A 113,195-nucleotide genomic window follows, 5' to 3' on the forward strand; every position below is an offset into this window, starting at 1 on the left:
AGGCTCCCTCCCGGGAGCCCTTCATCTTGCCATATTGCAGGGTTGTTGAACCTTTTATTACATCATTCCACCCATGCCGCCCATGTCTGGAGCAGCAGCTGGTTTTTCTGGTTCAGGCTTGTCAGCGATCACCGCTTCAGTCGTCAGGAACATCGCTGCTACGGAAGCAGCGTTTTGCAGTGCGGAGCGAGTGACTTTCGCAGGGTCAACGATACCTGCTTCGAACATGTTCACCCACTCGTCAGTAGCAGCGTTGTAGCCGATACCGATTTGTTCTTTCTTCAGACGCTCAACGATGACGGAGCCTTCTTGACCCGCGTTCGCAGCGATCGTACGGATTGGCTCTTCAAGCGCACGCAGCACGATGTTCACGCCCGTCTTCTCGTCGCCTTCTGCGTCTACAGCAGCAACCGCAGCGTATACGTTCACGAGAGCCGTACCACCACCGGATACCATACCTTCTTCCACAGCAGCACGCGTAGCGTTCAGAGCATCTTCGATGCGCAGTTTGCGCTCTTTCAGCTCAGTTTCCGTAGCTGCGCCGACTTTGATTACGGCTACGCCGCCAGCCAGTTTAGCCAGACGCTCTTGCAGCTTCTCTTTGTCGAACTCGGAAGTGGTTTCTTCGAGCTGCGTACGGATTTGTTTCACGCGAGCTTCGATGTCTTCCTTGTTGCCTGCACCGTCAACGATGATGGTGTTTTCTTTCGTTACACGCACTTGACGAGCGGTACCGAGCTGCTCGATCGTTGCGGATTTCAGGTCAAGACCAAGCTCTTCCGTAATCACTTGACCACCAGTCAGAGCAGCGATGTCTTGCAGCATCGCTTTGCGGCGATCACCAAAGCCAGGCGCTTTAACAGCTACAGCGTTGAATGTGCCGCGCAGCTTGTTCACGATCAGCATCGCTTGCGCTTCGCCTTCGATGTCCTCTGCGATCAGAACAAGGGATTTGCCTTGTTGTACGATCTTCTCAAGGATTGGCAGAATTTCTTGCGTGTTGCTGATTTTTTTGTCGGTGATCAGGATGTATGGATTTTCAAGCACAGCTTCCATTTTATCCGTATCCGTAATCATGTATGGAGAGATGTAGCCACGATCGAATTGCATACCTTCTACGATTTCCATCTCTGTCAGGAAGCCGCGGGATTCTTCAACGGTGATAACGCCGTCTTTGCCCACTTTTTCCATCGCTTCAGCGATCAATTGTCCTACTTCTTCGTCCGCAGCGGACACGGAAGCAACCTGAGCGATTTCCTGCTTGTTTTTCACTTCTTTAGCAATGTTGTGCAGCTCGGTTACAGCCGCTTTAACCGCTTTGTCGATCCCTTTGCGAACAACCATAGGGTTAGCGCCAGCGGTTACGTTCTTCAGCCCTTCGCGAATCATCGCTTGAGCGAGCACAGTAGCCGTCGTTGTACCGTCACCGGCAACATCGTTTGTTTTCGTAGCAACTTCTTTAACAAGCTGAGCACCCATGTTCTCGAATGCATCTTCCAGCTCGATTTCTTTAGCAATGGTTACACCGTCATTCGTGATGAGCGGGCTTCCGAATTTTTTCTCAAGCACCACGTTGCGGCCTTTAGGACCGAGCGTTACTTTTACTGCATTAGCCAAAGCATCTACACCGCGAAGCATTGAGCGACGGGCTTCTTCACTGAACTTAATATCTTTTGCCATGGTATAACATACCTCCCTAGTCGATTATGGATATTCAAACATGATATATGCAGGCGCGTGATTAGCCTAAGATCGCGTGGATGTCGCTTTCTTTCATAATCAAGTATTCTTTACCTTCATATTTGATCTCTGTTCCGGCGTATTTGGAGAAAATGACACGGTCGCCTTCCTTCACTTCCAAAGGTACGCGAACACCGTCTTTCAGGGAGCCGCTGCCTACAGCAATGACTTTGCCTTCTTGCGGCTTTTCTTTAGCGGAATCAGGAAGTACAATCCCGAATGCCGTAGTTTCTTCTTGTTCGATCGGTTCTACCAATACGCGTTCACCTAAAGGTCTGATCATGAAAAATAGCCTCCTTTAAATATGTTGTACATGCTTTTATTACAAAAAGCCATATGTATTAGCACTCGACGTCTGCTAGTGCTAACAACCAACTTTATGATACTCAAGTTGTCACAAGATTTCAAGCCCTTTGCTCATTTTTTGATCAATTTTTTGGGACATGAAATCCTGCTTGCCCATGGCTGAAAACACCCCTCACCATTGTATCCAAGCCTGACCGAAATATGCCTATTATCCCGCGTGTCGATCCCCGTCGCTGCCAAGGCCGGAACCGGCCTCGAAATTTATCAAAACCCGCTTCCTGACCGATATGTTATGAAGAAACGCACGCTTAACCTGTCGGATTCTGAAGTCTAAAGCGAGGTCGAGGTGATCAATAATGTATGAGCTCACCGATGAATGCAGCATGGAGCACAGCACCCAGGCGATGAAGTCCGCCCTGATCGAGCTGATTCTGGATCAAGGCTACGATCAGGTAACCCTCTCCGATATCGTCCGAACAGCGGGCACCCATCCGGATACCTTCCGCGAACATTTTGCGGATAAAGACGAACTGCTTGAGCGGGTGACAAACGATTTTCTGAACGGTCTGGGACATGTCTTGATTCGCCCCTATGTACGATCTCGAACGCTCCACGCCAATCAGCTGGCTGCTGAAGCACTACGAATCTTTCGCTATATCTATGAACACCGGCCGGTATTCCAGGCGCTGCTGGCCGCTCCTGCCAATCTGCATCAGCGACTGTACAGCCGGATTCGGTCGCATCAATCGACCACGGTCCGGCTGCTGAGCGACCGACCTGAAGAGATCGATGACGACCTCCTGATCAGCTACACCATAACGACAGCTCTGGGGCTTGTGATGGAATGGACCAGGCAGGGCTTCAAAGCTACCGCCGTCGACATGGTCCGGCAATTGAACGAGCTTGTAGGCACGAGACTCAGCAATCCGGCCTGCCGGCCATGATCCATCGGCCACACGAGCTGCCGGCACCCCCCTCCCTTGAACCGCCCATAAAAAAAGACAGATCGCTTATTCCATAGGTCACGATCTGTCCACTGTTAATATCCTGATTGTTGAATGGCTTGGCAGCCTGTCAGCTAAGCTCTTTCCCTGCTGAACCCATCGCCTGCTGAGCCTGAACTGCCTAGTTGTCGTCCTCGCTGACCTGCACATACCGGCTTTCTCTTTCCATATCCGCCTCCAGCTGCTTCCGGTAGATCGCTGCCGACAGGAACACACTGAACTCATACAGCAGCAGCAGCGGAATCGTCACCAGGAAATCGGAGATGAAATCCGGCGGCGTAATAACAACCGCGATAAAGACCAGTGCAAAATAGGCCAGCTTGCGCATCTTTTTCAATCTTAACGGATTTAATATCCGGATTCTCGTCAAAAACATGACCACCAGCGGCAGCTCAAACACCAGCGCCAGCGGCAGCACCAGATTAAACATGAAATTGAAATACGAGATAATTCCGTACGTCTCCGTCAGTCCCATGTTCTGGGTGATCGTTGTCGTAAACGTCAAGGTCATCGGGAAGACGATATAGTAACCGAACATCACCCCGACAATAAACAACAGAAACGCATAAGGAATATAGGCGACCGTGGCCTTCTGCTCCTCCTTGCGTAGTCCCGGCTTCACAAAGGCCCAGAGCTGGTAGATGATGAACGGAATCGAGATGACGAGCGAGAACACGGCTGCAATCTTCATGTAAATGCCAATGCCATCCCAAAAAGAGAGCGCATGCAGCTCGAACGTGCGGGCATGCTTCGCTTCAATCAAGTATCTGTAAATCGGATCCGCCACGAACAGCCCCGCAATCAGCCCGGCTACAAATACAATGAGGACCACAATGATCCGCTTGCGCAGCTCGCCCAAATGCTCCGTTAACGCCATTTGCTTCATTTGATCAGACATATTTGAACTCACACCATCCTATCTGTAACCCGTGACATAAGAAAATCCCTCCCGAAGGAAGGGATATTCCCACACCAACCGTTATTCAGGCAGACGTTTGTTATCCGCCTTCGTTTCTTCCACTGCCGCCGTCTGGCGAGCTTGATCTTCCTTCTTCGGAGCCGGCTCGTCTTCGATAATCTCACGGGCGCCGTTCTTGAATTCACGGAACGTTCTTCCGACCGCACGGCCAAGCTCCGGCAATTTATTCGGACCGAACAACAGCAGCGCCAAAATCACGAGCAAGATTAAGCCCGGTACACCTATTGTACTACCCATTCTATGTTTCCTCCTTGTCCTGTGTTGCTGACCTTCAAGGACCTATTGGGATATTTGTCCACAGTCGATACTCCGGCACAGCTTGCCATCATTGTCACATTGATTCCAGCATACCATAATATTTAACAACTATACAGATGACGTTCTTGCAAAAAGCGCGAAACCGCGAAAGAATTACCGGCTCGACAAGCCTGAAACGCCTGTCCGATCTGTCCTACAACTGCTCCCGGTATTGCCCCGTCACCATCAAGAGGGCTTCGGGAAGCTGATCCATGACGGCCGCCAGATTCTCATGGACACCCTTCGGGGACCCCGGCAGGTTCAGAATCAGCGTCCGCCCGCGGATGCCGCATATTCCGCGGAACAGCATCGCCGCCCGGTTCTTCTGCATCACCGTCGCTCTCATCGCCTCGGCGATGCCAGGGACCTCGCGTTCGACGACCCGCTTGGTCGCCTCTGGTGTGACATCCCGAATCGCCAGCTCCGTTCCGCCGGTTGTCAGCACCAGATCCAGCTGATAGTAGTCTGTCAGTTCAATCAGCGCCGCAATAATTTCATCCTGCTCGTCCGGGACGATCCGGTATTCAATAATTTCTCCACCAAGCTCTTCTTCCACCAGTTCCCGGATAACCTGGGCGCTCGTATCTTCACGCTCCCCCCGCGCGCCTTTGTCGCTCGCGGTCAGGATCGCCGTTTTCCACACCATGAAGTCCCCTCTCCCTTCCCTCTCTATCCGAAACTTTGTATTTATCCTGCTCTTTAATTCATTGCTCGCTCTGTTCCTTTATGTAATCGCCGCTTTTTCCGCCGGTTTTGCGAACCAGCATCGTCGGCCCGATCACCATATCCTTCTGAAGCGCCTTGCACATATCATAGACGGTCAGCGCCGCAGCCGAAACGGCCGTCAAAGCCTCCATCTCGACCCCCGTCTTGCCCGTCGTTCTCACTGTGGCCTCGACATACAGCTCGTCCTTCGCATTATCGGCGAACGTGATGTCAATTCCGGTCAGCGGCAGCGGGTGGCACATCGGGATGAAGTCCGCTGTTTTCTTCGCCGCCATGATGCCTGCCACCTGGGCCACCGCCAGCACGTCTCCTTTACCGATCTTGCCCTCCTGAATTTTGACCAGGGTATCCGGATGCATCGTAACCGTCGTGCGGGCCGTGGCCATGCGGGCGGTCACTTCCTTGTCGCTAATATCGACCATGCGGGCTCTGCCCTGTGTGTTAAAATGACTCAGTTCCATCCTTCACCCTCCGTATGCTGCTCGTTTCGTGTCGTACAGCCCTCGTTCGTAACCAGGCCGTCCAGTACCGCATCATGCCTGTCCATGGGCACCTGATCCACGACTTGAATCTCGTAGGCAAGCCCCATCCACATCGTGCTCTTGCTTGTGCCAGGCGCATTCCGTTCCGGGTCCTGACGCAGCCTGTTCAACTTGTCATGCAGCCGGTCGTAGTACCCTCCCCCGTATCCGAGCCTGCCGCCCTTCCTGTCAAAAGCAAGTCCCGGGACCCACACGATCTCCGGGGCAGCATCCTCATGCCGCTCTGCAGCAGCAGGGTCCGGCTCAAGAATGCCGTAAGCTCCCGGTACGAGCTGATCCCAGCTGCGCAGCAGGTACAGCTCCATCGACCTGTCGCGGGGAATGCTTCGCGGCACGAGCACCTCGATGCCTGCCCCCCACGCCCATTCAACAAGCGGCCGGGAATCCAGCTCGGAGCGAAACGGGACGTAGACCAGCATCCGCTGCAAGCCGCGCTGCTCCATTAGCTGGGCCGCATGCCGGCAGGCAAGGAACGAAAGCTCCTGCCGCGCTTTCTCGGCAAGCGCATCTCGCCGCTTCGACATCTGCTGCCTGAGCTGCTGTTTCAACTGACGCTGCTGCTTGGCCGGAGGTCCGATCTGATACTCACTCTCAAAAGGCAACATGACCTGTCCCCTCACGTTGATTTAAGTTTAGTTTACCACTGTTACCCTCGTTCGCCAAGAATCCCCCCAGCCTCTTTCAAGGTCGATTGTTCGACCATTTTCATGTAAACTGAAAATTAAGAATCGAAGATTTGCATATCATCGATGCATACAGAAATATGGAGGTTCCTTATCATATGCTGCTGCAAGCTAATGGCATTACGAAATTATATGGTGTTACCCCTGTGCTTGAAGGAATCCATCTTCAGGTGCTGGAAAGAGAGCGGATCGGTCTTGTCGGCGTTAATGGCGCAGGCAAGTCGACCCTTCTGAAAATACTCGCAGGCGAGATGTCCTATGACAGCGGACAAATCTTCAAGGCCAAGGAAACGACCGTCGGTTATCTCGCCCAGAATAGCGGACTGCAATCCGCGCGGACCATCTGGGAGGAAATGCTCGACGTATTCACCCCGCTGCTGGAGACTGAACGGGAACTGCGCCAGATGGAGCAGCTGATTGCCGATCCGAAATCGAGCGAGGACCCGAAGCGCTACCAGGACCTGCTGGACCGCTACGCCGTCCGCTCAGACTGGTTCAAGGACCACGGCGGGTATGAGATCGAAACGCGGATTCGCAGCGTACTGCACGGGATGGGCTTCGGCTCCTTCGCACCGGACACGCCGATCGCCACGCTCAGCGGCGGGCAGAAGACCCGGCTGGCGCTGGCCAAACTGCTGCTGCAAGCTCCGGACCTGCTGATGCTGGACGAGCCGACGAACCATCTGGACATCGCCACGCTGACCTGGCTCGAAGACTACCTGCGCGGCTATGCAGGCGCACTCGTCGTTGTGTCCCATGACCGCTACTTTCTGGATCGGCTCGTGACGACCATTGTCGAGATTGAACGCCGCCACTCGAAGCGTTACACCGGCAATTACAGCCGCTACATCGAGCTGAAGGCGGCCGAATACGAATCCCAGATGAAGCAGTACGAGAAGCAGCAGGATGAGATTGCCCGCATGGAGGCGTTCATTCAGCGCAATCTGGTCCGGGCTTCAACGACCAAGCGTGCGCAGAGCCGGCGCAAGGCGCTGGAAAAGATGGATCGCATGGACAGACCGATGGGGGAGCTAAAGAAGGCTCACTTTTCGTTTGAAGTGGAATATATGTCTGGCAAAGACGTGCTTCAGGTGAGCGGTTTATCCGTCGCCTTTGAACCGGGAAGTCCGCTGTTCCGGGACGTCTCTTTCGATCTGCATCGCGGCGAGACCGTGGCGCTGATCGGGCCCAACGGTGTCGGCAAATCCACGCTGCTCAAATGCCTGATCGGCACGATGCAGCCTTCAGAGGGAAGCTTTCAGTGGGGCACGAAGGTCAAGCTCGGTTATTACGACCAGGAGCAATCGGAGCTCAATCCGAACCATACCGTGCTGGAAGAGCTGTGGAGTGCTTATCCGCATATGGAAGAAGCCCGAATCCGGACCGTGCTTGGCAACTTCCTGTTCAGCGGCGAAGATGTGCTCAAGAAGATCAGCTCATTAAGCGGCGGGGAGAAAGCCAGGGTCTCTCTGGCCAAGCTGATGCTCCTTGAAGCCAACATGCTCATTCTGGACGAACCGACCAACCATCTGGACCTGTATAGCAAAGAGGTGCTGGAATCCGCCCTCATGGATTATGAGGGGACACTCCTGTTCATCTCCCATGACCGCTACTTCCTGAACAAAATGGCCGAGCGCATCGTCGAGCTTCATCCGGACGGCGTTCAGCATTTCCTGGGCAATTACGACGACTACACCGAGAAGAAGCAGGAGCTGCTGGACTTCAACGATGAGCCCTCCGAGCCCTTTGCGCGGCATTCGGCCAAGACGGAGCATAAACCGGAGGCTCCGGAGAAGCAGGGCGCAGTATCCTTTGAAGCCGAGAAGCAGGCGAAACGGGAGGAGCGCAGCCGCAAACGGAAGCTGGCGAGCCTGGAGAAGCAGATTCATACACTGGAGACGGAGATTGCCCAGATTGAAGAAGAGATGACCCGTCCGGAAATTTTTCAGGATTATGTGGCGCTTCAGGAGCGGCAGGAAACTGTCGACAACAAAAAAGAATTGCTCGAGCAGATTTTTGCCGAATGGGAGTCCCTGCTGGAGGAATAAAAAAATTTCACAAACCTGTTTCAAAATCGAATATTGCACTTATGCACAGCGTTATCCCCAGCTTTAGTGTATAAGTAGGATTTGAAAATGGCCTTCGCGGCCATTTTTTTGTTGTTCTGCACCCATTTCCGCGCAATATCCAGCTTTATCCACTAAATTATTCACATTATCCACAAAAAAATCCCGGGTTTCTGAAAAGAATATCCCCTCTTTTCAATCCGTCTTCAAACGCCGTTATTTCGACATTTTTCTTACTTATACACAATTTTCACAGGATATGTGGATAACGTTGTGCACATCTTGACAAGAATCGCCACACTTTTGCGGACATCCTTGCGACCTCCATCACGATAAAAAAGAGCAGTCCCGTTTGGACCGGACACACTCCCGGCAGCCGCCGCCCAAGTCAAGATCTCATCTCGACGAACGTCTGCAAGGGGAATGCATCCGGTCAACCCGGAACTGCCCTCTGGTATATTCATGGAACTATCGCATGCCATCGCCACAGCATGCCAAGCATGCCGCTAACGTTTTGGCTTACATCCAGCTTTCCAGCGAAAGCTGCGGATCTGCCTTCAAATCAAGCGGATCTTGACGCTCCCGCTTCCATTTCAGATGTGCGGCCGCCGCAATCATCGCCCCGTTGTCCGTGCAATACTTAAACGGCGGGATGGTGAGCTGAATCCCTTCGGCCTCGCAGCGGTCTGTCAGCGCCGTCCGCAGGCCCTTGTTAGCAGCCACACCGCCGCATAGCAGCAGCTGCTTCGCTCCGAACTGCTTCACAGCCCGGACGGCCTTCTCCACCAGCACTTCCACCACCGATTCCTGGAAGCCGCGGGCAATCGCTCCGGCCGGCACGTCTTCCCCGCGCATCTTGCTCTTGTTAACCGCGTTCAGCACTGCGGATTTCAGTCCGCTGAAGCTGAAGTCATAGGAGTCCGCCTCCAGCCAGACGCGCGGCAAATCGGCTGCCGCCTCGGCTTCAAGCGCGAGACGATCCACGTGAGGCCCACCCGGATACGGAAACCCGAGCGCACGGGCTACCTTGTCGTACGCTTCGCCCACCGCATCATCTCTCGTTCTGCCGATCAGCTCGAAGCTGCCTTCCTCTTTCATATACACCAGCTCCGTATGTCCGCCGGATACGACCAGCGCCATCGACGGATATTCAATCTCGCCTACGAAGCGGTTCGCATAGATATGCCCCGCAATATGATGCGTGCCAATCAGCGGCTTATTCAAGGCAATCGCCAGGCTTTTCGCCGCCGTCATTCCTACGAGAAGCGCCCCGACCAGCCCGGGCCCCTGCGTCACCGCAATCGCCGACAAATCGTTCTTCCCGATGCCGGCCTCGCGGATGGCTTCCTCTATAATGTTCGTAATGCTCTCGACATGTTTCCGCGATGCCACCTCAGGCACCACCCCGCCAAAAGCCTTATGGGTTTCAATCTGGCTGGCGATGACGCTGGAGAGCACCTCGCATCCGTCCTTCACCACAGCGACCGAGGTTTCGTCACAGCTTGTCTCAATCGCCAATATACAGCTATGCTGCCGATCCGTCTTTATATCATTCATGATAGCCTTTGACTTCCTTCCGTGCCTTCGTCCTCCCGGTAGGGAGGCAAGTCCGCCCACATAATCATCGCATCCTCATGGTTATCGGAGTAGTATCCTTTGCGGATGCCGGCTGGCCTGAACCCTTTTTTCAAATAGAGCCTCTGGGCAACATGGTTGGACACCCGGACCTCCAGCGTAATCTTCTCCATCCCCATATAAGCCGCCGTCTTCATCAGCTCCGTTAACAGCCGGTCCCCCCATTTGCGGCCGCGATAGGCCTCCTTGAGGGCAATGTTCGTAATATGCGCTTCATCTACGATCGTCCACATGCCGGCATACCCGATCGTCCGGCCTTCATATTCCATCACCATATAATGAGCAAAATGGTTCAGCTTCAGTTCATTATGGAACGCTTCCTCCGTCCAGGGGACGGTGAAGGCTTCCCTCTCCACGGCCAGAACATCAGGGATATCCTGCTCCGTCATTAATCTGAAGCTCAAGCCTTCCTCATCCCATGGCGCGCTCGATTGCGACTCGTTCACTCGTTCCGACGCTCCCTTCACCGTTTCCGAAGCAGGTTCGCTTCCGCCTCGGACAACTGTGTGTAGTTCGGCACCAGCGAATGCGGCTCGTCCGCCTCTTGGGCCAACAGCCTCTTGGCGCCGAGATACCCGACCCAGCGGCCCTCCAGCGAATAAGGCGAAATCGATACCCCGGTCCCCGCGAATCCTTCCAGCTCCCTTGCCGCCTCGGCATGAATGTCGACCTCGCCGACAAAAAAGACGTGCTGCGGCCTCCGCTGCTCAGGCAGCCCGGCAATCCGCTCCTTAATCTCTTGAAGCCACGTCTGCATCAGACGGATGCCGTCGTTCTCCAGACGCACCGGCGCGCTCATCTCGCTGCCCTCCGTCCCGAACAGGGCGGTATACACCTGCCCGCGCCGCGCTTCCAGCAGCGGAACGATCCAGCTGCCGCCTTCGGGCGGCTGCCCATTCTTCCCCGCAGCCGCAAGGCCGCCCCACGCCAGCGCGTGCAGGCTGGACACGCCGACGACCGGCAGATTCAGTGTCCAGGCCAAGGTTTTGGCTGCCGTAACGGCAATGCGTATGCCCGTATAAGAACCGGGGCCGACACCGACCGCTATGCCACTTACCTCGTCCATCGTCATCCCGGCTTGCTGCAGCGCCTCGGCCATGACCGGATGAAGATGCACCGAATGGTTGCGCTCTGCGCTTGTGTTCATTTCGGTCAGCAGCGTCATTTCCTCCAGCACCGACACGGCCAGCTGCGCCGTGGACGTATCTAACGCCAAAAACCGCTGGCGCGGCTCTGTGTTATGATCATTCATTTTCTATTTACCCCATTTTTCAGTCAATTCCCGGCACCAGCTGCCGTACGGCTCGCCAACGCTTGTCAGCGTGATGGTGCGGTGAAACTCATCGATCGTCTCCATGTGAATATGAAGGTATTGCTCCGGCAGCAGCTCCGTAATGAGACGGCTCCACTCCACAATGCATACCCCATCTCCGTAAAAATATTCATCCAGCCCCAGCTCGTCCGCCTCATCCAGCGACAGCCGATAGACATCCATATGATACAGGGGGAGCCGTCCCGCATACTCCTTAATAATCGTGAACGTCGGACTGTTCACAACGCCGCTGACGCCCAGCTGCTTCGCAAAGCCCTGGGAGAATGCCGTCTTCCCGGCCCCGAGATCCCCGTCCAGCCCGATCACCGTGCCCGGCCCCGCCTTGTCTGCCAGCCAGGCAGCCAGCCGCTGTGTATCCTCCGGCCCCGAGGAGGTCAGTTGGAACTGTGCTTCGCTATGGCTTATATCCACCGTTAACCCACCTTTATCCTGCTGCATGAAGATGAACAACTTGTCCCCTATCCATGCTGCAATAACCTGATCTTCATTATATCGGTCCGCTTTCCCCCCTGCAAGGATTGTTGATCAGCAAGGAAGCCCGGAGTCCAAACATAATCCGGCAGCATACCGCATATCTTCATCTACAGCGCTGGGTGCAGTTATGAAAAAACACCTTAATCCTCGCCCGGCCTTCATGTACAAGCACGGAATCGGATGAAAGGTGTTTGACGTTCGCTTAATCTCGATATCGCATCTATATCATTGTATATCGGTGCACATACAGAATGAAGCATAAGGCAGCAGCTAGGCAGCCGGGAGCATGCTGCTATTCATCTTCCTTGAGCCTATCTACGTTTACGGTCAGCGTATTGGTTGGACGCGAACCGACCTGAACTGTCGCCATGCCATTATGCGGGTCCACATGCTCAATCCATACCGGCTCGCCTTCCAGGCTCACCTTATAGGTTTCGCTGGCGTTATATATATCCATTGCACGTTGTATATCCATCAGTCATCTCCTTCCTGCGCTTCTCTCGGCGCTTCGTTCACCTGCTTCATCGTATCGGTGGTGGAGGCACCGATCCAGCCGTTGTCCTCGGTCACATTGCCTCCACCCAGACCTTCATTGATCATCCGGTCGATATCAAACATCGTCGACTCCCGGACAGCCGGATCTTCCTTGCTTGAGGTCAGTCGGCTCCAGTCCGGTTGATGTCCGGACACCGGGCCCGAAGAGGCATGATCGGAGGCCCGATCCTTCTGAATCTCTTCGGACTGTCTGTTTGCTTCAGGCTCCAGCATGACGGTATCCCTCCTTGATATGACGCATCACCGTCAATATGCCACATTCATGCCGGGATTATTCCCGGAACTGAAGGAGTCCAAGCCGGCAGGCCCTTTGTGGTCGATTTGGAGCCTTTATATTTGCCATAGGTTTTGGGCAAGCTAGTAGAAACTGCTATATTGCGGATTTGTGCCCCTATAGGTTCATTCATTCAGGAATCATATCAGCCACAGATCGAGCGGAACGGTACAGCCGAATCTTTATCAATAGGAGGGTTTCATCGATGCATACGGTATGGAAGGGCGCGATCAGCTTCGGACTGGTCCACGTCCCTGTCAAAATGTTCTCCGCCACCGAGGACAAAGACATCTCGATGCGCTATGTCCATAAGGAATGCGGCAGCCCGCTGTCGTATGTGCGCAAATGTCCGGTCTGCGAGGAGGAGGTTGGCTGGGAGGAAATCTCGCGAGGATATGAATATGAGAAAGGAAAGTTTGTGCTGTTTGAAAAAGAAGAGCTCGACCAGCTTGCCGGAGAGAACAACAAGAACATCACGATTCTTGATTTTGTTGATTTGAAGGAAATTGACCCGATCTATTTCCAGAAAACCTACTACCTCTCCCCCGACCAGGCGGGAACGAACGCCTATCGATTGCTTATGGAAGCGATGCGTCAATCCGGCAAAATCGGCATTGCCAAAATGGCGATCCGCTCCAAAAGCAGCCTAGCCGCCATCCGCGTGCTGGATGACTGCCTGTCGATCGAGACGATTTTCTATCCGGATGAGATCCGCCCGATTTCACAGGTGCCGAACCTGCCGGAAAAAGCCGAAGTGAACGATAAAGAGCTGGACATGGCCCGCCTTCTCATCGACCAGCTTTCCACACCGTTCGATCCGGAAAAATATACCGATGATTACCGCGAGCGGCTGCTTGATCTGATCAACAGCAAGGTGACTGGCGAAGAGATCAAGATTGCCCCGGCCCGCCAGGAGACCAATGTGGTCGATCTGATGGCTGCCCTGCAGGCCAGCATCGAAGCGGTGAAGCCGATCGGAACCGATCCGGGCACCGCCACCAAGCCGCGTAAGAAAACGACGCGCAAGACAGCAGCCAAGGAGCCTGCTGCTAAAGCCAGCGGTGATCAAACGGAGCCGGAAGGCCCGAAGCCGAAACGCCGGACCAAATCGAAGAAGACCGAGACCGGTTCCTGATATGAAATCGCTAGAGGAATTGCTTCCGAAGGAGCCTATGGCTCCGATAGCAACAGATGCCCTTCTGGACGGCGAGGAATGGGGCTACCAGCTGAAATGGGATGGTGTCCGGATTCTCGCTACACTGGATCAGGGCCGCGTCTCGCTCTATTCCCGCAAGCTCCTGAACAAGACCTCGCTCTACCCCGAAGTGGTCCATGCCGTCGAGAAGCTCGGCCGTCGCCGTCTGCTGCTGGACGGCGAGGTTGTTTTTTTCGACCCGGAGCTCAGTCGGCCTGTGTTTCAAAAAGTGCTTCAGCGTGAACGCTCGCGCAGCGCAGGTGCCGGTGCGCCGGCCTTTACCTATGTGCTGTTCGATCTGCTCATTGACGGCAGCGAAGACCTGCGTACGCTCCCCTATGTGGAGCGGCATCAGCGGCTGAAAGCCCTCGCGCCGAACATCCCCGGATTAATCATTACCGATCTGTTTCAGGAGGGGGCCAGCCTGTGGCAATGGGCGGAGGAACGCGGCTGGGAGGGCGTTGTGATGAAGCGCCTGGCCTCCCCATACCGGGAAGGGAAGAAGCATAAAGACTGGTATAAGAAGAAAATCGCCGTCGAGATGGACGCCTCGGCGATGGCTCTTATCATAAGAGAAGGGCGCGTGGCCAGCCTTGTGCTGTTTAACGAAGAGGGCCATTATATCGGCCGAGCTTCACTCGGCCTGAACGAGCAGACCAAGGCGCGACTGCTTAACTATGCCGGACAGCATCGCGCCGAGCTTCATCCCCCCGTCCTTCATGCCGACTTGAAGAAAGAGCAGCTGATGTGGCTAAGCCGGCCCATCCAGGTATCCGTTACCTTTCTGGAATGGAGCCAGGACGGCCTGATGCGCCACCCGAAGCTGCTCGCCATAGAAGGGGTGTAGCGGATGCCGCGTCAAGTCAAAGGAACCCTCGTCATTGAGGGCCAGGAAATTCAAATCTCGAACCCGGACAAACCGCTGTGGCCGGAGGTGGGCATCACCAAGGCGATGTACCTGCAGAAGCTGGCGGCACTGTCCCCCTTCCTGCTCCGCTACTGCCGCAACCGGCTGCTGACCACGATCCGCTATCCTCATGGGGCGGGGGACGAATCGTTCTATCAGAAGAACGCCCCGGAGCCAACTCCGGACTTCGTGCAGACTGCCGTCCATGAGAATATCCGGTATGTGCTGCTCAACGGCCTGCCGGAGCTGCTGTGGCTCGGCAATCTGGCTGCGCTTGAATTTCACCCATCGCTCCATTATGCAGGCAGCCCGCTGCCCTGCGAATGGATGATCGATCTGGATCCGTCACTGCCGGAAGAGCCGCGCATCATGGAGGCCGCCTCCATTGTCGGCGACACGCTGCGCTCGCTCGGCATCGAGTCGGTGCCGAAGACGTCGGGCGCGACCGGCGTCCAGATTATTGTGACGATTCCCGAAGGCGTGACATTTGACGAGCTGCGCTCGGTGGGGCTGTTCGTCGGTCAATACGTGACCGAGAAGCATCCGAAGCTGTTCACCATTGAGCGGCTGAAGAAACATCGCGGAGACAAGATCTATTTCGACTACCTCCAGCATTACAGCGGCAGAACGCTCGCAGCTCCCTATACGCCGCGGGCCCGTCCGCTTGCCACCGTCTCCACGCCGCTGACCTGGGAAGAGGTGAAGTCCAATGTGTCTCCAACCGACTTCCATCTGCTCAATATCGAAGAGCGTCTGAAAGAAAAGGGCGATCTTCTGCAAATGCTGCCTCCGCAGCCGGTACAGGATATCATTCGTCATCTGAAGACCGGAACGGGCCGGGGCTCAAAACGGAAAGGATAGCTGCTCGACCTCCGGTGTAAGCTCCCTCACCGTCACTTCTGCGGAAGGACGAGGGAGCTTTCTCGTGCTTGCAGCCTTCACCCGAGGCTGAGCCGGTGCCGATCCGTCGTTCATGCCGCACTGCGCAAGCAGCTTCGCAGCCATCTGCTTGAATGAACGGACGTATCCTTCCTCTGCATAAGGACCTCGGTACAGCTCATAATACGAAGCGAGCTTGTCCGGAAATTGCTCCTTCAGCGTCTGCATGTACCAGCGCTTCACATCCTTGGACAGCCGGAGCAGAGAGATCATGGCAAACGCCGCTCCACGCTCCTTCGCTGCCATAAGCAGCTGGCGCAAACCTTCTTCCTCGTCGGTAATGAACGGAAGCACCGGCGCAGCAAATATCCCGGTCTGAATACCGGCCTCCGATAGCCCGAGCAGCGCTTCAAGCCTCTGGTGCGGATGCGGGGAGGCAGGCTCCAGCTTGCGGATGATGCCGGGATCCAGCGTATTGATGCTGATGTTCACCGATACATCCTTCATCTGCGTCAGAATGTCCAGGTCTCTGAGCACGAGGGGCGACCGCGTTGTAATGCTGGTGCTGATCCGGTATTTGGCCAGCACCTTCAGGCACGCCCTCGTAATTTCGGCCTTACCCTCAATCGGCTGGTAAGGATCGGTCGCAGTCCCGATGGTCACCTGACCGATCTGTCTGCCCAGCGCATCGATGTCGTGGCCGAGCTTGCGCGCCATGCCAGACAGCTGCTTCTCCAGCGCCTCGGCTGCATTGCTCTTCATCATAATGCGAAATTGGAATTCATCCTCCGCTCCAAGCCCCATGAAGGACTGAAAGGCCCTTGCATAGCAGAAGCTGCAGCCGTGAGCGCAGCCCCGGTACGGATTAATCGACCAGTCAAAAGGCATTCGCTCCTCCTGAACCCGATTTAACGTCTGCTTCGTAGTTACGGTCTCATAAGTTGTCGTTGGCATGGCAACCCGCCTCCCCTTCTAATGCCAGTGCTGCAATCTATATTCCCCATCATAAACCAAACATATGTTCTGTTTCAAATGGAATTTTCAGCAAGCTTCCAGAAGGCCAAAAAAAAGACCGCCCGCAAGAACGCACCCGCATTCTCTTGGACAGCCTGTATCTATGACTACTATATCTATGACTACTATGTTCCGCTGATCCTCTATATCGTTCCGGTCCAGCCTGAGCGATGCGAAGTCCGGCCCGGCTCTTCCGGCCTAATGAATATCCTTCTTCTTGAAGCGCCCGCCCTTCACATCATGAATGTTCCCGACGGCCAGGAAAGCCTGGGAATCCCAATCCTCCACAATCGATTTCAGCTTCGCTTCCTCCAGCCGGGTAATGACTACGAAGATGACCTTTTTGCTGTCGCCGGTATAAGCGCCCTCTCCTTCAAGGTAAGTGACGCCGCGGCCCAGACGCTGGGTCAAGGCTTCGCCGATCTCCCTGTACTTGTCGCTGATGATCCAGACCGATTTGGACTGGTCGATGCCTTCAATCGTAATATCAATCAGCTTGAAAGCGAGGTAATAAGCGATCAGCGAGTACATCGCATGGTCCCAGCCGAAAACAAAGCCCGCGCTGCCCAGGATGAACACGTTGATGAACATCACAATTTCCCCGACCGAGAACGGCGTTCGCTTGTTGATCAGAATCGCCACGATTTCCGTACCATCCAGCGATCCGCCCGAGCGAATGACAAGCCCGACGCCCACGCCGAGAAATATGCCGCCGAAGACGGCCGCCAGCAGCGGATCAATCGTAAGCGGCTTGACCGGATGCAGAACGTACGTTGCGGTGGACATCACCAGCACGGCATACAGTGTGGACAAGGCAAATGTCTTGCCAATCTGTTTATACCCTATAAACAGAAATGGCAGATTGAACAAGGCGAGGAATATCCCGAGCGGAACGCCGGTAAAATGGGCAACCATAATCGATACCCCGGTGATCCCCCCATCAATAATTTTGTTGGGGACTAAGAAAATCTCCAGCCCTACAGCCATAAACAACGCACCGAAAGTCAAAAACACCAGACGGCGGAGAAGCCTTTTCGGGACCGCGCCCGCCTTCAGATTCTCCGGCTTCTGCTGCTCCTCTTCCTCATGCGCAAGAACCTTTACATGACTTGACATAAATTTCCCCCGTTCATTCTGAGGATCTGTGTTTCATATATTTATGAGCTGCAGCTATATATATATTTTAACATAAAATGATGAAACGCCATATACCGCAAGCGTGCACCTGCGCTGTGTCTGCCACCAACCGGAACTTATGATCACATAGATATCAGGCTGCTACAGCAGCGGAGACAGCATTCTGCACAGAATCTCCGCCGCTTTTTGCCTGCCTCCACGCTTATGGAAGGACTCCCACTCGATCGGGCGGCTGTTCCGCAGATCCTCTTCAAAATCGGCGACAAGATCGTCAATCGGGCGCTTGTTGAACATTACAGCCGTCAGCTCGAAATTGCAAAAAAAGCTGCGCATGTCCATATTCGCCGTGCCCACCGAGCCCAGAATCTCATCGACGATAATCACCTTGGCATGAATGAACCCTTTTTCATATTCGTAAAAGGACACGCCCGCAGCCATAAGCTCCTCCACATAAGACAGGCTGGCGAGCTTCACCAGGCGCGTGTCGGCTTTGTCCGGAATAATGATGCGGACATCGACCCCGCTCACGGCGGCCGTCTTGATCGCTTCATACACGCCTTCATCCGGGATGAAATAGGGACTGGTGATCCATATTCGCTCTTTAGCAACCGAGATGGCCCCAAAGCACATTTCCTGAATCGCGTTCCAGTTCTGATCCGGCCCGCTGCTCAAGATCTGAACCTGCTCTTCGCCTGTGCAGCCGTGCTCGGGGTACAGCAGCGGGTCCGCGATGCGTTCTCCGGACGCCAGCCGCCAGTCATGCAGAAACACATTTTGCAGAAAATAAACCGCATCCCCCTTCACTTCGAGATGCGTGTCACGCCAGTACCCCATCTTCGGATATTTGCCTAAATAGTCATCCCCGACATTAATGCCGCCGAGAAACCCGACGGTGCCGTCCACGATCACAATCTTGCGGTGATTGCGGTAATTGACGCGCCGACTGAACATCGACACCATCGCCGGAAGAAAGAAATAGAACTCCACCCCCGATTCCTGAAATCGCCGGATGAACGCTTTTTTCAGCTTATAGCTGCCGAGGCCATCGCAGATGAGACGAACCTTGACGCCCTCTTTCGCCTTACGGATCATCACATCCTGAAACTTGGTGCCAATCTTGTCATGTCTGAAAATATAAAATTCCACATGAATATGATCCTTCGCCTCTTCCATCGCCTTGAGCATCGCAGCATAGGTCTCCTCGCCATCGGTTAGCACGCGGGTCTCGTTGCAGCCGGTAATCGGGCTCTCAGACAAATGGTTCAGCAGGTTGAACAGCCGCAGATGCCCTCTGAATTCAGGATTGTTCATCTCCTCCGGCTTCTCGACCACCGTCACCCGCTTCCACAGATGCTCGCGAATTTCCCGAAATACTTTTGATCCTTTGTCGCGGAACTTGAACCGCTTCTGATAGTCCCTGGCGATAAAAAAGTAGAGCACGAAACCGAGAAACGGAAGACAAAATAAAATAAACAGCCATGCCACCGTCTTCGACGGATTGCGGAATTCCAGCAGCAGGACCGCTGCCATCTGTAAAACAAAAGCCATGAGTGCAAGCAGAAGCCACTGCATAGGGGCAGCCTCCTAACTAGTATGATAATCGCTAAAATTGGAATAATGCGAACAGCGAGTCCGTGCCGCTGCATCGGTATAATGCCCTGCACAGCAGGAGCAGCCTCAAGATTCATCATTGTCCATTCTTCCAGCTATTTATTCAATACATAACCAATAACCTGTCATGATGAATAAAAATAGGCTCGCCCTATTTTTTTGACATGTTCTCCGAGAAAGTAGAATACATAGAAGATAAGGAGTATGCTCGACCCGATCTGACGTATGGAAATCCCCTATTTTCCGAATCGAAAGGAGTGATGTCATGAAAACCGCGCAGCAAAAGGGACGCTTGACCCTCCTCGTTCTTCGGGATGCCCAGCATTCTGTCAAGCAGGTACAACTGTCCAAGCCGATGATGATCGCCGTGCCTGCCGCAGCTGTTCTGTCCATTGCCGGGCTGATCGTCTCCCTCCAGATCCAGTCCGCCCAGACCATTACACAGCTGGAGCAGCAGCTCGCGCTGAAGAGCCTTGAAGCGCTGCAGATGGAGGTTACCGTCACCGATAAGGACGCGGCCATCGAACGGCTGAACAAGGCCATCATCGAGCTGTCAGGCGAGGCCAAGGAGACCAGAGCCCAGATGGAGCGGGTTCAGCAGCTGGAGCAGGAGCTCCAGGAGTTCATCAAGGAAAACGGTACGTTCAAGGATGCAACGTCATCGGTCAGCATGGAGCAAGGGATGTTTGTCGGCGGGGAATTTATCGCGGTCCATGAGAATGAAATGCTCACGCTGGCCAGGGAAACCCGCGATGATTTTGCCGAGATTCAGGCGCTGATCTCCCGGATGGAATCCCACATTCCCCGCACGCTGGGTCAGGCGCTGGAGACCCAGGTCATGCTGGAAGGAACACCGTCACTGTGGCCCACGGTTTCCAAGAGGATCTCCTCCAGCTTCGGGTACCGCAGCGATCCCTTCACCGGCCGTTCCGCCTATCATGCCGGCATCGACATTGCCGGAAGTGTCGGCGATCCGATCTATGCGGCAGGCTCCGGCATAGTCACCGCCGCAGAGCGAAGCGGCGCCCGCGGGATCTACACCGTCATCGAGCATCCGAACGGCTTGGAAACGTGGTACATGCATTTGGACAGCCTTAACGTGTCTGTTGGCCAGCAGGTCCAGCAAGGCGACATCATCGGCAAGCTCGGCAATACCGGCCGCAGTACAGGACCACATCTTCATTTCCAGGTGGTCAAAAACAATCAAACCGTCGACCCGATGCCGTATCTGCAATGAAAATAAAAGTAAACAGGAGGAATCAACATGCGAAGAAACAGGAAAGCCAGACGTCAAGCGCTTCGAATGGACACACTCGTCGGTCCGGGAACGGAAATGGAGGGCTCCCTGCAGAGCAATGCCGACCTTCGGATCGACGGCAGCTTCAAGGGAACGATCGAAAGCCAAGGCAGCGTCACGATTGGCGAAAGCGCAGTCGCCCGCTCCAACATTACGGCTAACGAAGTCATCGTCGCTGGCATGGTCTATGGGGACATCACGGCGGAAACCAAGCTGACGATCACGCCGACCGGGAAAATGTTCGGCAATGTGGTGGCTTCCTCCCTGATCGTGATGGAAGGCGGCCAGCTTAACGGCGTCAGCCGCATGGAGGATCAGACGAACAGCGCCGCTCAGGAGAGCTCGGAGCTCAGCGTACTGCCTGTAAAGCATTCGGATGTGGGCTAAGGCAGTAATGAATGCCTCCATGATGCGCACTGGCCCGGCATTCACGATCATCCATACCCGCTTTCGCAGAAACAACAAAGGAGCCCCCTCGCATCTGGATGAGATGTATGGGAGCTCCTTTTGTATCATGTTGTAACATCCCTCTTGGTGAATACCCACCAGGATATGAGCAGGAACAGGATGGAATACCCTGCCAGGATCGCAATGGAGAACGCCAGGCTTGTCCCTCCTGGGCCTACCGGTGAATGGATATACACACTCAGATCGGTATGGAGCAGAAGAACATATTTCGCCCAGACATGCTTCTCCGGATTGAACAGCATGCCGAACAGATCCTTCGTAAACAGAATAAGCAGCGACAAGCCGATCGCCAGACTGCTGGAGCGAAACACGGTGGACAGCATGAAGGTGATCGTGGCAATGACCACAAGCTGAATGAGATCGGTCAGCACCAGCAGCATGGAATCCAGCATCCGCGACTGTTCGAAGCCGGCGCCCATCGCCTGGTTCCCACTGAATAACAGAGCTGATGAAACAATCCCGACAACAGACAATATGACAGTGCCCAGCAGTCCGAACAGCAGCATGGCAATATATTTGGAGAACAGGATTTTGCCCCGGCTCCAAGGCCGGATCAGCAGCAGCTTGATCGTTCCCCAGCTAAACTCTCCAGCGACCAGATCGGAAGCAATGACAACTGCAAATATGATGTTCAGCAAATAGGTGAAGCTTTCGGTCCACGTAAACACCGTCCACAGGTCCATATCGGCTCCGGTCAGATAGAGCAGGACCGGCATCGCCAAGCTGAACAGCGCCAGCAGGCCCAGCATGACCCATGTGCGCGGACGGCTGTAAATTTTCATATTCTCGTTCGCGACAAGACGGATGAAATTATTCAATCGCTTCCCCTCCTGTCACTTCCAGGAATTGATCCTCCAGCGAACGCGTAACAGGCATAATCCCGTATACGTTCACCCCTGCACTCACTAGCCGTGCATTCATCTCCGCCACCATGTCCGGGGTGCCGCGCACAACGACGCTGCTGCCCTGAACGGTCGGATCAGCGGATTGCAGCACCTCTGCCGCTCTTGCTGGATCGCTGACGATAAAGGCCGTATCCTCCGCTTCCGGCTCGCCGTGAGCGTTCCTCAGGGCGCGGACATCGACCAGTTTCCCCTGACTGATAATGCCCACCGTATCACACATCAGCTCCATCTCCGACAACAAATGGCTGGAGACAAACACCGTTGTCCCCTCCTCCTGCGCCAGCTTGCGCAGGTAGTCCCTCAGCTCGCGAATTCCTTGCGGATCAAGCCCGTTCGTCGGCTCATCCAGAATGAGCAGCCTCGGACGATGAAGAAGCGCCTGAGCCACGCCAAGCCGCTGACGCATGCCGAGCGAATAGGTCTGCACCTTATCATGGATTCGATTGCCCAGGCCGACAAGGTTGACAACCTCCGTTATCCGCTCCTCGGTAATGCCGGGCATCATGCGGGCATAGTGAATCAGATTTTTATAACCCGACATAAATTTATACATCTCGGGATTTTCAACGATGGCACCGATCTGGGCGGCAGCCTGTTCATAATGATGACGAATGCTCCGGCCCCCGATCGTAATATCCCCTTCGGTGATGGACATCAAACCGACCATCATCCGGATCGTGGTTGTCTTCCCGGCCCCGTTCGGCCCGAGAAAGCCGAATACCTGACCCTGAGGAATATCAAAGGTCAGGTTGTCCACGATCACCCTTGATGATATTTTCTTGGTGACTCCCATCAGTCTTACGAGCGGTTCCTGCATATTCAAGTTCTCCTTGTATGTGTTCTTCAGGCGTAACGCATCCATTACCTACTACAGATTAACCCAACTACGGTCACCATAATGATCCATCATTTCCTTATTATATCACAGTGGTTCTTGAAGCTGGACGTTGCCCTTACCCTGATGCTCCTCGCTGTCGCCGCCGGGCAGCCTGTTCTTTTGTTGACAAGCAACACAGATGCCCATTGGCGTATGATATCGATAGAATCCCGTCTTGAACACTTCCCCGCCCTCGGCCACCTTCACGATCCGCCTGCAGATCAGGCAGTACATTTTTATATCACTCATGTGGATAGTTCCTCTCTAGGGGAATCATAGTATTATTCAGGATACAAATTGTATCCTAACCTGAAATGTATTAAATTTATCCGGGATTGTCAACATAAATCGACATGGATTCTGCGCAGGTTGTCGTTATTTCGAACTGTTTGCCGGGCGACGCCAGCGGCAGCCGCAGTCAAAACCGCAGCGACCATCCCGCATGCGGCACCTGAGCGACACGCAAAAAAGCATCCATGCTCGCTGTCTAAGCGACTATGGATGCGCAAGTGTTCATTCCATGATATATTGTCTGCTTCCCTGTAAATAGCACAGATTATCTTTGATCGTATTAGTTTGGTTTGCTGGTTAGTTTTCCTTTACTCACCGCTGTTCATATGACTGTACAATCGGGACTGGATTTGCTCCTGCTCCTGCTGGTTGACGATGTAATACCAGATCCCATTGATTCTTTGGCCATGCCCCTGGATTTCAACCTGTTCAATCTGCCGGAGCTTCTGGCGATAATCCGACACGAGAATCTTCATCTCGTCAAAGGATATATTCGTCTTCACACTGCCTTTAATATCATCGAGAATCTGCTCCAGCTTCCAGGCCGTTGATACATTCATCGCCTTGTGCATGATCGCCTTAATAATTTCCTGCTGCCTTGAATTTCGGCCGAGATCGCCTCTCGGGTCCTCAAAACGCATCCGTGAAAAAGCCAGCGCCATCTCACCGGTCAGCGTCACTTCACCCTTGCCAAAATGAAAGCCGGCATAATCAAACTCCATGTCGTTATGTACAGTCACGCCGCCCAGCGTATCAATGATATCCGCGAAGCCTTCCATATCCACCTTGATATAATAATCGACCGGCACCTTTAAGAAATGCTCCACCGTCTGAATGGACATATCCACCCCGCCGAAGGCATAGGCATGATTGATTTTGTCTACTGTGCCCCGGCCGACGATATCTGTCCGTGTATCGCGAGGAATATTAAAGATCAATACGGAGCCCTTGTCCGGATCAACCGCCATGAATATCATCGCATCCGACCGCCCGCTGTCCGATGGCCTTTCATCCACCCCGAGGATCAGCACGGTAAACGGCGTCGCCTTGCGGGTAATTTTCGGTGCAGCGCTCGGTGCATTGCTCCCCTTCATGTCTTGCACCTGGACGCCCTCCGGAAGCATCTGTGGACGCGGTCGTTCTTCATAGATCTCGTTCACCGTGGATTTGATGGATAAATAGACGTAGGTCATGTAGCTGGAAGGTAGTACGAGCAGTGCGATGAGCGTTCCGATGATCCACTTGGTTCTTTTCGTCATGGATGGCTGCCCTCCATAGTTAGTCACGCTTATTCACGTCTGGTTATACATGAGATGATCGATGGTGCCCTATGCACGGCATCGGTCTAGGTCGTTGGAAATGAGAGTGAAGGCATTGCGGGTTCGAATCGGGGTGTCGTTTGGCGCATTCGGTGCAAGAACCGTCCCCTGCCTCGCCGCCGGATTCACGTCCGGGAGCAGGCGGCCGATGCCGATGAGCCACGAAAGGACCTGTGTATTTAAGGTAAAAGAACTAATGACCGCACTTCTTAAATATAGTAAAATGGCTTTAGCAACTTCATATTTTCACTGGATGATATATTTATTGCTGTGTGGGTACGGCAATCGTCCCTGCCCGCAGTCCGTAATCATCCGGTTGAGCATGCCCGTTATCCTTGACTTCTGGTCTTGGTCTGCGTATATTTCGGCATGATAAAGATAGGAGCTCATGAAAGGCTCCTCTGTTACAATGCGTCCTGCTACGCTAATTTGATCGGTTCCATCATTAATTTCATACCCCAGCTTCACGTTAGGAGTAATCGGAATCGGCCATCGGCACAGGAAAACCAGCCTCTCGGGATGAAGCTCGAGCGGGGTTACAGCATGTAGTTCTCCTTGAATGTTCAAGCTGCCGATTTTGAGTATCCGAACTCCAACTCGAATGAGGTGGCTCATTTCATTTGACATAGGATTATCCGGTTCGCTCCTTTAATCCAATGAAATTCTGGTATGAGACATGAATTCCAAGGATAAAATGATACTATATGTCACTATTTGGCATATCCAAGATACGTATTGTATCGTTTTATTTTCCAATTTTACGATACATATTGTATCCAGTCAAGTCCTTATATGCGTTTTTATATTTCTTTACAAGCATGGCTCGCTTATTGTATTTTCGGATAGGTCCACATCCGATGGCCCTATAGCAGGACAATAACGGAACGCATGAAGAGAACCGATTTGAGGCAATCCATGGAAGTCATTTTTACATTGAACCATAAATAATAACAGCATCCTAGATTCGAAGGGGGGATCCATAATGAACTACGGAGAACGAATCTCAGAGTTACGTGAACGACGCGGCTGGACCCAGGAGGAGCTTGCCAATTCGGTAGGCATTACTCGGGCGGCGCTGTCTCATTACGAAAAAAACCGGCGCAAGCCGGATTTTGATACCTTGACCCGTCTTGCTGACCGGTTTAACGTGTCGATTGATTATTTGATCGGGCGGACAACCGAGGAGAAAGCGGTGCTGGATTCGGCAGCCAGAGATTTTGTTGATGATCTTGAGCTCTCCGATGAGGATATTCTGCAGCGTTTCAATCTGACGGTAGACGGGCGCAAGCTGACGGAGGAAGAAGCCAGACGCTTTATTGCTTTCGTTCGGATGGAACGTTCCATGAAATAAGATGCTGATGCCTTTTCAGCATAAGATGAACCACAACAAATCCCCGGAAGCCAGGAGTCAGAGCATGTCTCCTGGACATTCCGGGGATCTTTGTGTTGACGAGCCGGTATGCAGCTTATTTTTTATATGTCTCCTCGTATTGCCGCCATTTGTCGGGATGGATTCCCAATTGAATCATGAGCTCCAGGATGTCCAGACTCACCTTTTGCTCATCCGGCTGCTGCTCGCCACCGACAGAGCTTCTCTCCTTATCCATACTCATCTTCATTCTTCCCCCGCTTGTCCACTGATTTCCTATCCATCCCTGCCGCTATGTATCGTTGTTGATTCCAGTCCTTGAACCTGTATTCCTGAAATGAACCGCCGCCCTTTAGCCTGCAAACTTACTTATCAATATTATAACGAAGGTGCTTGTTTTATGTTGTCGTCTGATGGAAATGCCGTTCCATGATTGGGGTTCTATTTTTGTCGAATAGGTTTGTTGCAAAAAATCAATTTCCCGTAAAATTCATATTTTCGTACGTTAACATCGGGACGATAAGAAAAAAACACACTGCATTCTTAGTCGAAATGCAGTGTGTTTTTCACATTTATGAAAGCAACTCCGCTGCGGATTAAACAGCCGCAAAGGCGGGAATCGCCTTTATTGCTTGATATTTCAGGTTACCGCTTAGCTTCCGGCCCGGGCCAATTCCTTCATGTTGGCTTCGAATGCAGCCAGCAGCGCGGCGTCTCCGGATAGTCCTTGAGCATGAACTTTCTCGATCTGCTGAATCATCCGCTTGTAGTCCTTCGGAATGACCCGAACGAAGCGATGGAGCGCCTGATCCCAGTCAGCAAGAACCTGCTGCGCCGGCACGCTGTCCGTATAGATGGAATGCTGCTGAATCATCCGGAACAGTTGATCCGCTTCCTTCTGATCCTCCACGCGCTCAAGCAACACCATCTCCAGATTGCAGCGGCTGACAAAGCTGCCTTCCGGATCATAGACATAAGCGATGCCACCGGACATCCCTGCGGCAAAGTTCCGTCCCGTCTCGCCCAGAACAACGACGCGGCCGCCTGTCATGTATTCACAGCCGTGATCGCCGACACCCTCGACCACAATGTTCGCTCCGGAGTTCCGTACCGCAAAGCGCTCGCCCGCGATGCCGCGAACGTAAGCTTCCCCGCCGGTTGCTCCATAGAAGGCGGTATTGCCTGCGATGATGTTCTCCTCAGCCTTGAATGTTGCCTTCGGCGAAGGCTTCACGATCAATTTGCCGCCGGACAATCCTTTGCCGATGTAGTCATTGGCGTCCCCTTCAACGGTCAGCGTCATGCCTTTCGGTACGAACGCACCGAAGCTCTGCCCTGCCGAACCGACAAAGGTAAACCGAATGGTATCTTCAGGCAGACCTGGCGCACCATACTTGCGGGTGACTTCGCTGCCGAGAATCGTGCCAACGGCGCGATCCACATTCGTAATCGGGAATGTTCCCTCTACCGGTGTGCCCGATTCAAGGGCAGGCTCGGCTGCCTTCAGCAGCTGACGCATATCCAGCGTCTGTTCAAGCCCGTGACTTTGTTTTTTCGTACGATAACGTGTGCTGCCTTCCGGAAGCTCCGGCGTGTACAGGAGCGCAGAGATATCCACGCCTTTTTTCTTCCAGTGGGAATCGGCTTTCACCGCGTCCAGGCAGTCTGTGCGCCCGATCATTTCGTCTACCGTGCGGAAGCCCAGCTGCGCCATCTGCTCGCGCATATCCTCAGCGACAAAACGCATAAAGTTAACGACATGTTCCGGGTCGCCGGTAAAGTTCTTCCGCAGCTCCGGATTCTGGGTTGCTACCCCGACTGGGCAGGTGTCCATTTGGCAGACCCGCATCATAATGCAGCCGATAGCCACCAGCGGCGCGGTCGAGAAGCCATACTCCTCGGCTCCGAGCAGAGCAGCGACGACGAGGTCGCGGCCGTTCAGCATTTTTCCATCGGTTTCCAGAACGACACGGTCCCGCAAGTTGTTCATCATGAGCGTCTGGTGTGTCTCGGCCAGCCCCAGTTCCCAAGGCATGCCGGCATGCCGAATCGAGCCCTGCGGCGATGCCCCGGTTCCGCCATCGTAACCGCTGATCAGAATGATGTCTGCACGGCCTTTCGCCACCCCTGCGGCGATCGTGCCGACACCGACCTCAGACACCAGCTTCACGTTAATATCTGCACGAGGGTTGGCGTTCTTCAGGTCATAAATGAGCTCTGCCAAATCCTCGATGGAATAAATATCATGGTGTGGAGGCGGCGAGATCAGACCCACGCCTGGCGTAGAGCCGCGAACCTCAGCGACCCAAGGATACACTTTGCGTCCCGGCAGCTGTCCGCCTTCACCGGGCTTAGCCCCTTGCGCCATCTTGATCTGAATTTCATCCGCATTCACCAAATAGTTCGAAGTTACCCCGAAACGGCCGGATGCAACCTGCTTGATCGCGCTGCGGCGGGAATCGCCATTAGCATCCGGCACGAAGCGTGCCGGGTCTTCCCCGCCCTCACCGGTGTTGCTCTTGCCGCCGATGCGGTTCATCCCGATCGCCAGGCTCTCGTGAGCCTCCTTGCTGATGGAACCGAAAGACATCGCTCCTGTCTTGAAGCGGCGCATAATCGACTCCACCGGCTCCACTTCCTCAAGCGGCACCGGCTCTCCTGCAGGCTTGATCTTGAGCAGGGAACGCAGTGTCAGGTGCTGCTCGTTCTCGCCTTGTACGAGCTCGGCATATTTCTTATACGTTTCATAATCGCCTGTGCGAACCGCCTGCTGGAGCAGATGGATCGTTCTCGGGTTGAACAGATGCTCTTCCCCGTCTGCTCTCCACTGGTATTCGCCGGCAGAGTCCAGCGCTTTGTCTTTCCCGTCCTTGTCAGTAAAGGCGCGTTCATGATGCGCAAGCGTCTCCTGCGCGATCTCTTCCAGGCCGATTCCGCCAATACGGGACGGTGTGCGTGTGAAGTATTGCTCGATAAAATCTTCCTTCAGGCCGACAGCCTCGAAGATCTGGGCACCGCGATAAGACTGGATGGTGGAAATGCCCATCTTGGACAACACCTTCACCACGCCTTTGCTGGCTGCCTTGATATAGTTCTTCACAGCCTTCTCATGCGAGATGCCACGCAGCATGCCTTCCTGGATCATATCATCCAGCGTCTCGAACGCAAGATACGGGTTCACCGCGCTCACGCCATAACCGAGCAGCAGCGCATAATGATGAACTTCCCGCGGTTCGCCGGACTCCAGAAGAATCGCGACCTTCGTCCGCGTTCCCTGGCGGATCAGATGATGATGCAGCGCCGACACGGCCAGCAGCGACGGAATCGCCGCATTCTCTTTATCCACGCCGCGGTCAGACAGAATCAGGATGTTATGGCCTTTGGCGATGACGCGATCGGCCGCCTCACACAAGCCGGTAATCGCCTTGCGCAGCCCCTCTGCCCCTTCCGCTGCCGGGAAGAAGATCGGAATGGTCATCGACTTGAAGCCCGGACGATGAATATGGCGCAGCTTCGCAAATTCCTCGTTGGACAGCACCGGCGTATCCAGACGGATATGGCGGCAGCTTTCCGGCTCCGGCTTCAGCAGGTTCCGCTCCGGCCCAATCGTCGTAGCGGTGGAGGTGACAAGCTCCTCCCGGATCGCATCGATCGGCGGATTCGTTACCTGGGCAAACATCTGCTTGAAGTAGTTGAACAAGCGCTGCGGACGTTCGGACAGCACCGCAAGCGGGGCATCGTAGCCCATCGAAGCCACAGCCTCGGCACCTGTCAGCGCCATCGGCTCCATCACTTTGCGCAGCTCTTCAAACGTATACCCGAACGATTGCTGCAGCTGACGAACATTCTCATGCTTCGGATCCGGAAGCTCCGGCGCCTCAGGCAGCTCGTCAAGCTCCACCAGATGCTCGTTCAGCCATGTTTTGTAAGGATGCTCAGACGCGATCGCAGCTTTCACCTCTTCATCGGAGATGATGCGGCCTTCCTTCGTGTCAACGAGCAGCATGCGTCCCGGACGCAGGCGATCCTTGTACAGCACATTCTCCGGTGCAACATCCAGCACACCGGCTTCGGACGAGAGAATGATCAGATCGTCCTTCGTTACATAGTAACGCGATGGACGAAGACCATTGCGGTCTAGCGTCGCGGCGATTTGGATACCGTCCGTAAACGCCATCGCTGCAGGTCCGTCCCACGGCTCCATCAGCGTGCTGTGGTACTCGTAGAACGCTTTTTTCGTTTCGTCCATGCTCTCATGGTTATTCCAAGGCTCAGGGACCATCATCATCGCTACATGCGGCAGCGAGCGTCCGCTGAGATACAAAAATTCAAAGGTGTTGTCAAACATCCCGGTATCGGAAGCGTCCGGAGTAATGATCGGCTTGATATTCTCAAGGTCGCTGCCGAACAGCTCATGCTCAAACAGCGACTGACGCGCATGCATCCAGTTCACGTTCCCGCGCAGCGTATTGATCTCGCCATTGTGGATCATGAACCGGTACGGGTGGGCACGCTCCCAGCTCGGGAATGTGTTCGTACTGAAACGGGAGTGGATGAGCGCAATCGCAGATTCGAAACGCTCTTCCTGAAGATCAAGGTAAAACTGTCCCACCTGTTCGGTGGTGAGCATCCCCTTGTACACGATTTTCCGGCACGACAGGCTGGATACATAGAAGCTGTCGCCTTCCGGCTTGCCGCTGTAGCGGATCGCAAGCTCAGCGCGTCTGCGGATCACATACAGCTTGCGCTCGAACGCCAGATCATCCTTGATGTCTTCACTCCGTCCGATAAAGACTTGACGCACGTACGGCTTTGCCGCTTTCGCGGTCTTGCCCAGCATTTCATCATTGGTCGGAACGTCACGGAATCCTAGCAGTGTCTGCCCTTCCTCGGCAATAATGGATGCAAGCAAATCTTCATGGGCTGCACGCACCTGAGGATCATGGGAGAGGAACAGCATGCCCGCTCCGTATTGACCGGCAGCCGGCAGTTCAAAGCCCAGTTTTCTCGCCTCTTCTGCAAAGAAAGCATGCGGAATTTGTATCATGATGCCCGCTCCGTCGCCGGAGTTCGGCTCGCTTCCCTGGCCGCCGCGATGCTCCATGTTCGCCAGCATCGTCAGCGCACTGCTGACGATTTCGTGGGAAGGCTTGCCTTTGATGTGGGCAACAAAGCCCATGCCGCACGCATCTTTTTCAAACTGAGGATCATAGAGGCCCTGCTTCTGTGGGAAATCAGTATGTTTCATAAGATGCAACCTTTCTTTATAAGATTATAAAAATACATTGGTATAACGGAAGATAGGTTTGCACTTCACCGCAACCCACTTCGCGCAGAAACGCTTCTAAGAGGTAATGCAGTATTGTGCAAAAGCGACAAAGGTTAACATTTACCTAACACGTAGATGAATTAGTTCTATATATTTTATCATCACAGATGGTAGCAGGCAATTCAAAGTTTTTATGAATATGATAAGAATTGTTTTTGTGAGTAGAGTCACACTTTCCGGATCATGTTTATGTAGAAAAGTGCAAAAAAACATGCAAATAACACATGCCGAACCGCCACGCCGGCAGATATGCAGCCATCCCTACGAAAAAAGAGCGGCCACGCCCGGGAATCCCGCGCATGATCGCTCTTCTTTCTAATCATAAGACCTCAGGCAGTCGCAGTCGTGCTGCTCCCGGCCGATTTATGCTTACTGTGATGAATCAGGAAATATAGTGATGTGATGATCAGAGACACGGCGCCATAGCCGATCAGCACTCCGGCGCTGCTCCACATGCCGCTGAAGTTTCCGGTCGACACAACATCCTTGAAGCCCATAACACTGTAGGTCATCGGCAGCAGCGGATTCAGCGCCTTCATCCAGCCCGGAATCAGCTCTACCGGGAACGTGCCTGCGCTTGTCGTCAGCTGCAGAATGAGAATGATGATGACCACGAAGCGCCCGGGCTGGTCAAGCCAGGTGACAAACATCTGCACCAGGAACATGAACGACAGGCTTGTGATGAACGAGAACAGGTAGAACAGCGGCACGCTTTGCACCTCCAGCTTCAATCCGTACAGCACCACAATGACCGCCAGCAGCGATTGCACGAGCCCCATGCCGGCAAAGGATAGCGCCCGGCTGACAAACCGGTTCCAGCCTGTCGCACCTTGCACCGTCGTATCGCGGATCGGCAGGATGATCGTGGAGATCAGCGCGCCGACGAACAGGCCAAGGGACAGAAAATAAGGCGAGAAGCCGGTACCGTAATTCGGCACCTCATTCACTTTCATCTCATCGACCTGCACAGGACCGGCAAACATGCTCACGGTCTCCTCGGTCGTTTGAATGCCTCCCGTTTTGTCCGCTGCCTCACTCAGCTTCTCGGCCAGCTCACCGCTGCCCGCCTTGAGCGTGTCCATGCCGCTTACCAGTTCACCCGCACCGGAATCCAGCTGTCTGGACCCGTCAGCGAGCGCAGCGACACCAGAGCCCAGCTCGCCAGCCCCGGCGGCCAGCTGGCCCGTGCCTTCCGACAGCTTCACTGCCCCGCCGGCCAGCTCCTTGCCCCCGGCAGCGGCTTCGCCCAGCTTCGCGCCGAACAGCTTCATGCCGTCCAGCAGCTGCTTCTGGCCTGCATTCAGCTGCTTCGCCCCAGCGAGCAGCTCCTGGCTGCCTGCGGCCAGCTGCTCGCCTCCTTGCGCCAGCTGCTCCGCTCCGGCGCTCAGCCGCCCGGACCCGGCGTCCAGCCGGGCCGTGCCTTCCGCAAGCCCGGCTGCGCCCTGGGCCAGCTGCTTCTGGCCTGCGTTCAGCTCGCTCGTGCCAGCGGCAAGCGACTGGCTTGCCGCCAGCAGCTGCTGAACGTCCGGGCTGGCGGCCAGCTCAGGCTGGCTGTCCGCCAGCTGCTTGAGCCCCTCCGCTACGCGCTTCGCCCCTTGCTCGAGCGCTGCCGTCGCCTCCAGGGATTGGTTCAATCCCTGTTCAAGCTGACGGCTGCCCTCGTGCGCGCTGTGCGCGCCCTGGGCAAGCTCCGCGGCGCCGGCCCGGTTGGCATCCAGGCCGGCCTTCAGCTCGGCGCTGCCCTCGGCCGCCGATTCCAGCCCGGCCTCGAGCTTCGCTGCGCCTTGGCCGGTCTGCTCGGCACCGGCCAGCAGCTCGCCGTGCCCGCCTTGAAGCTGCGCCAGGCCCGAAGCGAGCGCGCTGGCGCCCGACTTCAGCGTTCCGGCTCCGGCGTCAAGCTCCTGCACGCCTGCTGCCAATGGCGCGATGCCTTGCTGAAGCTCAAGCGTTCCATCGGCCAGCTTCGCCAGATTCTGCTTCAGCTTGAGCGCTCCTTCATCAAGCTCAACCGCCCCTTCAGACAGCCTGCTCGCGCCGTCTCCGGCTTCGCTCAGGCCGCCCGAAACCTTCTCCACCTGATCGAATAACGTTTCGGTGTACGCCTCGGTGACTTTCGCAGATACCTTGGATTGAATTTCCTTTACCGCTGTGCCGCCGATCTGTCCGGCCAGGAAATTGTAGCCCTCATTCGGTTTAAACACGATTTTGGCCGGCTGCGGATGATCATCCATCAGCGTGGTCGCCTGCTGCGAGAAATTATCAGGGATGACGATGGTCATATAATACTTGTTGTCCTTCATCCCCTGCTCGGCCTCGCTTTCACTGACGAACTGCCAATTAAACGCCTTCGCTTTCTTCAATTCCGCGACAAGATCGGCACCCGCCTGCAGCGACTTCCCTTCAAACTCAGCGCCGGTATCGTTGTTGACAACAGCAACAGGCAGCTCATCCATCTTGCCATACGGGTCCCAAAATGCGCCGAGAAACATCCCGCTGTACAGCACCGGGATAAATAACACTGCGATGATCGTCACCAGAAACTTCCGGTTCCGGACAGCAGCGCCGACATCTTTAGCAAATACAGATAATGATTTCATCCTGTCTCTCTCCTTCTGTTTCTCTTTCTATATATCATCTCTAATTTCTAATTTTCAGGTTCATATCAGACATCAGCGCTTGACGATTCGCGAATCATGCCGCTGCGGAAAAGGAAGGAACATCCTGGTCACTTTCCCCTCCGTTTTCTTCATAACCCCATCAGCGAATCCGAAGACAAAAGCGAGCCCTTGCTTCTCCAGCATCTTAAGCCCTCCCTCTTCTCCCTTCGCTTCAGACAAGTTTATAACGTCAAACACGGGTCATCCGATTGATCCCAATTTTAATATTCTCTTTTTTACAGATACCAGTTGACCATTTTCCCCATTTGGTCATTTTAGAGCAAAAAAATAATACGAACTCCACCACCTCAAAAAACCATTTCCATTCAGCCAGACTGCTATGCTCGAGCGCGCCTTGTCCCAGGCCGAAATTCATGATACGACGATATGAGCCAGCTTTACGAAACCTGACCGGCATGGGGCATTAGCATGCCTTTCGCTGGTCATCCACCTGCCTCTCCACTAAACCGCTGCTGATCGGGCAGAGAAAGGGCGAGTACGAGGAACCCACCTCCAGGCGGTCCCTCATCTCCGTCGTCTGTTTCATCGAATGCTTCAGCTCAGCCCGCCCAGTATCAGTTCCTTCTATATAACCAATAACAACAACCGAACCAAGCGAGCTGCATTATGTTAACGCGCCCCCGGTGACTCTGCCTTCAATCCTTCCGCCAGAAACAGCATCATATACTCCTTGATCTGCTCCTTATCCAGCGGCTCGCGCAGCTGATTAAAGTCCGTCGTGAGCGCTACGTACAGCTTCAACATGACAAAGGACACGACCTGCGCATCCAGCGGCTTGATTTCCCCGATCGAGATGGCATGCTCCACAATGCCCTGCAGGTAACCGATAATGCTGTTCTCCACCTTCGCCAATCCTTCATGCGCCATCGGGGTTCCGATATCCCGAAGTTCCTGGGACAGCTTAATAAACAGCTCATGCTCGCTCCGGTACTCCAGCAGCGCATCCAGCACCCGGTACAGATTGTCGAAGAAATCCCGGTCCTCCCGAATCTCCCGCTCGCTAATGCGCCTCATCTCCACAATGGACGATTGCAGAATCTCGTCAAACAGCTCTTCCTTGTTCGTAAAAAAGGTATAGATCGTTCCTTTCCCTACATTCGCAATCTTCGCCACCTGTTCCATCGTCGTCGCTTTATACCCGAATAAAGCAAACGATTTGGAGGCAGCTTCCAGCACCTGCTTCCGCCGATCCACAGCTGGCACGCTAACCCCTCCTGTACGGTTATTATTGTTACCTCTTCATTGCCGCATAAATGACCAAAATTCATTTCCGGTCATTCAGTCAACAACAAATGTAACAGATGGCTTTCTCTTTTGCAAGCAGGTACTGAAAAAAATTCAGCCCGTTCCAGGGTCAATATGACGGGATTTGTCTAAATAACAAAGAGCAGGGCTGTTCGTTCAACGAAGAAGATGCCGCGGCGTACCGCGCTTGGCGACAAGCATGAAAAAAAGTTGAACTGCCCGCCGTGTTCACACGTATACTATTATACACTCCTATTTTTCAAGAATTTACATCTAATAGACTGGTTATGTCAGAACTAGAAACTGGATAGGAGTAGAAAAAAGTAGGTGAACTATGAAATATACAAGAGTGCTTCTATTCTCGGAAGGATTCGGAACCGGACATACCCAGGCGGCCTACGCGCTGGCCAAAGGCATGCAGCAAATGTGCCCCGACGTGCACTGCCGCGTAATGGAGCTCGGCCATTTCCTGAATCCGACGGTAGCGCCGATGATCCAGTCGGCATATCGCAAAACCGTGAGCGAGCATCCCCAGCTGGTCGGAAAGCTTTACCGTTCCGGATATGCAAAATCATTAAACCGCCTCACCAGGCTCATGCTTCATCGCATCTTTTATGCGCAGGCCGAGCGGGTGATCGAGCAGCTGAAGCCGGATGTCATCATATGCACCCATCCGATCCCGAATGCCGTTGTCTCCCGGCTGAAGCGCCAGGGACTGCCCACACCGTTATACACGCTCATCACGGACTACGACGCGCATGGCACATGGGTCAATCCGGAGGTCGATCAATATCTCGTATCTACGCCGCATGTGAAGAATCTATTGATGCAGCGCGGGGTGGAGCCAGAATACATACATGTGACAGGAATTCCTGTCCATCCGAAGTTCTGGGAACGAAGATGCCGCGAGCAGCTTCATGCCGAGCTTCACATCAAGGATATGCCCACCATCCTCATTATGGGGGGCGGCTGGGGGCTGATCTTCAACCAAGAGCTGACCCGGATTCTGGCCCGGCGGGCGGACGATATCCAGCTCATCTTCTGCATGGGCGATAATGAGAAGCAGATTGCGGACATGCGTGAGGACCCGCTTTTTCGTCACCCGCATATTCACGTCTTCGGGTATCGCGATGATATCCATAAGCTGATGGACGTATCCGATCTGCTAATCACGAAGCCCGGCGGGATGACATGCACCGAGGGCGCAGCCAAAGGAATCCCGATGCTGTTCTATGAACCGATCCCGGGTCAGGAGGAAGAGAACTGTCAATATTTTGTAAGCCAAGGCTTGGGAGAAGTGCTGGATTCTCCTGCCGTCATTCATAAATGGCTGGACATGCTCGCTCATCGCGACAAGCATGCCGCGGAATATCGAAACCGGGCTGTCACCCTCCCGATTGTGACACCGAGCCGCTGCGCTTCCCATGTGCTTGCTTTGCTGGAGGACAGAGCAGCCGAGCCATATGGGGACATGCCTTACACGTTCACGGCGGATAACTCCTAGCCTAGCCCCAAGGCCCCAGCTTATGCATGCCTGTATAATCACCATAAAGAAGCTTCCCATGCCAATCATGCACGGGAAGCTTCTTCTCATTTCATTCGATTCTATTATTCAATGAACCTCAGTTCTTGTCGTGTGGAAAAATGCCTACCGCGAGTGATCTCTTGATGCCAGCATGCTACAGCGTCAAGCTGTCACCCGGCTTCAGCGCATGTCCTTGAAGACCCGCCTTCTCCAGCTCGGCACAGAAAGCTTCGGCATCCTGGGCGATGGCCGGGAAGGTGTTGTAGTGAACAGGGATCACATGCTTGGCACCGATCCACTTCGCAGCGAGCAGCGCTTCCTCCGGCCCCATCGTAAACAGGTCGCCAATCGGCAGCGCCACCGCATCGATCTTGTTCAGTTCCCCAATCAGTTTCAGATCGCTGAACAAGGCGGTATCACCGGCATGGTAGAATGACTTGTCCCCCATCGTCACAATGACGCCTGCGGCCTCTCCCGCATACCGGAACTGGCCGTCCACCTCAATCGAAGATGTATGGAAAGCCTGCGTATACTTGACCTTGAAACCATCAAACTGAGCGCTTCCGCCGATGTTCAATCCCTGTGCCTTCACACCTTGACTGCCGCAGTAGGAAGCAAGCTCAAATATCGCAATAATCGGGCAGTCGTTCTGTTTTGCAATTTCGATACTGTCCCCAAAATGGTCGGAATGTCCATGGGTCAGCACAACCGCATCCACCTGAATATCCTGGGGAGCGATTCCCGAAGCTGGATTGCCGGATATAAACGGATCAATGATAACCCGGACTCCACCTTCTTCCAACAGCAAACTTGAATGGCCGTAATACGTTATTTTCATGGTTAAACACACACCTCCTACCTTGTAGTTTACCCGAGAAAGGGACTACTTGTAAAAAGAGTGGTTTCCAATTTGTTTAACAAATGTTCTTGAATGATGCACCGTCAAATCCTGGGCCAATTTCAGCGACAGGAAAAAGTACGTATCGTCAGCGACTTCCTTGTGACCGCGCAGGGCCGCCTCCACTGACCGGATCGTCTCTTCATTCGGCGTAACACGCTTAAGACGCCCGTTGGCAACCGGACTGAATTGGTGCTTTTGATAGATCACATCAGTAATAGTATTGGGAAAATTGGCTGACCGCAGCCGGTTTAAGACAACATTGGCAACTGCCACTTTGCCTTCGTACGGTTCGCCTTCCGCCTCTGCCATGACAATCTTCTCTAGCAGAAGCCGTTCTTCAGCTGACACCTCGTAGGTCCAGGTCGCCTGATCTTTCTCGGCCTGGGTTAACGTTTGGGTTCTTGTGAAGAACAAGGTTGTGGGGGGGTTATGGCTTTCAGCTTGCGCTTTGACAGCTTGGTTCCCCTGCTTATTCTCTGTTTCTCCCCCTACTGCTTGCTTGGCATCTGTCTCTTTGCTCTCCAAGGCAGCAGCTTTGGTCTTATTGTGAGAAGGCAGGTTTTCCGCTTCAGCTGAATCGTCTTCCTTCAGGTTGAGAAGAGATACAATCTCACCTTCTGGTACATTCCAAGGCTGGAAAACAATTGAAGTTAAAAGTTCGATAGATTCCCCGTCATTCGTACTCCTCGCAGCTTCTTCTGTTTTGTTCAGCGCATGGACCGGGTCTGGAGCGGCTGCTTTAAAGCTTGGCATCTCCCGCTGTTCTTCCCCTGTCGTTGCAGTTGTTGTTTGCATTCCAAACATACTTATAAGAGACAAACTCACCAGCAGCACTCCGATCAAAAGAGCGATCCAGCGATTTTGCCTTAACATTCTGATAACCATATTTTTCCTCCTATGATGTCGGCACATTCCTACACTATGTAACCACATTTTTAGGCGGTGAAAACATGGTAATTTTATGAACATTTAAATCCCTTTATTTGGAATGTCCGTGAAGCCGCGCCACATCTAGCTTTTCGTACATTGGGCTATGTCCCAAACGCGTTCGAAATAATGTTAGTTCATCAACCTTCCACTGGATGGGATTGGGTCCAGACCCAAGCAAATCCATCATGAACGGGAATTTCCCTTCGAATTTGCGGGCTACCGTAATATGCGGACGATATGGCCTTGATTCCGGTACATACCCGAAGGCCTCCATCGAGGATACAACCGACCGATGAAGCGCAGACAATGCCTTGATATCTCCGTTCAAGCCTGCCCACAAAATTCTCGGCGAAGCATTCGTTCCGAACACGCCGGCATTCGAGACACCCAGCATAAACGGGGCATGAGTGGACGCAGCGGTTTGCAGCGCCTGAACAATCTCCGGAATACGACCAGCTGGCGTATCTCCCAGAAACTGCACCGTCACATGATAATCGGCAGGATGCACCCATTTTCGAAAGGACGCTTGTCCGGATAATTTCTCTGCCCATTCCCTTATGTTCGCCGATGCCTCTTCAGGAAGATGCACCGCAATAAATAATCGCTCCATCGATTCGCCAAAGCCGCTCATAAGCCACGCTTCCTTCCACATGAAAATATCATCTAAATTTCATCGTTCATTCCGATCTGCCGCGTTAAGGACATCTGCTGGCTCTCAGATGAACATGTCTTCGTTAGTCTGAACCATTGTACAACAATTTACTATGGCGACCAAAAATTGAAGGCGCGTATGCGCACAAGACTGAAATTTGATAAACTATTTCCAAAGAAAGATCGTTCCAAGGCTGCCATCAGCCTGAATTCACGCCCAGGAGGTAGTTTCATGCCCAAAATTTTAGCACTGCATGAGTTGACAACCGAACACAAGAACATGATCCAGGCCGCCGCCCCCGGCTTCGAACTGATCACATCCAAGATCGGCGAGCTTGCTCCCGGCATGGTCCGGGAAGCCGAGATCTTGCTTGGCTGGTCCAGCAAGGTAGAGGGCGAGGCTGTCGCTCCTGACAGCCATACGAAATGGGTTCAGGTATGGTCGGCCGGCGTTGACAAGCTGCCGCTTGACGCTTTTCGGCAAAAAGGAATCCGGCTGACCAATGCCAGCGGCGTACATAGCATTCCGATTACGGAGCATATTTTTGCCATGATTCTCGGCTTTGTCCGCAATTTGCATCACGCCGTCAGACAGCAGACGAACCGCCATTGGGACACGGCAGGCACCTTTACCGAGCTTGCCGGCAAAACCATCGTCATTGTCGGCGTCGGGCAAATCGGAAGGCAGACTGCCCAGGTGGCCAAGGCCTTCGGGATGCGCACGATTGGCGTCCGGAATTCCGGCGAGCCGAGCCCGCACATCGATGTGATGTATAAGGTTGATGAATTGACGAAAGCCCTGTCCGAGGGTGATTATATCGTCAATATTCTTCCTCTGACCCCATTAACAACCCATATCTTTGACCGCGACAAATTTGCAGCCATGAAGGATTCCGCCTTTTTCGTTAATGTGGGCAGAGGACAATCGGTTGTTACAGACGCCATGGTCGAGGCGCTCCAAGCCGGCAAGCTGGCCGGAGCCGGGCTTGACGTATTCGAGAAGGAGCCTCTCCCTCAGGACCATCCGCTGTGGAGTATGGACAATGTGATCATTACGCCCCATAAAGCCGGGGATACAGATCAATATGCCGAGCGGGTCATAGATATTTTCCTGGACAATCTCAAGGCCTATACCCAGGGCCGCCCACTCCACCGGAATGTAATTGATTACGATAAATCGTATTAGTTCTAAATCATGTCACGCATTGGAGGGACTACACTTGCAGCCCTTTACCCGGCGGGTCATCGAAATTATTAAAGCCATTCCGGAAGGATCTGTCATGACTTACGGACAGATTGCCAGGCAGGCCGGAAGCCCGCGCGCGGCCCGGCAGGTCGTTCGAATTCTTCATTCCATGAGCCGGGCCCACCAGCTGCCGTGGCATCGCGTAGTCAACGCGAAAGGAGAGATTGCTCTCCAGGAGCCCGAGTCCAAACTGATGCAGGAGTTGTTCCTGCGTGAGGAAGGAATCGAGCTTACTGCCGACGGCCGCATCGATCTTGGCAAGTACCGCCATGAACCCGGCTTCGATGACCCATAATAACGTCCTGATGATCGCATTATCGTCTGTAACCGCAACAAGGCAGCCCGCAGGATCACATCCTGCAGGGCTGTCTTTCATATCTGACATGATTCGCATGCAACAGCATACCATGAATGTTCGGATTCGCCAAGTCCATGTCCGATTTCCTAGGGATATCACACATGTTATACAGAGCCGTTCAGTAGTCCTTACGGTTCTTTAGATGCTCATATCAGGTCCTCATATCAGGAATCCCCGCTTGACTTCCAGCACGGTTTACCAACCCGGGAAATGGGAGACTTCCGATCGCTCCAGCCCCAGGTTGTTCAGTCAACGCTTTAGCCGTTCAATTTCGGAGACAAAGGCGAGCATTTCGCTTCTCCAGTCCCACTTCTTCCCCGTCGTAGAAAGTCTATCACATAGCTTAATTTGAGCATCTTTAGAATCATTTTTGTCGGCCTCCGAATTCGCATTCACGCAAATTCAGCCGCAATTTCCCGGATTTCGCGAACTTCCATCCCCGTCCATCCCTGATGATGACGAACGAAATCTCCCGTCCAAAGCCTGCAATCGTAATTCGGTTGTCGCATCCGTTCTGCTTCGGTCCGGATCTGTTCAATTCCGTTATTATGGTTATTCACACAGCCACACTTCCCGAACGAAGGAGCCTTTGGTCGTAATCGCCCGACCCAATACGTTCCATCCGGCAAGTCTCAGCTGCTCCCCCAGCGGCTCGGTGCTGACAATCACTGCCCGGCGTGCCAGACGCCGCAGGCTGCGCAGCATTTGAAGCCTGTCCTCCTCCTGCAGAACTGAGCATACATTGTAGGGCAAGTCAAGAATGGACGCTTCGTAGCTGCCGGACAGCTCATTCATATCCTGAATCGATACCAGCTGATCATCATATCCGTAATGGCGAAGATTCACTCTCGCTCCTCGGATCGCCAGCGGGTTGATGTCCGATCCTTGTACCTGAATCCCCATCGACAGAGCCTCGATCAGCACATTGCCCATTCCGCAGCATGGGTCGAGAAGCACAGTATTGTCCGGCTCCGGTACCGCCATGTTCACAAGCGCGCGGGCAACCCGGGAGCTGAGACCGGTCGAATAGTTGTATGGCTTCTGCTTATGCGTGAGCCACGCCCGTTCCGGTTCATGGAGCTCTCCTAGGCTCCAGATTCCTTCCGTTCGGATCAAGCCCAGCGTCACCTCCGGCGATTTCATCTGCGCCGTCCCCTTGATATGCCGACCTACCTGGCGCTCAACATCTCTTCTTTCCTCATACGTAAAAGGATCACCGGCTTTCAGGCACACCACCTTGAAGGTAGCTCCTGATAGCTGTATTTGCCCGGCCTGTGCAGCAATCGCCTCCACCGAATCACCGCTCAGCCCAACCTCCAGCCGTACTGACACAAAGGGGCTTCGGTCGGGGTCTACCCGGCGGCTCGTCTGCAGCCAATCCTCACCCGACTTCAAGGGAGTCCCTAATAATTGGGCCAGCTCCAAATGGCATAGCTCCCGTTCAGTTTCATGACAGGCGAATGTATATACATATTGCGGCTTGTCCGATGTAGACGGATACAAGTGCCTGGCCGTTCGGCTTGAATTCGACATAACTTCAACATCTTTCTTCTATAATATAGGTGCAGACTCCCCTGCTAATAGCCGGTAGCAGTTCAGCCTCTCTTCGTAATCGGCAACCGGAACCGTAACCAAAAATTCATCATTTCCATACCGCTCCTTCATCTCCAGCAGCTGTTCTCTGACAGCGGATGGCGTGCCTGTAATGACATGTTTCAACATGCCCTGTCCTTGAGGAACCGATAGCGCTGACTGCGAACTCGGCATACCATGACGTTCTTTGGAGTCACATTTTTCGTTACGTTTGCGCTGCTCATTGGGTTCATGCTGGTTGTTGGGTTCATGCTGGTCGCTGGATTCAGGACCCGTCGTGCCACGGGTTGCTTGAGCTTGCATTGCCAGCTCTTGCGCACGCCGCTCGGTGTCTCCACAGATGATGCTGACTGCGACCATGCTGTGCGGCTCGCGCATGGCAGCTGAGGGGCGGAAATGCTCCCGGTAAGACTTCAATACATCCGCCCCGTCCACCTCACTCATAAAGTGTCCGAAAACAAAGCCGGCCCCGAATTCAGCTGCAAAGCCTGAACTCTTCGTGTTGGTGCCGAGCATCCACATCACCGGGGGCTTCGCCGGGACTGGACGTGCAGCTATAGGAACGTCCTCGTAACGATAACGATCCTCCAGCAGCTCCGTCAGCGCCCGGATCCGGTTCGGCAGATCGGCCACATGGCCGAGATAGTTACCGCTCAGCGCCATGCTCGTATGGGCAGAGCCGCCCGGGGCCCGCCCGATCCCGAGGTCGATGCGGCCGGGATACAGCGCGGCAAGCATCCGGAAATTCTCGGCTACCTTGAGCGGGCTGTAATGCGGAAGCAGCACGGCTCCCGACCCCAGCCGGATGCGCGTGGTCTGCGCCCCGATATAGGCCAGCAGAACTTCCGGGGAGGCGCAGGACAAGTGCTCCAGGTCATGATGCTCAGCAGCCCAATAGCGTTTATAGCCCCAGGCTTCCCCATGTCTCGCCAATCTTCCCGCCTGCCGCAGCGCCTCTTCATAGGTGCTTTCGCCGAGGCGAGGCACCAGATCCAGCATGCTTAACGTATACGATGATGCCGTCATTTAGAACCAGAGCCCCTTTCTACTTTACGGAGCGATAGAATTCGGATTTCTTGTGCCCCGATTGTCCGCCGCTGTTCCAGTGCGCACTCACACGCGGCCTTCTCAATCCAGATCATAGATCGAGCCCACCTTCAGGCCATATAATTCGTTATAGATTTTCTCCGCGAACGCATCGGTCATCCCGGCGATGTAATCGATCACCATATGCTCCCATGTCCAGATCGGCCGCGGGCGCTTCTGATCTGCCTCATAACGCTGCAGCCAGTCCGAAGGAATAATCGCTTTCGAAGCCACCGGATCCAGAAAAGCGTCCCACAGACGTTTAATGATCCATTCACTTCGTTTCTGAAGCCGCTGCACCCGCAGGTCACGGATCATCGTCACCCAGGCGAAGCTTTTCAGAACGCTGACCGTACGCAGCATATCCTCGTCCTCGGCTCCGTCCTTAACGAACGTTACCTTCTTCCATCCATCACCATCGATAACGCCAAGACTGCCCACAAACAAGCTGACCCAATACGCCTTCACCTCGCGCCGTGTCCGGGAATAATCAAACTCGCAGGTCGGCATCTTCTCATTCCATACGCGCAGGAACTCTCCAAGCACGGCCTCCACCTTCGGATAGATGCGGTCCTCGGTCCAGCCCTTCCACACCTCGTCCTCCAGGGTCATGATCTTCTGGACGATCAGCTTGTTCAGGTAACTGTCTCTAAGAAAATGCTCATGCACCTCGATCTTTCCAGCCTTGATGCCATCCTCCAGATCATGCGCCGAATAAGCAATGTCATCACACAGGTCCATCAGCTGGGCTTCCAGCGTTTTATGCCCCTCCGGAATTCCCCATGTCTCGCGGATATGCGATATATATTCCCACTCATGACGGTACATCCCCTTCGGGTTAACGAGCCCGGGGAAGGGATATTTATTAATGCCGAGCAGCACCGCATCGGACAGGTTCAGGCCGTTCACATTTTCCCGCTTCTCCAGGTACATGATCAGGCGAAAATTATGTGCGTTCCCTTCGAAATGCTCATACTTCTGCCTCATTTCCTCCCGAATCCCCGCTGCCTCTAGCGGTGTTGGCGTATAGGGCAGACTGGATATGATCTGCTCCGCTTTGCTGTCTATCAGCTTCTCCAGAATGCCCTGCAGCACTTCCTCGCCCTTGTGACCGAACGGAGGATGGCCAAAATCATGCGCGATCGCCGCACATTCCACCACCTCGGGATCAATGATCAGACCGGCATTCTCCGCCGCCTCCGGCATCACTTCCGGATAGCTGCGGCTCAGGCTCCGCGCCGCCTCTCTGGCAATCTGGGCAACTTCAAGGGAGTGTGTCAGCCGCGTCCGGTAATAGTCTCCGGTGCCTGCGCCGAATACCTGCGATTTCCCCTGCAGCCTGCGAAAGGTCGGCGAATGAATGAGGCGGGAATAGTCCCGCTCATATGCCGCCCGGGAAGCATCCGACTTCGTCTGCTCCGGGTATTGGCGATGCTCTCTAAGCTCCTTCAGCGTCATAGCTCTCCACTCCTGTGCTTATGTCTTTATTCTCATTATTATATGCCATCTGGTGTTTCAAAGGAAAATGCCAGCAGGGACAAGAAGCTTGTCCACTACGGCGAGCACATAAGGAAGCTTGGTATGGAAGAGAGCCGTCACTGGTGCAGAGATAGACATCTTATAACCGGAGAAAAGCATGAAGCTCCCTCGGCTTTTTAGCTTTATTTTGGAATAAGGCCCATCCGGTGCATCAATGTCACCATCCGATAAAAATCATAACTGCCCGCAGGATCGTTAAGAATCCCCGCCTCCTGCGCCGCCTTCACCGCCGGTTCCGCCCAAATCGGAATGTTCTCAGGGTGAAGACTTTCCAGCTTCTTGAGCCGTTTATTCAGCTCACGGATCGTATGCTCCTGTTCGGTTGTTGTTTTCAAAACCGTCGCGAGACTGGTGTTCAACTGCTGGATCTGCTTTCTCGCATCCTTCAGCTCGGCAGTCAGCTGCTCCATGTTCACGCGCTCCACCTCCTTCGGATTCGGGACATCATATTGATACAGGGAATGCTGCTCGATAACAGCAATCAGCTTGTTCGGATAGTTGGGGTCTGTGGCGTACCCGCCTTTCCAGATTTCGGTTGCCGCTGTTTTGTAATCCGCCCACAGGACACCATGGTAACGGTTCGGCTTGTCTTTCGTGCCGTTAAGGATCAGCTTCGTATGATCAGCCACCGATTCCTGCCAGTTGTTGTATTTGCGGAATTGGGCGTTCGTTCGATAGGGAGTCTGTCCCCGGTACTCGGTCGTCTGCATCGTTACGCTGCCCGCCGGTCCGGTGCCCTTGATGCCAAACAGATTGTTCGCCTGCTGCGTCAGCCCGCTCTTCCCCCAGTTCGATTCCAGAATCGCCTGCGCGAGCGTCAACGAGGCCGGAACCCCGTAGCGCCGCATATCCTCGGTAGCAATCGGAGCCAGCTTGTCAATAAAATCACGCGGATTCATCCTTCTTCCCTCCTTTAGGTGTGGGGCCCTGTTCCCCTTCTTCCGATTTGATCTGGAAAAGTTGTACTACATTACGCAGCGATTGTGGAATCGGTATCCCCATGCGCCCGACATTCTCAATAATAGACAACAATTCATTCGCCAGATAAAAGAATATCACCGTGTTCTGAAAATAATTCATCTCTCCCAGCACCCGGTCAACCAGATGCATCAAAGCGATGAGAAGGAAAATGGTGATTTTCCGGGCAATGCCCTTGTAGCCGATCCGGCTCCGCAGCTCGCCGTTCATCCAGGCCGCCCCCCACCCGGTCAGCCAATCAATCACCACGAGCCACAACAACAGATGGAGCGGAAGCGACCACCCGCCCCATACATACACAGTCACGGACCCCGCGCCCGCCACCAGCAGCTTAAACAGTTGACCGATGTGCTCATACATGCGTCTCTCCTCCTTTAAGTGTATGAAGATTTAAAAAGCCCCCGGGAATGCCGGGGGCTGAAAAACAAAACGGTAATGCGTTGTAACTATGGTTGGACTCATGAACGGGAACTCCGATCTTGTCTAACGGGCCGTTAATCCGTGGAATTAAAACGTCTCTCCCGTAATCAGTTCGTATTCCTCCGGTGTGATGACACCGTAGCCGACATATTGACGCAGTTGGGGCTTCTGAGCCCATTTTTTCTCGTAATAATATTTCAGTCGCTCATAATCGTTCTCAAACATAAGTCCCCTCTCCTTCCGATGAATTGGTCTCCAGTGACAGCATCCGTAATTCCAGGCCTACAACCTGAGCGCCCAGCGCTTCATTCTGCCGGCGAAGCTCCAACGCTTCCAGTTCCCGGGCCACCAATTCAGCCCCCAGCCGATCAACTTCACCAGGCACTGCCGGTTGAGGCTTGGTCAACTCCTCGATCTCCTCGGGAGACAGTCCCTCTTCCCACAATTCAGGCAGCGAGGGCCACAACAGCACGGGCTGCTGGCCCCGCTCCTCTTGCGGAAGCTGATGCCAGCTGTTAAGCGCTTGCTGATATTCAGCCTGTGCAGCAGCCAGCGCTTCCTGGTACGCAAGCCAGCCAACAAGATCAAACCTCGGATGGAACAATCCTGGGGGAACCGGAATGCCAACCATGTAACCGGCGACCTCCGCTTCAGTCCGCTGGCCTTCGTCCTTATCTTCACTGTCCGTTGCATGAGACGCCGCTCCATCCAAGACAACCGGGTGTAACGGCTCGTTATAAAAAGGGACGACACCGTTAAAGGCATCGTCCACAAGAACGTCCTCCATATAGAGGCCGTCTGTATTTACTTTCGGTACAGCTTTCATGTGATACCTCCTTTATTGTTCGGCAGGAAAAGAGCAATGTAAAGGTAAATGCATAACAGAACCAGGAAAAAATGCCGTGATGTTTCCACTAGGGGAAATATTCAAAAAAGCCAAATTATAGACTGTCCCTGAATTTATAACAACAGATATTCTGTGTGTTGTTTTGGGTCTGTATCCTGGAGGTAAAATAAAAATGACAGATTCATGTGATCCTCCATTAACAATCCCATTCAAATGAACGATACCATTATCATCTTTACAGTATTGAGCGGGAAATTGGCCACCACTAGAAAGAATCCATCCATTCAATAACGTGGGATATAACCATTCAAATACAGGGTTGGAGTCTTTATCTTTCTTTGATTCCTCCACAACAGATACCCGCTTTAGCGCCTCAGCCACCCCAGCAGTTAGGTCGTCGATCTGCGCTTTTTCATTTGAGGCAAGCGTACCGCTGATGGGCTGGATTGGTGATTTATCGAGCTTGAGGTAGGTGACGCTGTAAACTGCGGAAGGGTCGTAAGCGCCAGGCATGCTGCGGAGGTACTGATTTCCGTAAGCAGGTGCAGAGTCAGTTCCTGTAAAGATTGTCCAATTGCTCGTATTTAGTCTGTCATTCTTATAGACGGCCATTGTGGTGTCTACCTTATATGTTAACCTCGTGGTTTCCCAAGTCGTAGTCCCGGGGTTACCACTGTTGATGTAAGCCAATCCCGTATTGGACCATATATAAGGATTCGCCCTCTCTCGCAACACAATCCCCGTTCCGACTTCGACCTGATTATCTCCCTCATTTAACGTCAGGCAACCTTCGGTCACAACAGGCTCGACGATCGGTGAAGCAAGGCGGTAAACGAGTTGGTAGGGTGTGTACATGTTTCCAAGTGCATCCACGCCGGCAAAATTAGTAGGTATCGTGCTTGTATAGTCAATGCCATTGGTTAGAGGCGTACTGTCATTCATGCGTGTAATTCTAACCCATGACTTAGCTCCTGTACCGTTATAAGGTGTTGATCTCGGTTGTCCAGCAACACTCATTTTCCAACCCAAAAAGTACGCCTTTATCTCGTCAGATGTCGGAGTGTAGCTATCACCCCAACCGCTTTCGGCGTTGGAAATAGTTATACTGAGAAGGTCACCACGTAGCATCTGATAATCAGGCCCAGCCCAAGATGTATTTTCAACTATACGGCGTCCCAGTTTTCTCCCGGTGAATTTTGTAACTATAGCCGAATCCTGGACCTGATCACTTATACGCAAATTTGTCCATTTGTATCCATTTGTTCCATTACCGTATAACCAGTCAAGAGTTCCATCCAGCACAATCTTCTTCCACTTCGCTAACTTGAAGTATTGCCCTTCACGCTCAAAAAGCAAATCCAGATCGCTGCCGTCGTCCGGGTTGGCATGTAGCTCCGTCTGGAATGCAAGCATGGAGTCCGCCCTCGGTTTGAACGACTTAAGGTCTGAGCCAATGACAAGCATTGGGTCTTTGAAAGTAAAAGTTCCTGCCCGTCTATTGTTGTAAATATTTACAATGATCTCATTGTACTCGCCGCTATTAAAAGTGACTGACTGCTCCTGTGTGTTATCGATTAACACATCCGTGGATGGTGCGGTAACGGATATAAAACCGTCATGTAAGACCGAATAAGTATACAACGTATTAGGGAGAACTTTAACTGTATAGCTTCGTGAGACACGAGTACTTTCTAATCCCTTAAGTTTTATTACATACGGTTCGAGAATTTGTGACTCACCGGCGCTACTTCTCCACTCATAAAATGGTGGCAGCAAATTCTCACCATACCGGATCACATACGGATTACTTACAGATTGAGTACTATTAACATAAGGATATTTTATAGATATTTCTTCGTCTGTTAAAAGTATAAAAGAATCATATTCCTCCTGTGAAACCTCAAAAATTCTTACACTGTCAAAGTTAGACGATTCCCCATCCTGTTCGTATAAAGGAGTCCCTTCATCTTTTAAAAGATAGAGACGTGGAATAACGTCACAATCAACTACCGGGCTAAAAGCAGTTCTGACTAGGGAAAAATAATCTCTCTTATCACTGACAATATTAGAATTTGACATGAAAAAGTTAGGGTCTGTTTGAGATAGATGACTGTAAACCTTCATTTGAGCGGCACCTTTGTTAACCCTCACCATTCCCATTAAAATATAATAACGCCCTTGGTTAACTTTATATCCTCCACGAATATCAACATAGTGTTCCACTCTACCAGTACCGGATGCTGTTACTTTTAAAGAATTAGAGCCGGTATAGAAAGATGTGTTATCCAGCATTGCAATCGCTGAGGAGCTTTGAGTAGTGGAAATACTGGTTTCAAAATCACCATCCCGCCCCAACAAATTCACCAACGTCCGTCCCTTAATCCCACTCAGTGAAAAAGGTGCAGTACGCTCTGCATGCACAACCTGCAATCCCGGCTGGAGCACAACCTCTCTGCGTTCCTCGGTATCCAATCTCGAGGCGAGAGAATCGAGGGATTGCTTCGTCTCACCAGCAAACTGATCGACCGCATCCGCGTTCTGATCAATATATTTCTCCAGATCAAAATACGTCGTTGACGGTGATGTTCGGTCAATTTTATTCAACCCGATATTCGGTGTAACCGGATTTGTCATCAGGCTCCTCCTCCCAACAATCGATCTTGTGTAGTTCCTTCGACCTGATCCAATGTCATACTTTCCACCTCGGCTATCGTTAAGTAACGAAGCGCATATTCCACCATCATGTGTGCGGGTTTAATCTCCTCCATCGCTGCCTTCAAATCCCCCAGATTAGGCGGAAGACCTACGGTATCGCGAAAATGTATCGTCACCTTATACTCCGCAGGCTGGACGGTCACTTCGATACTCCCGCGTTCATATGCCTGCGCTACATTTTTCAGCATGCTGGCCGATACTTTTCCGCTGCCGCGCATCTTGGAGATCACAACCGACCGGCGCTGTTCAAGCGGCTTGGACAGGTGGACCGGAATGTTCAGGTCCTGTTCATATCGGGAAAGCGACCAGGTTGCCGTCTCGGGATAATACTGATCGATCAGATCCTCCATATCCCGAGCCAGCTGGTCCAGTTCAGCTCCCTCGGTGTTGGCAATGGCTTTCATCTCCCGAATCCCATGGTAATAGGAAGGGAGATAATTCAGCCAAGCTTCAGCTTTGCTCATCGGACGGTCACCGTCCCCAGAACGGCTACCGCCTCCGGATCAATGGGGATGCTCTCCGTCCCCCCATTAACCGTGAGAACCTCATAGTCGATAACCGAAGGAATGTCCAGAATCACATTCGCAATCCGGTTATACCGGACAAGCGGATCCAGCATCGCCAGATCTTTCAAATACTGCCGCACTCCAGTTTCGATAGCTTCTTGAACGCCATCCATACCTGCTCCGTCCAGCAGCGTAACCTGTACATCAACATCAATCGGCACCTCTACGGCCGCGACCACCGTCACCACAGCACCGACAGGAGCTGTTCCTTCCCCTCTGCCATCCATGGTCGGATCAATATGCTGCTGCACCGCCTCCACAATGGAAGGGGCCGGCGCTCTCATCTCGTTATCCAGCAACACCACCTTGACCGTGCCCGCTCCATCCCATAGCGGAAATGCTCGAGCCTTGCCAACCCCCGGCATCTCTCTTGCCCACAGTTCGTATTGATTCCGGTTCGCGCTCGTAATTGGACGGGATATTTTCTCCCGATAGCGGTCATACAAGGCCTCGTCAGATTCCGTATCTTCACCTGGAACCCTGAGCTCAATCAGCTCAGCGGTGACCAATCCTTCAATATATTCAAGCGGGAGCAGTGAACCAAAACGCCGGTTTCCTTCTCTGCCGCTCGTCTCACATTCCAGCAAGTAGAGACCTTCATCCTCGCGGGCAACCACCGAATAATTCAAGGAATCCAAGGAATAGCGGCTGCCAATGGGAACCTCCAGCGGAGCGCCGCCGTTTCCGGTGAATCGTCCCAGAAGCAATGCATGGGTCGCCTCCTTGCGTGTAATTCCCGACCAGGCAATGCTCCGATCCAGGTACTCTCCAGACGCTGTGGCCGCGAATTTATATTGAATAGAGTAGACCAGCTCGATATACATCTGAGCAAGCTCGGCAGCGGCCGGGGCCAGCGCGTCATAGATAATGCTGCCCTCTCTTTTGTCCATCCCATCCGGAACGCGGTCCAGCATCCGTCCGAGAATGGCTTCAAACGTCTGCTCTTCATACATCCTCCCTCACCTCCCTGGTCATATCAAATGCGCCGAATATGCTGCGAACTGTAAATTCAACCCGCCCCTGATCGCCTGTAAATGTCATGTTCATATTCTCCACTGCCACAATCCGATCATCCTGCAGCAGCGCTTCCTTGATGTGCCGCTCGATTTCAGCGTATGCCCACAGCGGGTCACGCCCGATGACCGAGTGCAGCTCATGACCGTAATCGCTGCTGTAGATGAGATGTGCAAACCGACGGGTTTGCAGGATTTTGCTCACTGCCTGCTTGACCGCCTCCAGTCCATCGATGTGCCCGGATATCGTTCCGGCTTCATGGTCCAGCCTATACGTCAGGCTTGGTTGATCCATGGTCTCTACGGTCTCACCGTCCGGTATCATCATGCCGCCTTGCGGGATCATGACGGCTTCACCAGCCGATCCAGGACAAGATAAGTCTGGCCGCCTTGGTATCGAAGGAGCACCACGGTATCCCCTGTTTGCAGCCCCCTTCGTATCACCACTTCTTCTCCGGCAATGTTCCGCTTATATTCAGTCAAAGACTCGCCCACAGCTAAAAAATCCTCCGTCAGGCTGAAACGCTGATCCACGTTCACCTCCAGAGGATGGGTATTGGTTACCGTGCCGTACAGCACCGTTACCGGATTCGTGCTTCCGACGGCGCTGAGGCTAGCTTTTTTAATAATATCCAGCATTGTTCTTACACCACCTTCATTTTCAGAGACATCGTATGGGCACCGCCGGACAAGCTATGCGAACACTCATCGATCAGATAAGGCTTCAGCCCTTCACCTGGAAGGTTCACGTAAATCGTATATCCAGCCCGAACCCGTGCATCCCCGATTGCATCAATGCTCAGGGTCTGCTCCTCCCGGTTCTTCAGAGCAAGCAGATTGCTCGCCAGCTGATTCAGTTGGGCGGGGTTCATGTTCTCATCGGCAACTTCGTAGAGCTGAAGCAGCCCCCATTTCGCAATGGACTGCCCATCCTTGTGAATGTACACGTCTCGCTTGCCAGTCTCCTTATTGTCGCGGACCACCTTAATCCGGTTATACGTTTCGTTATCAATGCTTGTCTTATACGAGAAATCCGTCATCAGACTTTCTTCCCCAACCGCAAAGTTCAGCCGCATTTCGTTGATGTTCTTCAAAGTAAGGGCCCCAAAATGGTCATAAAACATATAATATTGCTTTGTCGCCATCAGCGTTGCATCAAGCGCCTTGCTGATCATATCGATCAGCTTCGTATCCGCCTCAAGCAGCGCTGGTATCGTATGACCGGTATTCGCCAGCTGCCCTACCTTCAATTGATAATCCTTGGCGATTTTGCGGATGATGTCTTCGACCCTCGTATTGGTGAACCGGTACGTATCTTTATTAGAAAGATAACGGAGCTGGTCATAAGCCAGCAGTTTCATCTGGCCGTCCGCCCCCCATTCCTTGGAGAACACATAACCGTAGAACAAATCCTGTCCATCCTTCCGGAACCGCACGATATCTCCGTTGTTAACTGCGAACGTTGTGCTCTGTGCCAAGCCGTCATTCACAATGGTAAAGTCGAGGCTTGCAGGCTTCGCCTGGCGGGCTGTCTTCCAGGTGATGTCCGTTACAATCTGCCCGATATCCCAGACGTTTCCGTTTTTGTTATCCACCATGAACTCGATCATCAGGATAGGCCTCCTCGTTATGGAATTCGGAGCACTCGTCCGATGGCCAGCTTGCGGACTTCATGGTCCTTGATTCCATTCAGCTTCTGGATTTCCGTATGGCGTGAGCCGCTGCCCAGCAGCTTTTGCGCAATGCTCCAGAGTGTGTCGCCTTTGACAACCGTATAGGTAGCAGGCTTTTGGCGATCATCTGGGCGGCTGTTCGTTTTTGCGGCTGCGGGCTGGGCATTCTTGACTGGCACTACCTTCTTGGCTCCATAAAATCTATAACGCTTAAGCGTGATTGAGAACTCCACATCCTCCGGCGAGCCGGACATCGTATTCCAATCAAAGCTCTCGATGGACGCCGCCATGTTGAGGGCGAAGGTCTTCGTTCCGTCCGCCTGTGTACCGCCCGCTGCCTGGGCCGTATCAGGAACAAGGCCGGTCACAACCAACCGCACGGGCCTGCGCGTCTCCATCCAGCCTTTAATCGTATTGATGTAATCGATCGGAGGCAGCAGCTCATCTGTATGGACAAAAGGGTACATGCGACCGGGAAAAAAGCTTTTAAACGAAATTTCCGTCAGCTTTGGATACAGGATCGTATTGATCTCGCCCAGACCGACAATCGTATACCCCTTCCCGTTTCCGCCTTCCTTCACTTCAATCCGCTCCGGATTGACAGGAAAACGAAAAACCTCCTCCTGATTGTTAAAGCTCAGAAACAACCCATACTCACTCATGCTACAGATACACCCCTTCCGCACTGGAGACAAATTCTTCTTCCAGCGTCCGGTTAATTCTGGAGATAATCGTATCCAGATCGGCACCTGAGTTAATATCGCCTGTTGTCATTTGAACTGTCGGCGTCAGTGTAATCATATTGCTGATCGCTTGGATCTCGGCCAAATCTCGCATCACCTTCAGATCCTCGCTCGCCACGTCCACCGTTTTGTTCACTTTGTCGACCGTATCAATGCTGCCTCCCATAGGCGCTACCGGCATCGGCGTCGTTGGCATGGAAGGCATGGAAGGAGAGGGAGATGGTGCGGAATAGGCGACATCTAGCCCTGTAGTGCCCATATTATGCTGATTGAGAATATCTTCGAAATCGTTCCCCACATCAGGGATGAATTGCTGCTTGAAATTGTCCATTGAGAAATTCTCGATAAAGTCCTGTCCCTTATCTCTAAAATCGGTAAAATCCGCCCTGTACTCGATCTCGGCAATCTCCTTGGTGTCCACGCCCAGAATACGGCCAAAGAAGCCGGCTACCGCATTAACTCCCTTAATAATTCCGTTAATGAGGCCGATGACGGCGTTCACTGTGCTCTGCGCGAGATCCACGATGAATCCGAAGACGTTGCTGAATATATTTTTCAAGGATTGAGTGATCGTCCCCCAAGCGTCAAAGGCAGAAATTACCGCTATAATCAGACTAATAACGAGCAAGAGCGGAAGAGCTCTTATCGTTACACTTAATAGTCTTTTAGCTTTATCAAGCAGATTCAATGATGTCAGGTAAGCCGTGGTGGCAAACCTTAAATAGTTAACCTTAATATATAAACCAGCCATTACAACACCCGCTGCAGTCAATAAGGGCAACAATCCATATAAGATATTTAATAAGTTCCAGATCACCGTACCCACGCCTAGAATTGCGCCTTTAACAAACTCCCACGCTGGCGGAACCAATTGGGCAACCCATAGGAATAACTCAGAGATAAACATCAGCCCAATAGATAAAGCATCAATAAAAGGCTGAAAGGTCCCGTTCTCAAAAGCCTCATTCAGCATCTGCAGGATCGGGGTCAGCGCCGCAAGTGCTCCGGTTCCGATCTGAATGAATGAGTTATTCACATTGCCAAGCAGCGTCTGCCATTGATTGACTGGTGAATCCAGCATGGTGTTCAACCCTTCCTGGGTCATGCCTGCCCGATTCAACAGCTCATCCATCGAGGCCAGGAAGGACTCAAAATTGCCTTTAGCATCGACAATCTCGCTGTTGAATTGTGCAATTTCTCCTGCCGGGATGTGAAATTCCTTTGCCAACAAATCGGTGTTCCCTCGCATAGCATTCATAATGGCTGCAGCGGCATCGGCCGAGCTTTTCCCTCCCGGCGACAGTGTGCTAAGCCTTGCTGCAAAATTGTTCAGCTCCGCAATCTGATCAGAGTTTTGCGTCATGGACATAAAGGATAACGAATTCTTTAAAGATTGGGTCACATCTGCGCCTGTTTTCAACGCCTCCCGTTTAACCTGATCGAACATAGCTGAACTTACTTCGACATCACCGATATGAATGTTAAACAACTCTCGGAACTCATTTTCCTTAGCCGCTGGCACAACGGTCATGGTAGCCGGTCCTACAATCATTCTGTTGGCGTAATCTTCAAATTTCTTGTACATGGCTTGAGATTTCGCTAAAGAACCTAGTATATTGATCATCCCTTCACCCCCTCTTGCATCAAAATCATCTCGGCTTCCGAACCCGTTCCCGCTTCTCCTTCTCCACCCGCAGTGCAATCATGGCATAGATGGCGGCCCGTTCCCGGACCGACATCGCCATGAGCTGGTGTGGAAGAATGTGCAGCTCGTGGAGGGCGTAGTAAGCGAAATTCGCTTCACCATCGCCCTCTTTAATCAGTTTTTTACTTCATCAACCAATTCGTTGATGTCACGGTCGAATCCGTTCAGTGCTTGCACACGCTCACCCAGTGCAGCAAATTCGCCGGGGAGGAGCATTTTTCGAAGCAGAGCTTCTGCACCCAGCACGCCGTAAGATTTTTGCAGCTCGCTGTTCTTCAGATCCGGATAGATCACACTGGCCACCATCAGCTTGGACATGTACTCATTCGCGTCAATTTCAGGAGTGAACACGCCGTTCTTGCCCTTGATTTTACGGGTGGCTGCTTTGCGGCATTCCTGGTTCTCCTCCTCCGTAATGCTGCGGAGCTTCCATGGTACAGGATGACCTTCGGCATCCTTAAATCGAACAGAGACCACGAATTCCTCCGTGATCTCCGCAGTCGAATGTTCTGCAAAAAACATACTAAAATCGCTCATTGTTGATCCTCCTCTTTATTACTCAGATAATTAAGCCAGCGGACTAAACGGTGTCTCCATCCGCACATTCTCAAACGTAAAGGCCACTTCTTCCTCCAGCGCCTCCGCTTCAGTGTCGAGAGACGCCATGATCACACTGTCCAGGTTAACCCCTTCCAAAATCACCGTTTGGCGTCCGGCATCCGAGCCCGGATCCTCGTTGCGTACTTCAATCATGAAATAAGCATCCTTGCCGGTCTGCATATATTCCAGCATCAATTCACGGAAAAGGGATGTCACATAATAGATGGTCATCGTGCCGGTGCCCTTCCATCCGATCGCTTTATGCTGAACACCGCGATGGCCCATCGTTTTAAGCTCAGCCTTCTCTTTTTCCACCGTAGCTTCCAGGGTTTTAATATAGAACATTTCTTCCATGCGATCGCCGATCTTGATGAATGCCTTACCCTCTTGTCCGGAAATAGTGTCACTTGCGCGCAAAAATGCCATCTTAGACCACCTTCACTTTCATGTATACTTTTTCAATTGCATCGACAGGCTGAACCTGGATATCCACAAACAGCACATCGCCTTCCGTACCAGGTGTCACCACAATATCCTCATTCGCATCAAAATTCTGAATTGCCCCGATATTCTGGAGCGATGCAAAATAGGCTGCACACTCCGCCCAAAACAGGGTACGGCCATCCACATTGTTGTCTACTTTGCCGATGTAGGACTGCTCGAAGATCAGTTTCAGATCATTGGCGATACCATCCAGGACACGGACGACACGGTTTTTGGAAAAATGGCGCGCCTTGGCCGGCTCAAACGACGTAAAGCTGTTAATATCCTGCTCCACGATCGCTTTGCTGCCGCTGAAGCTGAACAGAAACTCACCGTTGGTGAGCGCGGCCTCAATCTCGGAATGACTCAGTCGAACATCGGTATCCACCGCTTCGTCATAAGCGGTATAGGTGAGGGACTCATTCACGTTAGCTGCAGCCGTCGCCCCTGCTACCCAGGCAACTGCTTGAACCTTGTCCACCACGGTGCCATTAGCCAGAACCACACCATTCTTCACACTGATGATGCCTTCATAATCCGCCGCCGGATAATCAGCCAGCACAGCCTGCACCTTCTTGCCCTCCTGCTCGCGAAGGCGTTTGATGAATGCGGTATACAGCGATTTCAGTGTTGGATCCGCAGACAGAAGCCCGACGGTCTGGAAGTTGTGCACCTCAAGCGCTGCCAGGAAATCAACATGATCCTGGTTCGTGACTGTACCGTTCGCACCACCTGACAGTGCAAAACCTGCAGTAGCTTCTAGATCATCTGCATCTGGAGCAAAGGTCACATAAAGATTCGGCTTCAGCTCCTGTGCATCGGATACCAGTTGTTTGTCTACCGATCTACCACTCAGCAGTGTGCTGACCTCGAATTTGCCCGGCTCATCCACCGAGTCTTCAATAACAATCTGAATGTCATTTCCCCGTTCACCGCCATAGCGAGCGGTAACGTTAAGTCCGGCTGCTGCACCCGATGCCTTCACGCCGCTGTTCAACCGGTACAGCAGCAGTGTACCTGCGCGCTTAAGGGCTTCTTTTACAGACAGCAGCTCCGGTGCAGTGATGTCATAACCCAGTACCTCAACCAGATTGGTTCCCGGGGTTACGGTTAGAATGCGATGCGGCTCGCCCCACGGAAGCGACAAACCGAGTGCTGCGATCCCTCGCTCTCCGACGCGCCCTAGCGGCTGCTCCTGGGATGAGATTTGTGTGTATACGCCTGGTCTGATTTTGTTAGGTGTTGTCCAAGTTCCTCCGGCCATGTTACATGACCTCCTTTTTCAAAAATGTGGTTAGCAGTTCAACTGCTTGTTCTTTCGTGTATTGCTTGTCTTCTTGCAGGATCGCCTTCAGCACATCCTTCTCTTGATTGGAGAACTGCTTGGACTCCATCAACTGATGTTTACTGAATGCAGGTGCGGCGTTTTTTGCCTTCTTGCTCATTTCAAATGGCCTCCTTGTTGTAAAATTTGCATCTTCACGCCTTCTTCTGTTTGTTCGTTTAACAGTTGAAGAACGTATTCGGCGCGAAAATAACCTTCCCGCTCCGTGCCCCCCTCTTCCTCCGGCCGCTCCCAGGCAACGGATACAGCTCTGCAGGGCCGTCCATCCACCGTCAGCACGGTGAGCGCCTCCAGCATCTCGTCCATGATCTCTGCCACGGACTGACCCGCAGCAGGCACATAGACGATGCGGAAACGAAAACGAGCCGCATATCGTCGCTGCGATACGGGCTCGATTTCGGCTAGCGTTAGCTCGGTATGGAAGTAGGGTGGTACTGATATAGGAACGGCATCCTCCCTGAATATAAGGGGGATGCCGGGGAAGGAGCTGTTTAGTCGGAATGCCAGGGCATCCGTAATGTATTGTGTGGGCATGGTGGGCTCCTTTCATGGTTAAGAGAGAAATGGTTTCTTACTTTAATACATAATTAGATCTCCTTCGACAGTCTTTCTAAGGAAAATTTGCGATGATCCATTACTTTGCCTTTCATATCTTAATGAGTATATCCCCTCATCCATTTTGCTAGGAGCGACACTTAGACAAATACAGTTAATTTGGCTACTTACCCAAACTGGAGTCAGCCACTTCCATCCAAACAAACCGTAATAATTTCTAACTGACTCAGATCCTTTACCGTAGGATAATCTACCAAACGCCCCATAACTTCCAGAGAGGCTAGTAATTCCAAACATGCGTGATGTCCTTCTATCTAATATTAAACCACCAGCAAACATATTAGATGCAACATCATTGTTAGGATTTGTAAAAGGAAACCACCTTAGAGTACTACCAGTATTAATATTGTCTTGTGCTGTACAGTAACAATCTCCATTATTCTCCACAATAATATTGGCAACATGAATCTTCCCATCGGAATAAAGGTTAATAAAGTTAAGTGTGCTTCCATACGTAAAAATATGTCCAGAGCTGGAGTAGACTACAATCTTCGAACCGTCTGGGGATACTCCAATATTTTGAGGTGTATGTCCAGAACTTATCCCCTGCAATGTGGTAGTATGGAGAAGCTGTCCGTTACTGTTATACTTCCTTATATCTCCATAATTAAGATCACTAACCCTCCGGGTTTGAGTTACAACATAGATATTAGAATTATTATCGATGTCGAATTTAACCGAAGAGTTTCCCGCTGTATAAAATGTGAGCAAATGTCTACCATTCTTATCAAACTTCAAAATGTTGCCTGAATTATCCGATATCCATACATTGTTATTTCTATCGATTTTTATATCGTGAAGATTTTGTGACCATTGGATCGAAACTCTCCAAACCTGTGATCCGTTTAGCGGACTATACTTAATCAATAATTTTGAAGGAGCTGATAATACATATATATACCCTTCATAGTCAGTATCAAGTAGGCTACCGCTGGTTAAATAGGTATTGTCAGGCATTTGGGTCTCCCATACAGAATAAGCAGGCTCTTGTTCACCTAACAATTTCCCGTAGGTTCCGTCTATACCCAAGATATTGATTCCTTGTTTTATATTCTCTGATTTTAATGTTGTTGCCGGTGCTGTCACCCACGTATTCCCATCATAATATCCCGCAGGAGGTCTAATAAATGCCCGATCTCCAGCCCAAACAGTAGTTTCAAGCCCTGGCATATGATGATTCTCAGCACTCCGGTTAGGCATCCCCCCCGTCAATCCATTCCCGCTCGCATTGCTAAATGTCTTTCCAGCAAGAACATCACCCGGAGTCGCATTCCCCGTCGCCCTAATAACCCCAGCCATTTTCGCCACCAGCTGCGCCCAGGTTTCACTCGTGGATGCCGCTACTCCGATGGAGTTGAGCGCGGCAACCACATTCGCTTTCTGCTCAACTCCAAGCTGCTTTCCCGCGAGCGCCTCGTCATACGCCGCCTTGACAGCCTTCTCGGTTGCGGCCACATCCTCCCGCGTACCGTTCGTGGCATTCGATAACTGCACGATCCCTTTCTCCGTTAGGGATGCATTCGGAATGTCCACATCGACATTCTCCAGTTCCTCTCGTACCTGCCCCACTGCTTCATCGATCTTGTCCCAGTTATCATTCAGCATCGTCTCAATGTTAAAGGTCTCGTTGCCATCGGCAAGCGGGTCTTTCTTCAACAGTCCTAAATTGGGTGTGTGTTCAGCCAATTTCAGGCACCTCCTGCAAATTTGTTTAGTTGTATTTGTCCAAGCTCATCGAGTGTCATGGCACCGTGAACCTCGCGAATAAGCAAGTATTTGAACGCATACTCCACCAACATATGAGCCGGCTTGATCTCCTCGAGCGCTGCCTTCAAATCCTCCAGGTTGGGAGGGATACCAAGCGTGTCCACAAAACGAACGGTGAAGCTCCACTCCTCCGGTTGGAAGGTGACATCGACGGTGCCGCCATCATAAGCCTCGGCCACACTCTTCACAAGGCGTCCCGAGAAGTTCCCTGCTCCGCGGAGCTTTGACTCGATCACGGCCCGGCGCTGCGCTATGGGCTTCGATCGGTCTGTCGGAATACCGAGCTCGGCTTCCCAGCGGTCTAGTCCCCAAGTCGCTGTACGGACAAAGAACTGATCAGCAGCAGCATTCAGTGCCTCATACAGCGCATCCAGTTCGCTTCCTTTCGCATCCATATCCGAACGCATCACCCGGGAGGCTTCGTAATAGGAGGGAAGATAAGATAACAGCTCACGTCCCCGCAAGCTGTTCATATTCGGCCTATTCACTTACGCTCACCGTCCCCAGAACCGCCACCTGACCGGAGCCAATCTCGATGTTTTGCTGCTCGGCGCTTCCGTTGATGACTAGTTCCGAATAGTCCACAATAATCGGAATATCCAGCAGAACAGAAGCAATTCGCGTATACCGAACGAGCGGATCCTTTCGGTTAAAGGCGATCTGCTGCAGATAGGCACGCACGCCATCCTCGATCAACGTTCGGATTTCCTCCAGCGTAGACGGCTGCTCCTGGGTGCGCTGCACCTTGACCGAGATATGGATCTCAATCTCCTCAGCCGGCATTACCGTAACGACCGGGCCTGCCGGAGCCATGCCCTCTCCCTGCCCATCCTGGGTAGGATCAATATGCTGCTGCACTGCTTCCACAATCTCCGGGCTGGCTGCGCGTTTGTCCGTATCGATCAGATACAACCCGACGGTTCCCGGACCCTGCCATAAAGGAACAACCTCAACACCGCCAACGCCGGCAATTTCATTCGCCCATTGCATATACTGGGACTTATTCCCGCTGGTTCCCTGACTGCGAACCTTCGCATAGAATCGCTCCAGCAAGGACTGGTCCGTCTCCGTGTCTGCACCGCTGCGCGTTGGCTCTGGATTGGTCACTGACATAACGCCACCGATGGAAGACATCATCAGCTGAATGACATCGGCGGGTACATTGCCTTGCTTCCCGGGCACAACAGCCCGAATAGGTGCAGTTCCTGTGCCCGAATCCGAGAGTGTTACGGCAGCTGTCGTAACATACTCCACCGAGGACTCACCGGAGACTTCATCTGCAGGTGTAGCCACCGTGGTGCCGGCGGGGATTACGGTTCCCGGTCTGCCCGTAAACAAGACTGTGCCTGAGGAAGCCACAGCCGCACGTCTTGTAACTCCGTGCTCAGCTGCTCTCAGGTCCAGCTCTGGAGAACGGATATCGGCCACATCACTCGCCGCCGTGCTGGCGAAACCGCGCCGCAGCAGCTCCTGCGCCCATAAGGCCGCTTCGGACAGCATAAATGCCACCGGCGCCTGCGCATCCCAAATAAAAGAACCTTCGGATTTGTCGATATCCGAAGGCACCTTCGCTAACATGCGATTCATAATGTTCTCTTCTGTCTGTTCCTGCAAATACATCGGCACATCGGCCATCAGGTCATCACCACACTTTCAATCAATTCCGTTTCATCCCGAACACTCGTAATCCGGCAGCTGAATCGGCAGGCCTCGCCTTCCCATTCAAACTGGAACTGGTCCACACTCTCCGTCCGCGCATCCGCCATCAATGCTTCGGTCACCATCCGCCGAATTTCGCTTTCCAGCAGCGGGCGCCCATGCCCCTTGCCGATCAGGTCCTCAAGCTCGCTGCCATAGTCTCGAGAATAAATGAGATGACGGTAGCGCGGAGTGCGAATCGTTTTCTCACACCAGGTCACCCATGCTTCCTTCTCATCCGAGACAGCCAATTTCCGGGTAGGGGTCATCACGAACTCACCCGCTTCATAATCAAACCGCCAGCTTCGCCCAAATACAGCCCCGCGATCTTCGTTCGTGTCAAGCTCACCCGCATCTTCCCAGATCATATCTTCCGTTTCTGGAAACAGATTAGCCATGTGCACTCACCACCTTACACACCACCACGACATCATTGCCGCCGTTGACACGGACTGCCAGCACACGGTCACCAGGTTGTAGTCCTTGATTCAGCTTCAGTAGGGTATCCTCCAGCTCCGCTTCCTCCAATTCCAGAGAGACTGCTGACTGTCCACCCTCCCAGCTCATGGCTCCTTCTACGGTTCGGCGGGAGAGCGATAACAGACCCGGAAGCTCAGCCACCATATACTCCTGCAGTTCATGCTTGAAATCATCCAGCTTAATTCCCGTCGAGGTTATCGTGCCAAGTACGGCTCCTACCCCGCTGAGCGCTTGACGGGTTTGCTTATGGAAAGAAGAGAACAGGGAAGACGCCAATTGTCCATAGGGGTCTTTATTCAAGATAAAACCTCCTTTTCACATCGTCATAAGTCCCAAGCTCCAGCGTCATGCTTCCAGGATTGCCAAGCTCCCGGCTAACCGAAATAACAAGCAGCTTCATCGTACCAAGCTGAACCGCATCTCCTGCACGTATTGTATTGATGTCCGGGGCGTTTACGGTGATCGTCTCCTGGACTCCCCGAAGCTTGCTTCGAGCCAGCTCACGGGCTGCCGCTGGAGATTTCGCTTCATCATCCTGAATGATGGCTTGCAGCTGTCCATACTTGGCAACGTCCTTCTCCTCAATGGCCATGACCTTCGAAGGAACTTCCTTCCCGCTCTCGCTGGCCGATGTCGCCAGCACCTTCACCTTGGTAGCCGCTCCCTCCAGCGTCCGCCGCTGGGTCGTGTCCGTTAAAGTCTCCAGGACATACACTTCACGATTCGTCCCAAGTTCATACAGCTCCAGTCCCGCAGGGAGCATGCGCGGATGATATAGCTTGCCGCCAGCCTTGGCCGTTTCCCGCAAATCAGCGAACATGCTGGCATAAATCGACTGCGTCCGGTAAACGGAGCGGCCAAGCTGCTTTTCGGTATCGGGCAAGTGTGCAATCTTGATATTCCAGTCGGCGGCATACCTTTTAAACCGCTGTGTTGCGGTCTGTTTCGCCGGAAACAAATATTCCTCCTCAGACTTATCCAGATATACAGTTCGGTCATAAAGAGTCAGTGTCATCTTCTTCACACCATTGTTCGCGGTTTCGACTTCCCACACGACGGCTGGATGCAGCAAGGGAACATAATCCTTCATTCCATAAGGAATGCCGCTGATCCGAATCGCCATACCTGGCGAGAGCGGCGGCAAGTCCGGTGTCACCACAAGGTTCACCGTGCCTTGATAAGCTACCTGTTCCAACGAATCCCTTAAACTAATAGACTCCACTAAAGGCGATAAATCATACTTATCTTGCAAAATCACTTTATAGCTCATGGCAGCACCAGCTTCTGACCGGGTCTAATGGCATTCGGATTGTTGCCGATCACCTGCCGGTTGAGCTTGTAGATCTGGCTCCATTTCGAGCTGTCCCCGAGCTCCAGCTTGGCTATTTTGGAGAGAGAGTCCCCCTGTTTGACCGTGTATGACTTGTTCTTCTCCTTCAGATCGACCCGAGGGTTTTTATTGATTCCCGTAGCACTGTCGGTTCTCGCTACTTTCATCTCGCGCCACGTCCTAAGAGTCAGGTCAAAATATACATCCCCGTTCTCCCCGCCGCGAAACGTTGTCTGGTGAGAGGCCACAAACACCGGCACATTGACAGCCGTCTCCGTAATGATAAATTGAAGCGGCGTTTGGGATACCAGAAACTGATTGAGCATATTCATGGCTGTTTGCGGTTTCGGATGTGTATCCTTGCTGCCTTTACAGTACGAATCATCGAACGCTTTCGGGAAAAAAGAAGAGAAGGAAATTTCTTTGATTTTGTCTCCCTGCGGGAAATCAAACTCACCAAAGGTTAGAACCGTCGCGGTTTCATACCCCTTTTGGCGCGAGATCGTCACTTCCTCGGGATTGACCGGGAATAGAAACTCCTTCCCTTTGCCGCTTTTCAACACAAATTCCATCGCCGGCCCCTCCTTTCCGTTTAAAATACGGTAAAGCTCTAGAAGTTTTAATATTTCCAAGTATTAATACGGCATTGCTTGATTCGGCTTCCGGTTCTGAGCCGCTCTATGGAATTCAGTCCTCAGTCGCTGCCCGATCTGTAATATTAATCCTTCCACATCGACCGGGTGATGTTCATGCACCGTTACCTGAACGGCTCCCGACGGCAGATTATAGTTGGTGGTTGTCTCCATTTGGATATCCCTGAAATATCCCGACAATACATTCATCTGCTCTGGACTAATCTGAACGACCTGCGGAGACAGCTGATTGCCGGAATACGCCTGGGTGCGGGCAGGATCGCTGAAGGCCGGAGGACCGAACGATCCCCTGCTTCCGGAATACGAATGGCCGCCAGGCGTGGCATTCCCGTATGTTGGAGCGCCGGGACTGGCGAGCGCATAGCTCGGTGGAGGTGCCGGTACCACGGGCTTCGGAACAGGAGGAGGCTGGGCGATATCCTTTTCTTTTTTGCCAAAGGAGAAGGTTTTGGAGAACCATTTCGTTACATTCTCCTTGCCTGCCTTGAACGTCTCCGTTATCCCGGTGACAGCCCCGCCAATTTTTTCGCCTACATAGCTTCCAACGGCACCGCCTGCAACCGAGCCAACCAAAGTGCCTGCGCCTGGAATAACGGAACCGACCATCCCGCCGATGGTTGCGCCAATGCCTCCACCGATTGCGGAGCCAATCGCCTTATTACGCTCTATGCCAGGCTCTGCCTGTGCAATCGCTTTGGCGTCCGCCAAAAAGCTCAACGGACCCAGGAGGCGTTTGCTGGCACCTTTCAATAGACCAGAAGCTCCCCCGCTTTTGACCGCGGTCTTTGCCGGATTGACCGCTGTCTTAGCGGCACCCGTATTACCGGCAACTACGCCAAGTCCACCGCCGCCGCCACCAAAGAGATTGGAGCCAATCTCCCACGTTTTTTTAGCCACGGTGAGACCTGCCTTTGTCAGATTGCCTACAGTTTCAAGGAAGTCCCCGCCAACCGCCATTCTGCGCAAAGTTTTTCCTTTCCCAACGGGTTTCTTCGGCGTGGTACTAGGGACTTTGTCATTGGTTGGGGTACCTTTGCTTTGGGTTTGCGCGGCTTTGCTTTCAGTTTGTGCGGCTTTATTTTGGGTTTGTGCAGCTTTTTGGGGGTTGGACTTACCTTGCCCACCGGTGCCATTATTCAAATCAGGCTTAGCATCGGGGGTATTGCCTTTCTGCGATGGTTTTCTCTTTCCTGGCAGCACTTCCCGAAGAGACTTCGTTTTATCCTTGATCTCACCTATCCCTTTCATTGCAACTGCAGCAAGTAAAACACTTTCAACACCGTTCAACGCTTTATCCATAAATGAGCTGGACTCCTGTCCTCCTCCAATTTGCAGGTTCCCAAGTGCATCGGACAGCCCATGCAAGGCATCGGTGTTCGCCTGAAGAGCATTAACGACAGGGTTAAAGTCCAGTCCCTGAACGACATGGAGGACGTTCACATTTACAAGGGTGTCAATCTGTCTGTGAACATGAAGCTTCACACTGGCCGAGGCGTTAATCACCTCAGATTTCACGCGTTTGATTTTCTCCAGCAGGCCATCCAGTGCTTTCGAAGCACTATCCTTCAGCACGATCTCCGGGGCCATCCGGGTTCTGCCGATCCGCATCACTCGCCCTTCGATGCGTTCGAAGTATCGCTCCATTGCCCTGAGCTCGCGGTTCGCCTTCACCACATTTTTCGGATCGATGACAAGATTCATCCGATAGCTCAATGATTCAGCCATGGATCATTCACCTCCTTTTCAACTTCTGGTTTGACCTGCAGCTGCCAGCTGATCCAATTCCGTCTCGGAAAAGGCCAGCAGCAGCAGTCGTTCGCCCCGTGGCAGACGCCAAAAATCTCCGGGACGGAGATGGTGCCGCGCCCACATGTGGTACAGCATCGTGGTCATTCCCCCGGAGTTGATCAGTTTTTTAGGTCGGAAATCTCAACACCGAAACCGGACAGCTCTAGCACTTTATCGCCGACGGCATCCAGTTCCCCTGCCAGCAGCATGCGGCGAACCGCCTGCTCTCCGCCCGACAGCTTCAACCGGCTGGTAATGCGCGGATCGCCCCATCCGTTCAGCGTCAGTCCTTTCACGGTCAAGCTGCCCGTCGCTTCGGAAATCAGGAGCGCATTAAACGTCTCCGTGTCCACCTTCTCCTCTACCGAGCCCTTCACGCTCCGGCGGACCGTGCAGCGTTCACGAATGCTGTCCACCTTGCTTGAAGTTAATCCATGCAGCGTAATCTGCATGTCCAGCCGCTGGATGCGAACGGTTTCCTCCGGCAGCTTCTCCGCTGCCTCGAACAACTGATCCAGAATTTGTTCTTCGCTTAAATGCTCAAGTTGACTCATGTCTCACTGCTCCTTATGAAAAATATAGAGTTCTTTTATCTGCCTATAGACCCGAGTGACTGTCGTCCCTCATCCGACTGAAGAGAGACGACAACCGCCAGTTAGGGTTCCCCATTTTATGCGTTGAACTGCCTAATTCGCTACAATCGGATCAAGCAGCTCATACCCTTCAAAAGTAAAAGTTGTTTCCTCCTGTATCTCTTCACCAGCGGTCCAATTGGCCAGCTGGATTTTATCCGGCATGCAGCGGATCAGGCGAACGCGTTCATGACCGTATGCTTCCGGGTCGTCCAGCTTCGAAATAATATCGAATTTCGTGAAGCCACGGGCGATCATATCCGAAGTAACCTTGTAACCGCTCATCGTCCCCGTTCCCTTTTTGGAGCCGTTCTTATGCACCGTCCATTCCTGACCGACCAGCTTCAGTTCGCGCTTCTCCAGCTCCACACTGGCCTCCAAGTGATTGATATGCGTCTGCCAGACCCCATCGATATACGCCTGGCCATATGTCCCCGAAATGACTCTTGAAGCATCCAACATGTTGTTTCCTCCTCTACGAAATTAAATATTATTGAACGTAAAAAGTACCGTACAGCTGCTCCATCACATCGGTCAGCTTCACATTCCATTGCAGGAATACCTGATCCGGATCCGGTGTGTTCACAGCCGAGTCGCCATAATACGCCGGGTCAAGAATAACGTCATATCCGTCCGTTTCAATCACCTGACTTAGCGACAATTGACCCAAATACTCCTTGACAGCACCAATAAGCGCTAGTCTTCCTTCTTCCGTATTGTTCACCTTGCCGATATAGGTTTGCTCCGCTGCCTGCTGAAGATCAGCCTGAATCGCATCCATGACGCGAATGGAACGGATTTTTTTCCAAGCGTTGTTTTGGCCTTCGGCCGGGCTAACCAGCGTGTTGATCCCGCGCAGCGCCTTAACTTGGCGTCCGTCAAAGAAGAGCAAGAATACCCCGTTATTCACGGCCGACTCCTGCTCCGAGCGAGTCCAGCGACGGGTAACATCCTCGAATGGTGTCACGGCATACGTTGCTGATTGATTCAAACGCTGCCCTGCAATCAGTCCTGCAACATACGCAGCTGTCAGAGCCGAGCTGTAATCATTTCCGGCTAGACGCACGCCTGTGCCGACATTAATAATTCCTTCATGATTGAGTGCCAGGGATCTAGCTGCTGCCAAATCAGCTGCATTCTTGGCTGTATCGTCCGCTTTGCTTCCGCCAAAAACAGCCATCACGCCGCAGCCTTCACCACGAAGACGCTTCACCCAAGCGGAAAAGCTCTGCAGCAGAGCCATGTCGGCAGCATAGTCAAGTGCAAGCACGTTAAACTCCTGACCTTCCGCTGCATCCTGCATGGCAATATAATCAGCATTGGTCAATCCGCTAATGCCGCTTTCCCCACCGGACAGTCCAGCGCCGCTTACCTCCTCGAGGGACGTGTTGCCGTCCCCTACGACCGAGGCCGTAATCCACTGGTTATTGCTGTCACGATTAACCTGTTCGGCAAGCGATGCGGCTGTACCGTCCGTGCCAGTGTAGGTCCCAAGAAGTTTAGCTCCTTCATATAGCCGAAGCTCCTGTACGGATGGATCAGCCAGCGATGGCTGGATGGTTACTGAGAATTGATTTCCTCTTCTTCCAGGGTACTTCGCCTCCAGCTTGAGTGTATCCTCAGGTTGGCTGGCACTGTTCTGAAGCGTAACGGAAGCCGGGGCTGCGCTGCTGTCTGCAAGACGGTAAGCAAGCAGCTTCTTAGGTCCGCCCAGCAATGCCAGATACAAAGCGTCATAAGCGGTAACACCATTCTCCCTACTGAGGGAATACCTGTCGTCAATCGCCTGCTCGTTTCCAATTTCCACAAACTCCCGCACCGGCCCCCAATCGGCCTTCACGGGTATGATCACTGTACCGCGCGCGCCTCCTTGAATTGCTGAAGCAGCCTGCGCTTTGAAATTCATATACAATCCCGGCAGTACCGGTTTATTAGTGCTTTCCCATGTTCCTCCCGCCATGCTTAGACCACCTTCACTTTCATGAATTGATTAATTTTTTCTTTGACTTCTGCTACCGTATAACGTTCATTGCCGCTCCCATATAGAGCGCCATCTACAACCTCCGGCCGAACGCCAAACAACGCCTTTGCATGCGCCTTCAGTTCCGCGACCTCATAACGGGCATTCAGGGTATCCGATTTCGATTTCACTGTTTTCTTGATCGCCACTCCATGTCCACCTCACTTCATATTGGGATGAATGTGTACACGGCGAATCCACGCCGCATCCTCTACAGCGCGCATTTTTCGCTGCATTAGCTTAAGCTTTACTTGTCCGTCCAGGACAGGATCAGCTTGCAGATTGGCCGTCACGTCCACGACCGTCATATACCGGCGCTCCCCGGCGTCGATCGGAATCATCGCCTTGTCACCAAGCTCCCCGGCGAGCGCTATGGCAGTTTGAAGCTCCATATCCGCCGTGGGCGAAACAACATGGCCAGTAAAGCTTTTTCTCACTTCAACCATGGAGGCTGACGAATTTAACACTTCACAGTCAGTCAACCGCCACATTACCGCATACTCTTCCCGAGATGATGGCCAGCGGGATTGATAGATCTGCCATCGGCTTCCTAGGAATTGTCCTGTCCAAGCCGCCAAATGGCTGAGCCATTCATCCGGCTCCTCGTCAGCCCCTCCCCCATTTACCTCCGGTAAATAGATGCCAAAACGGAGCAATCGAGCAGTTTTCCCCGTCATCGGATCCACTTTGTCTGCCTCCGGCACCCCCAGATAATGAAGTGTGAATGCCTTTCCCTCATCGCTAACGATCCGGCGTCGATGCAGCTCTTGGATCAGCTGTTCAGACCACATATCAAGCTCGTCGAGCATCGGTCTATCCGTATAGAGCAGTAAGCGAATCACTTGCCGATACCCCGCCCAAGCGGATTTCCACACTTCTTCCCCGAGCATGATGACAGCATAATTGCTCTCCATTGTCCCTGCGGGCGGATGCAGATCATACACATGCCCTTCAAGCTCCGGGATGATGCTCGATACCATCTGGCTAATTTCACGTCTCATGGACCCAGCAGCCGAATGTTGGTTGCCTCCACGATTTCCCCATACAACCTCGGCCCCTCCTTTCTCTCCGATATTGGAACCGGGAATGACCAACAGGCTTGACCGCATGAAAAAACCGGCCCTGTTGGCCGGCTGACAGTTCATTACTGTGTTGTTCGGTGCCTCTTGCTTCATTCCCGATGCTATAATCTTACCTTGTTTAAACCCAAGCGGAGACGGTGAAAGGGAGAGGATTCTGCGAAGTTCGGGATGATTATGGGCGGTAAAAAGACGAGTGCCTGATTTCAGCGTGCAGTAACTGCCGTGATGGGCTTGCTGACTGCACAAGGAAGCGAATTGTTCCTGACCCTACCTATGGGACATTCTTTCCGAATGGCTATGATCCGAAGCCGGATTCGTCACCGGAGGCCATTTCCTGTGATTCCATCTCAGTCAGTGCCTGAATACTCTCCATGACAAGTTCCGGGTGCAGCTGCGGAATCATGTGGCCAACTCCCGGATAGAGAATCAGCCTGGAGTGAGGAATGTCCCGATGCAGCCATGTGCTGTGCACCAGGGTCGGGAAGGGATCGGCTTCACCGGCAGCGATGACGACAGGGGCTGCTACTTCGCCATATCGGCTCGATATTTCATCGCAAGCCGGAGCGAACTGGAGCACATCCTCCCGGTTCGCCCGGAATTGTCCGGGCCTGAACCACAAGGCTCGAACCGCTCGGCCGTAAGCCTCGGGAACCCGTTCAGGAGTGAAGGTCGCGTGCATCATGCTTCGGGAGGCTAGATAAGCAAACGGAACGAGAAGCGTATGCAGAAGCAGGCTTCCGAGGATCGGCATCGTTACCAGACGCGACAATCCATCCCCATCGGCAGCAGGATAATTGTCCCTGTACATTCCCCCGCCCACGGTAACCAAGCCTGACACGTCCTCGGGATAATCCAGCGCATAGGTCAGCGCCAACACCCCGCTCCATGAGTGGGCAACCACTATCGAACGCTCGATGCCAAGCTTCCGCAGTGCACCATGCAGCAGTCTTGCCTGGTCTCGTGGCGACATGTTCCGACTCGGCAATCTTTCACTGTATCCATATCCCGGCCGATCAAAGGCCAATGCCCGATAGCCTTGCTTGGCTGCCAATGTCATGACTTCTTTAAAATCCCCACCCCACAGCACCCCGCCATGAAGCAATACAACCGGTTTGCCCTCTCCTTCATCTTGATAATGCAGCCGAATTCCATCCACCTCGACAAACGATCCGGAAGGCGGGTACTTCTTCTCCGCACGGCGCACTGCGATATCACTGCATATATATAGAAGAAACACAACTGCTGCTATCCCCAGCACAACCTCCATTGGGACAACTCCTCCATTCTAATAGGTATTACTTTCGCGTACTATTTAGTATGTCAATTACAAAAGAAAAACGCCAATCGACGTTTCTCCCAGCCTCCAGAGCATAGGCAACTTTCTACAGGATATTCGTTCATTCGTTACTCTCCCCTCGGTTCCTCTGCAGGACGAGGATACAGGCCGTTCCACAGCATGCTTGCCACATCGTCCATCATCACATCCAGCTTAATCTCCTCCCGATGAATGACCGACGTCACCAGCATGCCATGCATGACCGATTGAATGTACACCGATATCGCCTTTGCATCCGGCTCGCCCCACAATCGCCCGCTGCGTTGAAGCTCTGCCAGCATCAGTGCTACCTGATGGTGCAGCTCCTCGAACAGCCCCGCCAGCTTGGACCGGATCCCCGGCTCACGGCTGGATACCAGAAACTCCAGAAACAGAAGCGCGGCATCGGGATTCTCCAGACAGGATGCGCACTGGCCCCGCAGCCAGGAAGAAAGCGCGCGAACCGGATCATCCGCCTCCAGCACGGCCTGGGCCTGCTGTGGAATGAGCCGCTTCTGGGCCGCCATATTGGACTCAAGCAGCGTCACATATAGGTCCTGCTTGCTGGCAAAGTGCCAATACACGGCCCCTTTGGTCATGCCGGCCTCCGCTGCCACTTGGTCGAGCGAGGCTCCGCTGTAACCGAGTCGTGCGAACACCGTACGTGCTGCCTCGATTATTTTGGAGCGGGTATCCCCATGGGACGGCTCCTTCCCCCGATCCCGCATCCATTCTGCAATGTGCGTTCTCATGCGCTCCTTGCTTCCCAGATGGCGTCTGACCGTCGTCCAGTGCACACCCGCCGCGTCCGCAATATCAGCGTAATTGATTTTATCGAGAGGCATCTGCTCGGCTAGTTTTAGCGCCACCTCCATCATTTTCGATTTGGAATCCATAAGGGCCACCATCCTTGATTGTATGATGCAATGTAATAATTACATACTAATAAGTACGTATATATAATATAATTTAGGTCTGGCTTATGTCAATCCGAGGCTATTATCGCCTTATCCGAGTGACAGGAACTGAAATGAAAGGGCATGATGAGCAGCCCCATTATTGACCTGCCCCTACTGCCTGGGCTTCCTCACTCTTTTTCAAGCGGGTGATTGGTTTAACGAGTGTGTCAAGAGACAGCAGTCCGAGCTCGGCCAACACCAGCGCCAGCTTGTAGAACGCCTTGCTCCGAATTTTCACATAGGTGTCCTTGCTTACCGGCGGATCGAAAATATAATTGTACACTTTGTAGTCAAACACATCATCCTGCTTCATGTACCGCTCCCGGATGAGCAGCTGCTCGCGCTCCCCGAGCCGCTCTACAATCGACTCGATCATCTCGCAGTACCGCTGTCTGGCTGCCGGCATGTCTACATTATAGACAGCCACCTGTGCAGTCTGATCCGAGGTTACATTCGTCGGACCATGGAAACGCTCGGTATAGGATGCCGTGATGCTGGCCTCCCTAACCTCGAAGGTAATCGTTTTGTAGATCCGGTATTTTTCAAATATCGCTTCAACGGCACGCTGGGTTTTTCGACGGTCCAGTTCTGGCAACACATGATTCATACGACTTCACTCTCCTGTTCATCATTTGCAGTAACTACCAAGCCCTATTCTTGTCCAACAGCAGTGTTTGTTCCCATTTGGCATCGTTGTCTTTCATGTTTCGTTCGTATGTTTGTTCGTATTTTTCATTAATATACCACTATTTGGTGAAAGCCGTAAAACTCCGTCTCCATCAATTTTGGGTCATATTTCGGAGTCTAGCTTCAATTTCCTTGCCTTTTGGCAATATAACTCTTTTTTGTTTTACCTGTTGGCAAAGACAGGAATTCTGTTTATACTTGAAGCATAGAGGATTTCAGACGGACAAAATGGTGAGGAGTGGCCGGACCGTGGACCAGGAATTTGGTGTATATCTGAAGCAGATCAGGGAAGAGAAGGGCTGGAGCATCAGCAGGCTGGCACAGGCTGCTGAGATCAGCGGCTCCCAAATTTCCAGAATTGAAAACGGGTTAAGAGGCGTGCCCAAGCCGCAAACCCTTCGTAAAATCGCGGATGCGCTGGACGTTCCTTACGAGGAATTGATGAGCCAGGCGGGATATCTGGAAACTGAAGCCGTCCCTGCAGCGGAACTGTCCGTTCCGGTCTGGGCAACGGCCAAGGACAAGCGGGATTTCAAAAAAATGCTGGAGGATGACGGAGAGCTGATGTTTGACGGCATTCCACTCAATCAGGAGGACAAGCAGCGAATCAAGGATGTGCTGACTGGCCTGTTCTGGGAAGCCAAGAAGATGAATAAACGGAAGAAGTAAACCGATGACATTATTGCAAAATTCCGATGCTAAAGGAGCTTTCCGAGCGATTATTAGAATCAATCAACCAATATCATTATTGCAGGTGAACCGGCATGGATGATTATGTACAGGCTTTAATCCGCAAGCTGATCCGAAAATATCATACCAACTGCCCGTTTGAGTTAGCATCCTCTCTGGGAATACATATCCGTTTTGCCGATTTGGGGCAGACGACCAAAGGGCTCTATTTTCGCAAGCTGAGACGGAGATTTATCGTGATCCATAATCAGCTTCCAGCGGAATGGCAGCGTTTTGTGTGCGCCCATGAACTCGGACATGATCGTTTGCACAAAGGAATCAGCCGATTCTTTTTGGAGGAACACTCCTATTTTAGTCCAGGCAAGCTGGAGAGGCAGGCCAATCGCTTCGCCATTGCTCTCTTGACCGCCGACCTTGCAGCATCACCGGGTGAATCCTTGCATGAGTACTACCGACGCGCCGGGGTTCCGCAGGAAATGCTATATTTTTTTTGAAATTAACAGAACATGCGTTCCTGTATAGCTGTTATAATCTGGGGATTGGAAGGCTGGCGCGGTCTCCAGCCTGTTCTATGGATGTATCAGCCCTTCGGCTCGAGAATCGCCACCTGTCTTTTGCCCACCTTGAACCCTTGTATTTTGGTGAAGCGGTCATGTCTTAATTTCTGACTTTTATCGGCGATGACCGCTACTACGGCACGGCCAGGCTCCAGTAAACGATAGACATGCTCAAAAAAATCATGCACAGGATCCGCGCTATCCCCGTTCCAGCTGACGATCTGTCCATAAGGAAGGTCGGTTAGCACAAGGTTTGCCTTAAGGTCAAATGGCTCCTGCCAATTCGTAATATCCCCTTGAAAGCAGCGGACCTCCTCAATTGCTGACCGATCCAGCAGCTGCTCCAGGCGGGCAACACTTTGAAGCGCTTCATGGTGCGAGGGCTTATCATAGAGCTGGATCAGCTCCTTGATCTGCTTCTCGCGTCGCTGCATGCCTTCGGGCGTAAGCAAGGACAGATTGTTCCCCGCCAATTCCAGCACGCCGGCGTTCACATCCGAGCCGATGACCTGCTTGAAGCGCTGGCCGTGCAGCAGCCCCGCGACCGTCAACAGGTAGCCGCCCCCGCAGCATGGATCGAATAAGGTATAGGGACCCTCGTTCCCCCTGTCTTCAAGCATGCGTAAACATCGCTGCACAATCTCGCTGGCAAGCCTCACCGGAAACGAGGTCGTTCCGCGCGCATTATACAGCACCCGGCCGCTCGCGAAATCCTCGTAGCTGCGCTGTGCCGATTCATATATGTATTCCATTGCCGTTACCTGCCTTTAGTTGATAGTGGATGAATATTGATCCATTGCCGTTTAGATCTGTCTTTACCATTAGTATTATATCCGAGCCGCATATCGCGAGCCAAACAGAAGAAGCAGAAAGCCCGCCCCCACAGGACTGGCTTTCTGCTTCTCACTTAATTGAACCGGACATCGCCGATGCCAAACCACGGATAATAGCTTGCCCCCGCATATGCACAGCAGACGGCCGCAGCCAGCAAGCCGACCGTCAGCACATCATACCGGGAATACTGAGACGGATAGTAGTACGTTCGCGCCTGACTCCGGTCCCCGTCGAACTGCTTCGCCTCCATCGCCGCAGCCACGCGGTGAGCCCGGCGAATGCTTTGCGCCAGCAGCGGAACTACATATAATCCGGCGCGCACGACCAGCCTGCGCGGGCCGCGAGCCGGCTGTACCCCGCGCACCTTCAGCGCCTGCCGACGAATAAGGAATTCCTCCCACACCATCGGCAGCAGACGGATGGATGCCATGAAGCTGTACGCATACTTGGGCCGAAGTTTAAGCTTCTGCATTAACGCATAGAACAAGTCGACCGATTGCGTTGTGGTTACAAGCAGCAGGCCTTCGGCTGCAAAGGCGATGCCTTTGAACCCGAGGTGCAGACCGCGGTAGAAGCTTTCCTCCGATATTTTGAACAGGCCCCATTGCCACCAGATGGTATCCCCTTTACCAAACAGCATCATCGATGAAGCAGAAGCGAGGAACGCCATCATGAACGGAATGAGAAACAGCAGCATTTTCCAGGGCTGAATGCCGCTTAGCAGCAGCAAGCAAACCGTGAAGATCATCGCTTGATAGATGATGACATCAAGATCATGAGTGAGCACGGTCATGAAGAACAACAGACAGATGACACCCAGCTTCACAACCGGATTCGTCCGATGCAGCCAGGTGTGACGGACAGGTCCCCAGAAGCTCATGAACTCACCTCCGCCAAGGCCATGTCCGATTCTGCCGCATGTAATCTTGGCGACACCTTCTGGGACACCACCCTGCCCTCGCGGATCTCCCATATATGCGTGGCGGCCATCTCAGCGATCTGCAGCTCATGTGTCACCATCAGGATCGCGGTTCCGCTGCGCCGAAGCTGCTCGCACATCTCCAGGATCGCAAACGTATTGCGGGCATCCTGCCCGAAGGTGGGTTCATCCAGCAGCAGAACCGAAGGCTGTCTCGCCATGGCCGTAGCGACACTGAGCCTGCGCTTCTGACCGGTTGACAGCTGATACGGATGCCTTCCTTCCAGCCCATGCAGACCGAAGCGCTCCAGAATGCTGCGAGATGCTTCCTCCGCTTCACTGGCAGGCATACCGTCCACCAGCAAGGAATAAGCAACCTCATCTCCCACACGCTCCGTGACAAACTGAAGCTCCGGATTCTGGAACACAAACCCGATCTGGCGAAGCTGCTGTTCCCTGCGTTTGCGAAGCTTCTTCCGCTTTCCCTTAACCACATGCTCGCCGCCAAGAATGTAGGTCCCTTCAGATGGCAGTAAGCCCATCAGGCTTAGCAGAAGCGAGCTTTTGCCAGCTCCGTTCGGGCCGAGGATCGCCACATAATCACCCGGGAATACCTCCGCATGATCCAATGCGATCACAGGCTGACTGCGCCGCTGGCCAGCGAAGCTCTGCAGCGTGATCTGCGGCTCACGGCTGCAGCGATTCGCGCTTACGCTCGCGTACGGATTCACGACTTCATTCTCCTGATCCGGACGCCCCCTCCCTTCACCGGAGGAGGCCACCACCGGTTCCAGGGAGGATAACGATCCAGCCGCGCTGCTCGAAGCGATGCGGGGGAACCACTGCTGCCCCGCGCGCGAAGCTGCATAGTCCTCCCACACGCCGGGATACCAGATGCCGTAGGACTTCAGCTCCGATTCATAACGAGCGAACACTTCCTTCGGCGGGCCTTCGCCCAATATCACGCCATCCGGTCCGAACAGCACGATCCGGTCCACATAGTCTGCCATCTCTTCGATCCGGTGCTCCACGATGATCAGGGTACGTCCGGCGGACACTCGCTTCACCGCTTCCCAGATCTGACGCCGGCCTTCCGGATCAAGCAGAGCCGAAGGCTCATCCAGGAACAGCACCTCCGGTTCCAGCAGCAGTGCCGATGCCAGTGCCAGCCGTTGCTTCATTCCTTGTGACAAGTGGCTGATCGGCATATGCAGCTCCTTGAGATGCAGGCCGACCGCATCCAGCGCTTCGCGCATTCTCGCTTTCATCTCGTCCCGGGGGACCGCAAGATTCTCCAGAACGAAAGCCAGCTCCTCATCCACATACGGCATGCAAAACTGCGTGTCCGGATCCTGGAACACGTAAGCCCATGAACGGGGAAGCTGCCGGTTCTCACATTTCATCGGCACCTCGGTCGCCTTCGGAATCATGCCGCTGAGCACCTGCAGCAGCGTCGATTTTCCGCATCCGCTCGGCCCGAGCAGCAGCACTTTTTCACCCGGCGCGGCCTTAAAGGATACATCCTTGAACGTCAGCCGCTCTTCCCCGGGGTATTTCAGCCGGAGCCCCTCCACGGATACTGCCTGCTCCCTAGGCTCTCGAAGCCCTTCCGCCGCCATCGGCTCCCAAGCGGCACTGCGCCCAGTTCCCTGATCAGCCATGGCGCGGATCGTCCAATGCTTCGTAATCCTTCGATGAAGCCGGGCGGAGCAGCGCCGTTACGCCTGTACGCTCAAGCGCCTTCGCCAGCAGCACCATGAGCAGACCGGCGATGACCGCGCCGCTGAGGATACGCATGCCGTATTTGGCAATGAACAGCCAGGATTCCAAATCATCCGTGTAGCTGTAGTAGAAATCGAGCACCATCGAGCCAAGCGCTGCCACAGCTCCTGCCGCTGCAGCAACCCACACGCTGTAGTTCCGGTAGCGGAATGCCGCAAAGACCAGCTCGGCTCCAAGTCCTTGAATCAGCCCGTACATAAGCAGGGTCAGACCCCAGCCGCTGCCAAACAGCACTTCCACGTGCGCGGCCGCCAACTCTGCAATAATCGCGACGCCCGGCTTACGGATCAGCAGAAAAGCAAGCGTTGCCGCTGCAAACCACATCCCGTACAGCAGCTCATCCGCCTGAAACGGCTTGAGCAAGCTATATACCGATCCCCAAAAGTGATACACAATCCCAAACACCAGTGACACCAATACGGTAACCAAAATATCGCTGACTCGCAGTCCTTTCCGGGACTGTAATTCCAAATTTTCTTTAACTGGAACTCCCATAAACCTTCATACCCCTCTCAACCTTTATTTCGTGGCGAACAGGATTGGCAAGATTCGCGCCGGCCGGCTGCTCATTCATTCCAAATCCACACAACAAAAAACCGTCTGGAAAAATGCGCAGACGGAAAATAGGCCCTAGTATAGGCAGGGTCGGATATTCTCTACGCTGGCATTACCCAGTTCAGATTAACGGTCAGCAGCGGGATAACAGCTGCAATCTCAGCCTGATTCACTCAAGCCCCCGTACTCCCTATTCGGTTTTATGCTAATCTAAAAATACACAGCCCATCGCAAATTTGCAAGAACCATTTTACAAATTGACCGATTTATTGATTTCGAATCAAAACTGTGTCAATATCAGATTGTACTTACCATGCGTCTATCAACCGGTGATATGAAACCGCCATCAAGATCCTATAGACACATGCAGGAAAAGGAGAATTTCATGGCTAAACATTTGCTGCGGCTAATGACCGAACTGTCTTCCCGAAAGTGGCTTTCCAAGCTGATGGGGCGCTTCTCTCACAGTGGAGTCAGCCGTTATCTTATACCGACATTCATTCGGGTATATCAAATTCCCGCCCACGAAGCGGAGAAGGAAATTCACGAATACCGCTCGCTGAACGAGTTCTTCTCCCGCAGACTGAAAATCGGCATGCGCTCCATCGATGATACACAGAGCGCCATGGTCAGTCCGGTCGATGCCACCATTACCGCGCAGGGTTTGATTCAGGCAGGCACCATTGTCAATGTGAAGGGGCAAGACTACACGATAGCCGAGCTGCTGAACCACTCCCCGCGAATTGAGCATTATATCAACGGGTATGTATTTGTGCTGTATCTAAGTCCGACGGATTACCACCGCATTCACTCCCCGGTTACCGGCGTGCAGACGGAAAGCGAGCATCTGAAGGGCAAGGTGTACCCGGTCAATGATTTTGCAATGACCCATATCCGGTCCGTGCTGAGCCGGAACGAACGGCTGATTACATACATTGCGCATGAATTCGGCGAGGTCGCTGTTGTGAAGGTTGGCGCGATGAACGTCAGCAGCATTCAATATGTGAGCGACGAGGTCAAGCAGTGGCAGATCGGCGATGAGCTGGCTTACTTCGAATTCGGCTCCACCGTCGTGCTTCTGACCGAAAGCGGCACATTCACGCCACGCGGAGATTTAGAGACCGGCTCAAGGGTCAAAATGGGCGAGCTTCTGGGAGTCCTTCATCCGAATGAAAAAGCAAACTAGTCCCCTGTTCTTGCGTCAGCGTTATTCCCTGCCTGCGTCCTTCTGACGCAGCAGCCTCATGACGATGCGCTGGAACAGCCGGTCCGGCAGCAGAAGCTTCATCCAGGCCGACCACTGGGTCGAACGGGGCAGCCGATAACGAAATTTCGGTTTACGCATAGTGGCAATCCGTGCCACCAGCCTGGCGACCTCCATCGGGTCTCCGGCCTGCTCGGCTGTCCGCTTGGAATAGGCCAGCACGCCGGTTAATACCTCGCGGTACGGGGAATGCTCCCCGCTCTGGATCGCCCCGAAGCTCTTGCGCCAGATCGGGGTGCCATAAGCGCCCGGCTGGACCAGCACCACATCGACACCCCAAGGGGCCAGCTCCATCGACAGGCTTTCACTGAACCCTTCTACCGCGAATTTGGATGCGGCATACGGCCCGTATCCCGGAAAGCCAACCACACCGCTGATGCTGCTCAGCATGATGATTTTGGCGCGCCCGGTTGTACGCAGCAGAGGAAGCATCGCCTGTGTCACCGCCAGCGTGCCGAAGAAGTTCGTCTCCATCTGTCTTCTCCAATCCGCAAGCGGCACTTCCTCCACCATGCCCCCGACCGCTTCACCGGCGTTGTTCACCAGCACGTCGAGACGGCCGTAGGTATCTTCGATGTATGCCGAGGCCTGCTCAATGTGCTCCGGGCGGCAAATGTCCAGCCGAAGCGGATGAATCAACCCTCGAGCCCCTTCCTGTTCCGCACGCAAACGCAGCTCATCTTCTGCCTCCGGCCTCCGGACACCCGCAACTACAATGTATCCGGCTTGGGCCAGCGCCAGGCTGATCAGCATGCCGAAGCCGCTGGAAGCACCTGTGACCAGGGCCACCCGCTGTTCCTCTATCTTTGTCATTCCCCTTCCTCCTTTTGGTTACAGCCAAAAAAAGCGCAGATGATCCCGCAACCGGGTTCAGTCCGGAGCAGGGTGTAATCTGCGCTTTCTGATGCCATGAATCTCTGACAGCGAACGGTGTCGGCGCTTCGTTTAAGCGGTTCAAGCGGAGCGGAGCCCGCAATACCAGCAGGGCCCCTGCTCCACCCAGCTGCACAAGGACGCCCCAGCGCGCGGGATCCGCACTTCGCCGCCTCATGGCGAAATGACCCAATCGGAATGTTCGAAATTGACGCATCAACGGATTTCGGAAGGGCTTTTCCCCGTGTACTGCTTAAACTGCCGACTGAAGAAAAAGATGTCCCGGTAGCCCAGCGCATCAGCCACCTCGGTCACATTCATCCCCTGATGCAGCAGCAAATGCTGCGCCCGCTCAATGCGCATCCGGATAATATACGACTGCACTGGCGTCCCGATCAGTTCTTTGAACTTGATGGAGAAGTAGCGCGGTGATAATCCGGCTCTGGCAGCCAAATCCTCCACCCGATGCGGGATGCCTGGATGCTGGCGGACATAATTGGCGATTTCGTGGATGGCTTCCGATAGCTGATTGCTCACTTTTTTGACAATCGGCTCAGCCAGATCGGCACGCAGAAGATAAATCATTAGCTGTTTCAGAATCAGCTGTCCCTCTTCCTCCCCCCCGAAGGGCTTGTCCAGATACAGCCTGACGTACCTTGCCAGCAAATTCTCGAACTCCATCGTCTCGGAGAGCTGCCGGTATGGAGCGGGAACCTCCGTTACCGGCTCCGTAACGTCAAAATGGATATATGTCAAAACCAACGGCTTTTGCGGATTATGCGTCGCGCTCGTATGATCGCCCGGACGAAACAGGAAGCAGCTCCCTTTCCCGACCGTATATGGCTCATCATTCAGCTCGACAATCCCTTCCCCGCTCCAGACATAAAACAAATCGTAATTCTGCATCGGTTTTTCACGCTTTTGCCACTTCCATCCCGGTTCGCAGACGATCTTCGCCAGCGCGGGCTTGATTACAAAAGAAGACGGCGATGCGTTCAGCATCACTCATTCCCCCTCATCTATGTCAAAAAATTGATCCTCCACCATCATACCTGTTTTTCAGCATGTCTGTCCACGCAGCAGCCAGCCGGCGAACCCCCTCTTCAATCTGGCCGTCGTTCAGATGGGCAAATGCAAAGCAGGCCGCCGGAGGAGCGAAACTATAATGATACACGGACGCATTGCGGAACACAACCCCGCGGTCGCGCGCCGCCTGTCTGAACCTGTCATAGGCCTCGCCGGATTTCAGCCAGCTCGCGTATACGAGCAATCCGGAATCTCCTCGTTCGAGACGAAACACTTCCGGAACCTGCCGGTTCATATGCTCGCAAAAGGCTTCGTACCTCGCACCGAACACCTTGGTCATTCGCCGCAGATGACGCGCATACCCGCCCGTCTGCATAAACCTGGCCAGCGCCCGCTGCTCCAGAGAAGCCGGGGATATCGGCTCATAGATCGCTTTAGCCGCCACGACGGGCGATACCAAGGCTGGCGGCAGCACGGCATAGCCTAGCCGAAGGCCGTTAAACATCGTTTTCGAGAACGAACCGATGTAGATGACCCTCTGCTCGTGATCCAGCACCTTCAGCGGCTCAATCGGCCGCCCTCTCCAGCGGAATTCGCTGTCATAGTCATCCTCGATGACCCAGGCATTGCGTCTGCCAGCCCAGTTCAGGAGCGCCCTTCTTCGTTCAAGCGGCAGCACCTTTCCCGTGGGGTACTGGCGGCTGGGCGATACGACAAGCAGTTTAGCCTCCCATTCCGAAGGCACGAGGCCCTGTGCATCCACAGGCGAAGGCAGCGGAATGCCGCCGCTGGCAGATACCGCTTGATAGATGCCCGGGAATCCGGGATCCTCAAGCACAACAGGCTCCCCCTCATCAACCAGAAGCTGGAATAACAGCATCAGACCCTGCATCGAGCCGCTGAACACAACGATCTGCTCCGGGTCGGCCTCAATGCCGCGTTTGAATCGCAGATGACCGGCGATCGCCTTTCGCAGTTCCATGTCTCCGGCAGGAGGTGGCCCGCTTTCCAGCAATCGGCCGCCGATGCCGCCTGCAAAGGCTAATGCGCTGCGCCACTCCGCATAAGGAAACAGCTCCATCGGAATATTCACACTTGAAAATGAGATCGTTCCTTCTTCAAGCCGGTCAGCATCCCCGCTCTCATTCTCATTGTCCCCTGCAGGGATGGCATCCATAAGCCGCTTCCCCCAGACCGATAGCACCGGCTCCCGGGAGGTGGGCAGCATGTCAGGGCGTTTCGTCATCCCTTGGGCGACATACGTTCCGCTGCCAACCCGGGTCTCCACATAGCCTTCTGACAGCAGCATGTCGTAGCTCTGGGCGGCCGCTCCCCTCGATATGCCGTACATCCTGGCGAGCTCGCGCGTAGCCGGAAGGCGGACACCTGCCGGCAGATTTCCGCTCAGAATGGCTTTGCATAGAGCCTGGTAGAGCGCCAGGTACTTGTATTTATATTTTGCTACATAGGTTTCAAACGGCAGCCCCAGTTCCATCGAACCCCTCCTGTATCCACAACTGAAATTGGCCTATATAAATCACTGTAAATTGGCGCTTTTGATGTGTCAATCTGAAGCGTATGCTGTTCACATGGGATGAAATCATATATGAGGTGATACGAATGAGAAGAGATGAATTTATGATGGACGACCCGGCGGAGATTGAAGCCTTTATGCATCAGGCGAGCTTCGGCTTTCTCGGCACGGTAGGTGAAGACGGCATTCCACGGGTGACCCCGCTGAACTTTGTGTATGCGAACCAGGCCTTTTATTTTCATGGCAGCCGCATGGGCGAGAAGATGGAGCATCTTCGGCGCACCCCCGCGGTCTGCTTTACTGTGGCGGATGAATATTCTCTGATTCCGTCCTATTATTCCGATCCGGTCCTGGCCTGTCCCGCAACCGCATATTTCAAAAGCGTAACCGCTGTCGGGGAAGCGGTGCTCGTAGATGACCTCGAAGAAAAAGCGCTGGCAATGGAAGCGCTGATGCGTAAGCTTCAGCCGGAAGGCGGCTATGCCACGATTGATGCACAGGACCCGAAGTATGCCAAAAGGCTGAAAGGGGTCGCCGTCATCAAGCTGGTGCCCCATCGGCTGAGCGCAAAATTCAAATTCGGGCAAAATCTGACACCGGAGCGTCTGGAGAGCATCGCGCAGGCGCTCGAAAGCCGGGATCAGGAGCAGGATCGCGAAACCGCAAAACTAATGCGAAAATATTTCACGGGATCGCATTAAAGCGACGCGAATTGATCGTGACGGTTGATGTGCAAGGTGGTATAATGTTAGGCAATGAATCGGAGACATTACATCCAATGTCGTCATAATATCCAATAGAATTGCGGAAGGAAGGAGCCAATTCATGAACCCATTGGCCGGACAATTGAATGAGAAGCTGCAAGCCGGTAACCCGCATGTATTTGACATGCTCTCCACACTCGGCAAGGAGCTCTATTTCCCGAAGGAAGGCATTCTGAGCCAATCCGCTGAGGCAGCAGCCCATGCGAAAAAATATAATGCAACGATTGGAATCGCAACCGAAGGCGGCATTCCTATGCATCTGGGGGTCATTCAGGAGAAGCTGTCGGCTTTCGCGCCGAAGGACCTGTACCCGTACGCCCCTCCAGCCGGCAAGCCGGAGCTGCGCTCTCTATGGCGGGACAAGATGCTGGAAGAGAACCCTTCGCTGCAAGGGAAGAGCTTCGGCAATCCGATTGCAACCAATGCACTGACCCACGGTCTCAGCATCGTCGCTGACCTGTTCGTAGATGAAGGCGATGCCGTCATCTATCCCGACAAGAACTGGGAAAACTATGACCTGACATTCGGCGTCCGCCGCCATGGGGTGAACGTGAATTTCCCTCTTTTCACATCGGAGATGACCTTTAATGCCGCAGGTTTGCGCGACGCCCTTCTGGCCCAGAAGGATAAGGGGAAAGCCGTGGTTATCCTCAACTTCCCGAACAACCCGACAGGCTACACACCTGGGGCAGCCGAGGGAGACGCCATCGTCGCAGCGATCAAGGATGCGGCCGAAGCGGGAATCAATGTCGTTGTGGTTACGGATGATGCGTATTTCGGCCTGTTCTTTGAAGATTCGCTCAAGGAATCGCTGTTTGGCCGCCTGGCCGATCTGCATCCGCGCGTACTGGCGGTGAAGGTGGATGGAGCCACGAAGGAGGAATTCGTCTGGGGATTCCGTGTCGGCTTCATTACCTATGCTTCGGAGAACAAGGACGTGCTGGATGCCCTGGAGCAGAAGACGCTCGGCATCATCCGCGCAACCATCTCCAGCGGTCCCCACCCTTCGCAGACCTTTGTGCTGGATGCGTTGAAGGCACCGGGATTCAAGGAGCAGAAGGAAGAGAAGCTTCAGATTATGAAAGGCCGCGCCAATAAAGTGAAGGACATTCTGGACAGCGGCAAATATAGCGAAGCATGGGACTACTACCCGTTCAACTCCGGATATTTCATGTGCCTGAAGCTCAAGACGGTCCAGGCTGAAGCGCTCCGCTCCCATCTAATTCACGAGTACGGGATCGGCACCATTGCTTTGGGCGAACATGATCTGCGGATCGCATTCTCATGCATTGAGGAGCCATATTTGGAGGATCTGTTTGATTTGATTCACCAGGGTGTTCAGGATCTGCAGCAGACGTAATTACGCAGTGACCGGACACATGCGGTGATGATCGATAGGAGAAGCCGCTCTCTACAAGCCTTGTAGAGAGCGGCTTTCTTGTATACCTGGGACAGGCTCAGGCATTTCACCTAATTTCTTCCGTCAAAAATCAACGCTCGCCCATACCTAAAAACCATTGCATACATACAATACCGTGTACCAACCAACAAGTGAAAGGGGAATGAACAATGGGTGCAGTTGAAGAAGTAAGAGGTTGCGGTGGATACGGTGGCGGCTTCGGATACGGTCATGGCGTAGGAGCCATTCTGGTTCTGTTTATCCTGCTCGTTATCATCACTCGTTCTTTCTGGGTGTAATTGAATCTGCCCATCCGGCCTTTGCCGGCAGATGCATCGCGATGGCATCACGGTCACGCGACTGACGTACAGCGGATGCAGACGGCTGCCTGCAAAGGTAAGGCCGGAACGCTAACGTCCCGGCCTGTCGATACCATAATGTAACGATCAATCTTCATCTTCGTCTTCCCGGCGGTCCCTTCGCAGCGCAGCATGACGAAACATCCACACGAGCGCGAACCCGGCCACGGCCGTACCGAGTGTCAGACCCGGGGCCGCCGCAACGGAAGCGAGCATAGGGAGCCACATCACGAGCGCCCACAGCAGTTGAACCCGAAACAGCAGATATGCTTCATTCAGGCGCCGGGTTCCTTCCGGAAGCGGATATACATGAAGCCAGAACGATTCCCGATGCATTTTCCGGAGCGAGGAAAGCTGCAGCCCCACGATCATCAGACTGGCTAAATATACGACCGTGCCGACCGGACTGTCTCGGCTGATCCATACAAGGAACGTCCCAAGTACACCCACCCGCATCAGAATGCCGAGCATATCACTTCGAGCCAGACTTTTGATCAGCAAGTAGCGGTAGGCTGCGTCTTTCCTCCACGGAACTCCTTTGCCCCAGCTTGATAACCATTTCCGTGCATGAACCCGCTGTTCAAGCTGCGGCACATTGACGAACCAGCTCAGGATCTGCATTACGCGGCTTGCCTGACGGCGCTCGACAGCGATGAGCCGCTCCCAGGGAACAAGATGTCTGACCGGATAAGCCGCTGCTGCAGCGTAGGTCAGTCCAATCAGGGCGATGAATATGAGACCGCGGCCTGACGGCTGCCACAGCCATGCGGCAAGCGCGAGTGCGGCCACGCCCCAGCGAAGGCACCGGAAGCATGCCGCCATGCTCCTGGACACCATCTCCTGCTCTCTCCAGCTGCCATAGCTGGCCAGCAGCTTCAGCCCCGCCAGCACCACGATGGTGAGCAAGAGCGGTTTCGCAGCAGCATCGCTGCGTACATATAGCGGCCACAAAATCATCAAGGCGATCATTAAGCCGATGATTTTGTAAATGACGCCGCGAATCCAGCCCTGAGCGAAGTAACGGCTCATCCTTGCTTCCTGTGGAAGCAGAAACACGGTATCCGCTGGCCTTAGATAAGTGCGAACACTGCTGTTGATAACCAGCGGCGCGAGCACGGCCAGCATGATCCAGCGAATCGGCAGATCCGGCGGCAGATTCATGATGAAGCTTGTGTACCAGGCGGCAAACACAATTAATAAAAACAGAAACACAAACGCTACGCCGCTCTGGATCACATAGCCAAAATAAGGGACAACCTCTCCCCAAAATTGATTGCGCCTCTTGAGATACAGCTCCCGTAAATTCATGCCTGATTCCCGCCTTGGATCAGGATATTAAACAGCTCCTCCAGCGATTTGCCCGGTTGCCCGGCCTGTTCTCCAATCTGCTGCAGCGTCCCTTGAGCTACCACCCTGCCGCGATTCATCACAATAAAGCGGTCACAGTAATTCTCGATCGTCGACAGAATATGAGAGCTGAGCAGCACCGAAGAACCGGCTGCCTTGACCTCCAGCATGAAATCCAGCAGGGAGCGAATGCCGAGCGGGTCGAGCCCCAAGAACGGCTCGTCAATGATATACAGCCCCGGTCTGGCTACAAAAGCACACATGATCATCACCTTTTGCCGCATCCCCTTGGACAGATGGATGGACAGGCTGTCCATCTTCTCCTCCATCCGGAACAGACGGGATAGATGAGCAGCTCTCGCCTCATAATCTTCTCGGGACACGCCGTAGGAGCGGGCGGCAAACTCCACATGCTCGCGGACGGTCATCTCGTCATAGAGCAGCGGCGACTCGGGCACAAACGCCAGGGAGCTGTGATACAGCTCTGTATCCTCCTCCCGGCGTTTGCCCTGCACCTTGATTTCCCCTTTCTGGGGATGCATCAGCCCCAGAATATGCTTCATAGTCGTACTCTTCCCTGCCCCGTTCAGGCCGATCAGACCGACCAGCTCGCCAGGCTGAACCTGAAAGGAGATATCGTGCAGCACCGGCCGGTTAATGCTGTAACCGCCGCTCAAGTCCTGAACAGAAAGTACCGGTTGTTCACTCATTATCTTCACCTCTTGTCTTCATTCCTGCGGTATGCCCGGGCCGTGCCGGGCTTATAGACCTGGAAACATCGAATGAAATGCCGCCTATTCGCGCGACTTGTCCTTTAACCACCGCGGCGCACCCTTATTCTTTCTCGTGCGCTCCCGTTCACTTTGCCGCTCTGCGGTCGCCTTGCCGGTGCTCGCCCGGCCCTTGCCGCTGACCGCTGCCGGCTTGCGAGCCTGGCGGGCTTTCCCTGAACCCGAGCCGCTGCCTCCTGAACGCTGCGGTGAACCTGATGCAGTTCTGGGCGCTCTTACCTTCCCGGCGTAGAAAGCCCGCTCCTCAATCGTAATTCCAAGCTCCCGATTGAACTTGCGCATAATAAAGGTCTGGCGATCTGTAATCAGTGAGATGACCATCCCGCTTCGTCCCATCCGTCCTGTCCGTCCAGCCCGGTGCGTGTAATGTTCCGCATCCAGCGGCGGGTCGAAGTTGATCACCATGCCCAGCCCCTCGATATCAAGTCCCCGTGCGGCTACGTCACTGGCCACAAGCAGGCGCGTCCGGCCTTCGCGGAAAGCATTCAGCACCCGGCTGCGTGTCAGCTTGTCCGCATCGCCGTAGATAGCGGCAGCATTCAGGCCCAGATAGTTCAGCTTCGCCTCCACCTCGCCAAGATCGTCCGTATTGTTCACAAATACGATAGCCCGTTCCGGGTTATAGTGGCGAACGACTCGGCGGAGCATGTCCAGCTTGTCACGTTCCTCGGACACAAAATAATAGTGCTCCAGTGAGGACGGCGTTTTCATGTCCGGATCAATGCCCACCTCAACCGGGCGATCCATCTCCTGCTTGACGAGATCCGCCGTCTGCTGGCTGACGGTGGCCGATAGAAAGACAAGCTGCCGGTCGCGCAGGGCGCTTTTCAGTATCCGGTCAACATCACCGCCCGCGCCAAGCTGGAACACCTGATCCACTTCGTCAATGACAATCGTTTTTACCAAATGCATTTTCAGCTTGCGGACCTCGATCAGTTCCCGGATGCGGCCTGGCGTACCGATCACCAGCTCCGGATGCTGCTTCAGCTTCTCGATCTGGCGCTTAACCGCAGCCCCCCCGATCAGTCCGAGAACGCCGATGCCCCGAGGCTCTCCGTATCGCTCCGCCTCGCGAACGATCTGCAGCGCCAGCTCCTGGGTCGGTGCCAGAATGACCTTCTGCGTCCCTTTCACCTCCGGATCAATCGTTTGGAGAACAGGCAGCAAATAAGCCAGCGTTTTTCCCGTTCCGGTCTGGGAAGTGGCCAGCACATCCCTGCCCTCAAGGATATGGGGGATGGCTTCGCTCTGAACTGGTGACGGAGACTCGATGCCAAATTCAGCCAACCTTTCGGTGAAGTCCTGTGCGATTCCTAATGTATGGAAATTGGTTGCGTTCATAGATTTCGTCCATCCTTTGTTATTCGTGTATGGTTCACTCTTCCCATTATATGCGAAAACAGGAGCCCTCACCAAATACAACCTGGAGAACGATGACCGGGTTACATAACCTTACGATATTCAGGGGATTAAAATTGGGAATGTTACAGTGTGTGGAGAGAGGTATGAAGGATGTATTCATCTTATACATCTATCGGTTTGTGGAAGCTGAGGCTGCCCGCGCCAAACGGACCGAACGAGAGAACCTGTTCACGTCTCGGTACATTTGGCGCGTCTCGTACAGGTGATTCCTTCGCCGAGGAATCGGCTGATGTCACACGCCTCCGCTGTTACTTTTTGTTCATCCATCTGTGCAATGCCCGATCCAGAAACCGTGGGCACAGCTGATAGAGCTTGATGCCAAATGCGGCCAGACGCGGCAGGTTCAGCTCCTCCTTGCGTTTAAGCACAAGGGTCACCACCCGCCGGGCCACATCATCCGGCTTCAGCATCAGCGCACCCAGATTTTTCATGTATCCGCCTGACGGATCGGCAATCTCCAGAAACGGGGTGTCTATCGGGCCCGGATTTACCGTCGAAATCGTAATTCCGGTGCGGTGGAGCTCCTGCCTCAGCGAATTGCTGAAGCCCAGCAGGGCATGCTTGGTCGCGGAATACGCCGTGGACTTGGCGGTTCCGATTTTACCGGCCATTGAAGCGACGTTGACGATTTGCCCGTCTCCCTGCTCGAGCATGCTTCGAAGAACGGCCTGCGTGCAGCGTACAACCCCTAGATAATTGACATTCATCATATCTTCGAACTCGGTTAACGACATATCCAAAAAAGGGCTGAACTTGCCGTAGCCGGCATTGTTAATCAGTACGTCGATTTTGCCGTGCTTGGCTAGAGCCGCCTTAAATATCGCCTGGACCTGTTCATCATCCCGGACATCCATCATCGCAATCTCGTGCGGCCCGGGCATGCGCTTGCTTACCTCCTGCAGCCGCTCCTCCGAGCGTCCGATAAGGATCACATACGCGCCTTCCGCCGACAACCGTTGCGCAATCAACGCTCCGATTCCGCTTGAAGCGCCCGTAACGGCAACGATTTTGTGTTGTAACATGATTCGGACTCCCTCCATGGTTCCCCTTCATCGGTGTTCGATCTGATTCCTTCTTGTACCAGGCACCACCAGATCAAGGGCCGCTGAACGGATAAATAGATCGTATGTATCTATTTTATGAAATCATGACTTGAATATCCAGTTCTCCGATGCCATCCATGTGGAGTGGAATGCTCAGCGCTTTTTTCTGAATGAGATCCGATGCACTGTCGGCCTTCACGACCTTCGGCGGCGTAATATCAACACTGACACCTTGTCCGGCCAAAATCGTGCTTGCATTGCCGCTGATCATATTGCCCAGCTCGGAGATGGCGCTCTGCCCCATTTCATTCATTTCAGTGAGCACGTAGCCTCCCATCATGACGGACACCAGCCGCAGGGCAACCTCCTCTTGGATACCGAATACAATTTCACCGTTCATCTGTCCGGTCATGCCGATCAGAATCCAGATATGATTCTCCAGATAGCCGATCTCCTTGACGCCCAGATTGCCTGTAGAAGGTGAAACCTGTACCACTTGTTGAATCACGTTTCTTGCGGACTCTATGAAAGGATTAATAACCTCCGCCTTCATTGTCTAATCGCGCCCCTTTCGCCGGGTTATTGGGCAAGGGTTCCTTAAAGCCTGAGAAGTTCATCCCCACTTATGGATACCCCGCACTGAATCATCGTAAAATAACTTGTATGCTTGCTTATTATCCAGACATCATGATAGGTAAGATTTATAAGGTCCTTCATTTCATATGGTCGAATAATTCAGGCCTTTAGTCTTATTCATTTCCATGTCTACTTTACTATTATCGGATGCATTCGCAATCTTTTAATAATAATTATTTGGAAATCGTGATGTTTTTGCTCATTTTGCTGCAAAATCCTCGGTTTCAGGCGATTGATTGCCCCCTTCGGAAGAATAACCTATAATTTAAACAATAAGAGGCACACAACCATAGCGCGGAAGAACGAAATCATGTCAGGAGGAAGGCTATGAATATCAGCCAGTTGGAAACGCTTATCACCATCTCCAAAACGATGAGCTTTCGCAAAGCGGGGGAGCTCCTTAATCTGACGCAGCCGGCCGTATCCGCACAGATCAAAAGTCTGGAGGATGAGTTCAAGACCGTGCTCGTCGACCGCAGCCAGCCGGTCACCCTCACAGATCGGGGCCAGGTGTTTGTGGAACATGCCGAACAAATTCTGAGCATCGTGGATGAGCTGAAGCAGCGGCTGTCAGACCTCGACCAGACGCCGCAGGGACATATTCAATTAGGAACAACCACTTCGATTGCGATTCAAATTTTGCCTCGGGTTCTATCCTATTTTCAAGATCAGTTCCCACATATCAAAACCACTATCCAGTCCATGGCTTCTTCGCAAATTTATCACAGTGTAGAGAACGGCCTGATCGATATCGGCATCGGCTATCTCATTGAACGAAACCCTAACCTGAGCACATCCATACTGTACTACGACACCTTTGAACTCGTGGTATCTCCGCAGCATCCGCTGGCCAGCATGCCGAAGGTAAACATCAACTCACTGGGCGGCATTCCGCTCATCCTGCTGACCCGGGATACGGTCGGCCGAAGATTCGCCGATGACGTCATGCGGGCGCACGGCATCGAGCCGCAAGTGGTGATGGAGCTGTCGAGCAGCGAGGAGATCAAACGAATGGTCGAGATCAATCTGGGCGCGGCCATTATCTCCAAGCAGTCGGTCGCCCCCGAGCTGCGCAATGGCACGCTGCAGATCGTCCCGCTTCCGGAGCTGGAGGTCAGCCATCCGGTGGGCGTCATATACAAGAACAGCCGCTATGTCAGCTCAGCCATGAGACAATTTATCAGTGACCTGAAGGGAATGCCGGAAACCCAGTTTATCAGCAGTGAATGAGCATTAGACCATCCCCTCGGGGGTTGTCCGGCGCATCCGATAGATCAGAGAAAGAGAAAACCATACGATTTAAGGAGGAACACATGAAATTCGATATGCACACTCACCATTTCCGCTGCGGGCATGCCGACGGCACGATCCGGGACTACATCGAAGCCGGCATTGATGCGGGCCTGCAGGTGATCGGCATCTCCGATCATACGCCATACTTTGGCATCCCGGAGGAACAGCCTTTCCCGGGGATCGCCATGGCCAAATCGGAGATCACAGGTTATGTGGACGAAGTTCTCCGCCTGAAAAAAGAATATGAAGGAAAGATCAAGGTGCTGCTCGGCATCGAGTCCGATTTCTTCCCCGAAGTCGCCGAGGTGTACCGGAAAGCGCTGGCCGCCTATCCGTTCGATTATATAATCGGCTCGGTCCATCAGGTGAACGGTGTCAGCATCTTCAACAAGAACCGCTGGAACAAACTGTCCCCGGCGCAGAAGGTAGCGGATAAGGAAGCCTACTTCGATTTAATCCGGCAGTCTGCCAGAAGCGGAATGTTCCAGATTATCGGACATATGGACGCCATGAAGGGAAATTATCCTGCCTTTTCGGAGATTATCGCCGATGAAGCAATCGAGGAGACCTTGAAGGTCATTGCCGAGTGTGGGGTGGCCATCGAGATTAACACTTCAGGCAAAACGAAGCTGTGCGGAGGCTGGTACCCGTCCAACGCCATACTGGAAGTAGCGCATTTCCACGGCGTCCAGGTTACCTTTGGCTCGGATGCTCATACGCCGTCACGTGTGGGTGACGAGTTTGAGGAAGTGTCCCGAGTGCTGAAGGAGATCGGTTACACCGAGTGGGTATACTTTGAACAGAAGCAAAAAGTGGCGGTCCCTCTCTGATCGTTTTTGCAGGGAGGATTTTGTTACAAAAATGAAATATATCTGTTATGAAACTCTAACAGCGGCAGGTTACACTTATCACATGACCCCCTTTTGAGAATATATATATGGTGTTGGGACCCGGAAGCTCGGGTCCTCTTTTTTTTTACCTAGCTGTGTTCTTCAGATGAAGATTTCTTCTCGTTGCCTGACTCGGATTCCTCTTCCGCTCGCTTGTTCACCTGGTCCTCTCCGCGAGTTTCCAGCTCTTCATCGGAGCCGGGACTCATCATCAGCCGCAGCGTACCCAGCATGGACAAGGCATAGCCAACTGTAATAAAACTGAAAGCCATCTGCATGATGACTACGAGCCGCGCCGTATTATCCACCGCTACAATGTCGCCGTAGCCCACCATCACAAATGTGGCCACACTGAAATACAGAAAGGCAACCCCCTGGCTCAGCAGGTCATCACCGATCGGTGAGCCTGAGAACGAGCTGCTGCCAAACAATTTATAGATCGACGTATAGACGACGGCAAAAAACAAAACGCACATCACCGCTGCCATGCTGATCCGCTCCACGACCGTTCTGAGCCGGACCTCCTGGTGGGCAGATTCGGAAATCTTCTTGAATATGTACAGGACATAGAACACCACCGAGCCGAGCGAGAACAATACAATCGTTGCCCGAAGTCCTCCTGGCCCGTGAAATACAGCTGTCAGATCAATCCATTCCAGCAAATCCTCCACCGATATGAGCACATAAATCAGCAGCGGTGCAAGCAGTAGAGGTCTGCTGGACCACGCTTTATCCGCTTTGTAAAAAAGATATACCAGCACTGCCAGCCCGGCGATATTAAGGCACCACATCCACCAAGTCACATTGATTCCCTCCTCAAGCGGGCCATCCCGGGCCCACTCCTTACGGGGTTATTACCCGTTGACGGGGGATGATGTAACCGGGAGATATTCCTAGATTCGATATCGGGAGCCACGCTAACCAATCAAATCCTCCCACCGGACAGATGATAGCACGGTGATGCGAAGGCTTGATGCACCAGCATCGGCGGCGGGAATGCCCCGGCTCCCGGACATGCAGCTTGCGAACAGAGAGACATGCGGGGGTACTCCCAGCTACGGTGTAGGCCGCTCGGCCTTCCGATGCGCCTTCAACCAATTCACGGCATAATCAACCATCTTCGGCTGCGCAGCCAGCAAACTCGGGGCGTTTCCAATCTGACCCCGGGACCAGGCATCCGGATATGCGGCCTCGAAAGCCATACCCAGCTGCTCAAAATCATCGGAATAAAAGTTGATATCTTCAAATGTGACCCATTCCGTCCTTTCCCCTGCTCTTCGGATCGGAGCGCAGGAGGTAATGACCTTCTTGCCCTCCCAGTCGGCTCTGTATTCAGCCAGGTGGAACGATGTATTCGTGGCATGCCCCGTTCCGAGATGAAGCACGTAAGCGCCTGTTTCATATAGCCGGGCAAGCGGGGACGGATCCCCCAGCCCGAAATCCAGCTCATGTGGACACATGAGCTGCTTAGCCAGAGGGCCGCGCGCGGCAAAGGATAGTTGCGGATGGCTGCTGCGAACAACGCCAGCCTGTTTACGAAACGTCTCCGCAATGACACCCATGCCAGTTGTCACCGTTAAATCGGGATCATATGGCGGCATTTCATCCCGGATGAGCTGCCACCACGCCTCGGCAGCCGGCGGGTTTCTCCACGTTGCCGGGTCCGTCAAGTTGGACGATTGAGTCGGCATTACCAATGTGCCCTCCCTGCCGATCGCCTCCTCCAGCGCCAGAATGACCGCCTCGGGGCCGCCCGGAATCCAACCCCCTATGCTTTTCAGAGAAGAATGCACCAATAGCGTCATTCCCTCCGTCACCCCGAGCACCTTCAGATCACGCACCATATCGTTCATAGTAATGGGTCTCTCGATAATCAATCCGATTCCTCCTCCCTCTTCATGCGACAAGCACCCGACCAGTCAGAAGCCCGGTCGGGTGCTTGAAGAATACGCTGCTATAGCAGCGATTATTGGTTCGCGGGCTGACAGCCTCGTTATACGCTGAGCCAGCGTTTGAACATGTGCTTGGTTGTTTCCTTGTTCATCTCGGCGATGGAGGTGGTCAGCGGAATGCCTTTCGGGCAGGCACGCACACAGTTCTGCGAGTTGCCGCAGCCCTCGATGCCGCCATCCTGCATCAACGCCTCCAGACGCTCTTCCTTGTTCATCTCGCCTGTTGGGTGCGCGTTGAACAAACGCACCTGGGAGATTGCTGCCGGACCGATGAAATCCGTCTTTTCGTTAACGTTCGGGCAAGCCTCCAGGCACACCCCGCAGGTCATGCACTTGGATAGCTCGTAGGCCCACTGACGCTTGCTCTCAGCCATCCTCGGCCCCGGACCAAGGTCATAGGTGCCGTCGATCGGAATCCATGCTTTTACGCGCTTCAACGCCGTGAACATGCGGCTGCGGTCGATGATCAGGTCGCGCACAACCGGGAACGTCTTCATCGGCTGAATGCGAATCGGCTGCTCCAGCTTGTCAATCAAGGCAGCGCACGCTTGACGCGGCTTGCCGTTGATGACCATCGAGCACGCGCCGCATACTTCCTCCAGACAGTTGGAGTCCCAGCATACCGGAGCCGTTGTCTGGCCTTGCGCATTTTTCGGATTGCGCTGAATTTCCATCAGCGCGCTGATTACGTTCATACCCGGACGGTAGGGAACCTCAAACTCCTCGGTGTACGATTTGGATTCCGGGCTGTCCTGGCGGGTTATAATAAACTTCACGCTTTTAGACGCGGTTGCTGTTTGAGCCATGTTAAATCCCCCTTTACTTATCTTTCGAATAGTCGCGAACACGCGGCGGGATTAGGGAAACATCCACTTCTTCATATGAGATTTCCGGTCCGTCCGGCGTCCATTTCGCCTTCGTTGTTTTCAGGAAATTCTCGTCATCCCGGTTCGGGAACTCTGGTTTATAATGAGCGCCGCGGCTTTCATCGCGGAGCAGTGCGCCCAGCGTCATGGCCTCAGCGAGCTCCAGCATGTTCCACAGCTGTCTCGTAAACGCCACACCCTGGTTGTTCCAGCGGGATGTATCGGTCATGTTGATGTTGCGGTAGCGCTGCTTCAGCTCTTTAATTTTGTCAATCGTAGCCTGGAGCTTGTCATTGTAGCGAACAACGGTCATGTTGTTGGTCATCCACTCGCCGAGCTCCTTGTGAATCACATAGGCATTTTCGGTGCCTTCCATCTTGAGCAGATCCTCATACTTGGTGGTTTGCTCTTTCGCGAACCGATCGAATACGGAGGAGGAAATGTCCTCGGAGGATTTCTTCAATCCCTTCACATATTCAATCGCTTTCGGTCCAGCGACCATGCCGCCATAGATGGCGGATACAAGCGAGTTCGCGCCCAGACGGTTCGCACCATGATATTGGTACTCACACTCGCCGGCTGCAAACAGCCCCGGAATGTTCGTCATCTGATTGTAATCTACCCACATGCCGCCCATGGAGTAATGGACCGCCGGGAAGATTTTCATCGGAATTTTGCGCGGGTCATCGCCCATGAACTTCTCGTAAATTTCGATGATGCCGCCGAGCTTGACGTCCAGCTCCTTCGGATCCTTGTGGGACAGGTCGAGGTATACCATGTTCTCACCGTTAATGCCAAGCCCCATATCGACGCAGACGGAGAAGATTTCTCGCGTCGCGATATCGCGTGGAACAAGGTTTCCGTAAGCCGGATATTTCTCCTCAAGGAAATACCAAGGCTTGCCGTCTTTATAAGTCCAGATCCGTCCGCCTTCACCGCGTGCCGATTCAGACATCAGACGCAGCTTGTCGTCACCCGGAATGGCAGTAGGGTGAATCTGGATGAACTCGCCGTTGGCGTAGTGTACCCCTTGCTGGTATACGGCGCTGGCTGCCGTTCCTGTATTAATAACGGAGTTGGTCGTTTTGCCAAAAATAATGCCCGGGCCGCCGCTGGCCAGAATGACCGCCTCGGCCTTGAACGCGCGAATCTCCATCGTGCGCAGATCCTGGGCAGTAATGCCCCGGCACACGCCCTCATCATCGATGATGGCCTGAAGGAATTCCCAGTTCTCGTATTTGGTAACGAGACCTGCCGTTTCCCACCGGCGCACCTGCTCATCGAGTGCATACAGCAGCTGCTGGCCTGTCGTTGCTCCGGCAAACGCCGTACGGTGACGCTTCGTACCGCCGAAACGACGGAAGTCAAGCAGCCCCTCAGGCGTCCGGTTAAACATAACGCCCATGCGGTCCATCAGGTGGATAATGCCCGGAGCCGCTTCACACATCGCTTTCACCGGCGGCTGATTCGCCAGGAAGTCCCCGCCGTACACGGTATCGTCAAAGTGCTCCCAAGGAGAGTCGCCCTCCCCTTTGGTATTTACTGCTCCGTTAATGCCGCCTTGTGCGCAGACGGAGTGAGAACGTTTTACGGGTACAAGTGAGAACAGATGAACATGGGCTCCTGCTTCCGCCGCCTTGATGGTTGCCATCAAGCCTGCAAGACCGCCGCCCACTACAATAATATTAGATGCCATAATAAGTTCACTCCCTTTAACTCAAGACTGTCTTAGCTATATCGATCACGGCGTTTGCCGCTTGGAACTCGGCGTCTCTGAATCCGGTCATAGCCAGAATGAACATGACGCTCATTACAACGAACAAGCCCATGCAGATGTACGTCGATATGCGTTGAGCACGCGGACCGACGGTGATGCCCCAGCTGACCAGGAATGCCCACAGACCGTTTGCAAAGTGGAACGTAGCGGATAACACGCCGACCACATACAGCGCGAACAGTACTGGATTGCTGACGATCCCGTGCATAACGGCTCCCAGCTCATCATGCGTGATCTTGCCGATCATGATCTGGAAGCGCGTATCGTACATATGCCAGATTACGAATACAAACGTAATGACGCCGGTGATCCGCTGAATCATGAAGCGAATGTTGCGCTCATAATTGAAATTGCCTACGTTATTGTTCGCCTGGTAAGCGATATACAGTCCATAGACGCCGTGGTACAACAGCGGCAGCCAGATCAGGAACAGCTCCAGGAAGAAGACGAGCGGCATGCTGTTCAGGAAATGCACCGCCCCCATAAAGCCTTCCTTTCCACCCTCGAAAGCCTTATAGTTGGATATCATATGGCTGATCAGGAATCCTCCAAGCGGTATGACACCAAGTAATGAATGCAGCTTTCTGGAATAATACCCTTTCATCAGTTGACGTTCCCCTTTCCGATGTACAGCGTTTTCAATTTCATACTTTCGAACGAATTCATTTCATTTGGAACTGCTTACGCAATACATTGAAACTCGCGTTTTTTCAACGACAAATTGTTCTCTATTTCCCTAATCTGTGAACAACCTGTGTCACATTTCATGTTACTCCTTTTTTTCTTATAATGGAATTGCAATATAATTATTAAACGTTATAATTTATACGCATAAGCAAAATGTCCGGTATGGTTGCCTGTGCAGATCGGCCGCAGCTTCGCGGAAGCGGTCTCACCTTACGAGCCGGACAGGCTTGGCGCATAGCCGCAAACTTGCGTTTCTTCAGCAAATCTTCATGTTCACTACCTAATATACACTACCATATAACAGGAGGATGTAGCCATGTTCGAAGAGCTGGACGTCTTTGCCGTCGTCGTTGAGCAATCCAGCATCAACAAAGCTTCCAAGCTGCTCAACCTGTCCCAGCCGGCGGTCTCCCGCAAAATCGCCAAGCTGGAGGACGAGCTTGGGCTGCAGCTGTTCAACCGTCGGGGCAAGCGACTGGAGCTGACCTCGATCGGACAGATCGTTTATACCTTCGCCCTGGAGCAGCGGCAGCAGCAGTTGAAGTTTATGCAGACGCTGGCGCATTACCGCGAAGGCGAGCAAATCTCCATTACGCTTGGCGCCAGTCTGACCACGCTGCAGACGACGCTGCCTCCGCTTGTGAATGCTTTTATGGAGAAGCATCCGGCGGCGGAAATTAAACTGGTCACTGGCAAGACTCATGAAATCGTTTCTTATGTAAGGGAACGACGCGTGGATATCGGCATCGTTGCTTCCTCCATCAATCAGCCGGGGCTAAAGTGCATTCCGCTCTTTGACGATCATCTTGAGCTGGTCATCCCGCTCGGCCATCCGCTGGCGGAGCTTGAAGCGGTCAGCATCGAGCATCTGCAAGGACTGCCGATGATTATTTTCTCCACCGGCACCTGGTACCGCAAGCTGACCGATGATCTGTTTCATCGCTGGGGCATTATGCCCGACATCCGGATGGAGATCGATTCCTTCGAGGCGATCGTCCGCCTCATTCCAACCTGCAAAGCGGCGGCGCTGCTGCCCAAATCCTATTTGCGCCCGCAGCTGCTGTCCGATAACGGTCTGCTCGACATCCATATCCCCGCTTTGATAGAGACCCGGCGGACCACTTCGCTCGTCTATGACGAGTCCTCGGATTTGAGCAGTGCGGCCAGACGCTGGATCGCCGAGACCGAGGTGCTGTTCACTGAGCTGCGCAAGCTGAAGGCATAGGGGCAGGCTTGCAACCCACAGTAGCCGCCTAGCCTTATGACAACAAAGCGATCATCTATACACCGCATGTTCCGTGTACGCATGATCGCTTCTTCCTATTATATAAGTGCGGATTAACCTTCCTGCGAGTTGACAACCTCATTCTCAAATCGTTCCACGTTCTCATTCGAACCGATAACCACCATAATGTCACCGGCATGCAGCACATCCATCGCCGTTGGCGCCACAATGATGCCGGAAGGCTTGTTGACCGCCACGACGGTAACCCCATAACGAACCCGCGTGTTAAGCTCGCTTAATGTTTTTCCATCCATGCAGTCCGTCACCGTCAGCTCAACGACCAGATAGTCTTTGGACAGCTCGATATAATCGAGAAGGTTAGGGGTAACGAGCTGATGAGCCACACGAATGCCCATATCTCTTTCCGGGAAGATCACCCGGTCTACGCCCAGCTTCTCCAGCGCTCTGCCGTGCAGCACCGATATCGCTTTGGCCACGACCGTGCCCACACCAAGCTCCTTCAGCAATATAGCTGAAAGAATGCTCATCTGGATATCGTCGCCGATCGCCACAATGCCGCAGTCGAAGTTGCGGACGCCAAGCGACTTCAGCACTCCCTCATCCGTAGCATCCGCCACGACGGTATGCGTCAGCAGCTCGCTCATATCCTCCACAACCTCTTCGTCCCGGTCGATGCCCAGAACTTCATACCCCTGCTCCATCAGTTCAATGGCGAGGCTCGATCCGAACCGCCCTAGACCGATCACTACAAACTGTTTTGGTTTCATGTTTCCCGTCATGCTCCTTACCCAATAATCATTTTGCCTTCCGGATAACGGTACAATTCTTTGTTTTTATTCGGACCCAGCGCATACACGAGCGTCAGCAGTCCAAGCCGTCCCGCAAACATCGTGAAACAGATCAGCACCTTGCCGAAGGCCGTCAAATGAGGTGTCAGCCCCATCGACAGCCCAACGGTGCCGAAGGCCGATGTCGCCTCAAACAAGATCTCCAGAAAATGTCCATCCTCCGTAGGATAAAATCATCGCAACGGTCAGCACAAGCAGCACCGCGAGCAAAGCAATCGTCAATGCCTTCAGAATCCGCTCCTGAGCCAGCCGGTAGTGGAACAGCACAATGTCCTGACGTCCGCGCATCATGGCGACCACCGCCCCGATCATCACCGTAAAAGTCGTCGTTTTGATCCCGCCCCCGGTCGATCCCGGAGAGGCGCCGATAAACATCAGAATGACGATGAAAAATTGTGTCGCCTGCCTCATTCCCGTAATGTCAATCGTGTTCACTCCGGCCGTTCGGGGCGTGACCGACTGGAGCAGGGCCGCCAGCGTTTTGCCGCCGCCATCCAGGGCACCGAGCGTTCTCGGATTCGTGAACTCGAACACCATAATGACAACGGCTCCGACCAATATGAGCGCTCCGCTCATGGACAGAACGACCTTCGAATGCAGGGACAGCTTCCGTTTCTGGCGAAAATCAATCAGATCCGACAATACCACAAATCCAAGTCCCCCGGAAACGATTAAAAATATGGAAACGATGTTGATCAGCGGGTCACTCACGTACCCCGTAAAGCTGTGAAATTGTCCAAACAGATCAAAGCCCGCGTTATTAAACAGCGATATGGCATGAAAAATCCCGAAATAAACGGCCTGCCCGGCCGGCATGTCAAACGCCCAGCGTATCGAGAACAACGTGGCACATACGGCTTCAATAACAAATGTATAAATAATTACCCTCCTGATCAGCCGTACAATCCCTTCCACTGATGTCTGGTTCATGGCCTCCTGCAGCACCAGCCGGTCCTTGAACGAGATGCGCCGCTTGAACATCAGCGCGAACAGCGTTGCCATCGTCATAAAGCCTAATCCGCTAATCTGGATGAGCAGCATGATCACAAGCTCGCCAAAGGTGCTGTAAGTTGTCGCCGTATCAACGACGACTAGACCTGTCAGACATACAGCCGATGTCGCGGTAAACAAGGCGTCAATCGCTCCAAGCGGCTCCCTGCTGGTTGTTGCCACCGGCAACATCAGCAGCATTGTCCCGATCCCGATGAGCGCTGCGAAGCCAAGCGTCAGGATTTGCGGCGGGGACAACTTGAGCCAAAATAATTTCGGGTTCAACTTGTTCACCTTCTGTTGATAAAAGTCAAAGAAAAAAAGACACTGGAAATCCAATGCCCCTTTCTGTTCTGGTTCCTGTGCTGCAGCCTACGAGGTTAGCTGACGGGTTCGGGCTTTCACAGGTTGCCCTATTCCTCCTCATTCATGATGAATCATGAATGACTTAGGAAATTCACCCCAATTACATGGTTCCCCCATTTTCTGGTCGAAATTCGGCTGTCTTATTTTCTTTGCTGAAAGCATGATGTGATTATAACGCAATCGCCTCACGAACCCAATGCTGTTTTTGCTGCAAAATATCTTTAAAAACGTCCGATTTGGGCATATTCAAGAATACGAGCACCTGCTTCTCTTGCATTTTCGTAAGCTTTCATTCGTTTTCATCGATTATTTAAAAAAATGACAGAGGGATAAGCTCCGTGAAGGGCACATATCTATGTTATATTGACTTATAGTTGTTTAAACTCTTCCACATCCGATACTTTCATACTGACGATAGGTATCTAATTTGCAGCAGTTATCCATCTCGAGGAGGAATTTCATGAATCGAATTCAAGAACCGCTGAAACTCAAAGCTAATTTCAGAACATTAATGATTCCAGCCATCGTCGGCCTCGTCTTGTTTCTGCTTCTGCAGATCGTGCTGCCCACCGCCGCCGATCCGGAGCTTCAGACGTCTGTTGTGATCACCAAGGAGGAAGCCTCACAGGCTGCCTCGGAATTTGCCAAGGACCAGTTAGGCTTCCCTGTAGAAGAAGCGACAGAAACGCTGGTGACTTATCAGTCGAATTCTGCGTTGTATGGATATTTGACCAAAGAGAAGAAGCTCGACGAGTACAATAAAACCTATGAGCAACAATATCCCTATGACGTATTCCGTGTTCGCTTCACGCTTCCGGGCTTGGACGCGCTGCTGGTGGATGTACATATGCAGACCGCGGCGGTTATCAGCTATACCCTTGATGCCGCGCACTCGAGCTATGACCGGATTGAGCTGAATACCGGCGCGGTACGGCGGGAAATGCTGCTGCTAGCCGAAGGCAACATGACCTTGTCCGAGAAACAGGCACTGGCAGAGCCCTGGCTCCAAAGGTCCGGCTATGATCCAGCCAGCCTGGAACTGCTTACGCAGGAGGGCGAGCCCAAGCTGGAATATGCCGATCCGTCAAAATCCGTTCTGGATGCTCAGCTGAAACTGGAGTTCACGTTCGAAGACCGCCAGCTGCGCTCGTATCAGCAGGCCTTCGATGTTCCGGAGCAGCATACCGCCTATGTGGAGAAGCAAACGCAAAACGCGCTTATGCTTACGCTGATCGGGTACGGTTTGTTCACCCTCGTGCTCGGAATTCTCGCGATTGTATACAGCGTGAAAACACGTGCCCACACTTCTTTTAAACGCGGAGTGTTTCTGGCGCTGCTGCTGTTTGTCATCCAGATGCTGAACACCTACAATTTGATGCCTGTGTTCAAAGCCCAGGGGATGTCCAGTTTCGGAATTGCATTCATGATGATCTTTTATGTAATATATTCCCTCGTCTTCTCGGCCCTTCTGTACTTCTCGCTGGTGGGCGGAGACGGGCTGTGGCGTAAGGAGGACGGGCTCAATGTGTGGCCGCGGGCGAAGGAACCGGGTTATGGGCCGTATGTGCTCGACAGCATGAAGCTCGGCTATCTGTGGGCATTCATCTTGCTTGGCATTCAGTCGATCATCTTCATCATACTGAGCCTTACGCTGAATACCTGGGCAACGACGGATTCGGAGCAATCGCCATACAACATGCTGTATCCGTGGCTGTTTCCTTTGATGGCCTGGTTCGCTGGCATATCGGAAGAGGCCGTTTACCGGCTGTTCGGGATTAAAATGGTCAAAAAAATCGTGCGCAGCACCTTTGTCGCCAGCTTGATCACTTCGATCATTTGGGCTCTCGGACATACGCTGTATCCGATCTATCCGATTATTTCCCGACCCATCGAGCTGGTAATCATCGGCCTGCTGTTCAGTTATATCTTCCTGCGATACGGTTATTTGACCGCCATGTTCGCCCACGTCATCTTCAACAGCACCCTGATGGGAATCAGCCTGATCCTGCTGAGAGACGCAACCAACGTGGTGATGGGGGCCTTCTATATCGCGCTTCCAGCACTGGTCGCTTACGTCATTTACCGATTTAACCCGCAAAAAAAGGAGAAGCCGTATACTACGACTCCTCCCGAAGCGCTTTAAGAATATCATTCGCTAATTTTTCACCGATAGAAAGGGGCCGGAAGTCTTCGACACTGGCCTCTTTTATTTTTTTGACCGAGCCAAAATGCTTGAGCAGCATCTTCCGGCGCTTCTCCCCGATGCCCGGAATAGCGTCCAGCTTGGAGGAAACCATCGATTTGCCCCGCTGCTCGCGGTGGAACGAAATGGCGAACCGGTGCACTTCATCCTGTATGCGCTGAAGCAGGTAGAATTCCTGGCTGTCCCTTGGCAGCGCCACCGGCTCAGGCGGATCGCCCACCATGAGCTGCGCCGTCCGGTGCTTGGCGTCCTTCACCAGGCCGCAGACCGGGATGAACAGTCCCAGCTCGTTCTCCAGCACATCGACCGCTGCCGAGATTTGGCCGCGTCCGCCGTCGACCACGATCAGATCCGGCAGCGGCAGGTTCTCCTTGAGCACCCGCTCATACCGGCGGCGAATAACCTCGCGCATCGTCTCATAATCATCCGGTCCCGATACGGACCGGATTTTATATTTGCGGTATTCCTTCTTGTCCGGCTTGCCATCGGTAAATACCACCATTGCCGATACCGGGTTGCTTCCTTGAATGTTGGAGTTGTCAAATGCCTCAATCCGGTGCAAAGACTCCAGACCGATAATCTCGCCCAGATTAGCTGCCGCAATCGAGGTGCGCTCTTCATCGCGTTCAATCAGGCGGAACTTCTCATCAAGCGACACTTTGGCATTATCGGAAGCCATGCCAACCATCTGACGCTTCAAGCCCCGACGCGGAACCAGAACCTTGATACCGAGCCACTCCTGCAGCGCCTCCGCTCCGCCTGCCGCATCAACGAGCCCGGCCGCTTCAGCCGCTGCTTCGGCCTTCGCCTCAGCCGCAGTAGGTTCGGCACTGTCTGTCAGAACAGTTGGCTCGGTCGTTGCCACATCTGCACCAGCAGGCGGCTTGGCTGCTGTTTCACCAGCTTCCTCGCTGTCCGCATCGGCTGCTGCTGCGCCGGACAACTGCGGGCCCGGCAGCAGAATTTCCTGCGGCAGCGCCGGATTGCTGCTGTAATACTGTGCGACAAAGGACAGAAAGTCGCTGTGGGGGTCGCCGTAGAACGGAAATACGGAGGCGTTGCGCTGCACCATTTTTCCCTGGCGCATATATAGAATCTGCACGCACATCCAGCCCTTGTCCACCGCATAACCGAACACGTCCCGGTCCTTCTTGTCGGTAGTCGTGATCTTCTGCTTCTCCATCAGAGCGTCAATATGCATGATCTGATCACGCAGCTCCTTGGCCCGCTCAAAATAGAGTTCCTCCGCAGCCTCGTGCATTTTCCGCTCGAGCTCCTTCCGGATCTCCTCATGCCCGCCGCTGAGGAATGACTGGATTTCGCTCGTAATCTGCTCATAATCCTCCCGGGGAACCTCCTTCACACAAGGGGCCAGACATTGCCCGATGTGATAATAGAGGCAGACCTCCTTCGGCATGACACCGCATTTGCGCAGCGGATACATGCGATCCAGCAGCTTCTTCGTTTGCTGGGCGGCCGAGGCGTTCGGATACGGGCCAAAGTATTTCGCTTTATCTTTCAGCACCCGCCGGGTCACTTCCAGCCGGGGATGCTCTTCATTCGTTATTTTTATATATGGATACGTTTTATCGTCTTTCAGCAATACATTGAAGCGAGGCTGATGGGTTTTGATCAGGTTGCACTCCAGAATGAGCGCCTCCATATTGCTGCCGGTCACAATATATTCAAAATCACGGATTTCGGAAACCATCAGCTGGGTCTTGCCATTGTGGCTTCCCGTAAAGTAAGAGCGTACCCGGTTCTTCAGCACCTTGGCCTTGCCGACGTAGATGATGGTGCCTTCCCCGTTCTTCATCAGGTAGCAGCCCGGCTGATCAGGCAGCAGCGCCAGCTTGTGCCGGATATTCTCCAGAGCCTTCTCCTGCTCCTGAACCCGCTTGGCGAAATCGTTCATACCCTTCCCCCTCTCCTAGGAGACATTATACTACGAATAAACCGCACAAAGCGCCCCCGGATTATTCCGAAGGCGCTTATAACGTTGCTTGCTGCTTGGAGCGTCAAGCTTGAATTATTGATGTTTCGCAATGATGCCCTTCAAGGCTTCTTTGGAATTCAAACCAACCACTTTGTCGACAGGCTGGCCGTCTTTAAAGAAGATCATTGTCGGGATGCTCATAACGCCGAAACGAGCTGCAGACTCAGGATTCTCGTCCACATTCACCTTAGCGATTTTCACATCATCGCCCACTTCCTGAGCCAGTTCGTCCAGGATTGGCGCAAGCATTTTGCAAGGTCCGCACCAAGGCGCCCAGAAATCAACAACAACCGTTCCTGTGCTTTCCACTTCGTTAGCAAAGGTTTGGTCGGTAACATTTACAATTGCCATATTGTATTCTCCTCCTTACAGGATAAGTATATCTTTAACAAAGATGCCGATTTTAATGTCGACGAAAATAGTATACCACATTTTTCAGGAAAAAGTGAAATATACTCACCTAAAGAAAGGTAGTAATTCACCTCCCTTATTCTTTACAAATGATTTGCCAATTGGGTATACTACTAATAACAAGTCCGGTGAATGTCAAGGAAATGGATCACAGGCATGTTCACCTTTTAGGAGGCTAGCACCATGGATGTAAACGTTCACGTTAACGATCCACGGGAGCACGTGAATGAAGAACCGCGGAATGACTTTGGCGATTTGATGGCTGGCTTTATCGGCATGTTCGGTTTCATGACCATCATTTTCTTCGGCTTTGTCATTATCAAGTATCTGGTCGGTTAATCGGCGGCTCCTTGAGCTCTAACATGAAAAGTCTGATCCTGTTCACAGCTTAAGCTGCGATCGGGATCAGACTTTTTCTATTGTCATCTTCCGTTTCACTAATCAGAACTTGCCCCGCTGATTCTCCCCGAACAGCTGCACCACATCGACAAAAGGCGCAATCCGGTTCATCAGCCGCTGCCCCTTGTGAAGCTCCTCCCCATCCTTGCTCGTAAAGCTCAGATGGCGCTCCAGCCCGTCCAGCGGATAATTGGAGGTATAGAAGGTCGGTTTGCGATTCATCCGGTAGTTCAGAATCGAGCCGAGGACGTGATCCCGAACCCAGGGATTCAGGTTCTCAGCACCGATATCATCAAAGATGAGCAGGTCGCATTCCTTCATCGTCTCCGTCATTTCCTTCAGCTTCTGCCCTTCCTGCATCATCGATTTCAGATCCTCGACGAAGTCCGGCATGTACACGATGACGCCGGTATAGCCAACCATCGCCAGCTCATGCAGCAGATAGCACATCAAATATGTCTTTCCCGTCCCGAATGCCCCAGTTAAATACAGGCCGCGCGGTGACAGACCATTCTCCTTGACGTCCTGAATATAACGGAAGATCTGATGAACAGCGGGAGCGCGCAGCCTGTCCTTGGCCATAATCTCCATGTTGTTATAACCTTCGTTAAGCGCGTGATCATCCACGTAGAAGCTGCGGATCCGTTTGCGGATCATCTCTGCGTTGGTCTTAGCCACCTGCAGATGACAAGGCGCTTTCCGTTCATAGATCTCCACGGTCCCGTTCACACGCTCGATATCAAGCTTGCTGAAATGTCCCTGGAAATCATTTGGGCAATGCTCCAGCCCCGGGCATTGCTCACAGTGCTTATGGTCTCCGGCATACTGATACAGCTTGCTCAGATTCAGCCGGATCACCCGATCATCGATCTCGGGGTATTCGCTGCGGAGTGCGCGAATTAACGGATTCTGCAGCAGTTCCTCTGTAATGCTCTCCGTCCGGCGGCGAATATCCGGATTCTTCAAATGGTCCAGCAGCTGACCCAGCGATTCCATCGCGATCTCCCCCTCCCTCTTGATATGTTCAACGATTCGTGCAGGCATCATTGCCTGCTACCATCATTCATCCGATCATTCATTCGTTAACATAGCGGGCATTACCCGCCCTTCTTCTTGCTGGCCTGCATCTCGGCGGCAAACCTTAACATCTCTTCAAATTCTTCATCGGACACGGCCTGTCCTGACGCATTCCCCTGGGCCACCGGAATGTCCGGCTTCACCTTGCCGCCCTTGGCGTATGTACGCGCCCGCGAAGCCGCCTTCTGTTTGCCTTTCATTTTGGCCTGATCGCGAATGTATTGAACCGCCTTCTCATAGGTATCCACCTGCTTCAGCAGCATGTTGGAGGCGATCGCCTCCACGAAATTGCGATTGATCCGCTGCTCTCCATCCTCGGCGATCAAGGTCATCAAATAATGAATGAGCACATTGATTACCTCTTCAGGCAGCTTGTAGCTCAAGTCGATCTTCTCGAACATATCCATAAACGGCGACGGAATCGTCCCCGGAAAAAATGTCTGCAGCAGCTTCGTATACGGCTCATTGCGAAGCATCATATTATATTGGTGAATATCACATTTCGATTGAAACTGTAGCGGAACTTCCACATAATATTCCATCTGCACCGGATGCTCCTGTGCCGGCTCGTCCGGCTCGCCTTCCAGCTCCTGCCGCAGCGCCACGACCTTGCCTGCCGTGATCTCGCGCTTCTCCTGCAGCTTCATGCCCTGCCGGAAATGAAGGCTGGCCTTATGTTGCAGATCATCAAGCACAATCTCTCCCTGGGAGGTAAATATACCATCCTCATCGAGCAAACGGCATAAATCCTGCACGCTGAGGTTGTATTTCCGAACGACATAATTGACGATCCCCATCTGTTCATGATCATAGCGAAGCCGCTCGACAAACACCCGGTTGCGCGACTCGCGCGGGAAGCGAAGGATAATGTCCGCATAATTCAGCCCGCCGCTATCCTGGTCAGAAGAAAGGGACCGGACTGGCTTGCTCCCGGCAGACACCTCTTCCAGCGCCTGTTCCAGCTCATAATCGATGACATGGGTGTTCAGCTCAAATATATCGTAAAAGGGTACCGAAATATTCTCCTTGTTCAAGGATATCCCAGACCACTCCTGCGGCTCCTTGCTCCACAGCTCCTCGCGCAGCGAGAGCACAGCGAACTTGCCCACCTTGTCCCGAAGCAGCAGCGTCAAGTGCTGTGTCTTGAAGAACTCGGCCGGCGACAGCGGTGCCTGCAGCTCATATTCATAGATGTAATCATCGGTCTCGGCCACTACCATGCGGCTCGTCTGGAGCAGTCCAACCGCTTCCAGCTTCGAGGTCTGCTCAATTAGATACCGCCGCCCCTTCTCGCTTGGCTCAAGCCCGAGTGTCAGGAACAATCTGCGCTGCTGCTCAATGGCCGAATATCCTACCTTCTCTAGCGGAATATGCGAGACAAGCAGACGGTATAAACTGATGGCAAACGCACCGACCATCGGCTGATAGATCGAACTGAGCATTTTGTCGTCCAGGACGCTCACACAGAAGTCACGGTATACGCAGTAACGGTGATTCTCGGTAAAATGTAAGAAATTTGTCATGCGCATCGTTATCTGCTCCCCCTGCCTCACAAAAATAGACTGCCTCTATTCTATCATAAATCATGTCCCTGCAAGCCAGTTCCTCGCATCAAAAATTTCTGGCATTTTCATCCCCGCCTGGTCAAAAGAAAAACGGCCTTCCAAACCGGAAGAGCCGCCGCGGTTCTCTGATCTCCATCCGCTCAGGGTAGAGATTTCAGCCAAGCGATTAGAACATTTTAAAGCCTTTGATGCGAAGCGTGCGGATTGTCCACCCGCTCATATAAGCTCCTATAAGCCCAGCCACACCGGTCAAATAATCAACCAGCTGGAACGAGCCCACGTGGGTCCAGAACGGAACTTCTCCCCGATCCCACAGGCTGTATACAACAACCGGCAGGATGACAATCACAAATAAAAAGCACGGGAACCAGGTTGTCTTCATCAGCATATTCAAGATGAAGCCGATTCCAAACATCATAACAAAGAACAAAATCATCAGCACTAGTACAGGAATAATGGAAAGCATAATCGCTGTTTCACCTCGACTTTATCGCTTCAGCTGGACGTTCTCCACTCTAATAGGTAAGAAGTGTATGTCGCCCGCGCTTCAGCCCGTTGTTAGTTTACTAAAAAAATGATGACAGATCAACGAACATTCCATGAATCTATATCCGAATCGTTTGCCCTGTGTCCATCGCTTGCAGTACAATGGATGAAGAGTGCGGCGCCCTTAAGGCGCGGCAAGCATTACGACATATGATGTTTAGGAGTGATCTCATGAACGAAGCCGCCATGACGCTGGAAGGCTGGTATGCTCTACACGATTTTCGCACCATTGATTGGTCGGCCTGGAAAGCGGCAGACGATGAAAAGCGCGCCTTCGCGCTTGAAGAGCTGAATGCTTTTCTGGCAGAATGGGAAGCGGTCGATGCCTCCAAGCAAGGAAGCACGGCTGTATACACCATTGTAGGCCAAAAAGCCGATTTTGTATTTATGCACCTGCGTGAAACGCTGGAGGAATTGAACGCCATCGAGAATGCTTTTAACAAAACAGCGTTCGCCCAATATACAATCAAAGCCTATTCCTATGTCAGCATCGTAGAGCTCAGCAATTACCTTGCCGGCTCCTCCGATGAAGATCCGATGCAAAATCCGCATGTGATCGCACGGCTCAAGCCTTCGCTGCCGAAATCGAAGCACATCTGCTTCTATCCGATGAACAAAAAGCGCGATCTGTCGGATAACTGGTATATGCTCAGCATGGAAGAGCGCCGCAACATGATGAAGAGTCATGGTCTGATCGGCCGCGGCTATGCCGGCAAAGTGAAGCAGATCATTACCGGCTCGGTCGGCTTTGATGATTGGGAATGGGGTGTTACCCTGTTCTCCGACGATGCCCTTCAATTCAAGAAGTTGGTGTATGAAATGCGCTTTGATGAAGTGAGCGCCCGTTTCGGGGAATTCGGCCCGTTCTACGTCGGCAATCTGCTGGACAAGACCTCGTTCACGGAATTGATGAAGGTATAACTATAACGATCCCCTTGTACAAAAAGGTATGCTCCCGGTTAAGCTATCCGGAAGAGCATACCTTTTTTTGCTTATCGAGGTCAGACTTGCTCGTCGTCCTCCTGCTTGTTCAAGGATTCCAGAAACTCCGCTGTAGCGCGATCGCGCGCCCGCCCTTTATCCTTCAGCCGCTCAATTGCCGGCATGATGAGAATGTCCACTTCCTTCTGAACCGTATAGGCCAGGTCATACTTTTCCTGCGATTCCAGATAAGCGCCAACCTCCATCAATGCATTGTAACGGTCCAGCTCATCCCGGGTCAGCAGTCCGCGGACTTGAACGCTGCAATGTCTCATTACAGAAACCTTCCTTTTTTGAGCACGAGCGGAATGCCTCCAATAATGAAGAGATACCGCAAGTCAACTAGTTTCTTCAATTGTGCGGCTTTCCAGCCCTGATATTTCTTGTCCCCCACAACCGCAATGCCTTCACCCTTGCCGAGAGAAGCCACGGTTCCTTTATTGTGGAACTCAAACGTCTTCATCGGTTTGTTCCGGATGGAAGCTACGATATTCTGGGCACAGCATACACCCTGCTGCATCGCAATTTGGGCGGTTGGCGGATAAGGTCGTCCCTCATCATTAAAAATAAGCGAGTTATCGCCGATAATATAAATGTTCTCATATCCAGGCGCACGCAAATATTCATCTACCTTAACACGGCCGCGCATCGTTTCGAATCCTGCGGCTTCAACCAGACGATTGCCGCGAATACCGCCTGTCCATACGATCGTTGCGGCTTTAATCTCTTCGCCGCTACTCAGTATGACGCCGCCCGGCAGACATTCCTGGATCGCAGTTCCGAACTTGAAGGTGACGCCCTTCTTCTCCAGCGTCTTGATGGCATAATCCACAAGCTCCGGGGCGAAGCCCGGCAGTGCAGATGGAGCCGCCTCGATGTTGTAGATGTTGACAAGTGTAGGGTCCACATCAAACTCTTTGCACAGCTTCGGAATCCGGTCAGCCAGCTCGGCCACAAATTCGATGCCGCTAAAGCCTGCGCCGCCGACAATGAAGTTGATTCGTTCCTGCGGTCTGCGCTCGTTCTTGAATAATGCAAACTGGTATTCGATATGCTCCCGGATCAGACGAACCGAGTTGATGCTCCGGATCGTCATCGCATGCTCCGCCAATCCCGGGATGCCGAATGTTTCCGGCTCGCCGCCGAGTCCAATGACCAGGTAGTCGTAGGACAAGGTGCCGTCCTCAAGGATGACCTTTTTATCGTGAAGACGAATTTCCTGCACTGAGGATTTGACCAAATCGATTTTGAATTCATCAATCAGTTTGGAAATCGATACCCGCGTATTTTCGATGCTGTCTGTTCCCGCTGCCGGCATATGCAAATGGGTCGTTATATAATGGTAGTCATGGCGATTGACCAAGGTAACGTCCGCCTCGTTATAATTCAGCTCTTTTTGCAGCCGCTGCGCTGTCAATATGCCACCGTAACCCGCGCCGAGGATTACGATCTTCGGTATGCTGCTCATTCTACTGCTCCTTCCAGCTTACTCTTTATCTGTTATCTGTACAGTATGGTATAAAGATGTTAACAATTTGTGAAAAACGTGCAGAAAAAGAGATGAGCCCCTTCATCAGAGCCCACTCACACGGTTTTGACCCGATTGTCTTTATGCTGTCCACACGTCAAGAATGATAAGCGTGCAGTACATATTCAACATGAAGCTAACACTCAATGAACACAAGTTATCAACGTTAATAATATGCATAAACCTTACAAATATCAAGTTTTTTTTGAGGTATTGTCCACAGGAAAAGTACGGATAGTTCCGATGTCCTCCGTCATTAAAACGACATCATCTGACCTTGCTTGGACCTTCAGCATATATCTTGTCTTTTCAGTGTCGTCCCGGAGGATTATAATAGTTAAGGTATATCGAAATGAATCAGTCCGATCCCAGAGGCGAGCATTCGTCTGTCTGATTCGAATATAAATTCAATGATGGAGGTGCTTACCGCATGACCACGGTGCAACAAGAGAACGGCATGACCGATCTGATCATTATCGGGGGCGGCCCTGCAGGTATGTTTGCCGCTTTTTACGGAGGAATGCGTCAAGCTTCGGTCAAGCTCATTGAGAGCATGCCTCAGCTTGGTGGCCAGCTGGCCGCGCTATATCCTGAAAAATACATTTATGATGTGGCCGGTTTCCCTAAAGTAACCGCTCAAGAGCTGGTGAACAACCTGTCCAAGCAGATGGAGCTCTTCAACACCGACATCCGGCTGGAAG

The 113,195-nt window shown here is 53.0% G+C and carries 118 protein-coding genes, 1 pseudogene and 2 riboswitches (1 of these 121 running past the window's edge); of the genes and pseudogenes, 24 read left to right on the forward strand and 95 right to left on the reverse strand.

Translation table 11 applies throughout. From position 1 onward, the window contains the following. Nucleotides 1-57 precede the first annotated feature (57 nt). Together groL and groES are read right to left on the reverse strand one after the other, a co-directional pair. Nucleotides 58-1,680, reverse strand: a complete 1,623-nt coding sequence (gene groL, locus CHH75_RS10525) for a chaperonin GroEL (RefSeq protein WP_095264787.1) — start codon at nt 1,678-1,680, stop codon at nt 58-60. A 61-nt stretch (nt 1,681-1,741) separates the two neighbouring features. After that, on the reverse strand, nt 1,742-2,023 hold the full coding sequence (gene groES / locus CHH75_RS10530) for a co-chaperone GroES (protein WP_095264786.1): 282 nt from the start codon (nt 2,021-2,023) through the stop codon (nt 1,742-1,744). Between the two features lie 379 nt (nt 2,024-2,402). On the opposite strand from groES, the gene CHH75_RS10535 reads away from it, so the two are divergent. Continuing rightward, on the forward strand, nt 2,403-2,990 hold the full coding sequence (locus CHH75_RS10535; RefSeq protein WP_095398110.1) for a TetR/AcrR family transcriptional regulator: 588 nt from the start codon (nt 2,403-2,405) through the stop codon (nt 2,988-2,990). A 181-nt stretch (nt 2,991-3,171) separates the two neighbouring features. Here CHH75_RS10535 and tatC read toward each other — a convergent pair whose 3' ends face one another. The 5 genes from tatC to CHH75_RS10560 all read right to left on the reverse strand — a co-directional run bounded on the left by tatC (nt 3,172) and on the right by CHH75_RS10560 (nt 6,199). Continuing rightward, nucleotides 3,172-3,948 carry a twin-arginine translocase subunit TatC gene (tatC, locus tag CHH75_RS10540; RefSeq protein ID WP_095398111.1) on the reverse strand — a complete coding sequence of 259 codons (777 nt, stop codon included), beginning with the start codon at nt 3,946-3,948 and terminating at the stop codon, nt 3,172-3,174. Nucleotides 3,949-4,029: 81 nt separating this feature from the next. After that, nucleotides 4,030-4,266, reverse strand: a complete 237-nt coding sequence (gene tatA / locus CHH75_RS10545; protein ID WP_095264783.1) for a twin-arginine translocase TatA/TatE family subunit — start codon at nt 4,264-4,266, stop codon at nt 4,030-4,032. 214 nt (nt 4,267-4,480) lie between these two features. Next, complete coding sequence (locus tag CHH75_RS10550) at nt 4,481-4,972, reverse strand: MogA/MoaB family molybdenum cofactor biosynthesis protein (protein WP_095264782.1); 492 nt, start codon at nt 4,970-4,972, stop codon at nt 4,481-4,483. A 58-nt stretch (nt 4,973-5,030) separates the two neighbouring features. Beyond that, nucleotides 5,031-5,513 (reverse strand): cyclic pyranopterin monophosphate synthase MoaC, encoded by a 483-nt coding sequence (gene moaC / locus CHH75_RS10555; RefSeq protein WP_095398112.1) that lies wholly within the window; start codon nt 5,511-5,513, stop codon nt 5,031-5,033. Next, nucleotides 5,504-6,199, reverse strand: coding sequence for a 5-formyltetrahydrofolate cyclo-ligase (locus CHH75_RS10560; RefSeq protein WP_095264780.1), 696 nt, complete (start codon nt 6,197-6,199; stop codon nt 5,504-5,506). Before CHH75_RS10560 ends, moaC begins: the two co-directional genes overlap by 10 nt. Before the next feature lie 176 nt (nt 6,200-6,375). Here CHH75_RS10560 and CHH75_RS10565 point away from each other — a divergent pair, with 176 nt between their 5' ends. Continuing rightward, on the forward strand, nt 6,376-8,325 hold the full coding sequence (locus CHH75_RS10565) for an ABC-F family ATP-binding cassette domain-containing protein (protein ID WP_095398113.1): 1,950 nt from the start codon (nt 6,376-6,378) through the stop codon (nt 8,323-8,325). 537 nt (nt 8,326-8,862) lie between these two features. Here the strand turns inward: CHH75_RS10565 and tsaD are convergent. From tsaD to CHH75_RS10595, 6 genes are all read right to left on the reverse strand, one after another. Then, complete coding sequence (gene tsaD, locus CHH75_RS10570) at nt 8,863-9,900, reverse strand: tRNA (adenosine(37)-N6)-threonylcarbamoyltransferase complex transferase subunit TsaD (RefSeq protein ID WP_095398114.1); 1,038 nt, start codon at nt 9,898-9,900, stop codon at nt 8,863-8,865. Further along, a complete protein-coding gene (gene rimI, locus CHH75_RS10575) occupies nt 9,897-10,367 on the reverse strand; it encodes a ribosomal protein S18-alanine N-acetyltransferase (protein WP_095264823.1) in 471 nt (156 codons plus the stop codon). Before rimI ends, tsaD begins: the two co-directional genes overlap by 4 nt. Before the next feature lie 74 nt (nt 10,368-10,441). Then, entirely contained in the window at nt 10,442-11,230 is a 789-nt protein-coding gene (tsaB, locus tag CHH75_RS10580; protein ID WP_095398115.1) for a tRNA (adenosine(37)-N6)-threonylcarbamoyltransferase complex dimerization subunit type 1 TsaB, read from the reverse strand. A 3-nt stretch (nt 11,231-11,233) separates the two neighbouring features. Beyond that, the gene (gene tsaE, locus CHH75_RS10585) at nt 11,234-11,716 is read right to left on the reverse strand and encodes a tRNA (adenosine(37)-N6)-threonylcarbamoyltransferase complex ATPase subunit type 1 TsaE (protein WP_413773608.1); all 483 of its coding nucleotides are present in this window, start codon (nt 11,714-11,716) and stop codon (nt 11,234-11,236) included. A gap of 361 nt (nt 11,717-12,077) precedes the next feature. Further along, nucleotides 12,078-12,260 carry an H-type small acid-soluble spore protein gene (locus CHH75_RS10590; RefSeq protein ID WP_095264776.1) on the reverse strand — a complete coding sequence of 61 codons (183 nt, stop codon included), beginning with the start codon at nt 12,258-12,260 and terminating at the stop codon, nt 12,078-12,080. Continuing rightward, nucleotides 12,260-12,553: a hypothetical protein gene (locus CHH75_RS10595; RefSeq protein WP_095398116.1), complete on the reverse strand. Its 294-nt coding sequence runs from the start codon at nt 12,551-12,553 to the stop codon at nt 12,260-12,262. The genes CHH75_RS10590 and CHH75_RS10595 overlap by 1 nt, the downstream gene beginning before the upstream one ends. 266 nt (nt 12,554-12,819) lie before the next feature. On the opposite strand from CHH75_RS10595, the gene ku reads away from it, so the two are divergent. Genes ku through ligD form a run of 3 tightly spaced genes read left to right on the forward strand, consistent with a single transcriptional unit; the run spans nt 12,820 to nt 15,577 of the window. Continuing rightward, entirely contained in the window at nt 12,820-13,749 is a 930-nt protein-coding gene (gene ku / locus CHH75_RS10600) for a non-homologous end joining protein Ku (RefSeq protein ID WP_095264774.1), read from the forward strand. A gap of 37 nt (nt 13,750-13,786) precedes the next feature. Continuing rightward, nucleotides 13,787-14,656, forward strand: coding sequence for an ATP-dependent DNA ligase (locus tag CHH75_RS10605; RefSeq protein ID WP_230875690.1), 870 nt, complete (start codon nt 13,787-13,789; stop codon nt 14,654-14,656). 3 nt (nt 14,657-14,659) lie between these two features. After that, nucleotides 14,660-15,577 (forward strand): non-homologous end-joining DNA ligase, encoded by a 918-nt coding sequence (gene ligD, locus CHH75_RS10610; RefSeq protein WP_095398118.1) that lies wholly within the window; start codon nt 14,660-14,662, stop codon nt 15,575-15,577. Here ligD and CHH75_RS10615 read toward each other — a convergent pair. The 3 genes from CHH75_RS10615 to cls form a co-directional block, all read right to left on the reverse strand. Continuing rightward, complete coding sequence (locus CHH75_RS10615; RefSeq protein ID WP_095398119.1) at nt 15,560-16,549, reverse strand: SPL family radical SAM protein; 990 nt, start codon at nt 16,547-16,549, stop codon at nt 15,560-15,562. The genes ligD and CHH75_RS10615 overlap by 18 nt on opposite strands. Before the next feature lie 258 nt (nt 16,550-16,807). Continuing rightward, complete coding sequence (locus CHH75_RS10620) at nt 16,808-17,725, reverse strand: YitT family protein (RefSeq protein ID WP_095264770.1); 918 nt, start codon at nt 17,723-17,725, stop codon at nt 16,808-16,810. Nucleotides 17,726-17,887: 162 nt separating this feature from the next. Further along, entirely contained in the window at nt 17,888-19,318 is a 1,431-nt protein-coding gene (cls, locus tag CHH75_RS10625) for a cardiolipin synthase (RefSeq protein ID WP_095264769.1), read from the reverse strand. A gap of 304 nt (nt 19,319-19,622) precedes the next feature. Between cls and CHH75_RS10630 the strand changes: the two genes are divergently transcribed. Then, nucleotides 19,623-20,594, forward strand: a complete 972-nt coding sequence (locus CHH75_RS10630; RefSeq protein WP_095264768.1) for a M23 family metallopeptidase — start codon at nt 19,623-19,625, stop codon at nt 20,592-20,594. A gap of 27 nt (nt 20,595-20,621) precedes the next feature. Continuing rightward, nucleotides 20,622-21,041 carry a bactofilin family protein gene (locus CHH75_RS10635; protein ID WP_095398120.1) on the forward strand — a complete coding sequence of 140 codons (420 nt, stop codon included), beginning with the start codon at nt 20,622-20,624 and terminating at the stop codon, nt 21,039-21,041. A 125-nt stretch (nt 21,042-21,166) separates the two neighbouring features. Here the strand turns inward: CHH75_RS10635 and CHH75_RS10640 are convergent, their stop codons facing one another. From CHH75_RS10640 to CHH75_RS10660, 5 genes are all read right to left on the reverse strand, one after another. After that, the gene (locus CHH75_RS10640) at nt 21,167-21,940 is read right to left on the reverse strand and encodes an ABC transporter permease (RefSeq protein ID WP_095398121.1); all 774 of its coding nucleotides are present in this window, start codon (nt 21,938-21,940) and stop codon (nt 21,167-21,169) included. Beyond that, nucleotides 21,933-22,844 (reverse strand): ABC transporter ATP-binding protein, encoded by a 912-nt coding sequence (locus CHH75_RS10645; RefSeq protein ID WP_095398122.1) that lies wholly within the window; start codon nt 22,842-22,844, stop codon nt 21,933-21,935. Before CHH75_RS10645 ends, CHH75_RS10640 begins: the two co-directional genes overlap by 8 nt. Nucleotides 22,845-22,949: 105 nt before the next feature. Beyond that, nucleotides 22,950-23,153 (reverse strand): hypothetical protein, encoded by a 204-nt coding sequence (locus CHH75_RS10650; RefSeq protein ID WP_095264764.1) that lies wholly within the window; start codon nt 23,151-23,153, stop codon nt 22,950-22,952. Nucleotides 23,154-23,503: 350 nt separating this feature from the next. Then, nucleotides 23,504-24,454 carry an LCP family glycopolymer transferase gene (locus CHH75_RS10655; RefSeq protein ID WP_095398123.1) on the reverse strand — a complete coding sequence of 317 codons (951 nt, stop codon included), beginning with the start codon at nt 24,452-24,454 and terminating at the stop codon, nt 23,504-23,506. Nucleotides 24,455-24,760: 306 nt separating this feature from the next. Continuing rightward, nucleotides 24,761-25,129, reverse strand: coding sequence for a hypothetical protein (locus CHH75_RS10660; RefSeq protein ID WP_141235828.1), 369 nt, complete (start codon nt 25,127-25,129; stop codon nt 24,761-24,763). A gap of 367 nt (nt 25,130-25,496) precedes the next feature. Between CHH75_RS10660 and CHH75_RS10665 the strand changes: the two genes are divergently transcribed. Then, complete coding sequence (locus tag CHH75_RS10665) at nt 25,497-25,865, forward strand: helix-turn-helix domain-containing protein (protein WP_095264761.1); 369 nt, start codon at nt 25,497-25,499, stop codon at nt 25,863-25,865. Nucleotides 25,866-25,980: 115 nt separating this feature from the next. Here the strand turns inward: CHH75_RS10665 and CHH75_RS24830 are convergent, their stop codons facing one another. The 7 genes from CHH75_RS24830 to CHH75_RS10685 all read right to left on the reverse strand — a co-directional run bounded on the left by CHH75_RS24830 (nt 25,981) and on the right by CHH75_RS10685 (nt 35,093). Beyond that, a complete protein-coding gene (locus CHH75_RS24830; RefSeq protein ID WP_176475524.1) occupies nt 25,981-26,133 on the reverse strand; it encodes a hypothetical protein in 153 nt (50 codons plus the stop codon). 402 nt (nt 26,134-26,535) lie between these two features. Beyond that, a complete protein-coding gene (gltB, locus tag CHH75_RS10670; RefSeq protein WP_095398125.1) occupies nt 26,536-31,131 on the reverse strand; it encodes a glutamate synthase large subunit in 4,596 nt (1,531 codons plus the stop codon). Between the two features lie 410 nt (nt 31,132-31,541). Then, nucleotides 31,542-33,809, reverse strand: a complete 2,268-nt coding sequence (locus CHH75_RS10675) for a YhgE/Pip domain-containing protein (RefSeq protein WP_095398126.1) — start codon at nt 33,807-33,809, stop codon at nt 31,542-31,544. A gap of 72 nt (nt 33,810-33,881) precedes the next feature. Then, the gene (locus CHH75_RS24630; RefSeq protein ID WP_141235829.1) at nt 33,882-34,067 is read right to left on the reverse strand and encodes a hypothetical protein; all 186 of its coding nucleotides are present in this window, start codon (nt 34,065-34,067) and stop codon (nt 33,882-33,884) included. Then, nucleotides 34,060-34,287 carry a hypothetical protein gene (locus CHH75_RS10680; protein WP_095264748.1) on the reverse strand — a complete coding sequence of 76 codons (228 nt, stop codon included), beginning with the start codon at nt 34,285-34,287 and terminating at the stop codon, nt 34,060-34,062. The genes CHH75_RS24630 and CHH75_RS10680 overlap by 8 nt, the downstream gene beginning before the upstream one ends. A gap of 6 nt (nt 34,288-34,293) precedes the next feature. Next, nucleotides 34,294-34,416, reverse strand: coding sequence for a hypothetical protein (locus CHH75_RS25260; RefSeq protein WP_255223013.1), 123 nt, complete (start codon nt 34,414-34,416; stop codon nt 34,294-34,296). 83 nt (nt 34,417-34,499) lie between these two features. Then, entirely contained in the window at nt 34,500-35,093 is a 594-nt protein-coding gene (locus CHH75_RS10685; protein ID WP_095264747.1) for a TetR/AcrR family transcriptional regulator, read from the reverse strand. A gap of 376 nt (nt 35,094-35,469) precedes the next feature. Here CHH75_RS10685 and CHH75_RS10690 point away from each other — a divergent pair, with 376 nt between their 5' ends. After that, nucleotides 35,470-36,639, forward strand: a complete 1,170-nt coding sequence (locus CHH75_RS10690; protein ID WP_095264746.1) for an MGDG synthase family glycosyltransferase — start codon at nt 35,470-35,472, stop codon at nt 36,637-36,639. Between the two features lie 175 nt (nt 36,640-36,814). Here the strand turns inward: CHH75_RS10690 and CHH75_RS10695 are convergent, their stop codons facing one another. The 3 genes from CHH75_RS10695 to thpR all read right to left on the reverse strand — a co-directional run bounded on the left by CHH75_RS10695 (nt 36,815) and on the right by thpR (nt 39,143). Next, nucleotides 36,815-37,498, reverse strand: a complete 684-nt coding sequence (locus CHH75_RS10695; RefSeq protein ID WP_095264745.1) for a metal-dependent hydrolase — start codon at nt 37,496-37,498, stop codon at nt 36,815-36,817. Nucleotides 37,499-37,543: 45 nt separating this feature from the next. Further along, a complete protein-coding gene (locus CHH75_RS10700) occupies nt 37,544-38,446 on the reverse strand; it encodes a cell wall hydrolase (RefSeq protein WP_095264744.1) in 903 nt (300 codons plus the stop codon). A 94-nt stretch (nt 38,447-38,540) separates the two neighbouring features. Continuing rightward, entirely contained in the window at nt 38,541-39,143 is a 603-nt protein-coding gene (thpR, locus tag CHH75_RS10705) for an RNA 2',3'-cyclic phosphodiesterase (RefSeq protein ID WP_255223014.1), read from the reverse strand. A 231-nt stretch (nt 39,144-39,374) separates the two neighbouring features. Between thpR and CHH75_RS10710 the strand changes: the two genes are divergently transcribed. Then, nucleotides 39,375-40,328 carry a D-2-hydroxyacid dehydrogenase gene (locus CHH75_RS10710; protein WP_095398128.1) on the forward strand — a complete coding sequence of 318 codons (954 nt, stop codon included), beginning with the start codon at nt 39,375-39,377 and terminating at the stop codon, nt 40,326-40,328. A 34-nt stretch (nt 40,329-40,362) separates the two neighbouring features. Next, the gene (locus CHH75_RS10715) at nt 40,363-40,683 is read left to right on the forward strand and encodes an MGMT family protein (RefSeq protein ID WP_095264741.1); all 321 of its coding nucleotides are present in this window, start codon (nt 40,363-40,365) and stop codon (nt 40,681-40,683) included. A gap of 427 nt (nt 40,684-41,110) precedes the next feature. On the opposite strand, the gene CHH75_RS24835 is transcribed toward CHH75_RS10715, so the two are convergent. From CHH75_RS24835 to CHH75_RS10895, 38 genes are all read right to left on the reverse strand, one after another. Beyond that, nucleotides 41,111-41,284: a hypothetical protein gene (locus CHH75_RS24835; protein ID WP_176475525.1), complete on the reverse strand. Its 174-nt coding sequence runs from the start codon at nt 41,282-41,284 to the stop codon at nt 41,111-41,113. Between the two features lie 14 nt (nt 41,285-41,298). Beyond that, nucleotides 41,299-42,279 (reverse strand): TRM11 family SAM-dependent methyltransferase, encoded by a 981-nt coding sequence (locus tag CHH75_RS10720; RefSeq protein WP_095398129.1) that lies wholly within the window; start codon nt 42,277-42,279, stop codon nt 41,299-41,301. A gap of 18 nt (nt 42,280-42,297) precedes the next feature. Next, a complete protein-coding gene (locus CHH75_RS10725) occupies nt 42,298-43,365 on the reverse strand; it encodes an MsnO8 family LLM class oxidoreductase (protein ID WP_095398130.1) in 1,068 nt (355 codons plus the stop codon). A gap of 102 nt (nt 43,366-43,467) precedes the next feature. Beyond that, on the reverse strand, nt 43,468-44,883 hold the full coding sequence (locus CHH75_RS10730; protein WP_095398131.1) for a deoxyguanosinetriphosphate triphosphohydrolase family protein: 1,416 nt from the start codon (nt 44,881-44,883) through the stop codon (nt 43,468-43,470). Between the two features lie 203 nt (nt 44,884-45,086). Next, nucleotides 45,087-45,863 (reverse strand): glucosaminidase domain-containing protein, encoded by a 777-nt coding sequence (locus CHH75_RS10735; RefSeq protein WP_095398132.1) that lies wholly within the window; start codon nt 45,861-45,863, stop codon nt 45,087-45,089. After that, a complete protein-coding gene (locus tag CHH75_RS10740) occupies nt 45,850-46,302 on the reverse strand; it encodes a phage holin family protein (protein ID WP_095398133.1) in 453 nt (150 codons plus the stop codon). Before CHH75_RS10740 ends, CHH75_RS10735 begins: the two co-directional genes overlap by 14 nt. 147 nt (nt 46,303-46,449) lie before the next feature. Further along, a complete protein-coding gene (locus CHH75_RS10745) occupies nt 46,450-46,587 on the reverse strand; it encodes an XkdX family protein (RefSeq protein ID WP_095398134.1) in 138 nt (45 codons plus the stop codon). Next, nucleotides 46,580-47,188, reverse strand: a complete 609-nt coding sequence (locus tag CHH75_RS10750) for a hypothetical protein (RefSeq protein ID WP_095398135.1) — start codon at nt 47,186-47,188, stop codon at nt 46,580-46,582. The genes CHH75_RS10745 and CHH75_RS10750 overlap by 8 nt, the downstream gene beginning before the upstream one ends. A 12-nt stretch (nt 47,189-47,200) precedes the next feature. Next, nucleotides 47,201-49,843: a hypothetical protein gene (locus CHH75_RS10755; RefSeq protein ID WP_095398136.1), complete on the reverse strand. Its 2,643-nt coding sequence runs from the start codon at nt 49,841-49,843 to the stop codon at nt 47,201-47,203. Further along, complete coding sequence (locus CHH75_RS10760) at nt 49,843-50,388, reverse strand: YmfQ family protein (protein WP_095398137.1); 546 nt, start codon at nt 50,386-50,388, stop codon at nt 49,843-49,845. The genes CHH75_RS10755 and CHH75_RS10760 overlap by 1 nt, the downstream gene beginning before the upstream one ends. Next, a complete protein-coding gene (locus CHH75_RS10765) occupies nt 50,385-51,443 on the reverse strand; it encodes a baseplate J/gp47 family protein (protein WP_095398138.1) in 1,059 nt (352 codons plus the stop codon). The genes CHH75_RS10760 and CHH75_RS10765 overlap by 4 nt, the downstream gene beginning before the upstream one ends. Next, nucleotides 51,436-51,849, reverse strand: coding sequence for a DUF2634 domain-containing protein (locus tag CHH75_RS10770; RefSeq protein WP_095398139.1), 414 nt, complete (start codon nt 51,847-51,849; stop codon nt 51,436-51,438). Before CHH75_RS10770 ends, CHH75_RS10765 begins: the two co-directional genes overlap by 8 nt. Beyond that, nucleotides 51,846-52,142 carry a DUF2577 domain-containing protein gene (locus CHH75_RS10775; protein WP_095398140.1) on the reverse strand — a complete coding sequence of 99 codons (297 nt, stop codon included), beginning with the start codon at nt 52,140-52,142 and terminating at the stop codon, nt 51,846-51,848. Before CHH75_RS10775 ends, CHH75_RS10770 begins: the two co-directional genes overlap by 4 nt. Before the next feature lie 5 nt (nt 52,143-52,147). Continuing rightward, a complete protein-coding gene (locus CHH75_RS10780) occupies nt 52,148-53,113 on the reverse strand; it encodes an XkdQ/YqbQ family protein (protein WP_095398141.1) in 966 nt (321 codons plus the stop codon). 17 nt (nt 53,114-53,130) lie between these two features. Further along, complete coding sequence (locus CHH75_RS10785; RefSeq protein ID WP_095398142.1) at nt 53,131-53,838, reverse strand: LysM peptidoglycan-binding domain-containing protein; 708 nt, start codon at nt 53,836-53,838, stop codon at nt 53,131-53,133. Nucleotide 53,839: 1 nt separating this feature from the next. Then, nucleotides 53,840-55,543 (reverse strand): phage tail tape measure protein, encoded by a 1,704-nt coding sequence (locus CHH75_RS10790; protein ID WP_095398143.1) that lies wholly within the window; start codon nt 55,541-55,543, stop codon nt 53,840-53,842. A 195-nt stretch (nt 55,544-55,738) separates the two neighbouring features. Beyond that, complete coding sequence (locus CHH75_RS10795; protein ID WP_095264726.1) at nt 55,739-56,161, reverse strand: phage tail assembly chaperone; 423 nt, start codon at nt 56,159-56,161, stop codon at nt 55,739-55,741. Nucleotides 56,162-56,191: 30 nt separating this feature from the next. After that, complete coding sequence (locus CHH75_RS10800) at nt 56,192-56,650, reverse strand: phage tail tube protein (RefSeq protein WP_095264725.1); 459 nt, start codon at nt 56,648-56,650, stop codon at nt 56,192-56,194. Nucleotide 56,651: 1 nt separating this feature from the next. After that, entirely contained in the window at nt 56,652-57,971 is a 1,320-nt protein-coding gene (locus CHH75_RS10805; protein WP_095398144.1) for a phage tail sheath family protein, read from the reverse strand. A 1-nt stretch (nt 57,972) separates the two neighbouring features. Beyond that, nucleotides 57,973-58,152 (reverse strand): hypothetical protein, encoded by a 180-nt coding sequence (locus tag CHH75_RS10810; protein ID WP_095264723.1) that lies wholly within the window; start codon nt 58,150-58,152, stop codon nt 57,973-57,975. Then, the gene (locus CHH75_RS10815) at nt 58,149-58,586 is read right to left on the reverse strand and encodes a phage tail terminator family protein (protein WP_095398145.1); all 438 of its coding nucleotides are present in this window, start codon (nt 58,584-58,586) and stop codon (nt 58,149-58,151) included. The genes CHH75_RS10810 and CHH75_RS10815 overlap by 4 nt, the downstream gene beginning before the upstream one ends. 42 nt (nt 58,587-58,628) lie before the next feature. Beyond that, complete coding sequence (locus tag CHH75_RS24635; protein ID WP_255223015.1) at nt 58,629-60,353, reverse strand: tail fiber protein; 1,725 nt, start codon at nt 60,351-60,353, stop codon at nt 58,629-58,631. Between the two features lie 2 nt (nt 60,354-60,355). Continuing rightward, a complete protein-coding gene (locus tag CHH75_RS10825; protein ID WP_095398146.1) occupies nt 60,356-60,907 on the reverse strand; it encodes a YmfQ family protein in 552 nt (183 codons plus the stop codon). Nucleotides 60,908-60,914: 7 nt separating this feature from the next. Next, nucleotides 60,915-62,069, reverse strand: a complete 1,155-nt coding sequence (locus CHH75_RS10830) for a baseplate J/gp47 family protein (RefSeq protein ID WP_095398147.1) — start codon at nt 62,067-62,069, stop codon at nt 60,915-60,917. Continuing rightward, nucleotides 62,069-62,530: a DUF2634 domain-containing protein gene (locus CHH75_RS10835; protein ID WP_095398148.1), complete on the reverse strand. Its 462-nt coding sequence runs from the start codon at nt 62,528-62,530 to the stop codon at nt 62,069-62,071. The genes CHH75_RS10830 and CHH75_RS10835 overlap by 1 nt, the downstream gene beginning before the upstream one ends. Further along, nucleotides 62,523-62,912 carry a hypothetical protein gene (locus CHH75_RS10840; protein ID WP_095398149.1) on the reverse strand — a complete coding sequence of 130 codons (390 nt, stop codon included), beginning with the start codon at nt 62,910-62,912 and terminating at the stop codon, nt 62,523-62,525. Before CHH75_RS10840 ends, CHH75_RS10835 begins: the two co-directional genes overlap by 8 nt. After that, nucleotides 62,905-63,882, reverse strand: a complete 978-nt coding sequence (locus CHH75_RS10845; protein WP_095398150.1) for an XkdQ/YqbQ family protein — start codon at nt 63,880-63,882, stop codon at nt 62,905-62,907. Before CHH75_RS10845 ends, CHH75_RS10840 begins: the two co-directional genes overlap by 8 nt. Next, nucleotides 63,879-64,514, reverse strand: a complete 636-nt coding sequence (locus CHH75_RS10850; protein WP_095398151.1) for a LysM peptidoglycan-binding domain-containing protein — start codon at nt 64,512-64,514, stop codon at nt 63,879-63,881. The genes CHH75_RS10845 and CHH75_RS10850 overlap by 4 nt, the downstream gene beginning before the upstream one ends. 63 nt (nt 64,515-64,577) lie before the next feature. After that, entirely contained in the window at nt 64,578-66,320 is a 1,743-nt protein-coding gene (locus tag CHH75_RS10855) for a hypothetical protein (protein ID WP_095398152.1), read from the reverse strand. Between the two features lie 18 nt (nt 66,321-66,338). Next, entirely contained in the window at nt 66,339-66,479 is a 141-nt protein-coding gene (locus CHH75_RS24840) for a hypothetical protein (RefSeq protein ID WP_176475526.1), read from the reverse strand. Between the two features lie 23 nt (nt 66,480-66,502). Further along, nucleotides 66,503-66,937 (reverse strand): phage tail assembly chaperone, encoded by a 435-nt coding sequence (locus CHH75_RS10860; protein WP_095264715.1) that lies wholly within the window; start codon nt 66,935-66,937, stop codon nt 66,503-66,505. A 132-nt stretch (nt 66,938-67,069) separates the two neighbouring features. Beyond that, nucleotides 67,070-67,477 carry a phage tail tube protein gene (locus tag CHH75_RS10865; RefSeq protein ID WP_095264714.1) on the reverse strand — a complete coding sequence of 136 codons (408 nt, stop codon included), beginning with the start codon at nt 67,475-67,477 and terminating at the stop codon, nt 67,070-67,072. Nucleotides 67,478-67,505: 28 nt separating this feature from the next. Next, a complete protein-coding gene (locus CHH75_RS10870) occupies nt 67,506-68,975 on the reverse strand; it encodes a phage tail sheath family protein (protein WP_095398153.1) in 1,470 nt (489 codons plus the stop codon). A 2-nt stretch (nt 68,976-68,977) separates the two neighbouring features. Continuing rightward, nucleotides 68,978-69,184, reverse strand: coding sequence for a YqzN/YkzM domain-containing protein (locus CHH75_RS10875; protein ID WP_095264712.1), 207 nt, complete (start codon nt 69,182-69,184; stop codon nt 68,978-68,980). A 12-nt stretch (nt 69,185-69,196) separates the two neighbouring features. After that, a complete protein-coding gene (locus CHH75_RS10880) occupies nt 69,197-70,036 on the reverse strand; it encodes a hypothetical protein (protein ID WP_095398222.1) in 840 nt (279 codons plus the stop codon). A 376-nt stretch (nt 70,037-70,412) separates the two neighbouring features. After that, on the reverse strand, nt 70,413-71,384 hold the full coding sequence (locus CHH75_RS10885; protein ID WP_095398154.1) for an alpha/beta fold hydrolase: 972 nt from the start codon (nt 71,382-71,384) through the stop codon (nt 70,413-70,415). 137 nt (nt 71,385-71,521) lie between these two features. Further along, entirely contained in the window at nt 71,522-72,328 is an 807-nt protein-coding gene (locus CHH75_RS10890) for a TetR/AcrR family transcriptional regulator (protein ID WP_176475527.1), read from the reverse strand. A 160-nt stretch (nt 72,329-72,488) separates the two neighbouring features. Further along, a complete protein-coding gene (locus CHH75_RS10895; RefSeq protein WP_095264709.1) occupies nt 72,489-72,998 on the reverse strand; it encodes an ArpU family phage packaging/lysis transcriptional regulator in 510 nt (169 codons plus the stop codon). A 308-nt stretch (nt 72,999-73,306) separates the two neighbouring features. Between CHH75_RS10895 and CHH75_RS10900 the strand changes: the two genes are divergently transcribed. Further along, nucleotides 73,307-73,747 (forward strand): helix-turn-helix domain-containing protein, encoded by a 441-nt coding sequence (locus CHH75_RS10900; RefSeq protein ID WP_155618078.1) that lies wholly within the window; start codon nt 73,307-73,309, stop codon nt 73,745-73,747. Nucleotides 73,748-73,842: 95 nt separating this feature from the next. Continuing rightward, on the forward strand, nt 73,843-74,262 hold the full coding sequence (locus CHH75_RS10905) for an ImmA/IrrE family metallo-endopeptidase (RefSeq protein ID WP_095398156.1): 420 nt from the start codon (nt 73,843-73,845) through the stop codon (nt 74,260-74,262). 86 nt (nt 74,263-74,348) lie between these two features. Here the strand turns inward: CHH75_RS10905 and CHH75_RS10910 are convergent, their stop codons facing one another. The 4 genes from CHH75_RS10910 to CHH75_RS10925 all read right to left on the reverse strand — a co-directional run bounded on the left by CHH75_RS10910 (nt 74,349) and on the right by CHH75_RS10925 (nt 78,355). After that, entirely contained in the window at nt 74,349-75,077 is a 729-nt protein-coding gene (locus CHH75_RS10910) for a hypothetical protein (protein ID WP_095264706.1), read from the reverse strand. A gap of 155 nt (nt 75,078-75,232) precedes the next feature. Continuing rightward, nucleotides 75,233-76,039 (reverse strand): energy-coupling factor transporter transmembrane component T family protein, encoded by an 807-nt coding sequence (locus tag CHH75_RS10915; protein ID WP_095264705.1) that lies wholly within the window; start codon nt 76,037-76,039, stop codon nt 75,233-75,235. Continuing rightward, the gene (locus CHH75_RS10920) at nt 76,036-77,697 is read right to left on the reverse strand and encodes an ABC transporter ATP-binding protein (RefSeq protein WP_095398223.1); all 1,662 of its coding nucleotides are present in this window, start codon (nt 77,695-77,697) and stop codon (nt 76,036-76,038) included. Before CHH75_RS10920 ends, CHH75_RS10915 begins: the two co-directional genes overlap by 4 nt. A 34-nt stretch (nt 77,698-77,731) precedes the next feature. Beyond that, nucleotides 77,732-78,355, reverse strand: coding sequence for an ECF transporter S component (locus CHH75_RS10925; protein ID WP_095264704.1), 624 nt, complete (start codon nt 78,353-78,355; stop codon nt 77,732-77,734). 141 nt (nt 78,356-78,496) lie between these two features. Further along, nucleotides 78,497-78,610: riboswitch (TPP riboswitch) on the reverse strand. A gap of 190 nt (nt 78,611-78,800) precedes the next feature. Between CHH75_RS10925 and asd the strand changes: the two genes are divergently transcribed. Then, on the forward strand, nt 78,801-79,601 hold the full coding sequence (asd, locus tag CHH75_RS10930) for an archaetidylserine decarboxylase (protein ID WP_095264703.1): 801 nt from the start codon (nt 78,801-78,803) through the stop codon (nt 79,599-79,601). A gap of 21 nt (nt 79,602-79,622) precedes the next feature. On the opposite strand, the gene CHH75_RS10935 is transcribed toward asd, so the two are convergent. The 3 genes from CHH75_RS10935 to pdxR form a co-directional block, all read right to left on the reverse strand. Continuing rightward, nucleotides 79,623-80,492, reverse strand: a complete 870-nt coding sequence (locus CHH75_RS10935) for an SDR family oxidoreductase (protein WP_095264702.1) — start codon at nt 80,490-80,492, stop codon at nt 79,623-79,625. A gap of 276 nt (nt 80,493-80,768) precedes the next feature. Then, nucleotides 80,769-81,554, reverse strand: coding sequence for a helix-turn-helix domain-containing protein (locus CHH75_RS10940; protein WP_095398157.1), 786 nt, complete (start codon nt 81,552-81,554; stop codon nt 80,769-80,771). A gap of 22 nt (nt 81,555-81,576) precedes the next feature. Next, the gene (gene pdxR, locus CHH75_RS10945) at nt 81,577-83,073 is read right to left on the reverse strand and encodes a MocR-like pyridoxine biosynthesis transcription factor PdxR (protein ID WP_095398158.1); all 1,497 of its coding nucleotides are present in this window, start codon (nt 83,071-83,073) and stop codon (nt 81,577-81,579) included. Between the two features lie 125 nt (nt 83,074-83,198). Between pdxR and CHH75_RS10950 the strand changes: the two genes are divergently transcribed. The 3 genes from CHH75_RS10950 (at nt 83,199) to CHH75_RS10960 (ending at nt 85,574) form a co-directional block, all read left to right on the forward strand. After that, the gene (locus CHH75_RS10950; protein ID WP_095398159.1) at nt 83,199-83,813 is read left to right on the forward strand and encodes a pyridoxamine 5'-phosphate oxidase family protein; all 615 of its coding nucleotides are present in this window, start codon (nt 83,199-83,201) and stop codon (nt 83,811-83,813) included. 124 nt (nt 83,814-83,937) lie between these two features. Next, nucleotides 83,938-85,236 (forward strand): aminotransferase class I/II-fold pyridoxal phosphate-dependent enzyme, encoded by a 1,299-nt coding sequence (locus tag CHH75_RS10955; protein WP_095398160.1) that lies wholly within the window; start codon nt 83,938-83,940, stop codon nt 85,234-85,236. Between the two features lie 209 nt (nt 85,237-85,445). Then, nucleotides 85,446-85,574 (forward strand): sporulation protein YjcZ, encoded by a 129-nt coding sequence (locus tag CHH75_RS10960; protein ID WP_095264697.1) that lies wholly within the window; start codon nt 85,446-85,448, stop codon nt 85,572-85,574. A gap of 147 nt (nt 85,575-85,721) precedes the next feature. On the opposite strand, the gene CHH75_RS10965 is transcribed toward CHH75_RS10960, so the two are convergent. From CHH75_RS10965 to CHH75_RS10985, 5 genes are all read right to left on the reverse strand, one after another. Continuing rightward, on the reverse strand, nt 85,722-86,942 hold the full coding sequence (locus tag CHH75_RS10965; protein ID WP_095398161.1) for an ABC transporter permease: 1,221 nt from the start codon (nt 86,940-86,942) through the stop codon (nt 85,722-85,724). After that, on the reverse strand, nt 86,939-87,691 hold the full coding sequence (locus tag CHH75_RS10970) for an ABC transporter ATP-binding protein (protein ID WP_095264695.1): 753 nt from the start codon (nt 87,689-87,691) through the stop codon (nt 86,939-86,941). Before CHH75_RS10970 ends, CHH75_RS10965 begins: the two co-directional genes overlap by 4 nt. A gap of 84 nt (nt 87,692-87,775) precedes the next feature. Beyond that, nucleotides 87,776-89,113, reverse strand: a complete 1,338-nt coding sequence (locus CHH75_RS10975; RefSeq protein ID WP_095264694.1) for a DEAD/DEAH box helicase — start codon at nt 89,111-89,113, stop codon at nt 87,776-87,778. A 329-nt stretch (nt 89,114-89,442) separates the two neighbouring features. Further along, on the reverse strand, nt 89,443-90,216 hold the full coding sequence (locus CHH75_RS10980; protein ID WP_095398162.1) for an SDR family NAD(P)-dependent oxidoreductase: 774 nt from the start codon (nt 90,214-90,216) through the stop codon (nt 89,443-89,445). 115 nt (nt 90,217-90,331) lie between these two features. Beyond that, the gene (locus CHH75_RS10985) at nt 90,332-90,790 is read right to left on the reverse strand and encodes a chemotaxis protein CheX (RefSeq protein WP_095398163.1); all 459 of its coding nucleotides are present in this window, start codon (nt 90,788-90,790) and stop codon (nt 90,332-90,334) included. Nucleotides 90,791-91,200: 410 nt separating this feature from the next. On the opposite strand from CHH75_RS10985, the gene CHH75_RS10990 reads away from it, so the two are divergent. Next, nucleotides 91,201-92,103, forward strand: a complete 903-nt coding sequence (locus tag CHH75_RS10990) for a LysR family transcriptional regulator (protein ID WP_095264690.1) — start codon at nt 91,201-91,203, stop codon at nt 92,101-92,103. Between the two features lie 83 nt (nt 92,104-92,186). Then, nucleotides 92,187-92,996, forward strand: a complete 810-nt coding sequence (locus tag CHH75_RS10995; protein WP_095398164.1) for a histidinol-phosphatase — start codon at nt 92,187-92,189, stop codon at nt 92,994-92,996. Between the two features lie 149 nt (nt 92,997-93,145). Here CHH75_RS10995 and CHH75_RS11000 read toward each other — a convergent pair whose 3' ends face one another. The 5 genes from CHH75_RS11000 to CHH75_RS11020 all read right to left on the reverse strand — a co-directional run bounded on the left by CHH75_RS11000 (nt 93,146) and on the right by CHH75_RS11020 (nt 98,255). Continuing rightward, nucleotides 93,146-93,859, reverse strand: a complete 714-nt coding sequence (locus CHH75_RS11000; RefSeq protein ID WP_095398165.1) for a potassium channel family protein — start codon at nt 93,857-93,859, stop codon at nt 93,146-93,148. Nucleotides 93,860-94,111: 252 nt separating this feature from the next. Beyond that, nucleotides 94,112-94,933: an AAC(3) family N-acetyltransferase gene (locus CHH75_RS11005; protein WP_095264687.1), complete on the reverse strand. Its 822-nt coding sequence runs from the start codon at nt 94,931-94,933 to the stop codon at nt 94,112-94,114. A gap of 116 nt (nt 94,934-95,049) precedes the next feature. Then, complete coding sequence (gene sdhB, locus CHH75_RS11010) at nt 95,050-95,814, reverse strand: succinate dehydrogenase iron-sulfur subunit (RefSeq protein ID WP_095264686.1); 765 nt, start codon at nt 95,812-95,814, stop codon at nt 95,050-95,052. Nucleotides 95,815-95,827: 13 nt separating this feature from the next. Next, on the reverse strand, nt 95,828-97,573 hold the full coding sequence (gene sdhA / locus CHH75_RS11015; RefSeq protein WP_176475536.1) for a succinate dehydrogenase flavoprotein subunit: 1,746 nt from the start codon (nt 97,571-97,573) through the stop codon (nt 95,828-95,830). Between the two features lie 13 nt (nt 97,574-97,586). Further along, entirely contained in the window at nt 97,587-98,255 is a 669-nt protein-coding gene (locus CHH75_RS11020; RefSeq protein WP_095264684.1) for a succinate dehydrogenase cytochrome b558 subunit, read from the reverse strand. Between the two features lie 399 nt (nt 98,256-98,654). Between CHH75_RS11020 and CHH75_RS11025 the strand changes: the two genes are divergently transcribed. After that, nucleotides 98,655-99,563 carry a LysR family transcriptional regulator gene (locus CHH75_RS11025; protein ID WP_095264683.1) on the forward strand — a complete coding sequence of 303 codons (909 nt, stop codon included), beginning with the start codon at nt 98,655-98,657 and terminating at the stop codon, nt 99,561-99,563. A gap of 113 nt (nt 99,564-99,676) precedes the next feature. Here the strand turns inward: CHH75_RS11025 and CHH75_RS11030 are convergent, their stop codons facing one another. After that, nucleotides 99,677-100,351: a potassium channel family protein gene (locus CHH75_RS11030; protein WP_095264682.1), complete on the reverse strand. Its 675-nt coding sequence runs from the start codon at nt 100,349-100,351 to the stop codon at nt 99,677-99,679. A 17-nt stretch (nt 100,352-100,368) separates the two neighbouring features. Further along, nucleotides 100,369-101,707, reverse strand: a pseudogene (locus CHH75_RS11035) (TrkH family potassium uptake protein). 69 nt (nt 101,708-101,776) lie between these two features. Continuing rightward, a riboswitch (cyclic di-AMP (ydaO/yuaA leader) is annotated at nt 101,777-101,935 on the reverse strand. A 313-nt stretch (nt 101,936-102,248) separates the two neighbouring features. Here CHH75_RS11035 and CHH75_RS11040 point away from each other — a divergent pair. Further along, nucleotides 102,249-103,931 carry a CPBP family intramembrane glutamic endopeptidase gene (locus CHH75_RS11040; protein WP_095264680.1) on the forward strand — a complete coding sequence of 561 codons (1,683 nt, stop codon included), beginning with the start codon at nt 102,249-102,251 and terminating at the stop codon, nt 103,929-103,931. Here the strand turns inward: CHH75_RS11040 and uvrC are convergent. Both uvrC and trxA read right to left on the reverse strand, forming a co-directional pair. Beyond that, entirely contained in the window at nt 103,906-105,906 is a 2,001-nt protein-coding gene (gene uvrC, locus CHH75_RS11045) for an excinuclease ABC subunit UvrC (RefSeq protein WP_095398166.1), read from the reverse strand. The two genes, CHH75_RS11040 and uvrC, sit on opposite strands and share 26 nt — an antisense overlap. A 114-nt stretch (nt 105,907-106,020) precedes the next feature. Then, nucleotides 106,021-106,338 (reverse strand): thioredoxin, encoded by a 318-nt coding sequence (gene trxA / locus CHH75_RS11050; protein WP_095264678.1) that lies wholly within the window; start codon nt 106,336-106,338, stop codon nt 106,021-106,023. Between the two features lie 243 nt (nt 106,339-106,581). Here trxA and CHH75_RS11055 point away from each other — a divergent pair, with 243 nt between their 5' ends. Continuing rightward, a complete protein-coding gene (locus CHH75_RS11055) occupies nt 106,582-106,737 on the forward strand; it encodes a YqzM family protein (RefSeq protein WP_095264677.1) in 156 nt (51 codons plus the stop codon). A 102-nt stretch (nt 106,738-106,839) separates the two neighbouring features. Here CHH75_RS11055 and dnaI read toward each other — a convergent pair whose 3' ends face one another. The 3 genes from dnaI to CHH75_RS11070 all read right to left on the reverse strand — a co-directional run bounded on the left by dnaI (nt 106,840) and on the right by CHH75_RS11070 (nt 109,905). Next, nucleotides 106,840-107,793, reverse strand: a complete 954-nt coding sequence (gene dnaI, locus CHH75_RS11060) for a primosomal protein DnaI (protein WP_095264676.1) — start codon at nt 107,791-107,793, stop codon at nt 106,840-106,842. A gap of 101 nt (nt 107,794-107,894) precedes the next feature. Further along, nucleotides 107,895-109,403 carry a DnaD domain protein gene (locus CHH75_RS11065; protein WP_095264675.1) on the reverse strand — a complete coding sequence of 503 codons (1,509 nt, stop codon included), beginning with the start codon at nt 109,401-109,403 and terminating at the stop codon, nt 107,895-107,897. 202 nt (nt 109,404-109,605) lie between these two features. After that, complete coding sequence (locus CHH75_RS11070) at nt 109,606-109,905, reverse strand: YuiB family protein (RefSeq protein WP_095264674.1); 300 nt, start codon at nt 109,903-109,905, stop codon at nt 109,606-109,608. Between the two features lie 251 nt (nt 109,906-110,156). On the opposite strand from CHH75_RS11070, the gene hemQ reads away from it, so the two are divergent. Next, nucleotides 110,157-110,906: a hydrogen peroxide-dependent heme synthase gene (gene hemQ, locus CHH75_RS11075; protein WP_095264673.1), complete on the forward strand. Its 750-nt coding sequence runs from the start codon at nt 110,157-110,159 to the stop codon at nt 110,904-110,906. An 80-nt stretch (nt 110,907-110,986) separates the two neighbouring features. Here hemQ and CHH75_RS11080 read toward each other — a convergent pair whose 3' ends face one another. Then, a complete protein-coding gene (locus CHH75_RS11080) occupies nt 110,987-111,241 on the reverse strand; it encodes a hypothetical protein (protein WP_095264672.1) in 255 nt (84 codons plus the stop codon). Further along, nucleotides 111,241-112,434, reverse strand: a complete 1,194-nt coding sequence (locus CHH75_RS11085; protein WP_095264671.1) for an NAD(P)/FAD-dependent oxidoreductase — start codon at nt 112,432-112,434, stop codon at nt 111,241-111,243. The genes CHH75_RS11080 and CHH75_RS11085 overlap by 1 nt, the downstream gene beginning before the upstream one ends. Before the next feature lie 490 nt (nt 112,435-112,924). Here CHH75_RS11085 and CHH75_RS11090 point away from each other — a divergent pair, with 490 nt between their 5' ends. After that, nucleotides 112,925-113,195: the start of an NAD(P)/FAD-dependent oxidoreductase gene (locus tag CHH75_RS11090; protein WP_095264670.1), read on the forward strand. It continues 731 nt past the right edge of the window; the window shows 271 of its 1,002 coding nt (coding positions 1-271); it begins with the start codon at nt 112,925-112,927; its stop codon lies beyond the right edge, outside the window.

This window comes from Paenibacillus sp. 7541, assembly GCF_002276395.1.
GTDB lineage: Bacteria > Bacillota > Bacilli > Paenibacillales > Paenibacillaceae > Paenibacillus_AQ > Paenibacillus_AQ campinasensis.

Excerpts from the sequence above, each read along its gene's own strand:
- groL (WP_095264787.1), bottom strand. The coding sequence starts at position 1,680 with ATGGCAAAAGATATTAAGTTCAGTGAAGAAGCCCGTCGCTCAATGCTT.
- groES (WP_095264786.1), bottom strand. The coding sequence starts at position 2,023 with ATGATCAGACCTTTAGGTGAACGCGTATTGGTAGAACCGATCGAACAA.
- CHH75_RS10535 (WP_095398110.1), top strand. The coding sequence starts at position 2,403 with ATGTATGAGCTCACCGATGAATGCAGCATGGAGCACAGCACCCAGGCG.
- tatC (WP_095398111.1), bottom strand. The coding sequence starts at position 3,948 with ATGTCTGATCAAATGAAGCAAATGGCGTTAACGGAGCATTTGGGCGAG.
- tatA (WP_095264783.1), bottom strand. The coding sequence starts at position 4,266 with ATGGGTAGTACAATAGGTGTACCGGGCTTAATCTTGCTCGTGATTTTG.
- CHH75_RS10550 (WP_095264782.1), bottom strand. The coding sequence starts at position 4,972 with ATGGTGTGGAAAACGGCGATCCTGACCGCGAGCGACAAAGGCGCGCGG.
- moaC (WP_095398112.1), bottom strand. The coding sequence starts at position 5,513 with ATGGAACTGAGTCATTTTAACACACAGGGCAGAGCCCGCATGGTCGAT.
- CHH75_RS10560 (WP_095264780.1), bottom strand. The coding sequence starts at position 6,199 with ATGTTGCCTTTTGAGAGTGAGTATCAGATCGGACCTCCGGCCAAGCAG.
- CHH75_RS10565 (WP_095398113.1), top strand. The coding sequence starts at position 6,376 with ATGCTGCTGCAAGCTAATGGCATTACGAAATTATATGGTGTTACCCCT.
- tsaD (WP_095398114.1), bottom strand. The coding sequence starts at position 9,900 with ATGAATGATATAAAGACGGATCGGCAGCATAGCTGTATATTGGCGATT.
- rimI (WP_095264823.1), bottom strand. The coding sequence starts at position 10,367 with ATGACGGAGCAGGATATCCCTGATGTTCTGGCCGTGGAGAGGGAAGCC.
- tsaB (WP_095398115.1), bottom strand. The coding sequence starts at position 11,230 with ATGAATGATCATAACACAGAGCCGCGCCAGCGGTTTTTGGCGTTAGAT.
- CHH75_RS10590 (WP_095264776.1), bottom strand. The coding sequence starts at position 12,260 with ATGGATATACAACGTGCAATGGATATATATAACGCCAGCGAAACCTAT.
- CHH75_RS10595 (WP_095398116.1), bottom strand. The coding sequence starts at position 12,553 with ATGCTGGAGCCTGAAGCAAACAGACAGTCCGAAGAGATTCAGAAGGAT.
- ku (WP_095264774.1), top strand. The coding sequence starts at position 12,820 with ATGCATACGGTATGGAAGGGCGCGATCAGCTTCGGACTGGTCCACGTC.
- CHH75_RS10605 (WP_230875690.1), top strand. The coding sequence starts at position 13,787 with ATGGCTCCGATAGCAACAGATGCCCTTCTGGACGGCGAGGAATGGGGC.
- ligD (WP_095398118.1), top strand. The coding sequence starts at position 14,660 with ATGCCGCGTCAAGTCAAAGGAACCCTCGTCATTGAGGGCCAGGAAATT.
- CHH75_RS10615 (WP_095398119.1), bottom strand. The coding sequence starts at position 16,549 with ATGCCAACGACAACTTATGAGACCGTAACTACGAAGCAGACGTTAAAT.
- CHH75_RS10620 (WP_095264770.1), bottom strand. The coding sequence starts at position 17,725 with ATGTCAAGTCATGTAAAGGTTCTTGCGCATGAGGAAGAGGAGCAGCAG.
- cls (WP_095264769.1), bottom strand. The coding sequence starts at position 19,318 with ATGCAGTGGCTTCTGCTTGCACTCATGGCTTTTGTTTTACAGATGGCA.
- CHH75_RS10630 (WP_095264768.1), top strand. The coding sequence starts at position 19,623 with ATGAAAACCGCGCAGCAAAAGGGACGCTTGACCCTCCTCGTTCTTCGG.
- CHH75_RS10635 (WP_095398120.1), top strand. The coding sequence starts at position 20,622 with ATGCGAAGAAACAGGAAAGCCAGACGTCAAGCGCTTCGAATGGACACA.
- CHH75_RS10645 (WP_095398122.1), bottom strand. The coding sequence starts at position 22,844 with ATGCAGGAACCGCTCGTAAGACTGATGGGAGTCACCAAGAAAATATCA.
- CHH75_RS10650 (WP_095264764.1), bottom strand. The coding sequence starts at position 23,153 with ATGAGTGATATAAAAATGTACTGCCTGATCTGCAGGCGGATCGTGAAG.
- CHH75_RS10655 (WP_095398123.1), bottom strand. The coding sequence starts at position 24,454 with ATGACGAAAAGAACCAAGTGGATCATCGGAACGCTCATCGCACTGCTC.
- CHH75_RS10660 (WP_141235828.1), bottom strand. The coding sequence starts at position 25,129 with ATGAGCCACCTCATTCGAGTTGGAGTTCGGATACTCAAAATCGGCAGC.
- CHH75_RS10665 (WP_095264761.1), top strand. The coding sequence starts at position 25,497 with ATGAACTACGGAGAACGAATCTCAGAGTTACGTGAACGACGCGGCTGG.
- CHH75_RS24830 (WP_176475524.1), bottom strand. The coding sequence starts at position 26,133 with ATGAAGATGAGTATGGATAAGGAGAGAAGCTCTGTCGGTGGCGAGCAG.
- gltB (WP_095398125.1), bottom strand. The coding sequence starts at position 31,131 with ATGAAACATACTGATTTCCCACAGAAGCAGGGCCTCTATGATCCTCAG.
- CHH75_RS10675 (WP_095398126.1), bottom strand. The coding sequence starts at position 33,809 with ATGAAATCATTATCTGTATTTGCTAAAGATGTCGGCGCTGCTGTCCGG.
- CHH75_RS10680 (WP_095264748.1), bottom strand. The coding sequence starts at position 34,287 with ATGCCGGTCAGGTTTCGTAAAGCTGGCTCATATCGTCGTATCATGAAT.
- CHH75_RS25260 (WP_255223013.1), bottom strand. The coding sequence starts at position 34,416 with ATGAAACAGACGACGGAGATGAGGGACCGCCTGGAGGTGGGTTCCTCG.
- CHH75_RS10690 (WP_095264746.1), top strand. The coding sequence starts at position 35,470 with ATGAAATATACAAGAGTGCTTCTATTCTCGGAAGGATTCGGAACCGGA.
- CHH75_RS10695 (WP_095264745.1), bottom strand. The coding sequence starts at position 37,498 with ATGAAAATAACGTATTACGGCCATTCAAGTTTGCTGTTGGAAGAAGGT.
- CHH75_RS10700 (WP_095264744.1), bottom strand. The coding sequence starts at position 38,446 with ATGGTTATCAGAATGTTAAGGCAAAATCGCTGGATCGCTCTTTTGATC.
- thpR (WP_255223014.1), bottom strand. The coding sequence starts at position 39,143 with ATGTGGAAGGAAGCGTGGCTTATGAGCGGCTTTGGCGAATCGATGGAG.
- CHH75_RS10710 (WP_095398128.1), top strand. The coding sequence starts at position 39,375 with ATGCCCAAAATTTTAGCACTGCATGAGTTGACAACCGAACACAAGAAC.
- CHH75_RS10720 (WP_095398129.1), bottom strand. The coding sequence starts at position 42,279 with ATGTCGAATTCAAGCCGAACGGCCAGGCACTTGTATCCGTCTACATCG.
- CHH75_RS10725 (WP_095398130.1), bottom strand. The coding sequence starts at position 43,365 with ATGACGGCATCATCGTATACGTTAAGCATGCTGGATCTGGTGCCTCGC.
- CHH75_RS10730 (WP_095398131.1), bottom strand. The coding sequence starts at position 44,883 with ATGACGCTGAAGGAGCTTAGAGAGCATCGCCAATACCCGGAGCAGACG.
- CHH75_RS10735 (WP_095398132.1), bottom strand. The coding sequence starts at position 45,863 with ATGAATCCGCGTGATTTTATTGACAAGCTGGCTCCGATTGCTACCGAG.
- CHH75_RS10740 (WP_095398133.1), bottom strand. The coding sequence starts at position 46,302 with ATGTATGAGCACATCGGTCAACTGTTTAAGCTGCTGGTGGCGGGCGCG.
- CHH75_RS10745 (WP_095398134.1), bottom strand. The coding sequence starts at position 46,587 with ATGTTTGAGAACGATTATGAGCGACTGAAATATTATTACGAGAAAAAA.
- CHH75_RS10750 (WP_095398135.1), bottom strand. The coding sequence starts at position 47,188 with ATGAAAGCTGTACCGAAAGTAAATACAGACGGCCTCTATATGGAGGAC.
- CHH75_RS10755 (WP_095398136.1), bottom strand. The coding sequence starts at position 49,843 with ATGACAAATCCGGTTACACCGAATATCGGGTTGAATAAAATTGACCGA.
- CHH75_RS10760 (WP_095398137.1), bottom strand. The coding sequence starts at position 50,388 with ATGAGCAAAGCTGAAGCTTGGCTGAATTATCTCCCTTCCTATTACCAT.
- CHH75_RS10765 (WP_095398138.1), bottom strand. The coding sequence starts at position 51,443 with ATGTATGAAGAGCAGACGTTTGAAGCCATTCTCGGACGGATGCTGGAC.
- CHH75_RS10770 (WP_095398139.1), bottom strand. The coding sequence starts at position 51,849 with ATGATCCCGCAAGGCGGCATGATGATACCGGACGGTGAGACCGTAGAG.
- CHH75_RS10775 (WP_095398140.1), bottom strand. The coding sequence starts at position 52,142 with ATGCTGGATATTATTAAAAAAGCTAGCCTCAGCGCCGTCGGAAGCACG.
- CHH75_RS10780 (WP_095398141.1), bottom strand. The coding sequence starts at position 53,113 with ATGATCGAGTTCATGGTGGATAACAAAAACGGAAACGTCTGGGATATC.
- CHH75_RS10785 (WP_095398142.1), bottom strand. The coding sequence starts at position 53,838 with ATGAGTGAGTATGGGTTGTTTCTGAGCTTTAACAATCAGGAGGAGGTT.
- CHH75_RS10790 (WP_095398143.1), bottom strand. The coding sequence starts at position 55,543 with ATGATCAATATACTAGGTTCTTTAGCGAAATCTCAAGCCATGTACAAG.
- CHH75_RS10795 (WP_095264726.1), bottom strand. The coding sequence starts at position 56,161 with ATGAGCGATTTTAGTATGTTTTTTGCAGAACATTCGACTGCGGAGATC.
- CHH75_RS10800 (WP_095264725.1), bottom strand. The coding sequence starts at position 56,650 with ATGGCATTTTTGCGCGCAAGTGACACTATTTCCGGACAAGAGGGTAAG.
- CHH75_RS10805 (WP_095398144.1), bottom strand. The coding sequence starts at position 57,971 with ATGGCCGGAGGAACTTGGACAACACCTAACAAAATCAGACCAGGCGTA.
- CHH75_RS10810 (WP_095264723.1), bottom strand. The coding sequence starts at position 58,152 with ATGAGCAAGAAGGCAAAAAACGCCGCACCTGCATTCAGTAAACATCAG.
- CHH75_RS10815 (WP_095398145.1), bottom strand. The coding sequence starts at position 58,586 with ATGCCCACACAATACATTACGGATGCCCTGGCATTCCGACTAAACAGC.
- CHH75_RS10825 (WP_095398146.1), bottom strand. The coding sequence starts at position 60,907 with ATGAACAGCTTGCGGGGACGTGAGCTGTTATCTTATCTTCCCTCCTAT.
- CHH75_RS10830 (WP_095398147.1), bottom strand. The coding sequence starts at position 62,069 with ATGGCCGATGTGCCGATGTATTTGCAGGAACAGACAGAAGAGAACATT.
- CHH75_RS10835 (WP_095398148.1), bottom strand. The coding sequence starts at position 62,530 with ATGGCTAATCTGTTTCCAGAAACGGAAGATATGATCTGGGAAGATGCG.
- CHH75_RS10845 (WP_095398150.1), bottom strand. The coding sequence starts at position 63,882 with ATGAGCTATAAAGTGATTTTGCAAGATAAGTATGATTTATCGCCTTTA.
- CHH75_RS10850 (WP_095398151.1), bottom strand. The coding sequence starts at position 64,514 with ATGGAATTTGTGTTGAAAAGCGGCAAAGGGAAGGAGTTTCTATTCCCG.
- CHH75_RS10855 (WP_095398152.1), bottom strand. The coding sequence starts at position 66,320 with ATGGCTGAATCATTGAGCTATCGGATGAATCTTGTCATCGATCCGAAA.
- CHH75_RS24840 (WP_176475526.1), bottom strand. The coding sequence starts at position 66,479 with ATGCTGTACCACATGTGGGCGCGGCACCATCTCCGTCCCGGAGATTTT.
- CHH75_RS10860 (WP_095264715.1), bottom strand. The coding sequence starts at position 66,937 with ATGAGTCAACTTGAGCATTTAAGCGAAGAACAAATTCTGGATCAGTTG.
- CHH75_RS10865 (WP_095264714.1), bottom strand. The coding sequence starts at position 67,477 with ATGTTGGATGCTTCAAGAGTCATTTCGGGGACATATGGCCAGGCGTAT.
- CHH75_RS10870 (WP_095398153.1), bottom strand. The coding sequence starts at position 68,975 with ATGGCGGGAGGAACATGGGAAAGCACTAATAAACCGGTACTGCCGGGA.
- CHH75_RS10880 (WP_095398222.1), bottom strand. The coding sequence starts at position 70,036 with ATGAGACGTGAAATTAGCCAGATGGTATCGAGCATCATCCCGGAGCTT.
- CHH75_RS10885 (WP_095398154.1), bottom strand. The coding sequence starts at position 71,384 with ATGGAGGTTGTGCTGGGGATAGCAGCAGTTGTGTTTCTTCTATATATA.
- CHH75_RS10890 (WP_176475527.1), bottom strand. The coding sequence starts at position 72,328 with ATGGATTCCAAATCGAAAATGATGGAGGTGGCGCTAAAACTAGCCGAG.
- CHH75_RS10895 (WP_095264709.1), bottom strand. The coding sequence starts at position 72,998 with ATGAATCATGTGTTGCCAGAACTGGACCGTCGAAAAACCCAGCGTGCC.
- CHH75_RS10900 (WP_155618078.1), top strand. The coding sequence starts at position 73,307 with ATGGTGAGGAGTGGCCGGACCGTGGACCAGGAATTTGGTGTATATCTG.
- CHH75_RS10905 (WP_095398156.1), top strand. The coding sequence starts at position 73,843 with ATGGATGATTATGTACAGGCTTTAATCCGCAAGCTGATCCGAAAATAT.
- CHH75_RS10910 (WP_095264706.1), bottom strand. The coding sequence starts at position 75,077 with ATGGAATACATATATGAATCGGCACAGCGCAGCTACGAGGATTTCGCG.
- CHH75_RS10915 (WP_095264705.1), bottom strand. The coding sequence starts at position 76,039 with ATGAGCTTCTGGGGACCTGTCCGTCACACCTGGCTGCATCGGACGAAT.
- CHH75_RS10920 (WP_095398223.1), bottom strand. The coding sequence starts at position 77,697 with ATGGCGGCGGAAGGGCTTCGAGAGCCTAGGGAGCAGGCAGTATCCGTG.
- CHH75_RS10925 (WP_095264704.1), bottom strand. The coding sequence starts at position 78,355 with ATGGGAGTTCCAGTTAAAGAAAATTTGGAATTACAGTCCCGGAAAGGA.
- asd (WP_095264703.1), top strand. The coding sequence starts at position 78,801 with ATGGCTAAACATTTGCTGCGGCTAATGACCGAACTGTCTTCCCGAAAG.
- CHH75_RS10935 (WP_095264702.1), bottom strand. The coding sequence starts at position 80,492 with ATGACAAAGATAGAGGAACAGCGGGTGGCCCTGGTCACAGGTGCTTCC.
- CHH75_RS10940 (WP_095398157.1), bottom strand. The coding sequence starts at position 81,554 with ATGCTGAACGCATCGCCGTCTTCTTTTGTAATCAAGCCCGCGCTGGCG.
- pdxR (WP_095398158.1), bottom strand. The coding sequence starts at position 83,073 with ATGGAACTGGGGCTGCCGTTTGAAACCTATGTAGCAAAATATAAATAC.
- CHH75_RS10950 (WP_095398159.1), top strand. The coding sequence starts at position 83,199 with ATGAGAAGAGATGAATTTATGATGGACGACCCGGCGGAGATTGAAGCC.
- CHH75_RS10955 (WP_095398160.1), top strand. The coding sequence starts at position 83,938 with ATGAACCCATTGGCCGGACAATTGAATGAGAAGCTGCAAGCCGGTAAC.
- CHH75_RS10960 (WP_095264697.1), top strand. The coding sequence starts at position 85,446 with ATGGGTGCAGTTGAAGAAGTAAGAGGTTGCGGTGGATACGGTGGCGGC.
- CHH75_RS10965 (WP_095398161.1), bottom strand. The coding sequence starts at position 86,942 with ATGAATTTACGGGAGCTGTATCTCAAGAGGCGCAATCAATTTTGGGGA.
- CHH75_RS10970 (WP_095264695.1), bottom strand. The coding sequence starts at position 87,691 with ATGAGTGAACAACCGGTACTTTCTGTTCAGGACTTGAGCGGCGGTTAC.
- CHH75_RS10975 (WP_095264694.1), bottom strand. The coding sequence starts at position 89,113 with ATGAACGCAACCAATTTCCATACATTAGGAATCGCACAGGACTTCACC.
- CHH75_RS10980 (WP_095398162.1), bottom strand. The coding sequence starts at position 90,216 with ATGTTACAACACAAAATCGTTGCCGTTACGGGCGCTTCAAGCGGAATC.
- CHH75_RS10985 (WP_095398163.1), bottom strand. The coding sequence starts at position 90,790 with ATGAAGGCGGAGGTTATTAATCCTTTCATAGAGTCCGCAAGAAACGTG.
- CHH75_RS10990 (WP_095264690.1), top strand. The coding sequence starts at position 91,201 with ATGAATATCAGCCAGTTGGAAACGCTTATCACCATCTCCAAAACGATG.
- CHH75_RS10995 (WP_095398164.1), top strand. The coding sequence starts at position 92,187 with ATGAAATTCGATATGCACACTCACCATTTCCGCTGCGGGCATGCCGAC.
- sdhB (WP_095264686.1), bottom strand. The coding sequence starts at position 95,814 with ATGGCTCAAACAGCAACCGCGTCTAAAAGCGTGAAGTTTATTATAACC.
- CHH75_RS11020 (WP_095264684.1), bottom strand. The coding sequence starts at position 98,255 with ATGAAAGGGTATTATTCCAGAAAGCTGCATTCATTACTTGGTGTCATA.
- CHH75_RS11025 (WP_095264683.1), top strand. The coding sequence starts at position 98,655 with ATGTTCGAAGAGCTGGACGTCTTTGCCGTCGTCGTTGAGCAATCCAGC.
- CHH75_RS11030 (WP_095264682.1), bottom strand. The coding sequence starts at position 100,351 with ATGAAACCAAAACAGTTTGTAGTGATCGGTCTAGGGCGGTTCGGATCG.
- CHH75_RS11040 (WP_095264680.1), top strand. The coding sequence starts at position 102,249 with ATGAATCGAATTCAAGAACCGCTGAAACTCAAAGCTAATTTCAGAACA.
- uvrC (WP_095398166.1), bottom strand. The coding sequence starts at position 105,906 with ATGAACGATTTCGCCAAGCGGGTTCAGGAGCAGGAGAAGGCTCTGGAG.
- trxA (WP_095264678.1), bottom strand. The coding sequence starts at position 106,338 with ATGGCAATTGTAAATGTTACCGACCAAACCTTTGCTAACGAAGTGGAA.
- CHH75_RS11055 (WP_095264677.1), top strand. The coding sequence starts at position 106,582 with ATGGATGTAAACGTTCACGTTAACGATCCACGGGAGCACGTGAATGAA.
- dnaI (WP_095264676.1), bottom strand. The coding sequence starts at position 107,793 with ATGGAATCGCTGGGTCAGCTGCTGGACCATTTGAAGAATCCGGATATT.
- CHH75_RS11065 (WP_095264675.1), bottom strand. The coding sequence starts at position 109,403 with ATGCGCATGACAAATTTCTTACATTTTACCGAGAATCACCGTTACTGC.
- CHH75_RS11070 (WP_095264674.1), bottom strand. The coding sequence starts at position 109,905 with ATGCTTTCCATTATTCCTGTACTAGTGCTGATGATTTTGTTCTTTGTT.
- hemQ (WP_095264673.1), top strand. The coding sequence starts at position 110,157 with ATGAACGAAGCCGCCATGACGCTGGAAGGCTGGTATGCTCTACACGAT.
- CHH75_RS11080 (WP_095264672.1), bottom strand. The coding sequence starts at position 111,241 with ATGAGACATTGCAGCGTTCAAGTCCGCGGACTGCTGACCCGGGATGAG.
- CHH75_RS11085 (WP_095264671.1), bottom strand. The coding sequence starts at position 112,434 with ATGAGCAGCATACCGAAGATCGTAATCCTCGGCGCGGGTTACGGTGGC.